Source organism: Clostridium sp. DMHC 10 (genome assembly GCF_001270375.1).
GTDB lineage: Bacteria > Bacillota > Clostridia > Clostridiales > Clostridiaceae > Clostridium_S > Clostridium_S guangxiense.
Genome location: NZ_LGVB01000015.1, coordinates 2,018,503 through 2,133,845 on the forward strand (window position 1 = coordinate 2,018,503; position 115,343 = coordinate 2,133,845).

Below are 115,343 nucleotides of genomic sequence, written 5' to 3' on the forward strand. Positions count from 1 at the left end.
TTGATTTCTAATGATGTTCTAGAAGAATGTTTTATTCCTCATTATGAAAAGAAGATAAAATATATGGGAAAATGGCATATAGCTACTGAAATATTATTCCCCGGATATATCTTTATGGTTAGTGATTGTATAAACGATTTGCTGTTAAGTGTAAAAAAGATTCCTAAATTAATTAAAATTCTTGGGGATGGAAATGAGATAATACCTCTCTATGATAGAGAAGTAGAATTTTTAATGAGGTTTGGGAAAAAAGATCATCTTATTAAAATATCACATGGATATATAGAAAATGACAGAATTATAATAACAGATGGCCCAATGAAGGATTATGAAGGAACTATAAAAAAGGTTGATAGGCATAAAAGAAAAGCAATAATAGAAATAGAGTTTTTTGGAAGAACTATGGAAGTTAGTGTTGGGGTGGAGATTGTAAGGAAAATATAGAAAAACATGAGAAAACATATAAAACTATGAGTTTATCCGATACAATAAAATATTTATAATTTTATTGTATGAACGTAACATAATATGCATGTAACATAATATGTATACGGCATAATAGGAACAAAAGCAGGTAGTCCTAGATGGGAGGTCTGCTGAGTTCATATTTTCTTACCCGAGAAAATGAATAAAACCTTGTAAAACCTAGGAATTTTGACATTGAAGGAGGGGAGAGTCGTATTCAGCAATTGGAAGAAATTCTGATTGCTGATTTTCATGTTTTGAAGACAAAATTAAAAATCGGATTATGAGATATAGACGAGATAGATGAGATAGGATGTCCACATTGACAAAAATAGTTCAGAAGACTGTGGGAGAGATAAGAATGGGGAAATATTTTGGTACTGATAGCTTCCGTGGAGAAGCAAACATGGATTTAGGGTTGCTGCCGAAAAAGAATATAAAGTTTATCTCTTCGGTGCGAAAGAAGAAGTCGTTAATAAGGTAAAAGCAATTTTTTAAGAGCAGTATCCAACTATTAAGATTGTTGGTTATAGAAATGGATATTTTACAGAAGCAGATGGGCCGGAGATTGTAAAGAATATAGCAGAGTCTGGAGCGGATATGATGTTCGTTGCATTCTCATCTCCAAAGAAAGAATATTAGGTAGATAAATACCTTGAACAATTGAACATTCCATTCGTTATGGGAGTTGGAGGCAGCTTTGATGTCCTCCACAGGGGTGCACCGTCTACGGGCCGGTTTTGCAGGAGTGAGAGCTATACAGTGTATATGTGTGAGGACAGCATAGGTGATGAGGTCAGACCCCCTATATGGGGTTATTGGGATCAAAGGATGCTGGGTGGCTGGTTGACTGGGAGTATGGTCATAACAACAAGAGACTGCCAGGAGGCTGCTTGACAAGCCAGTGTGGAAATCAACAAAGAAACATAAAAACGAAAAACAGACCGACATAGGTCGATAGAAATAAATTACGTAATAAGCCGAAAGGGAAGAAATGGAGAAATACAAAATGAAAATTTTAGTAACAGGCGCTAACGGTTATCTTGGTCAGGGAATTGTTAAAGCTATTTTAGATAACGGAAATGAAGTAGTTGCAGCAGATTTTAAGACTGACCGTGTGGATGATCGTGCTGAGAAAAAAGCTTGTAACCTTTTTGAAGTTGAAAATACTTACGAGTATTTTGGCAAGCCAGATGTATTACTCCATTTAGCATGGAGAGATGGATTTGTTCATTATTCAAATGCTCACATTGATGATTTACCTAAGCATTTTGCTTTTATCAAGTCTTTTGCTGAGTCTGGATGCAAGCATATTGCAGCAATGGGAAGTATGCATGAGATTGGATTCTTTGAAGGAAGTATTAATGAGAATACTCCATGCCATCCAACAACTCCTTATGGAATTGGAAAGAATGCTTTAAGAGATTTAACTCAGATGATTTGTAAGCAGAATAGCATCGTATTCCAGTGGTTACGTGGTTATTACATTGTTGGTAATTCTAAATACGGTTCATCTATCTTCTCTAAGATTACAGCTACAGTAGAAGAGGGAAAGAAAGAATTTCCATTTACTTTAGGCCAGAACCAGTACGACTTTATTGACTATCCTGAGTTCTGCGCACAGGTTGCAGCTGCTGTAGGCCAGAACAAAGAACAGGGAATTATTAATATCTGTTCCGGTAGACCTGAAAAATTAGCAGACCGTGTAGAGAGATTTATTAAGGAAAATAATTACGATATTCAGCTTCAGTACGGAATGTTCCTGATAGACCTTACGACTCCAAGGCTATTTGGGGTGATAGCTCTAAGATTGAAAAAATTATGCAGAAATAAGATAGGGGAGAGAGTTAAATGAAGTTACTACTTATAATGCCGAGATTTTTCAACTATCCGGAACTGATAACAGAAGAATTGAACAAAATGGGCTATGAAGTAGACTTCTTTGATGATCGCCCTAGTACTAATGCATGGGTTAAGGCAGCTATTCGTATTAATAAGAACATGATCCAAACCTATATTAAGAAATATTTTAATCAGGTTATGGAGACGATTCGTAGTAAAAAGTACGACGTAGTCTTTTTGATTTCCGGTCAATCACTTTCATTCAGTGAGGACATGATTGATGAAATTAAGAAGTGCCAGCCACAGGCTAAATTTGTTTTATACCAGTGGGATTCACAAACAAACTTCCCATACATTAAGAAAGTTCAGAAATTCTTTGATAAGTGTTATTCGTTTGATCGAAGAGATATTAAGGAAACGCCTTTTCTGAAGTCCTTGCCTTTGTTCTATAGCAGAGCATATGAGGAGATTGGAACTAAGAATAACAAGGACTTTAAGTATGACTTTTGCTTTGTGGGAACAGCTCATCCAAAGAAGTACAAATTTATCAATATGATGAGTGAGCAGCTTAAGTCTGTTTATCCAAATCAGTTTATTTATTTCTTCTTCCCATCACCAATTGTTTTTTCTATAGAAAAGTGATGAACAAAGAACTAAGAGGAGCCAAGTATAATGAGTTTCATTATGTTCCGTTAGAAGGAAAAGAAATGAATGATGTTTACGAATCCTCTAGATGCGTGTTGGATTCGGCGCAGGCTGGACAGTTAGGATTAACGATTAGAGTTCTCGAAGCATTAGGTGCTAAAAAGAAACTGATCACTACTAATGAAGATATAGTTAATTATGATTTTTATCGTCCCGAGAATATTTATTTATATGAAGGTAAGATAGATTTAGATAATGTGTTCTTTAAAGAAGAGTACAAAGAAATAGATAAGGAAGTTTATGAAAAATACTCTTTAAGAAGTTGGCTTAAAGAGATTATGGGATAGACGAGGAGAGTTTATGAAGGTTGTTCAAATAAATACATTCTCATACAAAGCAGCTGGAAATATTATGATTAATCTTCATAAAGCTATGCTGGATGATGGAATTGATTCTTATGTTGCATGGGGACGTGGTCGTAAAGCGGAAAATGATCACGAATACTACACGGATGATGATTTTGGTGTAAAGATGCATGGAGTTTATACCAGAATAACTGATAAGCATGGATTTGCTTCTAGTAATGCAACAAAGAAGCTACTGAGTTGGATCGACAATATACACCCTGATATCATTCATCTCCATTGTATCCATGGATATTATATTAATATTGAATTATTGTTTAATTATATTAGAAAAAACAAAATTAAAGTTATATGGACACAGCATGACTGTTGGGCTTTTACAGGCCATTGCGCTTATTTTGATGCTGCCGGATGTGAAAAGTGGAAAACAGGGTGTTTTAGTTGCGAGCAGCTAAATACTTATCCAGCTTCAAAGATGTTAGATAATTCTAATTGGAACTGGAATAAAAAAAGAAATTTATTTACAGGATTGGATATAACTATCGTTACTCCGTGTAATTGGTTATCCGAAAAAATAAAAGAATCATATTTAGGATCTTATCCTATAAAGGTGATCTATAACGGCATAGATACTTCTGTATTCAAACCTTCTCACTCAAGTTTTAAAAATAAATATCATATAGAAGATAAAAAAATTATACTTGGAGTAGCGGGTGAATGGACAGAAAGAAAAGGGCTAAAAGATTTTGTGAAATTAAATAGACTTATAGATAAGGATGTTTATAAGATTGTGGTTGTAGGCGTAAACGATAAGCAAAAAGGTGAATTATCAAACGATATAATTGCAATTGAAAGAACTGAAAATGTACAAGAATTAGTAGATATATATTCTTCTGCATTTGTTTATTTTAATCCTACATATGAAGACAATTTTCCAACCACAAATCTTGAAGCTTTAGCTTGTGGGACCTGCGTTATTACATATTGTACAGGGGGAAGTCCTGAAGTAATTAGTGAAGAAAATGGATATGTTGTAAATAAAGGTGACATAAAAAAAGCTTTATTTATTATTGAAAATAAAAATCATAATAGTGTGATTTTGAATAAATTATTTTCAAAGAATTCAATGATAAAATCATATCTTAAACTATATTATTATCAGTGTAAATAATGCAATATATAAATATGCTTTAGGCGAGAAAAATATCAATTATAGTCAAATGCTGATTGGTATTAATCATTATCGCTTCCAATGAGTGAATTATACTCTTTCATAAGAAGAATATTATTAATTTCAAATTTTTAGTTAATTGCTGAATATGCAGGAGAATAAAATAATGAATAGAATTTTTAAAGAAATATTTAGAGTACCTATAAATGGAACATTTGGTAAACTTTTTAATAATATAAATTTTGATATGTTTATGAAATACCAAATTTGGTATTATCGAAAATTAGGGGTAAACATTGATAAAAATGTTACTTATATTTGTCCAGACGTCTATATTGATAGTAGTTCTTATTCTGATATTACAATCAGTGGGGGTGTGGTAATAAGTAAACAGGTTATGTTATTGGTTCATGATTATTCAATTCATAATCAATTTGTAAATATTGGAGTTAAATTTAATAGTGGGGAAACTGCACATTATATTAAACCAATATCAATAGGAGAAAATTCATTTATAGGTGCCAGGGCGTTTATTCTTCCTGGAACTATAATAGGAAAAAAATGTTATTGTTGGCGCATGCGCTGTTGTAAAAGGAAATATACCAGACTATAGCATTGTTATCGGCAATCCAGGAAAAGTAGTTGGCGATACTAGGGAATGGGCGAAAAAGAAATATGAACTTAAAGATTGGAGATTGTAATTTATGATTAAACTACTTTTTGCAATGGGAGGACCAATGGTAAGAGCAGGAGCTGAAACCATGGTTATGAGATATATTAGAGAATTAGTGAAATATGGCGATTTTGAGATTTCAATTTTAATTCATGCTGAGGAGACAGAAATTGGTGATTACGACCAAGAAATTGAAAAGCTTGGTGTTGAAATTTATAGAGTCTCCAGAAGAGGAAAAAATCCTTTTGTGTATTCAAGAAATTTAGATTCGTTTTTTGAAAAACATAAATTTGATATTGTTCATTGTAATATGGACGCAGCTTGTGGAGTATTTTTAAGTTCGGCCCAAAAAGCAAAGGTTCCAGTACGAATTGCTCATTCACATCTTACTACATATCAAGCAACAAATCCAATAAAAAGAGTTGCAGGAATGATCTCGAAAAGTAAAATATCTGATGTAGCTACACATAGATTTGCGTGCTCAAAACAAGCGGGTTATTTTCTTTTTGATGGAAAGGATTTTGCTATTATCAACAATGCTTTAGATTTAAATGAATACTTAGAAGATAGTACTGCTGCGGCATTCCTAAGAGATAAATATCAAATTAAAGATGATGAGTTAGTTATAGGACATATTGGGAGATTTTTGTGAACAAAAAAATCATATTTATTTATTAGATATATGCCGTAAGCTTTTGGAAAAAAATTTTGAATTTAAACTGGTCCTAGTGGGAACAGGACCATTGCTTGATGATATCAAAGGCCAAGTTATGAAAATGAGTTTGAATAAAAAAATACTATTTATTGGTGTTTCTAATGAAATACCAAAATTATTACAAGTTTTTGATGTCTTTGTAATGCCATCTTTGTTTGAAGGACTTCCAGTTACAGGAATAGAAGCACAAGCATCAGGGTTACCATGTATATTTTCAGACAGGATAACTCCTGAAGTATGCATGACCGATAATGCAAGGATGCTTTCGTTAGAAAATGTGGATGATTGGGTGAATATGCTTTCAAATGATAAATTTTCTCGAAACACATTGACGGCTAATACAGCGTTAGAAAAACGAGGGTATTCTATTCAAAAAGAAGCTTTAAAACTTGCTGATATATATAGAGAAATGATAGGAGAAAATTAGATGATTGATAATGATAGTATGAAAGTAGGAAAAGGAGAATTTTATATCGTAGTACTTTGCCTTTTTGAGTTCATAGGCATGTATCTAGCGTATTCTTTTTCTCTAGAATTAACATATTTTCAGATGGCAATTAGTTCAATCTTACAAATCATTTTTAATCTGCTTATATTAAAATTTTTTGTAAAATTAAAAATTATATCTATTCCGAACTTATTTGCTTTATTTGCCTTTATATTTCATTGTGGACAGTTTATTAAAATGGGATTTAATATCGAAGGAACTGATTATTTCCCATTGGATTTATATGCTGCTAATTCGACAATTCAACAAGCATTTTATTTCTATATATTTTCACAAATTTTTTATACAATTGGAGTAGGTATATCGAGTAAAAATAAAAGATATAAAAATTTACAGAAATTAAGTAATAAATTGCCAATGAATGCTGGATTTACAGGAAAATTATTAGTAATAATAGGCTTAATACCGAGATTATTTATAGATATCTTTCAATTATATGTCTCATCAAAGTCTGGATATATGGCTTTGTTTACTTCAAAGATTCCACAATTTGTTAATAGTTTGGCATTTTTCTTTGATGCAGGTTTTATATTCCTGCTAATGAATGAAAAAAATAAAAAAAAATCAAATGTAATTTTTGGGTTTATGATTTTTTATAAATCTGTAACAATGTTAAGCGGAAGTAGACAGGATAAAGTGTGTTTCTTATTAATTTGGATATATTTATTCTGCTTTGTAAAAAATAAAATAGATCTGAAGAAAATGATGTTTGTTATGTTTATAGCAATTATTGGTTTTTTCTTTATTACATCTATTGGGGCAGGAAGAGTTTCATCTAACGTTGAATTTGTTGGAATAGGTGAATATTTCAATAATTTTGCTAGTACCTTGGGAAGCTCATTAAGTGAATTTGGATCAGCATTAAATACATTGGTTATTGGCATAAGATATACCCCTTCTGAGATACCGTATGGATATGGCTTGAGTTTTGTTGTTGCAGTTGTATCGTGTATACCTCTTTTAGTGGCTCATATTCCACTATTAGCTGATAAGGCTCTTTTCTTAAATCAGTTACCTGGTTCAGTGTATCATTCTTTGGGTGGATCTTACTTAGGTGAACTGTTTTATAACTTTGGATGGCTAGGCTGTATTGCATGCATGTTCATTGGTATTGTGATGAATAGAGCACATTTAGTTGTGAACAAAAAAGATTCTGATTATATTACTACTAGTTGTTTTTATGCGGTAATATCAACAGCTATGTTTTTATATGTTAGAGGATATATAACTGATATGGGACAAAAGTTAATATGGCTTTATATAGTCCTATATTGTATTAGATGCTATGAAAATAAGAATAGGAATAGTAAAAAATTTAGAATAAGTTGTAGATATGATAGAGGAAATATATGGAAAAAATTAGCGTTATAGTACCAGTTTACAATTCGGAAAAATACTTACGTAGATGTGTTGATAGCATTTTGAGTCAAACTAATCAAAATTTGGAACTAATTCTAGTCGATGATGGTTCAACAGACATGAGTCCTGAGATATGTGATAGTTATTCATCCATAGACAATAGAATTACTGTAAAACACATAAAAAATGCCGGTGTATCAAATGCAAGGAATATTGGAATTGATATTGCAAAATTTGAGTATATCTCATTTGTGGATTCAGATGATTGGATAGAACCGAATTTATTAGAGATATTGCTTAAGTATGCGCAAAAAAGTGATTTAGTTATTGCTGGATTTGAAATTATATATCCGTCTTTTAAAAGAAATTGTATCCCTACAAAAAAAAGTTATATACGAATGGATGACTTTTTACAAGACTTCTCATTCTATTATAAAGGAACAGTTATCAATAGTCCCTGTGCCAAAATTTATAAAAAAAGTATTTTATCCGGATTACATTTTGATAGTACCGTTCGTCTTGGAGAAGATTTTGATTTCAATTTAAAGTATTTTGATAAGTGCAGAGTTGTTAGTCTAACAGATGAAGCTAAGTATATATATGATTGTAATAATGATTCTTCAGCTACAAAAAAATATCATAAAGGTGACTTAGAACAATTATTGCAAGTCAATAAAAAAGGCAATGATTTTTGCATGAAATATAACATAGAAAATCAAGCGAGTTGTTTAGATGAATATTTGTGCTACAACGGGATACATATGCTAGATGTTATTGCAAATTCAGATATGGTGTATGAGGAAAAATTAATTGAGTCAAAAAAATTATTGAATAATCATCAATTTGTAGAGGTGTGTCATTCAGAATATAGTGGATTACCACTGAAAATTATTATTGCTAAAAAATTATGCTTATTAAAAAACTATTTTCCTTTATATGTTTTTTTTACTGTAAAACGATTTGTGAAAAACAATTTTAAAATGAATAGAACGAGGAAAAGTAAGTAAATATATTGATATCGAGAGGATTAAGGAATTAAAAAATTATGAAAAAATATGCGTTTTATTTACCACAATTTCATGAAATACCTGAAAATGATCGTTGGTGGGGTAAAGGCTTTACAGAGTGGACAAATGTTAAAAAGGCATTACCTTTGTATAATGGACATCAACAACCACAATTACCATTAAATGATAATTATTATTCTTTGGATAATGTTGAAACTTTATTTTGGCAGGCTGACTTGGCAAAAAAGTACCAAATAGATGGTATGATTTTTTATCATTACTATTTTTGTGGTAAAAAACTTTTAGAAAAACCCGCAGAAATGTTAATGGGTAATAAAAATATCCCTATGAATTTCTTTTTTTGTTGGGCTAATCATAGTTGGTATCGTTCATGGGAAGGATCTAAAGAATTACTAATAGAGCAAGTTTATGGTACTGAAAAAGATTGGGAAGAGCATTTTCAATATTTACTACCTTTTTTAAAGATGAACGATATATTAAAAGAAATAATAAACCTTTGTTTATAATATTTAAGGCTGATTTTAAAGAAAAAAATGAATATTTTGAATACTTGGAAAAAAGATGCAAAGATGTTGGATTTGCGGGATTGTGTGGAATAGAAATATTGGAAAGTTATGATTCTAATAAAATAGAAAAATTTAAAACCAATGTTTCTAAAACAACTGAATTCATACATCTTCGTGAACCTGCATCAATGCTAAGTAATTATGTGGAAAATAAAAAATATATTTTCAATCGTTTAGTGAACGGTTTGGGAAAAGTTGTAAAGGGTAGAAATCAATATCTTGTAAAATATTCCGGGAAAAATATGTACAATTTGGCTTCAAAAAAGATACTTGATGATAAGTGTATCATTCGTGGGCTCTGCCTAAAGTGGGATAATTCTCCAAGGCACAGTTATAGAGGATATGTTATTACACCTCCTTCAAAAGAAGAATTTATGAAATATATGTCATCCATTAAGGACAATGAGTTTCTATTTATTAATGCCTGGAATGAATGGTGTGAAGGCATGATGTTAGAACCAACTAAAAAAGATAAATATAAATATTTAGAGTGGTTAAAGGAGTGGTCTGATATTTATGAGAATAGGATTGATGGGATTTGAACTAAAATCTGCGAATAAAGGGTGTGAAGCTTTAGTTTATTCATTTTTATCCATAATTAAAGAAGAAATTAATGAAAATACTATCATATATAATTTATCTGGAACAGATTTGGGAAAAGTTCCTGAATATTTTAAGAACGTTCAATTTGTTAACATATTACCAAGATTAAAAGATAAAAAGCTAAAATATATTAGAACTCTTCTTAGGTGTGATGCAATTTTTGACGTTACTATGGGCGATAGTTTTTCTGATATTTATTCAGAAGAATATTATAATTATTTGATTAAGAATAAAATTATTGCTGCATTATTTAATAAAAATTATGTCCTTTTACCCCAAACATATGGGCCGTTTGAACATGAAGATTCAGCAGCAAGAGCCGGAAAGGTATTTAAAAAGGCATATAAGATTTATTGTCGAGATGAAATGTCACAAAAGTTATTAGAGGAAAAGTTTAATATTCATGATTCTATATTAGCTTCTGATATGGCTTTTGTGCTTCCTTATGATAAAGGATTGTATGAGCTTTCTAATAAGGAAAAACTGGGCGTTAATATTTCTGGACTTTTATATAAAGGTGGGTTTCATTCAGAAAATCAGTTCTGTCTGTCTTTAGATTATAGAAAATTAATAGATAATCTTTTAACAACCCTTACAGATAAATATGAGGTTCATCTTATCCCACATGTGGTTGATCTAAAAGAAGATGCATACGATGATGATTATAAAACCTGTAAGATGTTACATGAAAAATATCCGAATACAATTTTAGCTCCGGCTTTTGATACACCTATTCAGGCCAAAAGTTATATAAGTAATATGAATATTTTTATCGGATCGAGAATGCATTCTACAATTGCATCATTTTCCTCTGGAGTTGTTACAATTCCAATTTCTTATAGTAGAAAATTTGAGGGATTATTTGGAAGCTTGAACTATCCGTTTGTTATTAATGCAAAAGAAGAAACAACAGAATCAGCCTATGAGTTGGTTATGAAATATATAGATGATAAAGAGGAACTTGCTCAGACTCAGAAAAAAGTCGTTAAATTTGATTAATGAAAAAAATGCAGCTTTCAAGAAAAGCATTATAGAACTTGTAAAGGGGCTTAATTATATGGAATATTCTAATAATGATAATATTGAAATTGTAGTTAAACTCCTAAAAGAAAATAATATTAGGGACCTTGTAATTAGCCCTGGAGGAACAAATATTCCAGTTATTAAGGCTGTACAAGATGATTCGTTTTTTAGTTGCTATTCCGTAGTAGATGAAAGAAGTGCTGCGTATGTAGCAATAGGTATTTATCTACAAAAGAGGAATCCGGTTGCTTTAATTTGCACAAGTGCTCAAGCAACTAGAAATTATGTGCCAGGGCTAACTGAAGCATTTTATAAAAGAGTGCCAATCCTTGCTATTACGATGGAAAAGCATCCTAGATTTAAATATCAGGAATATATGCAGGCACCTGATCAAACATCACTTCCTCGTGATAGCGTGAAAAAATCTTTTGAGCTACCATTTATTTCAGATATTAATGATTATTATCATAGTGTAAGATTAGCCAATGAGGCATTATTAGAATTATCAAGAAATGGCTTAGGTCCTGTTCAATTATGCATTCCTTGGCTTGACTTTCCATTATCAGACATTAAACCTGCCGTTAAGACTATTAAGAGATTTAATGTAAAAGATATTCAGACGGAAGAATTAACTGATAGGCAAATCTTATTATTAATTGGTGAACATATTCCATTCACTAATGAAGAAAAAGCAGCCATCAACGAATTTTGTGCTAAAACCAATTCCGTTGTATATGTAAATCATCTCTCGAATTTTATAGGCGATTATACTGTGGATGCTAATCTGTTTTTATTAACGGCAAGTTTTGAAGAAATTGATAACATTAAACCAGATATTATTATTTCTATTGGTGGTCAAACTGGAGATTATCCATTCTATTTAGCATTTTCGAAGAACTCTCTAAAAGGAGTCGAACATTGGCGTGTTTGCGAAGATGGGAATATTGTTGATACCTACGATAAACTTACAAGAGTTTATCAAGGTAGTTTAATAGATTTCTTTACTTCGATTAATTCTTCATGTCAGAGCCATAGCTTCATTGATCAGTGGAGAAAAAGCATTAGCAGTAAAAGCAATAATTATGATGTACCATTTTCAAATGTGTCTATAGCACAATTTATGCATGATAAAATGCCTTCAAATTCTATTATTCAGTTCTCAATACTGAATAGCTTAAGAATCTGGAATCTTTTTTATTTGGATCCATCAATTGAATGCTATTCAAATGTAGGAGCATTTGGTATTGATGGGGGCATGTCTACACTTATTGGACAAAGTTTAGCAACAGATAAATTAGCTTTTATGATTATAGGGGATTTGGCTTTTCTCTATGACATGAATTGCCTTAGCATTAGAGAGGTAAAAAACAATGTTCGAATTCTGCTAATTAATAATAATGGCGGTATTGAATTTAAATTGCATGGTGAGAATAAAAAAGATAGGGATAGATTTATTGCGGCAGCAAACTACCATGGTAATGCAAGAGGTTGGGCTGAATCATGTGGTTTTAAGTATTATTCTGCAAAGAATATGGACGAGTTTGCTCAACAGGTAGATGGATTCACCTCAGATTCTGATAGGCCAATTATTCTGGAAGCATTTGTTTCTGATTACGATGAGAGAGATGCATACTTAAAGATTATTGCTGAAAATAGAGATAAGACCACTAAAGAGTATGTTAAAAGTATGGTAAAAGGAATTATAGGCGAAAGTACTTATAATAAACTTAAGCATACGTTAAAAGGGTGAACAATATGGGATTAAAATCATATTTAAAGAAAAAATTAGTAAAAGTAAAGAAAGAAAAAGTAATTATACCATGTTTTCAAGGTGAACTTTTGAATGGAAGGAATGCGTTTATTACTGGCGGTAGTTCAGGAATAGGGTTTGCCATTGCAGAGACTTTTGTAAAGAATGGTGCAAGTGTAACTATTTGCGGCAGAAATAAAGAAAAATTAGAAAACGCTAAATGTAAGTTATTAACCGATTGTGGGTGTCCTGCAGATAAGATATCCACACTAGAATTGGATTTATCGTCTGTGGCACAGATGAAGAATGTTTTATCAGAATTTTTAAGTGATAAAAAAAAATTGATATATTTGTAAATAATGCTGGAACTAATGGTGGTAGACTGTTTCCTGATACCTCAGAAGAAGATTATGACAGAGTATTGGAAACCAATTTAAAAGGGATGTATTTCCTGTCACAAGAGATTGCTAAGTATATGGTTGATAATAAGATTAAAGGAAATATTCTTAATATCACTTCATCTTCTGCATTAAGACCTGGAATCTCACCTTATATTGTATCTAAGTGGGGTGAGAGGAGCTTGACACTGGGTATGGCCAAGAAATATCTTCCGTATGGTATTATTGTCAATGGGCTTGCTCCAGGTTCTACGTTAACTCCTATGCTTAGAAAAGATGAAGAGAATGACTTAAACTTGGATTATTCTCCTTCAAAAAGATATGCTGCCCCTGAGGAAATTGGTAATCTTGCCACTGTTTTGGTTAGTAGCATGGGTAGAATGATTGTTGGAGATACGATATATGCGACAGGTGGAGCAGGGGTAATAACTTATGATGATACAACTTATTAGGGAGATTATACTGTATGCAAAAAAAGAATAAATATCTATTAAAGAATATCGGATTATTTACAATAGGTAGTTTTGGATCAAAAATACTGTCTTTCTTATTGGTACCATTATACACCGCAGTTTTGTCTACTGCTGAATATGGATCAGTTGATTTAATTACTTCAACGGCATCATTATTGACCCCTATTCTGTTATTAAGTATTTTTGATGCAACTCTATGTTTTGGAATGGATCCGGAATACAAGAAGGAAGATGTTCTTTCAACTTCAATAAATATTGCTATAAAGGGTTCATTAATATTAATTGTGGGTGTTGTGGTTGTTTCAATAACTCACTTATTTAACATATCAAGTGTCTATCTAGTCTTCTTATGTATTTATTTCATACTTGGTGCTTTGAGCCAAATTTTAAATCTTTATTTAAGAGCAAAAAATCAAGCTGCAGTTATTGCGGTAAGCGGTATTATTTGTACGTTGATTACATGTGTAAGTAATATTGTTTTATTACTTGTTTTTAAATGGGGAATCGTTGGTTATATGATTAGTAGCACTATTGGTGTTCTAATCCAAAATTTATATCAGTTGTTTATTGGAAAAGTCTATAAAGACATTAGATTTCGAAATTATACTGATTTATCAAAGCCGATGATAAAATACAGCTCACCATTAATAGCAAATTCTATTTCGTGGTGGGTCAATAATGCTAGTGATAGATATATACTAACGTTTTTACGAGGTGTTGCAGAAAACGGAGTATATTCTGTTTCATATAAGATTCCGACAATTCTTTACATGTTTCAGGGAATTTTCTACAATGCTTGGTCAATCTCAGCCATAGCTGAATTCGATGAAGATGATAGTGATGGATTTATCGGAACAAACTACTCCATGTACAGCTTCATATCATTAGCGGTATGCTCTGGATTGTTGATTATAAACATACCGCTTGCCACATTCTTGTATAAAGGAGATTATTTTGTTGCATGGAAATGTGTTCCGTTTTTGTTAATGGGAACGGTATTTAGTGGAATATCTCAGTTTGAGGGGTCATTATTTGCTGCAACAAGAAATACAAAATCAGTAGCGAAGACCACGGTAATTGGTGCTGTTGTTAACACAATTTGTAACTTTATCTTTATATATTTCATAGGTGCTATAGGAGCAGCATTAGCTACCTTATTAGGATATTTAACTACCTGGTGCTTAAGAACAAAGTCTTTACAAGATTTTATTAAAATGAAAGTTAACTGGACAATTCATTTTATTTCTATCATAATAGTAATCGCACAGTCATGCATGGCCACATTGGGAGTTTCACCATTCATTCAGGTGATTCCGTTTGTGGTGCTGGTTGTAATGAATAGAAAATTTATTGTTCCGGTTCTGAATAAGGTGCTAAAGAGGTAATCTACAGCTCCCCACACACCGCTAGTTCCCTAGCCAAAGAAGTCGGCTTCTGCACAACCGGATCTCTACTAGCAGCCAAAACCCTTCACTCTGTTCCAGGTTTTGGTAAGGCCCCCGAGCAAGGACTTAATTGGTAAAAATACAATAAAATACAAAATGAGAGAATGGTTAATGCTATGTTCCATAATTTAGCGTAATACCAAGCGATGAAATGCCGATACAATTTTATACCGGTAAATCTAAATATTTAAGAAAGAAATTATACTTATATTATATACATAAATCAATAATTTTAAACTTTAAATTTTAATAATCCCCGTAACATTCATCTAAAAATGTATAATTGTAATTATTTTTAATATCGCAGTTCCAGTCACTAATAAAACCTTTAGTATAGAAATAAGTAGGTTTTCCACAAAATTCACAGTACCTAAAGTTTCCGGGGTGGACAGCATTACAGCCGGAATCTCCATGGATTAAGTAATCGGAGCAGAAATTAAATATATATGTGCCGCAGGTAGAACATTTATCTCCTGTGGTTATTTTTTGCTTGCATCTTGGGCAGATTAAAACTCTTTTATATTTATCCATTAGAATTTCTTCCGGGTACTTTACTCTAAGCTCTCCATTTAGCCCTCTATTTAAAGGTGTACCACATATACCACAATATTCTTAAATATACTAAAGTTAGTGTTCCCGCAACAGGAGCAGGTCTTAGTTTTTCGTGTAGTTAAAAGATTTAATCTCTTTAAATTGTTAAGTCTTATCCAAAGGGCGGCTTTTGAAACTTTGAAATATTCTGAAACAGCATCTGGTGAATAAAAATTGCAGTCAAAAATAAGCTTCTCTGGCATAAGAAGCTTTCCAGCAAATTCATCTGCTTCAATTTCCTCAAGTTCCTTTTCTTCTTTTGTTTTTAACTGTGGAGCTATTAGCAAATGTTCTAAAACAATATGACCAATTTCATGAGCCAAAGTAAAGTTTAATCTTCGGTCTCTGGAACTTTGAAAGGGGTAATTTACCTTATTTCTGTTTATTAAGGTAATATATAAGTTGTGTTCTGCTTTATATTCTGTAATAGCATCAAATTTATTAGGAGGACCTGCAAACCCATATGTAAAAGGTATTAACTGCAGATCATTCATTATTTAAAAAACGGCGGCACAATCAATGGGCCACTTAGTTATATTAAACAAACTTAGAAAAAGAGTTACTTGCATATCGATAGAGGCTTTTCGGTGCTTAGGTATAATATCTAAGGTGTAATGCTTTATGTTATAGAATTCTCTCATTTAAGTTCTCCTCTTAGAACGCATGTTCGATATGTTCTTAAAAAATTATACAACCTTAAAATATTTATTTCAAGTATTGTATATTAATTTTTAATTACTCTTATTTTTTAAGAATTGGTTAAGTAGAAGTTCAGTTTGAGCTTTTATTATCTGAACTTCTGCTTCAGATAAATCTGAAGCTGTTACTCTGTAAGCCAAGTTAACCCAATCACTATTCTTTTCATACATGTCTTTGGCCCTTCTAACAATGTCTATTAAGTGACCGTTCTCGTCTTTATAAATATTTTCAGTAAATCCTTCATGTTCAACAATTTCTTCGATATAACCGGCCTGCTTAAGAAGTTCTTGATATGAGACTCCAAGATAAGGTGCAAAAGCCTTTAAAGCCATAGGAGATGGCTTCTTTCTTTCTCCTAATTCTATTCTTGAAATTTCAGCGTTACTAATTCCGGATTTTTCTGAAAGTTCCCTTTGAGACATGTTATTTTCATTTCTTAAATTTTTCAAGAAATCACCAAATGACATGACATCACACCCTTTCAAATATATTATACAAAATGTGATACCATATGGCGATACTAAATTTTAAAATATATTGACAAGCAGTAACAGGCTTTGATAGAACAAGAACAGATACCGAACAGTAACAAAGGAATAAGGAGGCGAGGATGATTGATTTTAAATGTGAATTCTGTAAAAGAGCTTACAGATAAAAAAGGATGGTCAGAAAGAGAGCTTGCAAGGCGCTCTGGCTTGTCAAATGCTACTATTTGAAAGGTATTCGCAGGTAAAAGGAGTGCTGGAACACGATCTATAATAGGAATTAGAAAAGCATTCCCTAATGAGCCTATAGAAAAGCTATTTTTTACCATGACCGTTACTAAAAAGTAACAAATAATTTGAAAACATTTCTAAATAATTTTATAAAGGAGAAGAAAATATGGATCTAAATATTAAAGTTAAGATCGATTCACCAGGCATTATGAATGCTCTTCTTGCTATAGCTGAAGCATTGCCACAAAAGAAGCTGGAATCAACAAAAGAAAAGAAATTCAGCAAGAGGAAAAAGAAGTAAAACAAGAAACTAAGGCTGTTATTTTCGAAGAGGTTAGGACTAAGCTTACGAATTTATATCAAAATGGTAAACAATCAGAAGTTAAGGCCTTAATTAAAAAGTATGGTGCCATAAAGTTTACAGATATTTTCCCGGAAAACTACGCTGATCTTCTAAAAGAAGCTGAGATAATTTAATGGAGGAAAAAGCTCATGCACTGCTATCGGCATCAGGTTCCAGCAGATGGATGAATTGCCCGCCATCTGCAAGACTTGAAGAATTAGTTGATGAGGAAGCAAGCGAATATGCTAAAGAAGGTACCTTTGTCCATGCCTTAGCAGAGTTACATATCAGCTCTTACTTAGAAAATATAACTGAAACACAGTTTAACAAAGAATTTAGCAAGTTAAAACAAGACTCATTCTATTCAGAAGAACTTATGGAATATGTACAAATCTATGTGGACTTTGCCATTGAAAAAATTAATGAAGCAAGATGCATTACAAAAGATGCAATAACAATGGTGGATATGAAACTTGACTATAGCCCTTGGGTTCCTGAAGGTTTTGGTACAGGTGATTTAGTTATTATTACCGATGACGTACTTGAAGTTATTGATCTTAAATTTGGACAAGGAGTTTTAGTTTCAGCTATAGAGAACACTCAGATGCGGCTATATGCATTAGGTGCGATTTAGCAGTTTGGATGCCTTTATGATATTAAAGCAATAAGGATGACTATAGTTCAGCTAAGATTTGATAACATCAGCACAGATGAAATACAGATTGTTGAGTTATTGAAATGGGCAGCTGCTGAAGTTGAACCTAAGGCCAGGCTTGCTATAAAAGTTGAAGGTGAGTTTAAAGCAGGATCACACTGCAGATTTTGCAGAATTAAAAGCATCTGCAGAGAACGTTCCAAGGAAAATGTGAAGCTTTGTATACTGGATTTTAAAGGGCCGCCGCTTCTTACAGATGAAGAAATAGTAGAAGTGCTTAACAACATAGATGAACTTCAGAAATATGCATCAGATATTAAAGAATATGCCTTTGAAAAAGCGATGGATGAAGGTAAAAGGTGGACAGGATATAAACTTGTAGAGGGAGGAAGCACAAGAAAATATGTTAATGAAACAGAAGCTGCTAAAACGTTAATTGAAGCAGGGTATGAAGAGAATAAAATCTTTTCTAAATCCATTCTTACAATTACAGCCATGGAAAAGGCTATCGGTAAAAATAAATTCAATGAATTATTAAAAGGTCTCATTGAAAAGCCAAGTGGTAAGCCAACTTTGGTACCTGAGACAGACAAAAGACAGGAATTTAAAAATACTGCAGAAATTGATTTTAAGGAGGAAATATAAATGGAAAACAGAGTGACAAAAGTTATAACATGAAAGATAAGATTTTCTTACGCAAATGTATTTGAACCTAAAAGCATAGGATGAGTGAAGGAAAAGCTTTAATCAGATATTTTTCTATGCCTTGCACTCCTACAAAGGCTAATGGTGGTAGAACACGCAACATGCCAAACCATGATATGGAAAAGAGTTATTTTAGATGTACCCTGCGGTTTTGGTTCTTTAGAAGAAGTAGAAAAGATTATGGGAACACCTATAGATTGGGCTCCAGGGTTGCCTCTTAAGGCTGCGGGCTTCGAAACTTACTACTATAAGAAAGACTAACTTGGGGGTGAAGATGTGAAAAACGATGGAGTTATTATAATAGCTATAGGTAAAAACAGAAAAGAAACGAGATGGAAAAATAAAGAGCTGCTTTGGTCAGATCTAATTGAAAAACTTAAGATTACTACGAGAACTCGTGAAACTTATGAAGAGTATAAAAAACTATCAAAAAGTGAACAGGATAATATTAAAGATGTGGGTGACTTCGTAGGTGGAAATTTAAAGGATGGCAGAAGAAAAGCAGATACTGTTGTAAACCGTTCCACCGCTTACTTATTTTTACGCAGTTTTAAAACGCTTATTGAATAATAATGCAATATATGGTAAATTCATCATAGGTATAAATGTTCAAATAGACGATGTGAATTTAAATGCTTTGTGCTTTAATTATGGCAGGTGGAAAAGGTGAAAGATTTTGGCCATTATCAACAGATGAAAAACCAAAACAGTTTTTAAGACTTCTTGGTGATAAAACTATGATTCGAATGACTGTGGAAAGATTAAAAAAGCGTATACCAATTGAAAGAATTTTTGTAATAACGGGAAGGAAGTATGTTGATATTTTAGAAAGGCAGCTGCCAGAACTTCCAGAAGGTAATGTAATAGTTGAACCTGTTGGAAGAAATACTGCACCATGCATTGGTTTGTCTGCTTTTATTATAAATAAGCGTTATAAGGATGCTTATATGGTGGTTTTACCATCCGATCATCTTGTTGTGAACGAGGATAAATTTCTTGATACTGTTAATGCAGCCTACGAGTTTGCTAAAAGTAAAGACAATGCGGTGGTTACTTTGGGCATGAAACCAAGTAGAGCAGAAACAGATTATGGTTATATAAAATTTGGAGAAGAAGAAATTAAAATAGGTGAGTTTAATATTAAAAAAGTAGAAAAGTTTGTAGAAAAGCCAGATAAAGCTAGAGCAAAAAAGTATTTGAAGGATGGAAGCTTTTTGTGGAACGGTGGTATGTTTATATGGAAATGCTCAACGGTAATTGATCTCATAAAAAGGCATTTATCAAATACATACGATATTTTAAGTGAAATAGCTGTAGCTTCTGCAAATGAATTTGAGGACATGCTTGAAGAAAAGTATTACAAAGTTGATAATATATCCGTTGACTACGGTATAATGGAAAAAGCTGAAAATATATATGTAATACCAAGTGACTTTGGATGGGATGATATAGGAACCTGGTATTCAGTTGAAAGATATAATGCAAAGGATGTAAACAATAATGTATATGTTGGAAAAATAAAAAGCATAGGGAGTAAAAATAATATTGTTGTAGGAAAGGAAAAACCTATTGTTGTTGTAGGCCTTTCAGATGTTCTTGTTGTGGAAAGTGATAATATTATTTTTATTGGTAAAAAAGATGACATAGAGAGAATTAAGAAAATAAAAAATAGAGTTATAGAACAGGGTTAAGGGAAATTTTTATTCCTTAGCTCTATTTTTATACAATTTAAGATTTTCCGAAGTGAAACGAAAGAAAATCATCCATAATTATGAACTGTGAATTGTGCATTGAAGAATGGTTGATAACTATTACCTAAAACGTTATAATTAAAGCATAATAAAACAATGAAACTAAAAGGAGATAATAATGAAAGGAATAGTACTCGCCGGTGGTTCCGGTACAAGACTTTATCCACTTACCAAATCGGTGTCAAAGCAGATACTTCCAATATACGATAAGCCAATGATATATTATCCTATTTCTGTTTTAATGCTTGCAGGAATTAAGGACATACTCATAATTTCAACTCCACGTGATGTTGAGTGTTTTAAAGAGCTTTTGGGAGATGGAAGTCAGCTTGAAATTAATTTTGAGTATGCAGTTCAGGATAAACCAAGAGGACTTGCAGATGCCTTTATAGTTGGAGAAAAGTTCATTGGAAATGACAACGTTGCCCTTGTACTTGGTGATAATATTTTTTATGGCTATGGTTTTACAGAAAGGCTTTTAAATGCAGCAAATAGAAAAGAAGGAGCTACAATTTTTGGCTATCATGTAGCAAATCCCAAAGCCTATGGAGTTGTAGAATTTGATGATGATAATAATGTATTATCCATAGAAGAAAAACCAGAAAAACCAAAGTCAAATTACGCTGTTCCGGGGCTTTATTTTTATGATAATGAAGTTATTAATATTGCAAAAAATGTGAAACCATCCCCAAGAGGAGAGCTTGAAATAACAGATGTAAACAATGAATATTTAAAAAGAGGAAAATTAAAGGTAGAACTTTTTGGAAGAGGAATGGCATGGCTTGATACGGGAACCTGCAGTAATCTTTTAAGCGCCTCAAATTTTGTAGAAACTATTGAAACACGACAAGGACGTTACATAGCTTGCCTTGAGGAAATAGCTTATTTAAAAGGTTATATAAATAAAGACCAGCTTTTAAAATTAGCAGAACCTTTATCTAAAACTGCTTATGGACAGTATCTTATTAGTTTAGTAAGTGAAGATAAGTAAAAGTAACTATAGGGAGTTAACCTGAAAGTCTTAAAATCTAATTGGTGATTTTTACAGGTGATTTATAAAAACTAAAAGTACAAAGGACAGAGTACAAAGTACAATGAAGGATGATTTCTCTTCCTTTTGTCGGAGAAATCTAAAATCATATAAAAGTAGATGACGTTCAGCACGCTGAACGAAGGAATTATGTCTTATATTGAAATGGCGTCAGCAGTAAGTTTTAAAATTTTCTGCAATAGCAGAAATTAACCTTAACTGTACTTTGTCCTTTGTACTCTGTACTTTGCTTTAAAGTTAAATGCTACCAAAAAAATTTTCACTAATTTTAGTATTTCAAGTTGCCTATCTATATATAGGGTTAAGAAAGAATTATATTTCTTAGCTCTATTTTTTTATAATTTAATATTTTCTGAAGTGAAACGAAAGAAAATCAACCATAACTGTGAACTGTGAATTGTGCATTGTGAACTGAAAAAAGGTGAAGTACCAATAAAAATTGGGTATAATAATATTATAAAGATAAAAGTAGGTGATTTAATTGAAAAGAGTACCCTATGGAATTTCCAATTTTCAGGTTTTAAGAAAAAAGAATTATTTATATGTGGATAAAACAGCATATATTGAAATACTAGATAGATATGCGCCATATCAATTTTTATAAGACCAAGAAGATTTGGAAAAAAGTTTGTTTATATCAATGCTGGAAAATTACTACGATATAAATAAAAAAAGATAAATTTGAGGAGCTATTTGGTGATTTATATATAGGCAAAAATCCAACAGAGGATAAGAATAGTTTTCTTGTTTGGAAAATCAGCTTTGCAGGTATAGATGCAGAGCATGGTGAAGATGAATTAAGAAAGAGCTTTAATATAAAAGTTATGTACTCGGTAAAAAAATTTGGCAAATTATTGTAATATTTTTAAAAATGAAGTTATACCTGAAAATATTAATGCTGCAGAAGCTTCGGTAGAATATATAACATATCTTTCTAGGAAAAGTAATATACCTGTTTTCGTTCTTATAGATGAATATGATAATTTTGCCAATGACCTAATTACTGGAGGTAGGCAGAGTACTTATAACAGCATACTTCACGGGGAAGGTTTTGTTAAAGTTTTTTATAAAGCCATAAAGGATGCAACTATGGACAATTTTTCAAGGATATTTATGACAGGGGTAAGTCCTATAATGCTAGATGATTTAACTAGTGGCTTTAATATAACTATGAACTATACTTTAGATAGAAATCTTAATGCTATGCTTGGGTTCACTAGAGATGAACTTTCATGGATTATGGCTGAGATGAGCATACAAGATACAGAAATTAGAAAAAAGATGTGTAAGGATATGACCGAATATTATAATGGCTATAAATTTAGTGCAAATAGCAAATCAGTTTTTAACCCAGACATGACAATGTATTTTCTTAATAAATATTTAGATTATAATGAATATCCAGAAGAAATGATAGATAATAATGTAAAGACAGATTATGGCAAGGTTAATCAATTGGCATATAATTTCAATGATAGAGAGGCTTTAAATGAAATAATGTCCACTGGTGAAACCTCAACCATTCTTGTAGATAGATTTAATATTAACACTATGTACAGTGAAAAAGAAAACTTTAAATCTCTTTTATTTTACCTTGGAATGCTTACTATAAAGGAAAAAGAAAAATATTAAGATGATATTTCTCACTCTTTTAGGTGTTGATGCCACGTATTTTATAAAAAGCGAAGACACACATACAGGAGATTGGGCGTCCAATGTCATCAACTTAAGTAAGCTTCCAATAAATTCAAGTAATATAAAATTTGATTTAAAAAATTATTTTATTAAAAAATAACAACACAAATAATCCATAAAGTTAAAGGTAATTTTTCCTCCTCTTCGCTACGGAAAAAATAAATAAATTAAAAGATTTTCTGTAGTAAAAACGTAAGAAAAAAATCATCATTAACTTTTTACTGAAGGTAAAAAAGTTCACCTTTTAGCGAGCAGAGCAAGTTAAAACCCTTCACCCTTAGCTTTTTCGCCTTTTTTTAGGCGAAAAAAAAAATTAGTTATTACTTCGCAATATTTTTATATTGTGATAACTATATTAAAGTTTATTTGACCGTCAAGTGCGGTTTTATATAAGAAGGTATAGGGCAGATATATTCTTCACCATTTAATCTTTCCTTCAATTCTTCTTTTGCCTTAACTATTATCTCATTATTTTCAAAAAGCTCTAATGCTGAAAGTGCCATAACTTTACCAGCTAAAATCATAGCGTTGTGTAAATAACCGCATTTCCCTTGAGCAACTACCTGCCAAGAATGTCCGGCTGTTCCGAGCACCCAACAAGAGGTATTAATTTGAGCTGTTGGAACAACAAAACTCACATCACCAACATCTGTTGATCCTGGCGCAGCTTTTTCTGTAAACTTGTACTCTTTTATAGAGTCCATCATAACTTTATCAGTTATTTTTTCTTCATCACTTAATGTATTTTTAATCTTTTTAGCAAACTCTTCTTCTTTCTTAGTCAATTTTATTTGTCCTAGTTCTAAAAGTTTTTTCGTACATAACTTTACTCAAGGTATCATTGACAACAACATTTGAAGCCGCTTTATCAAATATTATTTCTACTTTAGTATCTGTCATAAGTGCTGCACCTTTGGCTATATTCTTAACACGTTCATATATCTCTTTAGTTTGTGACATCTTAGGTGCCCTTACCAAAAGAAGTTCTTCTGCAAATGCTTGAACAACATTTGGTGAAAGTCCTCCACCATTGGTAAGCGCATAGTGCATTCTTGCATCCTCTATTACATGTTCTCTTAAATAATTTATTCCAACATTCATAAGTTCTACTGCATCTAAAGCACTTCTTCCTAAATGTGGACAAGCTGCTGCATGAGCACTTTTCCCATAAAATCTAACATATGCTTGTATATTTGCAAGTGAACTGCCCTCAACTACTCCTGTCACATCCGCTGGATGCCATGTGAAAGCAGCATCCACATCATTAAAAACTTTTTCTCTTGCCATATATGCTTTTCCTGAGCCACCTTCTTCTCCTGGGCATCCAAAATAACATATAGTTCCTTTAATATTATTTTTAATCATATAATCTTTTACCGCAACAACTGCAGCAAGTGCACCGGCCCCTAAGGCATTATGTCCGCAGCCATGCCCATTTCCGTTTTGAATAATTGCCTCCTTTACATCCGTATCCGATTTTTGGCTCAGATTATATAAAGCATCAAATTCACCTAAAATACCAATCTTAGGCTTTCCACTTCCGAATGTAGCAACAAAAGCTGTATCAATATTGGCTACAGCTTTTGTAATAGTGAAACCTTCCTTTTGTAATACGTCGCATAAAAGCTCGCTAGATTTATATTCCTGAAATCTTGTCTCTGCAAATTCCCATATCTCATCATTTGCATATATGAATTCACTCTTTTTATCTTCAACTAATTTTGAAACCTCTTCTGAATCTATCGTAAATAGCCCTCCTTATATTCCATACTATGTATAAATAGGCTGAAAGCTTTAAAATATGTTTATCAAAGCTTTACAATTAATACTTTTTCAGTGCACAATGCACAGTTCACAGTTAAGGTTAACTTTCTTCCGCTTCACTACAGAAAGTCTTAAACTTAGTGCTGAATTTTTTTAATTCAGAATTTTGAAAACATTTAGATTTTTTCTCGCCACTACAAAAGATATTTGTTCGCCCCAATTTTTCGTAGTATAACGGAGAAAAATTTTCCTTAATCCCGCTTAGTGTGAAATAATTGTTTTGAATGTACATTTAAATAAAATTATATAAATCTTAGTCCAAATTTTTAAAAAATCTTAGAACTTTAAATCTGTCTGAGCGTCAGCGAGTTATTTAAAGTTTTTAGACTTTTTTAAAATTTGGACTTTAGATTTATGAATTTTATTTAACGTACTGAAAAATAATTATTTCACACTATCTGAATTTCTTAGGATCAAGTGCATCTCTCATACCATCACCAATGAAGTTAACAGCCAAAACACTTATTATTATCATTATACCAGGTGGTATCCAAAGCCAAGGTTGTGATGTTAAAACAGATATAGATTGAGAATCTGTAAGCATATTTCCCCAGCTTGCTGTAGGTGGCTGAACTCCCAATCCTAAGAAACTAAGTGATGCTTCCATTATTATTGCATTTGCTATTCCAAAAGTTATATTTACAAGAACTGGTGCAAATATATTAGGGAGTATATGCATAAATAATATTCTAGGTGTACTAAACCCTAACACCACTGTAGATTTTATGTAGTCAGCTTCTTTTACAGAAAGTGTGCTTCCTCGAACTAAACGGGCTATTGATGGCCAGCCTAAAAATCCAAGTACAATTATAAGGTTTGAAAGCTTTGGTCCAACAATACTTACAATTACCATTATAAGCATCATTTGAGGGAATGACATAAACATATCTGTTATTCTCATTATTACCATATCAAGCCATCCACCAGCATAACCGGACAAAAGACCTAATGTAGTTCCAATTATGGCACTTATTGATACCGCTCCTATACCAACTATCAAAGATACTCTAGCTCCATATATAAGACGGCTCAAAACATCTCTTCCAACCTTATCTGTACCAAGAATATGCTCAGCACTTGGTGCTCCACTAAATATATTAGTAACTTTATATGGATTTTGTGGCGCAATTACAGGTGCTAAAATTGCACATATAGCCAATATGACCATAACCACAACACCCGCAACAGCTAGTTTGTGTTTTAAAAATCTATGAACTACAGCTTTTATATAGCTCTCTTCCTCTTCATTTTGGACCGATTCAAGAATTAAAGAATTAGCATTATTTTCAACTTCAGTTTTTACTTCAGACATTAATATCACCCCTTAGCTATATTTAATTCTCGGATCAACAACAGAATAAACAATATCAGTTAATAGGTTAGCAAGTAAAACCATTACTGCTGCTAAAAGATTTAATCCCATTATTGTTGAATAATCACGACTCATTATAGATTGAATTGTAAGCTGCCCTATTCCTGGCCATGAAAAGATCTGTTCTGTTATACATGCACCACCAAGCAAAGTTGCAATTTGAAGTCCTATAATAGTAACAATAGGAATAAGTGCATTACGAAGAGCATGTTTTACTATTACCAAACGCTCAACTACTCCCTTTGCCCTTGCGGTTCTTAAATAATCCTGCTCCAAAATTTCAAGCATACTCGATCTTACATATCTTACAAACAATCCTGCTGTATTAACTCCAAGAACAATAGCTGGAAGAATAAGATGCTTTAGTCTATCAACAACATCTGCTTCATTTCCAATAGTAACCATCCCACCTGATGGAACAAGATGAAATTTTAATGCAAATATATAAATTAACGCAAGACCTAAGAAAAATGTAGGCATTGATATTCCTAAAAGAGAACCTGATGTACAAATATAATCTAACACTGAGTACTGCTTAGTTGCACTTAAAATTCCAAGTGGAATTGCTATAATAATTCCCAGTATTAACGATGCCCCATGAGTTCTAATGTTGGTAAAATTCTTTCTCCAATAATTTGTGATACAGGTCTAAAGGTTGTTAATGAATACCCCATATTACCATGTAATAAATTTTGAAGCCAACTTATATATTGAACGTATAATGGCTTATTTAAACCAAGAGCTGCCTTTCTAGCTGCAAGGTCTGAAGCTGTCATATGTGGATCTACTATTGAATCAAGTGGACTTCCTGGTGCCATGTTAATTATTGCAAAACTAATTATAGTAACACCAAACAATACCACTAAAGCTATACCTAAACGTCTAATAATGTAATTTAGCACAGAACTAACCTCCTTTTTAAATTAATTACACTAAATGACATGCTACCGCATGATCACCGTTTCTTAATTCTGGCTCTTCTTTACTGCATATATCTTTTGCGTAAGGACAACGTGTATGGAATCTGCATCCACTTGGTGGATTTGCAGGACTTGGCACATCACCTTCCAATATAACTCTCTTTTTTCCCCTTAAATGTGGATTCGGTACTGGATACGCACTTAAAAGCGCTTTTGTATAAGGATGCTGTGGATTGTTAACAATTTCATCTGTTGCCCCAATCTCAACAATTTTTCCTAAATACATTACTGCTATACGATCACTTATATATTTCACAGCTCCAAGTCCATGAGCAATAAATAAAAATGTCAAATTATATTCCTTTTGAAGTCCCTTAAGCAAGTTTAAAACCTGCGCTTGAGTTGAAACGTCAAGTGCTGAAACTGGCTCATCGCAAATGATAAATTTAGGTTTAAGAGCTAATGCTCTTGCAATTCCTATTCTTTGACGCTGCCCTCCTGAAAACTCATTAGGATAACGATTTTTTGCACTTTTTTTGCAAATCAACACTTGCAAGTAACCTATCGACTTCTTTAGAAATTTGATCTGCTGGAACAGTATTATGAACTTTAAGTGGTTCTGATAATATATCACTTACTCTTTTACGTGGATTAAGTGACGAGTATGGGTCTTGAAATATGATTTGAATATCAGAACGCATTTTTAGCATTTCTTTATTTGAATATTTAGCAATATCCTGGCCCTCAAAAATAATTTCTCCTTCATTAGGATGCTCTAGCTTTATAAGAGTTCTTCCCATTGAAGATTTACCACAACCTGACTCTCCAACAAGTCCCAATGTTTCACCAGGATATATTTTAAAGCTAATTCCATCAACCGCTTTTACATATCCTACTGTTCTAGAAATTATTCCTCTTTTTATAGGATAATAAGTCTTTAAATTTTTAACTTCAATTAACGGCTCTACTTTTTTATTAACTTCTGCATTACTCATTCGCTTCACCACTCTTTTTCATCTTATCTTCAACTAAAAAGCATCTTACAAAATGCCCATCCTTTATTTTTTTAAGTTCTGGAACTTCTAATTTGCATCTTTCTGTTGCTTTTGAACATCTTGTATGAAATCTACACCCACTAACCATTTTAGAGAGTGAAGGAACTACTCCAGGAATAGATTGTAATTCTTTATCATCAGTATCATCTATTTGTGGTATAGAATTCATAAGTGCCAATGTATATGGATGTTCTGGATTATCAAACAACGTAAATACATCTGTTTCTTCAACAACTTGTCCAGCATACATTACCATAACTTTATCAGCCATTTCTGATATTACTCCAAGGTCGTGAGTAATTAACATTACAGACATTCCATAATTTTCACGTAATTTTTTAATAAGCTCAAGTATTTGAGCCTGTATTGTAACATCAAGTGCTGTTGTAGGTTCATCTGCAATAAGAAGTTTAGGCTTACATGATAAAGCCATTGCTATCATTACTCTTTGTCTCATTCCTCCAGAAAGAGTATGTGGATAATCATCTATTATCTCTTCTGCTCTTGGTATTCCAACTTCCTTAAGCATCTTTATTGCATATTCTCTTGCATCTTTCTTGTCCATTTTTAAATGAAGCATTATAGCTTCCATCATTTGATTTCCAATTGTAAAAAGAGGATTTAAAGAAGTCATAGGTTCCTGAAAAATCATAGACATTTTATTTCCGCGAAGTTCATGCATTTCTTTTTCACTTTTTTTAGCTATGTCTTCTCCTTCAAATATTACTTCTCCACTTTTTATTTTTCCGTTTTTACCAAGAAGTCTCATGAGAGAGAAAGAGGTTACACTCTTTCCACACCCAGATTCTCCAACTATTCCAATAGTTTCTCCCTTTTTTAGGTCAAAACTAACATCGTCAACTGGAATAACTTCATTTCCCTCTATTGTAAATGCCGTTTTCAAATGATTAACTTTGAGCAAATCATCCATATTATTTCACCACCAATTATAGAATAAGCTACTTTTTATTTTACATCCCATTTTTCAAGTTCTGCATACATTCCAAAAGAACTTGGCTTTCCATAAATTACTCTCTTGTTATAAACTCCCTGATCTATAGGGCAATATACTCCTGGTGCAGGCATGTCATTAGCGTATATTTCTTGAACTTGATTGTAAATCTTAGTACGCTCTGTAGGATCTACAGTAACTTTACCTTTTTCTAATAAATCATCTAATTGTTTGTTGTTATATGCACTTAAGTTTAACAATTGACCACTTGATATATATGAAGAAATATCTGGGTTAACAACGTCAATATTAAGTCCAACTATATATAAATCAAATTGATGTTTTTTACCAAGAGATAAACTTGTAACAAAATCATATTTTTGTATCTGCGCTTTGATTCCTACATCCTGAAGATTTTGTGCTATTATATTTGCTGCCTGTTCACGAACCGTATTTCCTGTAGGTACATTAAACTTGAGCACCTTACTTGAATCCCAATTTGCTTCTTTTAATAATTCTTTTGCTTTTGCTGGATCATATCCGCCAAAGCCAGCACTCTTATCAAAGAACTTACTTGATGGAGTATATGGACCAACAACTGTTTCTCCTGAACCTTTTAGAAGGTTTTTAACTATTTGCTCTCTATTTATAGCATATGAAATAGCTTTTCTAACCTTTGGATCTTTTACAGTGGTAGTATTTATCTCTAATGTTTGAAGTGTATTGGATTGCTTGTCCGGATTAAAAGCTATATTTTTCATTGCCTTTATCTTATCAATGTCATCAATAGGAACAATCCCTATATTAGGTTCATTCATGTCAATTTCTCCACTTTGAAGTTGAACTGTTATTTCAGTACTCTGCATTATCTTGAAATTAAGCTGTGTAAGCTTAGGTGTTCCTCTAAAGTAATCTTTGTTAGCGGCCATTTGTACATACTGGTCTTTTTTATATGTAACTAATTTAAATGGTCCGTCTGTTACAGTAGGATTCTGGAAGAAAGATGCTTTAAACATTTGATCAAGTGGTGTAGACTGAAGCACATGTTTAGGAACAGTTTTTAGATATTGACTAACTAAATCATTGAATACAGTTATATCAACTGGTTGTTTTGTAACAAGATTGATAGTATGATCATCAACTTTTTTAGCTCCATCAAAACTATCACTACCTGAAGTGTTTTTACCACTTGCATCTAATCCAGCTAATATATTGAACTTTGACGCAATTGTTGCTGATACCTTAGGATTTGTTATAAGATTAAGAGTAAACATAACATCATCTGCTGTTACTGCTTTTCCATCTGTCCATTTAGCTTTCTTGTTCAATTTTACAACAAAAGTTTTGTTATCAGTTGTTGTTATAGAATCTGCTAATGATGGTATGAACTTTAAGTCCGAATTAAGTTCAAGTAATGGTCTGAATAGTACTTCTGTCATATAATTTTGAGCTGAATCCGATGAATCAAGTGCGTTAAACCCACTTGGTGCATTCATTATACCGATATTAACAATTTTTTTAGCATTTCCGCTCTTACTTGAACTACTTGATGTCGCCCCTCCACAAGCAGAAAAAGTAACCATGATTGTACATGTCAACGCAGCTATTAACGTCTTAACTACCTTTGATTTCATATTTTTTTGCCCCCTAGTTATTTTTATTTTAGCATATTTATTCACAGTAATAAATATACGCTTTAATCTTATTGATAATATATTAACATATCGATAATTTTTTTCAACATTAATAATAAAATAACCTATATTTTATACATATTTTTATTTTACGAATGTATGCAAATGATTTCACATTGTAAGTTTTATAATTTTTATGTAAAAATATTCATTTTGTTCTTGTATAAGTAAACTACGAACATAAAAATAGAGAGGACTTCTTTAGTCCTCTCCATGCTTAACTAAAAAACTATATATGCACCATAATGCTTAGAAGATGTCGTTTCAGTACAAATAAATTTTAAATTTCAGCTGTTTTATTTTTATTCAAATACTTCTATACTACTGCTAAACTCACTTTCATTTTCTTTAATTTTAGTATCATTTCCAAGCACACAGATATAATTTTTGCCCGTAATATCTTTCAAAAGCTTTGAAAATTTATTTATATCTTCTTTCTTTGTACCTAAAACTTCTTTTCTCCATTTCTGTATCTCATCTTCCGTTATTCCCTTAAAGTAATTTTCATCGGAACGTTCACCTTTTTTCCTCGGAGTGAGTGGTGCATCAAGTCCCGCAAAAGTTCCTATTATATATTTCGTCATTTCATAATCATCTGCCTTAAAGTCTTCTATAAATTTGTATGCATTATTGTATACATCTAAAGTTTCGTTTAAGTTAGGATCCCTATAAGACCAAAATAGGAAATCTCCGCTCTTTGATATTGCCGTACCAACTCCATATGCTCCACCCATAACTCTTACATTATTCCAAAGGTAGTTTAATGATAATATATTTTTAAGAACTTCTAACTTTCCAGAATAATCATATCCAAGTTTTCTAAAATTGAAGCCTTTGCATACATATTGAACTTTACTTGAAGTAATAAGTCCTTCATTGCTTTTAATTTCTTTAAATTTAGGAAATTCATTATTACTCTCGGTTTTTTTATCTGGAATATTTAGATTAGAAAGTTTATTTTCAAATTCTGAAAGAACATCTTTATCTCCCGTCAAGCTTATTATAAGATTATCCTTATTAAATAGCATTTGAGAAACTTCTTTTAAATTTGAACTTATTTCTTCATATTTACCTTCAATATCTTTATCAATATCGCACATAAATTTATAGTACTCTAAACCTTTTAACTCTTCACTATATCTTCCAGACGTTGAAAAGTAGGAAGTAATTCTCTTCGCTGCCACAGACTGACCATTTTCATTTATATACATTTCCATTCTTGATTTTATCTCTTGAATTATATCTTTAAGTCTTTTTTTATTTTCAAATATGCTGTGGAACATTATTTGATCTATGACTTTAAGAGCATCTTCAATTTTATCTTGAAGAACCTTAGACTTTATTGTAAATTTAGGATAATACTTATCTGATGTATTTTTATCTACAAAAATGCTATTTACAAAGCTTATATCTCCGGTTTTTATATTTATTTCATTTGCTAAATCTTCATATTTATATTTTTCAGTATCAATTTTTCCCAATACTTCTTCAAGAAGAGATAAGTACTTAACTTTATCTGCTGGAACATCCAAAGAATCAAAATATAAATTGAAATATGCTATTTTATTAGTAGATATTTCATGATAGAGCATTTTTATTCCATTTGTATTTTTCTCTAAAATAGGAAGTTTCTCTGAGTTTTCATTTATATCTTTTAGAGACAGCATTGGAAGTTTCTTTAAGTCCTCCGGAGAATCCTCACTAGACTGTCTCTTCTTTAAACTTTCCGTTTCCGAAACAAGTTTATTTATTTCATCTTCACTTAAAGACTTTTTAAATTCCTTAAGCTTTTCATTTATGGATCTTGCACTTTGCTCTGCCACCGCTTTTGATGGTTTTATTATTACTAAGCTCTCATGATTGCTATTTAAAATATATTTTTCAATTAACTTTTCAAAATAATTTTCCGTTAGAGCTTTTTTAATTTTTTTCAAAGTATTTTCAAATTTTAAATTTATAAGTGGGCTTTGATCATATAACCAACTGTCCATAGCTTTTACACTGTAACCAAGTCCTCTTGGCATACTTCCGTAATCCGCTTCCCTAAGTTGAAACTCTTTTACATTAATTGCTGCCTCTATAAGTTTTTTATCTATACCTTTACTAATAAGCTTTTTAAGAGTTTCCAAAACAACTTTTTTGAACTCTTCTTTCTTGTCTTCATCTGAATTTTTAATAGTAATTGCAAAAAACGGCTGCAATATACTGTTATCATAAATTCCAAATACGTCCTTGCATATTCCTGATTCTAAAAGTGCTTTTTTAAGCGGAGCAGCAGGACTTTCAAGGAGAAGATATTCAAGTATATCAAATGCAAGGTACGTTTCGGGGCCTGTTGATTCTGATATAGCAAAATTTAGACTCAAATATGTTTTATCCTTCTCGCCTTCATTAGGTAATATAGGATATTCCTCTACCAATTCAACATTATTTCCTATTGGTTTTTGAGGTTTTATTTTTGAATCGACTTCTATTTTCTCGTAATGCTTTAAGTATTCTCTATCAAGATATTCTAATTTTTCTTCTAAATTCATGGCTCCATAAAGGTAAATATAGCTGTTTGCAGGACTGTAATATTTTTTATGAGAAGCAATAAAATTTTCGTATGTTAATTCTGGAATGTCTTTAGGATCTCCTCCAGATTCAAAGCCATATGCATTATCCGGAAAAAGGGAATTTTGTATTTTTCTCATTAAAATTCCTTCTGGTGATGAAAATGCTCCCTTCATTTCATTATAAACAACACCTTTATATGTTATATCATCTTCAGGCTTATTAAGTTCATAATGCCAGCCTTCCTGCTCTAGTATCTGCTTTGTTTTATATATATTAGGATGAAGCACAGCATCCATATATACATCAATTAAATTTAAAAAATCCTTATCATTTTTGCTAGCTACAGGATACATAGTTTTATCGCTAAAAGTAAATGCATTTAAAAATGTGTTTAAAGATCCTTTTAAGAGTTCAACGAAAGGTTCCTTAACTGGATATTTATCTGAACCACATAGTACAGAATGCTCTAAAATATGAAATACGCCTGTGCTATCTTTTGGTGGTGTTCTAAAACTTATTGAAAAAACTTTATTATCATCATCATTTTCTAGATAAAGTAATTTTGCCCCACTTTTAACATGTTCAAACATAAAGGCTTTGGAGCTTATTTCTTTAATTTCTTCTTCATATATAAATTTAAATCCGTGATAAATACCATCCTTATTAAAAGAATTCATTGTTATTCCTCCTTATTCTCTAATCTAATTAAATCTTCTAGCCAATTTAAAACTTAAATATATTTTCTTCTTTCATCACACATTATATACTTTTATATTTCCTTCTTTATGATATAAAAATACATTAAATATAAATATGCTATCATTATAGCAAATATTTATGTTAAATTATACCTTTGGGAATTTATTTTCCATAAAGTTCATAATAATTTCATTTACATATACATTTTATTGATACTTTTTTATTAAAAACATTTACATTTGTAAATCATTTATTAATTTATCAAAAATATTTGTTAATTTTTAATTAATTAGCAAACATAGTATGGACATAGCTTTAATTTTTATATATAATAAACTTGTAAATAATATTATTAATTAAACTTCTTGCTGAACAATATTAATACGAAAAGAGGTTAACAATTATGAATGTAGCGTTTTTTATAACTCCTAAAAAACAAGTAGTTTATGCGAAATTAACTTCTACAATAAGACAAATACTTGAAAGAATGAGATACTATAATTGCATGCAAATTATAGTTTTAGATAACAAAGGTGAATATGCTGGTGTTATTTCAAAGGATGATTTAATTGCTAGAATCAATACTTCACCTAAACTTGAATTTAAGGATTTAAATAAAATTGGAATACTAGATATAGTTAAATATATGATAAATAAGCCTGTTGGAATTGATTGTGAAATACAAGATGTTGAAAACTCCATGAACAATAAAAGCTTTGTTCCTGTAGTTGATGACAACAATGTATTTATAGGCATAATAAAAAAAGAGGACATATTAAATTATAAAAATTCATATGGACAATGTTCTTATTAAATTAATATTAAAATTATATTTATAGCTAATTAGTTTCCTTCAAAAATATAAGAATCAGCAGATTTGCCAAATATGAAATCTGCTGCTTTTTTTATTAAACTATGTTTTAAATAAGTAATCCCTTTTACATTGATTTGCTATTCACATTTTGGATAGTCATCACTCCATTTATGATCTTTCGACAGTTCATCATCACTTATATTAAAATAATTATAGCTGACATACCCAGCTCTATCAGGCACAGAATCATCCCAAGTCGTATCCAATTGATAATACTTACCATCTATTTGTACTATATTCCACGCATGACTTTCCCATGTACCATTATTAGCTTGTCCTGATACTACAATACAATTAATTCCAGCCATGTTAAGCAGTAATTTTGTCGTCTCGGCATAACCTTCACACACTCCTGTAGCATTTATTAGTATTCCATAAGCATTATAATCATCAGGTGGTGCTGCATTTTTTGAATAATTATCATAATCAAATCTAGTATTTAAAATAACATAATCATGAATGGCTTTCTCTTTTTCCAAATCTGACATATTAGGTTTAATGGAAGATTCTATAATTTCTTTAGCCTTATAATAAAGTTTAAAATATTTATCTAAATCACTAATTAAGAATCCATCCACTGCTCTTAAGTTTTTTACGTTTTTTAGGCAGTCTATATTGCCAATAAAAATTTCCGTATAAAGTTAAATATCTCAAATCATTTAATTGTGTCAATACTTCTATATTACTTATACAATTACCCGACAAACTTAAATCCTCCAGATTTTGCAAACCACCTAGAGATTCTATATAATTAATCTTATTTTCATTTACAGACAGAGCAATTAAATTATACAAATTTCTTAATGGATTTATATCATTTATTTCATTATTATCTAAATACAACGTACGTAATTCCGTTAAACGCTTCAACCCACTTATGTCGACCAAGTTATTTTTTTCATCGACAAACCTTTTAAATTAACTAAATCTGCCAAAGGATCTACGCTGTCTATTTTATTTTCATCTAAATAAATCCACTTTAAATTAGTTAATTTTTTTAATGGAGTAATATCTTTTATGTCATTTTTAATTGCAGAAAAGTCCTCTAAATTTATAAAATTTTCTATACCATCCAAATAAGTTATATTTTTTCATCCATTTCCAATGATGTAATTTTCTCTACATCCTTTTTATAAATAGTACCATTAGGTTTATTTAAAGCATCACGAACAACCTTTTCTAAATTAGCATCTTTAAATGTCACAATTTCATCTTCACTATTATTTTCAATACTAAAATTCATTGCAATTTGCTGCTTTATACTTATATTTCTCTTAGAATGAACCGTATTTGCAATAATTAATTTATATGTATTTCCCCCTTTATACCCATCAACTGGCGGATTTACCACTATTGTTTTATTATCATTTCCTAAGCTTAATGTAATATTTACTTTATTTCCACTGCTATCTACTACTATAATTCCTTGCTTGGATAGATCATCAAATGAGACCTCCTGATTAAAATGGATGTTCCAAACTTTAGTAGCTTGCACAACTTGATTATCTTTAAAAGTTGCTGCTTTAACCTTTAAAGTAAATAACATTACTACTGCAATAAAACTAAGAAATACTACTCTCTTCTTCATTTTAATTTCCTCTCCCTTATGCTGACTTATTATTAAACCATAATAATTTAAATTTACCACACAAGGTCAAAAAATTAAATATGAAAATTTATTTTTATGTAATTATTGTAAATATATCTTAAATGGTGTAATATATTTCTTGAAATAAAAACGTTTGCATTTGTTTGTGCAATCGATTGCATTAATTTAGGGGGGAATTTATTAATGAAAAAAAACAAAAAAACAAAACTTTTAAGCTTTGTGACAGTATTTTTCTTTTTATTCAGCTTAATACCTAACTTTGGTATAAATATAAAAGCTGCTGAAAATGAAAGCCTGCCGCCAGCTGACTCTACTGTTACTCTTGTAGGAGATTTCTTAAAAGCACAGGATATGGGAAATGATTGGGACCCTACAAACTCTGCTTCCATTATGAAAGAATTTTCAAATGGATTATATGAGTTAACTATTGATTTTAAGACAACTGGTAACTTCAATTACAAAATTGCTCTAAATAGAAGTTGGGATGAAAGTTATGGCGATAACTTCGAAAAGGGAGGAAAAAACAAAGCATTAAATGTTACAAAAGCTGGTAAAGTTACCTTTAAGGTTGACTTTAAAAATAAAACATTATATGACTCAATAAACAATCCAGATAAATTCAAAAGTACTGCAACTGTAGTTGGAACACTTGCTCAAAGCGGAGGAAAAGATTGGACTCCTGATGATTCCAGCTATGACCTTGATTATATCGGAAATGGATTTTATAAAAAAACTTTTGCTCTAAAAAAAGGAAGCTATGAATACAAAATTGCTTACGATCATAAATGGTCAAATGGAGAAATTAATGACAATATAAAATTTTCTTTGGACAAGGATCAAAATGTAACTTTTGTTTCTAATCCTGATTTAAATATATGCACTAACAGCATTTTATCTCCTGAAGTTTCTATTATAGGTGAAATAAGAAATAAAGGAAATGATAACTGGAATGAAAAACTTCAAGGCTTTGAATTTTATCCACTAGATAGCAACGGACAATATATTTATAGTGCCTTTATTCCTGAAGGTACTTATCAATATAAAGCTTGTCTTAATTACTCTTGGGATAATGCTATACCTGATGGTACTAACAATGCTTCAATAAAAGTACCTTCCGGAGGAAAATTTGTTGTTTTTATTTGTGATATAAAGAATAAATCTTTATATGATTCAATTAATAATAATGATAAAGTTTCTACTGCACTTGGTCTTCAAACTATTCCACAAAAATTAGCAAGTCCCGTTATAAATGATAATGGAACCGTAACTTTTTCATATAAAAATGATAATGCCAAAGAAGTATATATTGCTGGAGATTTCACTGACTGGGGAACTAACAAAAAGGCTATGACAAAAGATGAAAATGGAAATTGGGCTATTACTTTAAGACTTGGTGATGACGCAAAATCCTATGAATACAAATTTGTTGAAGATGGTAACTATGTTATAGATCCAGCAAATTCAAATTTAGCCTCAGATGGAAATTCAACTTTTAGTTTTCCAAAATACTCAGGAAGAAAAATCGTAGTACCAGGAAGTATTCAAGTACCTGTTGATGGTTCAAGTTGGGATGCTGCATCTGAAAAGACTACAATGACTTACCTTGGCAATGGCATTTACACATTAACGCTAAAAAATATACCTGCTGGAAATTATGAATATAAAGTTGCAGCAAACGGTAACTGGACCGAAAACTATGGAGCAAATGCAAGAGCTGGTGGAGATAATATACAAATGACCGTTCCTATAAATGAAGACGTTACCTTCTGGTATAATGATGACTCTCATTTAATAGTTGATTCTACTAGTTATAAAAAAATAGATATAAAGCTGACTGGCACTGGAATACCTGATGGCACTTATTTAAGGGATGACAATCTTACTGGAATTTATTCAGCAAAAATTTCCTTAAAAAAAGGAGATTATAAAGATTTAAAATTAGAAATGGAAAATAAAGAGGTTCAAGTTGGCGAGCTAAATGTCCCTTCGGATAGAGTCGTTACTATAAGCTATGATCCCAATACAGATATAGTTTTCAATGATCTATCTGATAAAAAAATAAATACATCTGCCCTATACTTTAACTCAAAGCTCGATGATTATAAATCTCTTTACGGCGCAATTCCTACAGATTCACCAGTTACTTTTAATTTAAAAGCCGCTAAGAGAGATCTAACTAATGCCTATTTAATATTACAAACTCCAAAGGGAATACAAAAAATCGAGATGAAATTGAATGGCAGTTTTTCAGATGGAAATGATAAGTGGACAGCAACTTATACATCTTCTACTATAGAAATGGACAAATATTATTTTATAGCCACTAATGGTTCCGATGTAAAAGCTTATGGTGATGATGATGGATACTTTGGACCAGGAGCACCTAATGACCTTGGAAAAGTAAAATTATATGACATGAATGTTTATGATAAAAATTACAAAACTCCAGATTGGTTTAAAAATGCAGTAGTTTATCAAATATTTCCGGATAGATTTTTTAACGGAGATACTTCAAATGATACTGCTCAAAAGCTTGCAAGAGGAAACACTAGCTATGAATTTTATAATGATTGGTATTCAATTCCTGAAGATCCTACACTAGAATTTACAGCTGATGGAAAACCTAATCCTGATTATAAAGGTATGAAGGGCGACGGCCAGTGGTCTAATGAAATATATGGTGGCGATTTAATAGGAATACAAAAGAAACTTGACTATCTTCAATCACTAGGAGTAAATGTATTATATCTAAATCCTATAAGTCAATCCATATCAAACCATAGATATGATACAACAGATTATCGTAATGTAGACCCTATATTAGGTTCAATGGATAACTTTGTATCACTTGCAAATGAGGCTCATAAAAGGGGGATGCACGTAATTCTCGATGGTGTATTTAACCATGTATCAGATGACTCTGTTTATTTTGATAGATATGGTAAATATATGGCTAAGGGAAAACCTATAGGTGCATATCAATATTGGTCTAGAGTTTATGATTTAATGAACTTAAACGGATTAAGTCAAAGTGATGCAGAAAAAAAGGTAACTAAAGATCTAACTTCTCAAGGAATAACAGATTTTCACTATAAAGATTGGTTTAAAATAAGTAATAAAAAGTTGCAGCTGCTGCTGGAGACCCTGAACACTATGATTATGAAGGTTGGGACGGTTATGACTCAATGCCTGTAATTCAAGCTTTAAATGGTTCGGAATACAATGTTACCACTTGGGCTAACGAAATTATTGATGGACCTGATGCCAATTCAACCTACTGGTTAAAACAAGGTTCCGATGGTTGGAGACTTGATGTTGCTAATGAAGTTTCTGATGAAACCTGGAGACACTTTAGACAAGCCGTTAAAGGTGAAGGCGACAATGTCATCATAGGTGAAATTTGGACTGACGCATCAAAATACCTACTTGGAGATATGTATGATTCAGTAATGAACTACAGATTTAGAAGTCCTGTAATGAACTTTGTCAAAGGTACTACAGATGATAACACAACCAAATACAGTGCTGTAGAGGCTATGAACGAACTTGAAACTATGAGAGAACAATATCCTAAAGAAGCTTTTGAAGCTATGCTTAATCTTGTAGATTCCCATGATACTCAAAGAATAATATCAGCTTTTGATGGAGCTACAAAGAGCACAAAAGCTATTGCTGATCAGCCTTCAGCAGAAGCTTTTGCAAAGATGAAAATGATACCTCTTATACAAATGACATATCCAGGTACACCATGTATTTACTACGGAGATGAAGCTGGAATTGCTGGTGCAGATGACCCTGACAATCGCCGTGGAATGATATGGGGTAAAGGAAATCAAGATCTAGTTGAGTGGTATTCAACTTTAATTGCTATAAGAAAAAGCAATGCTGTATTAAGAACAGGAGATATAACACCTATAAGCGTTCCTTCAGATTATAAGGATGACGTTTTAGCGTATACTCGTGATGCTCTAAATGATCATGCAGTTATAGCTGTAAACAGACGAACTGACAAAATATCTTCAATTACGCTAGACGTACCTACGCTTCCAGATGGAATAAGACTCATAAATGCCCTTAATCCTGCAGAGCATTATACTGTAGTTAATGGCAAGGTTACTGTAGATATTCCTGCACAATCTGGCATAATTCTTTTATCTAATTACAATTTAACTGGACTTAACTTGTCAAATTTAAAGGATATCTATAATACAAATTACGTTGTTCCTGTTAAGACTACATCACCAAGCAACAATCCTGGCGGAAATACTAAGCCTGGTGGAAATAATTCAAATTCTGGCGGAAATAATGCTACTTCTGGAAATAACTCAAATACTGCAGCACCTGCTTCTACAAATACTTCCAAAAATACATTAGCAGTTCTTCCTCAAACAGGCTCACCCTTAGATACAATACTGCTAATCGAAATTGGACTTATAATTACTCTAAGCGGCACAGTATTCTTGTTTATTTATAAAAGAAAAAGGCACTTAAGATAAAAATTACTAAGTAATTATAATAGTAAAAAGGAGGAAAATACATAAGAAGGATAATTGGCAAAGCCATTATCTTCTTATATTTACATTAATTTTTTACCGGAAGTAGAAAAAGTTCACCTTTTACGTATCAAACATCGTAAAACCCTTCATTTTAATTAGTTCGCAATTTTTTATATTTAGCGCGACAGCCCACAATCATTCATTTTAATTTTCACTCTTTACTCTATTTAAAAATCAATTTACTTATTACTTAACAAATACACTCTAGCTTCATATGGTTTTAAAACAACTTTCTCAATTTCATCATAATCAACATTATAATTAGAAATAATTTTTTCTTTTTTGCCGTACTTTATATCAGCCGGTAGATTAAACTCTGAATTTTTATCACTAAAATTACACATTACAAGCAAGATTTCATTTTTTAACTTTCTTAAGTATGCATATATATTTTCATCATCATCAAGAATAAGCTCGTATTTTCCATTAACTATGATTTCATATTGCTTTCTTAAGCTTATAAGTTTTCTATAATAATTAAACACAGAATTTTCATCGTCTACTTGAGCTTTTGCATTTATATATTTGTAATTTGGATTAACTTTTATCCAAGGTGTTCCACTAGTAAAGCCTGCATTCCCAGAATCATCCCATTGAAATGGCGTTCTAGCATTATCTCTTCCTCTTTTATAAATCGCCTCCATCATCTCTTCTTTTGTTTTTTTACCACTTCCAACATAATCTTTATATGCATTAAAGGTTTCTATATCCCTGTAATCATCCAGCTTTCGAACTTAACATTTGTCATACCAAGCTCTTCCCCTTGATAAACATAAGGTGTTCCCTTCATCATATGAATGCATGTAGCTAACATCTTCGCTGATTCTTCTCTATATTCTGTATCATTACCAAATCTTGAAACGGACCTTGGTTGATCATGATTACTTAGATATAAGCTGTTCCATCCGCCATTTTCAAGCGCATCTTGCCATTTTGACATTATATCTTTAAATTCTTTTAAATTAAATTCACTTTTCCCCCATTTTCCATCTGGTCCATCTCCTACTCCTACATGCTCAAATTGAAATACCATATTGAGTTCATTTCTACTTTCTCCAACAAATTTTAAAGCTTTCTCTGGATCTACTCCTGGTGTTTCCCCAACTGTCATAATGTCATATTTGCTTAAAACTTCACTATTCATTTCCTTTAAATATTCATGGACTCTTTCCTCATTTATTTTAGGTATAATTGACATAGTTACTTTAGAATCTTGCTCTCTAGTGATTTCAATATCCTTTGCTATTAGACTTATAACATCCATTCTAAAGCCATCTATTCCCTTATCAAGCCACCATTTCATCATATCAAAAACTTCTTTTCTAACTTCAGCATTTTCCCAATTTAAATCAGCTTGCTTTTTAGAAAATAAGTGGAGATAATACATTTCTGTTGTCTTGTCATATTCCCAAGCAGATCCGCTAAAAAATGAAATCCAATCATTAGGCGGCTCACCATTTTTGCCACTTCTCCAAATATAATAATCTCTATATTTATTATATTTGGATTTCTTGCTTTCTTTAAACCACTCATGCTCATCGGATGTATGGTTTACAACTAAATCCATTATGATTTTTATTTTTCTTTTATGTGCCTCTTCGAGCAAAGTATCGAAATCTCTCATTGTTCCAAATTCATCCATTACATCCCTATAATCACTTATATCATATCCATTATCATCATTAGGTGATTTGTAAATTGGCGATAACCATAATACGTTAATTCCAAGCTTTTGAAGATAATCTAATCCCTCAATTATACCCTTTATATCTCCAATGCCATCACCATTGCTGTCTTTAAAACTTCTTGGATAAATTTGATAAACCACACTTTTCTTCCACCAATTTTTATCCACAATATCAACTCCTTTTAATATTTTATTAACCCTTTATATAGTCTATCTTTATAAAAAATTTTTTAAATTTGGTTAATCGTTTACGTAATTTGCAAAAAATATCTACTATATGTTTTTTACCGTAGATCTTTCTATAATTTTATACGGCATAATTATGCTCTCAACTTCACTTTTAGTACTTATTTTTTTATTATCATATTAAAAGCCTTTTTTCCCATCTCAGACAATGGCTGTGCTAAAGTCGTTAACGGTGGTATGCACATAGATGCTTCTTTAGTATTATCATATCCAATAACAGATATATCATCTGGAATACTAATTCCATTTTCATAAGCTACAGACAATGCCGCCACAGCTAAGGTATCACAAGCAGCAAATATTGCAGTAAATTTATCGTGTTCCTCTAAAAGTTCTCTCATAGCTAACTTGCCAGCTTCAAAATTAAACTTAGAGTATTTAATAATATTTTCATTTATATCAAGTTGATTATCAATAAGAGCTTGTTTATATCCATTAATTCTTTGAATTCCTGCAATAGGATCACTTAAAGGACCTGACAACATTGCCACTTTTTTATGCCCATTTTTAATTAAGTATGATGCAGCTGCATAAGAAGCTTGATAATCATCAACTCTCACATATGGCAGAGCGCATCTATAAGATAATGTTGAAACAAGAATACTTGGTATGCGTGTTTCTAGAATTTCTTTATCAAAATCTTCTGTTGGTGACATGCTGCATACAATTATTCCATCCACTTGACGTTCACATAAAACATTTAAATACTCCATTGTTCTAATACCAGAATTTCCAGTATTACAAATTATTACACTATAATTATTTTTATGGGCAGCATCCTCTATTCCATTAAGTATTTCCGTATAAAACCCAGTATCGATTCTAGGCATAAGTACACCTATAGCATGGGTTTCTTTTATTTTTAAATGAGCAGCAACAGCATTTCTTCTATACCCTAATTCATTAACAGTCTTCATAACATTTAAACGTGTTTCTTCAGAATAACCATCTAATCCATTAATTATTCTTGAAACTGTAGCTACAGATACACCTGCTATTTTTGCTACATCTTTAATTGTAGGTCTTTTAACATTTTCATTTTCCACAATAATACCTTCTTTTCAGTAAACGTTTAATGTAATTTTATTATATCATATATATTAAATAATATCTATAACCATTATAATTTAAGTAAACAAATATTTGTTTAAACCTTTTATTTATGATATTATTAAATATTATATTACGGATGTAAACATTTAACTTAGGAAGTGATTTAATTTATGAAAAATCCGGAAGTCGCCAAAATAATAAAAAACATGTCTTTTAAAGAAAAAAGATCTTATATCTGGGACTACTATAAATTACATATCCTAGCCTTATTAATATTAATTGCTATAATAGTGTCTCTTATATATTCTATGGCCACAAAGCAAGAAGAATATTATAATATAACTTATGTTGGTGATTACATAGGTCAAGATAATTTAGCCACCGTAAAAAATAACATTAATAAAGTTATATTAAATAATGACAAGAAAAAATCATTACATTAAATTCAGTATTTACTGATAAAGCTTCTCTTGCCTCAAACCCTCAGACGTTTCAAGTATTAGCCACAAAAATCACTGCAAAAGATATAGACATGTCTATTGTAGACCCCAAATTTTTTGAACAAAACTTTTCTTCTGGTATGTTTTTAAACTTAGAAACACTGAAAGGATTTTCTTCCTTAAAAAAATCAAATTATAAATTTTTAACTAAAACCAATTCGTCTGGTCATTTAGGTACTTATGGAATATATACGAAAAGCTCTAAACTTTCAAGTGAACTTGGTTCTAAAAGCAATGATAGCCTTATTGTAGTAATGGCCACATCAGAAAGAAAAAGTAAAGCCCTTAAAATTATGAAAGCACTCTTGAGTAAATAAGCTATTGCATTAATGCAGCTGCTTATTTATTTTAAATAAATACTAAAGTCTCAATTGTTTTATATATCTAAATGTAATATTTTTATTATACTATAAGAGTATTTTTCCATTTTATTTATTAATAGTTCGTCATTCAATAGATATACCGCTTCAACTATTGAAATTTATAAGTTCTAGATTTATCCTGACAAATTAGAATTTAACTTAGTGCACAATGCACAGTTCACAGTGAAAAATGATTTTTCAAGGTAAATCATCCTTCACTGTGAATTGTGAACTGCTTCAAATTTCAATTTAACAGCATTAATTTGGCATTAGTCATTTTAACCTTTCAAGTTGTCTATCTATATTATTCTTCTTTAAAAATAGGAGCTATTTTTAAATTAAATTCAAATTCTTTTTCATCCAAACGGTATTTGTTAAGAAGTTCTGGTCCACAAGAATTTGAACCTACTCCACTCATTTTATAATCAATATTTATCACAGTTTCTTTTCTTTTATTAAGTTCGTATGGGTGACCAGCCTCTGTTAAATCTTCTGGTGTATAGTGTGCTGCATTGAAGGAGAACTCAGAAGCTCCTGTAAACTTAAGTCCCATACCAAATTTATTAGATACAATAGCCCATTCTGTTCCAAATCTTGAACCATTTTCTTGAGGCATAAGATAATTCTCAAACATTTCATCCACAGTTATCAAATACTTTCCTTTTTTTACACTTTGCTTTTTATCTATATAACTTTCGTGAGGTCCGTAGCCAAAATACTCTACTTCCTCAGTACCCTTTGGCATTATAAGCTGTAATCCGAAACGTGGAAGGAACTCAATTCCTTCTCTAACCTTAGCCTTCACCTTAAGTGATATTTCTCCTGTTCCGTCTACAATCCATACAGCTTCTCCGTGAAGAATAGGAAATCTACTATATCCCGCAAGTGAAAAATTCACAGTAATTTCCACAAAAGTATCTGAGCTGTTTGTAATTTTAGCATCATACACATGAGTAACTGCTCTTTCATAGCCTTCGTTTGTCCATTTATCCTTTATATTTCTATCATTATCTGTTGGTGCACGCCATATATTAAATTTCGGCATATCAGTAATCATATCTACATAGTTCTTTGATACTTTTGTAAAAGCTCCACTGTAAAGATCAAATACATGACAGAAGTCAAAACCTTCTATAGTAACCAATGTATCCTTTTGCTCTACTTTAATAAAAGGAATATTTTGTATTGAGAAATGCTCAGCTTTTTCAACTGGTAACTCAAACTGCTCAAAAGTTATCTCATAGCCTCTTTCTGCCCAAAGCGTATCTTTCTTTTGGACACAGCTTATTGTAAGCAAAAATCTATTTTCTGATGATTTAGGAATATTATACCCTAATTCACGTACTTGTGATGTTTGAGGTGCTACATCAAGTTCTTTAATTTCTCCTTGCTGAACAGTTTCTCCATCTTTTTCAACTCTCCAGCACAATTCTATATTTGATAAATTAATAAAATCAAATAAATTAGTAACCTTTATTGTCCCTTTTTTTAAATCTTCTGCTTCTATCCTTATAGGTGCTATAACCTTCTTCAATTCAAGAAGACCTGTATGCACCTTTCTATCAGGATATACAAGACCATCTAAACAGAAATTTCCATCATTAGGCTTATCGCCAAAGTCTCCACCATAAGCGTAGAACTCTTTTCCATTAGGTGTTTCTGTTTTTATTCCATGGTCACACCATTCCCAAACGCAACCCCCCATTAATTTGGGATATTTGAATATCACATCCCAGTAATCCTTTAAATCTCCAGGACCATTTCCCATTGCATGACAATATTCACAAAGAAAAAGAGGTTTCTTGTTATCTTCATTTTGCGCATATTCCTCTATATATTCAGTAGAAGCATACATTCTACTTTCCATATCAAGACATTCTGTATCTGTGCTGCCTTTATAAATCTCTGCCGCTCCTTCATAATGTACTAATCTTGAATTATCTCTAGCCTTAGTCCACTTAGCCATAGCAATATGATTTATATCATAACCTGACTCATTTCCCATTGACCATATTATAACAGAAGGATGATTTTTATCTCTTTCTACTAATCTTTCTGCCTATCCAAAAATGCTTTTTTCCACTGGGGGTTTTTTGCAAGCACATGGAAGGTTCCGTCCTTAAATAGCCCTGCGCTATGCATTCCATGACATTCTAGATCAGCTTCAGCTACCACATAAAAACCATATTCATCACACAAATCGAGAAAACGTGGATCATTTGGATAGTGTGAGGTTCTTATGGTATTAACATTATGACGTTTCATAAGCATGAGATCTTCTTTCATGTGATTTAAAGGAATAGACTGTCCTAGCTCAGGATGAGAATCATGACGATTCACGCCTTTTAACTTTACTGCCTTTCCGTTAACAGTAAATACACCATCTAATACTTCAATCTTTCTAAATCCAATATTAAATAAAAGTACCTCACTGCCGCTGTAAACATATAATTTATATAGGTATGGTGCTTCTGCATTCCACAATGTAGGTTCTTCTACTTCCAGCTGTATATTACCTTTGCCATCTATAGCCTTCTTGCCTTTAGCAGCAACTTGACCTTCAGCATCTGTAAGCTCTACTGTTATATCACAGCTTCCTATAGTTTCTATTTCACAATTCAATGAAGCTTTATCAAAATCCGCTGACAGTTCTTGCCTACTAAATATATCTACAACATGAGTCTCTTCTCTGGCAAGCATATATACATCTCTAAATATTCCTGAAAAGCGCCATAGATCCTGATCTTCTAAATAAGTTCCGTCACACCATTTTAGTACTAATACTGCCATTTTATTTTTTCCGCTTCTCACATAATTTGTGATATCAAACTCAGCAGGCATTCTGCTTCCTTGACTATATCCTACAAACTCCCCATTAATCCAAAGATAAAAGCAGGAGTTTACTCCCTCAAAAACCACATATTTTGATTTACCCTTCCATTTTTCAGATATATTAAATTCTCTGACATAAGTTCAGCTGGATTTTCATTTGGCACATATGGTGGATCACATGGTATTGGATAGTTTGTGTTTGTATAATGACACTGGTCATAGCCGTTTACTTGCCAGCAGGATGGAACTATGAGATTATTCCAATCGTTTACACAAGCGTCTTCATTATAAAATCCATCCTCCACTAATCTTACACTTTGATAATATCTAAATTTCCAGCTTCCATTCAAAGTCTGATAATAAGGAGAACTTCCTCTCTTCTTGTTAATCGCAGTTTCCTGGTCGGCATACGGTATATAATAAGCTCTTGGTTCCAATCTGTTTAAATGCATAACATTTAAATCTTCCCAATATTTTTCGATATTTAACATTTCTATCACCTCTACAAAATTTTTGACACAAGATATCAAATTAAACAGAGTAGAGAGTAAAGAGTAAGGAGTAGAGCGAATGTGGATTTACCTTTCGTTTCTCTCAAGTAAATCTTAAAACTTAATTGGTTCAGCTGCGCTGAACACTATATTTCGCGCCATGCGCGCATTAAGTTTTAGATTTTTCTAAGCATAGCAGAGAAAAATAATCCTTCACTCTACTCCCTACTCTCTACTCTTCTTTAGGTTATCTATATATTTTTTAATTTTTTTATATTTAAACTCACTTACCATCGGCATTTATTAACACCCTGTATCTATCTTCATTATATAGTTTACAACAGTTTATTAACATAAACATTTTAACTCAATACATACACAAAATAACTATTTTTTAAATAGACAATTTAAAATAGCAATGCTATAATGAGCTTAAATATGGATGGATGAATGACTGGAAATGTTAAAACTACCAACATCAAATTTATCCTGACAAACTGGAAGTTGATTCAGAGCACAGAGTACAAAGTACAGAGTACAATGAAGGTGGATTTACCTTTCGTTTCTCTCAGGTAAATCTTAGAACTTAATAGTGTCAGCTACGCTGAGCACTATATTTTAAGCGCTTTGCGTGCATTAATAGGTGAGTTATTGAAAACTCTTAGAATTTTATGATTTTTGAGGTTTAGATTTATAGAATTTTTTTAATGTGACGAAGCATTGTTACTTCGCAATATTTTTATATTAAGACGCCAAACAATTTTTAGTGTCCTTCCAAAGTATCACTTAAATAACTTCCTTAATTACTAAATTCAAGTTTTCCATCAAGTTTACTTCATAAGGTGATATAGGCTGACTCGTTACAGTATCATAGGTAACTCTAATTATGGGCTTATCTGGAAAGCTCTCATTTTGCTTCACAACATAACCCTCTGCACCATTTGAAAGCTTCACACATGAACCAATGGGATATACAAAAAAAAGTCATTCTGAATTTTTGCACAATATCAGGATCAAAAGAACTACCACTTCCCGATAAAATAAGTTCATACGCCTCATTAGGAGTAAACCTTTTTCTATAGGATCTATTTGCACTTACGGCAGTAAATACATCGCATATAGATATTATTCTTGCAAACTCACTTATTTCTTTTCCCTTAAGTCCAAGAGGATATCCTGTGCCATCATATTTTTCATGATGCTCATAAATTCCTTTTAAGACATTATCACTAAAGGTTTTGTATTTTTCTATAATTTCTTTTCCATACTGAGTATGTAATTTTAAAGCATTAAATTCCTCTTCTGTAAGCTTCCCTTTCTTATTAATTATTTCACTTGGGATTTTAATTTTACCTATATCATGCAGAATACCACTAACACTTAACGCTTTAAGTCTTTCACCGCCATACCCTAAGGATTTTCCTAAAAAACAAGCCATTATTCCTGTATCAATACAGTGAATATAAGTATACTCATCATAAGATTTTAATTCATAAAGATTTATATTAGTACTGCCATCAGCAACTATATAATCAACAAGATTATAAATAATATCTATAGACTTTTCTGCACTTTTTTCGTCTCCAGTAAGTAACTCATCAAATACTTCTGGCATTTTATTAAGTGTATTTATTTTTACCTTATCCAGCTCTTCATTAATTTTTATATCGTCTAAGGCATCATCCTCTACATAAACAAAAAATACCATACTCTTTCTGAGGAAGTTTATAACCTCTCTTGTAGTTTTGGTACCCGATTTAATCAAAAGTTTACCATCATTATTGTACACACTTTTTCCAATAATCTGATCTGGTTCAAGCTCTCTAAGAAAAACCATTTTCATAATTCATTCACTACCCTATTATATATTTTCTCATCTTCTCACAAACTTATACTTTTCATATTCTTCACTTGATTCCAAAAAAGGTCTTATAAATATATTTTCATCAACAGAATTTAAATCAACCTTCTCCTCATTCCCCCTGTACACTATATTTCCATCACTGATGGTTAAAGGTTCACCTTTCATATTAGCAACTAAAACATACTTTGGCATATCTTCATTCATAAACTCATGCTTAATTATAAAAGTAATTCCCTTATTGAGTCCAAAAATCCCCTTTGATCTCTTTATCTCATAATAAATTTCCAGAAACCCCGTATTTTTTATTTTGCATTTGTTACCGTAAGAATAACGTCTTATATACTTACTTTCATTAATTGTAAAAACAGTAATAAAATAATTTATTCTATTCAAATTATCGAAAATAAATGCAGCATCTTTACTATATTCTTGAAATGTTACTTCTTTATAGTTTGCTTTAGGATCATTTACTCCATTACAAAAATCTTCAAATTTCCATCCAATAAGAACTTTTTTTGTTTCTTTAGGCCATGTCCATTGCAGATATAACTTTTTATTTAAAATATACCCTGTTAAATTTTCAACATTCTTCAAGAAAGATGCATGTACTTGCTTTCCTACTGATGCAATATTGCCTTCTGCAACTACAGGGAGTATAAATAGAACTCCATCATCAATATTTTTTATATCGCACTCTCCCTCTTTTTTTATCACGGCCTTGCTTGGAATTTTAATTAACTTATCTCTTTTTATAACTTGTCCTTCTTCAAATTCAAAAGGTTCATTTGAGTACAATATGTACACCTTTCCGCTAAAACTATTTCTCTTAAAGTTTACTCTTATTCCTTCAGCTATATTGGTCAGCCTTATTTCGGTAATGACCTCTGGAGGCACAATTGGCTTTCCAAAACAGGTTATTCCTTCCGATGCAACCTCATTGTCTTTTATATCTCTATATAAAGAAATTATACGATATCCATAGTTTTTTCCATTAACAAGTCCTATATCTTCCACTCCAAAAAGAGAGACATCCCTTAGCTTAACGCCATCTCCCCTTTTAGCTGGAACTTCCCCTTCTTTTCTCCAAACTTCAACTTCTCTTGTTTTAATGGAGGATGTCCAAGATAAAATTACTTTACCAGATTCCCTCTCAACTTCGATATCATCTACATCAGCGATTCTCATAACTGGTCCAACAACAGAAAATGTTCTAGCGTATACACTACCTCCCCTTACCGCAAAAACAGCATAATAATAATTTTGTCCTGGTTCTGCTGTATAATCTGTCATTTCATTTTCTTTGGTTTCGTAAAGAACCTTTCCATCATCAATTGAAGAAGGCTCAATTCTCATTTTTCTTATTACCTTGTAAGTTACATTTTTATTTAAGCTGCTTGAATCCCATCTTATGTTTATACCCTCACCAGTTATTTTATATCTTAAAAATCTTGGAGCTTCTGGTGGAAATTTAGCCATCCATTTTAACGCTTCGTCACAATCACTGCATACATTTAAAATAGAACTATATATATCATTTAATGTATCTTTATCTTGAGCTTCATGAGCTTTAGCAAGCTTTTTTTCACTCTCTCCTATTTTGCTTGCTATTAAATTTTCCAGAGATTCTACTAGATTTGAATAGTTTATTTGCTTTAATGCGATAAGTTCTTTCATTGCAGTATAATACTGTTTTTTTTCAATAGATTTCTGTATTTTATCTTCTCTATCAAGAATTATAATTTTTTTATTTTTTATGCTTTTCATAAGCTTTAAAGCTTTTTCGTTTTCTGGGCATAGCGCCACTGCTTCACTTATATAAAAATATGCTTTTTCAATATTTCCTGCCACCTCACATCTTTCACAGTCATTTATTAGCTGTGATGCTTTTATGACATTTTTAACATTAGTACCACAGTTATCACAAAATTCATTTTTAGAACTCACTATTTTATGACACTTGGGGCATGATATTTTTAATGGCGAGCCACAGTTATAGCAGAACTTAGAAGTTCTATAATTTACACTTCCACATACACTGCAGCCTTGCATAAAGTTTATACTTAAGTTTAATGGAACCTGAAGTGAGACTTTCTTGTCTGCACAGATGTTTTTTATATAACTTTTTGCTTCCTCTTTTTCAAAATCTTCTTCTACCATATTAGCCACTAAATTATCAAATTCTTCGCTGGACACATAGCCTTTTGCAGCTGATATTTCTAGTGCCATTTCAATATATTTTATATTTTCGCTTTTAAGTGAAGCATCATATGCTCTCTTACTTTCTTCATCTTTAAAAATATCATCACACAAACCTTGAAGAATAGAACTTGCTGTATTTATGGCATCTTTAGCTGCTATCTTTCTTATGTCATCATATTTATACTTAGAAGCCATTTTCAACACTCCTATTGGTGAATCCTTGGATACCCTTAAAAAATCATAAAGTGATTTTGCTTTTACTATTTCTAAATTTGCTTTTATCTTATTTATTATAGTACTATCTATTTTTTTCTCATTAATTATCTTATTTAAGGAATTCTTTTTATTTAATCGCACTGGAACTTTTATTCTTTTCATCATTTCTTCTTTTGAAAAAAGTTCCAAATTTACTTTGAAGTGCCTTAACCTCTTCCTCAAAAATAGCTCCCTTTGAGCATAGAAGTTGTATGCATTCATCCAATAATTTAAACTTATCTTTTTCTTCCTGCTTTTTTATTCTTAATGCCCTTTTCCATTCTTCTTTTCTCTCATATGGATTTCCAAGCATAACCCTTTTTATTTCTGGTATCAAGCTCAAATAAAATTTTGCCTTTACCGCCTTTGTAGGGTGATTTCTAAGCATTGACCATTGGCTTCTTTTTTTATTTATGACACTCTCTATTTTCTTTTCATCCTGCTCTTGAGGTTCTATGGATAATCCTAAAAGCAAATAAAAATTTTCGCTGCTTTGCAAAGCTATCACCTCACTTTAAAAGATTTAGTGAATTAGATCTTTGTCCATACCCTTGAAACAATTTAAGGTTTCCACTGGTCTTTGAAATTACTCTTGCTATCTTTGAAAAGGATTGTGTAAGCTTTGCTGCTTCTGTGAATATTGAGTTTTCTTCACAAGTAGCTATCTTATCTAAAAATTCCTTTTTAGCACTTCCAAAGCCTATTGCTGCAATTTCTATTCCATCTTCTTTGCACTTATTTGCTATTCCTATTACATCTTTTTTCCCATACCACTGTCCATCCGTAAGTACCACTATATAGGAATCTCCATCTGCACTCTTTAACATGTCATATGCTTTCGAAAATGGTTCTGATGTGGTTGAAGTTCCTACTTTAACAGAATTTAAATTATCTATTGCCTCTATAATTTTATCTTCTTCACTGGTCAAATCTACTACAATTTCATCTTTATTCGCAAAGGCCACAATTCCAACTTCTGAATTATCCATGTCTACTTCAGAAACAAAATTCTTAGCCGCTGAAACTGCATTTTTGAGTGGTTCTCCTCTCATACTTCCTGATAAATCCATAGCTACAACTATACTTTTATGTATTTTTTCTTCTTCTTCCTTTGGCTCACTGTATAGCCATTGCAAATCTTCTTCATATTTTTCAATGCTTAAGCTGAGCCTTTTTCCTGTTTTTCTTTGCACTGCCGAAACTGTAACAACACCGTTTTTATTATAGGCATATTCTATATCTATTACTGCTTGTTTTGAGTTTTCATGTTCAATATTTGAAAAAGTATACTTCCCCAGTATGCTGCAATTTTGTATATCTTCACTTTCTCCCTGCAGCATATAGACATCGAGAACATTGCTTCTGTTTCTTCCTGTTCTTATTACATATGGCCTTGTTTCTTTGCAAGGTATTCTTTTATTTTTCGATATTATAATGCTGTTTATATATCTTGCACCATCTTTGCTTATTGCAGCCATCCCAAGGCTGTGACTCATAACATCTTCAGTTTTTTTATAGCTTCCAAGTGTAAATACATTTTTGCCATCTATTTTTGCCTGTCTTGAAGCTTCTATTGCTGCTCCAATTGATACGGCTTCATCAACATTTATTCCAGAAACCACAGCTTTTCCACTTATTTTCTTTATAAATTCAAGCACCATTGGCATTCTTGTAGAACCTCCAACTGGCAAAACTCCGCTTAGCTGTTTCCAGGAAAGTCCTGCATTTTTTAGTACATCCTCACTTAATCTTTTTGTTCTTTCTAAAAGATCTCCTGTTATACTTTCTAATATTTCTCTTGTGATTTCAAAAGTTTCTTTAAATTCTCCAAAGCATATAGTAGTCTGGCACTTTTCTCTTGTTGAAAGCTGCTTTTTTATATTTTCCGATTTGACGAGTATATCATTATAGGACTCCATATCATCAAGTGGATTTATGCCGGTTTTTTCAAAGAACTTTTGTCCTATATAAACGGCTGCTCTATCATCCCAGTCTTTTCCTCCAAGTTCATGATCTCCATCTGTACCAAGCACTTCTATGCTTGATGCATCAATATGTACAAGCGTAACATCGAAGGTTCCTCCGCCCAAATCGTAAACTAGCAAATTTTTTTCTATATCATCATTTCTCATGCCATAAGCTATGGCCGCTGCTGTTGGTTCATTTATTATACTTAAAACATTGAATCCTGCTGCTTTTCCTGCATTTATTGTTGCTTCTCTTTGTGAATTATTAAAATAAGCTGGCACAGTTATAACTGCATCTTCAACGGAAGTTTTTAAAGCGGCTTCTGCATCCTTTTTTAATTTTTTTAGTAGAATTGTTGAAAGCTTCTCTGAGTTATAGTACTCGTCCCTAAAGTTTAGTCCAAAATACTCATCCCCCATATTTCTTTTAAAAAACGATGCTACATTTTCATCTCCCATTGCCTGCATTTCTTTGGCCTCTTCTCCTACCAAAAATGTTCTCTTCTCCAAAGTAAATTACAGATGGGGTTAGAGTTTTTCCTTCGCTGTTATTTAATACTTTTGGAATTCCTTCTTTATCAATAACTGACACTACAGAAAACGTTGTGCCAAGATCTATTCCTAAACTATATTTCATACTCATTTATACCTCAACTCTTTATGATACTTCTATATTTTTGCTTCTTTCTTTTGCTTCTTCAAGCTCTTTTCCCTTAATTACTGAACTTGTATCTATAGCGGTCTTTACCTCTCTTTTTTCAACTGCTTCTACTCCTGTAATTTCAAGTCTTCCTTCTTCATTTAACTTGAAAGTTATATCAATTGGTGAATTTGCAGGTAAATTTTCTGGAAGCATCAGCTCTACCTGACCTATTTCTTTTCCATAATCTAAATCTATAACTCTGTCATTTAGCTCATCTTCTACTACTCTTATAAGCACATTATCTTGGTTTTCTTCATGTGTTCCAAATCTTTCTGTAAATTCTGCTGGAACTTCTGAATTTTTTAGTATTAAATTGTATATTACTTCTTTTCCTTCATTATTGTAGGTTACAACTCCAAAACTTTTGCTTACAACATTCACTACTCTTACATTTGAAGCTTTAACGGCAGACAAAGTATATCCTGTATCATCTGCAACTTGTTTTGCTGCTTTTTCAACTATATTTTCTTCTATTTTATTTTCATCTATATTTTGTTTTACATTTTCCGGAGTTTGTCCTGTTTCCATTGAAATTCTATTTATAAGCTCATCATTTACAGACAGCTTCCATCCATATAATGCTGCCCCTTTTGAAACTGCTTCATCTGGATCAAAGATTTTAGGTTCAATTCCATACCTATCCTTTATAATTTTTTCTACTTGCGGCATTCTTGAGGAGCCACCAACTAAGAGCATTTCATCAAAGCTGTTATAATTTTTCTTTTTTGCTTCTTCCAGCATTTCATCTGTTAAGTTCACAGTTCTTTGAAGTAAATCATAGGTCAACTCATCAAACTTTTCTCTTGTAATTTCTATTTTTGCTCTTTCGCCTTCATAATTTATTGATATTGGTGCTTTTTCTCTTTGAGACAATGTCTTCTTTACCTTCTCTGCTAAGAGTTGAAGTTCCTGACAGGTTTCTTTATCTTCTAGTATGTCTTCTTCTTTTCCTGTTATTCCCCTATATTGATTTGCCATATACGCAATAAGAGCATCATCCCAGTCTTTTCCTCCTAGATTGTGGTCTCCTCCTGTGCATATTACTTTTATGGAATCCTTATTTATATCTATCATGGTTATATCGAAGGTTCCTCCGCCTAAATCATATACCAAAACAACTTTATTTTCTTCTGAATCCATTCCATAAGAAAGTGCTGCTGCCGTAGGTTCATTTAAGATTCCTTTTACATTTAACCCTGCTATTTCTCCTGAAAGTTTAGTTGCTTCTCTTTCATTTATTCCGAAGTATGCTGGACATGTTATCACTACATCTTCTATCTTTTCTCCTAAAATATTTTCTGCATCCCCTACCAATTTTCTAAGTATAAAGCTTGATATTTCTTCTGGATGATACGCTTTTCCTTCATGCTCAAAATAAAAATTTTCATCTCCCATAGCTCTCTTTACAAATGCAACAACATCTTCAGGATACATCTTTGAATTTTCTTTTGCTACGTCTCCAACTATGACATTATCACCATCAAAAAATACAACTGATGGTGTTATTCTCTCATTCTCAGCATTAGGTACAACTACCGGTCTTCCATACTCATCTATATAAGATATGCAGGAATATGTTGTTCCTAAATCTATTCCAAAAATTTTATTCATTTTGTTTTCCCCTCCTGAAAATACTATTCTTTTTTCTCTTTGTATACATACACTTCCACAAGTTCATGTCTTATAACTCTATTTTCAAACATATATCCTTTTTTCAAGCTTCTTGCTACCGTTCTATCTTTTTCTCTTTCAGCTGTTTCAACCGTTTTTATAATTTTCTGTTTTTTAGGATCAAACTCTGGCATTACATATGTAAATTCTTCTACTCCTTGTCTATACAGTATGTCTTCTAAATCTTCTGATTGCCCTTCAATAATTCCTATTAATTTCTTTGGATCAATTTCAGATACATCCTTCTGCCGTAACGCCTGTACAGTCTTATTGTTATTATCGATGGTATAAATTATATCTGTAATTACAGGCCTTAAGAGCTTATGTATAATGTCGTCTTTATATCCTTGAAGTTCTTCGTGGAGCTCATCTATTATCTTATCTTTATGACCATCATACTTAACTTTACTGACAAACTCTTCTTTTACTTCTTGTATGCTTTGGTTGACTTTCTCTAAAATTTCTTCTATATTAGCTTCTGGTTTTGATGTTTCTTCAATAATTTTTTCCTCGGCATCATTGTTACACATAACTCTCTCTATTCTCCTTTATGTTAAATCTACACATCATATGTTGAAACCACTTCTAAGCTTTAAATTGACTAAAATATTTTTCGTAACATTTAACTTATTTAAAATCAATGCACAATTCACAGTTCACAATGCACAATTAGGATGATTTATCTTCCTCTCGTCAGATAAATCTAAAATTATATAAAAATCCAATGTTCAGCTGGCAAAGCGAGCTGATATGGATTTATCTCAAATTGGCGTCAGCAATAAGTTTTAAATTTTCTGTAGCAAAGCGAAAGAAAATCATCCTTCATTGTGAACTGTGCATTGTGAATTGTGAATTAAAAAAACATTACTTGTAAAACCTACCAAATATATTTTAAAGCTTTCAAGTGGTTTATTCATACGCGCCTCTTCTTGTTTTAATTATATATTTAATTTTATACTTTGTTAAGAGGACTTGCATTAAAAAGAGCCGATTGCTTGAAATTGCAATCGGCTCTTTATGTTTTTTAAAAAATAAAAGGTATTGTATAAATAGCTTTACTCATTGCACCACCGCCTACTGTAGCAATTGAATTTACTAAACTTGCATCAGTAACAGCAACTGCAACTAGTAATACAGCACAAACAGTTATTAGTGCCTTATAAGACTTTTTTAGTTTCATTTTATAATTCCCTCCTCTTTTAAACAAATTGCAAAGCAAACTTATTTATTTCATCTATTTTAAATATATTATTGTTAGCAATATAAAAACTTATAAGTTTATGAATAAGCTTGTAATCTAATTTTCCTTGTTTAGCTGATATCACAAACACTTGATTTTTTATATCATTTACACTTTCAATACTTTCCGCATTATCTATTAATTCATAAAGAATATCACAAGCAAAAACATAATCTTTCTTTTTCCTAGCAGCATCTAATCCTTTATTATAATATTTATTAGCTTCTTCCATATTGCCCAATTCCTTATATATCTTCCCCAGATCAAACAAAATATTAACCTCATAAGAACTATTACTATCAAGAAAAGGTATTTCTTTTTCTATTATAGACAGCGTACTATTAGCTTTATCTCTAACTGCTGTTGCTAAATACAATTCAGTCATATTTACATAAACAGCTAATTTTTTATCTATATGCTCACTGCCTAACACATCCAAAATTTTATTATATAATTTTAAAGCTTCATCATATTTCCTTGATTCATGTAAGCATACTGCTTTAGTATCAAAAACCATAAAGTATTTTTGTAAATCATCTTTACTTACAAGGTTTTCTATTTTGTCAATATCCCTTATTGCCAATTCGTATTTATTAAGCAAAGAATAACTATATGCACGATTGTACATAAATTTAACAATATACTCTGATGACAAATTATCAAAATGTTCTATTACAAAAGTAGAACTCTCTATAGCCTTATCATAATCACCAACAAGAATATAAGCTTTTACTATATTCGAAAAAACTTGTAATAATTGATTAGAAACAACTAACTTTCCAATAGCAGTTACAGCTTTTTCATAATACATTATACTTTCATACATTTCATTATTAATATAATAATAATCTCCTGCTAATTCATAAATAGAAGCCATCTTATCACTAATATCCCAGTCAGCTAAAAAACTTTTTGCTTCTTTAAGAGTTTGAGCAAAACCTTCACCCTTACTTATTAGTAATTCCTTCAACTTTGCTATGTAATCATCAAGTATCTTCGTAGCTTGAACTAATGTATTTTCCATTAAATACTCAATAGTTTCATCAATCTTTAGATTACGTTTTCTTCCAATTTCTTTTAAGTTTTTTATGATTATCTCCGCCGTATTTTTCGTAATGATGGCTTTACCTGTTTCAATTTCACTTAATAAATTTCTAGTAATATCTTTTCCGGCAATATCACTTTGCTTTAATTTGTATTTATCTCTAATTGTCCTTAATTTTTCACCATCAGTCACCACTGTACTCCTCATTATTGTTCAATCACCCCATTTTCCCACCAATTTCTTTAATAATAACATTAAATGAAAAATTTTGTAAATAAAATTTTAAACATTTAAATCTTGTAATGATTTTTCATTAACTGAATGAGAAAGTGAATTATTATTATAAGCTAAATCTCTCTTGGCAGCTTTATCTTATACCTCAAAACTATTTTATTTTCTCCTGTTTCAGAAACCAATTCATCTCCTACTTTTAGATTACTTGCTGTTTCCCACTGTCCATCTGCCTTAAAAAATAAATGTTTTGGAGTTGTTTTTATTTCTTCTCCTCCAACATTTAAATATACAAATTCACAAATATTTCTTCTGTGAACTTGTAGTACTTCTTTGTACCTTCTTCTTTTCCTTCTAAATCTCTGGAATATACATAGTCTCCTACTTTTATTGTATCAACCCTTGCATATCCATTTTTAGTTAATACTAAAGTATCTCCTGTAATGCAGAACTCTAAGGCCGCATCCTTTATTTGTGACGCTTTTAGTACTGCTTTTTCTATAATTTGTTCCGAACCATCTATCATCTTAAATAATATTGATTTTCCTAGGTCAACTGTTTAATAAACTATATCAAATATGGCATTAAAGTTACTTTTTAGTGTTTTTATTATAGCACTCTTTGATAAATCTACATCTTTTACATCAAACTTTTCATCAAGTCCTTTTCCTTCGCCGCTGTATTTTCCTTCAATTCCTGCTGTTTTATCAAAGCTGCCTGCTTCAGTTAAATCTCCTGATTTTTGCATTAAGCCTTCTGCATTTTCTACTGCATTCATTGCTCCTTCTGCCTTTTCAGCAGTGTTTACAGCTTCATCTGCCTTTTCCACATCTGATACTTCTTCTACTACTTTTGAAGCTTCTCCCACTTCTTTCACAGAACTTGTCCCATCTGAAATCATAAAAATAGCTAGATTGCCTGCAACGTTAACTGTAAGCCTTGCTCTACTTTCTGCATCTCCATGAATTACATTTTTATCTATCGTGGTTCGTAGAAAAAGCCGATTGCTTAAATTCGCAATTGACTCTATAGTTTTCAGTTTTGCTGATATATCTTAATGCTCGTTTTACGGTCTTCTAAAGATGCCTGTTCTAGTTATCCAGGAAATCCTTTATCAGATACTTACACTTGAGGAACCGCTGAAAAGATTTTAATCATTTATCAATTTCTATTAAATCAGTAGCTTTAGCCTTTATTCATCACTTTTTAAATTCAATGCAACTCTTATCCACAGTCTTTTAAAACTCTGTTTTCTGATGTATTATCGTTGCTTTTTAATATAGTTCTTTTGAATGATGTATTTATTGAATATGTTAACCGCTAAAAAAATAATGAACCAGTCTACTTAAATTTCAGCTGATTCATTTCATTTTTTCACTGCATTATTAATATTATGCAGTGAAGTATTTTACATCTCTATTGTAAAATGCAACCATTCATTCTTTTGATTTATTATGAATCCAATTATAATATTATTTTGCAGTTACTATTCAATAATCTTTGCAAGATAATCTTTAATATCTTTTTGTTCTATCTTTGTTTTTTCCTCTTTTAAGTAATTAAATTTTAATATAGGTTTTTTGATTTCAATTAAAGCTTCTATATCATCTAATTTTAGTTCCTTTTTAAATACGAATTGCTCTTCTTTAGTAAATCCATGTATGGATGCTAAATCTGAATTACTTGTAAACAATGAAATTTTCTCTTCATTTAGTATATGTTTGCCTATAGACCATGGCTCAAATTCTATATTGTTATACATTACTTTATATTTTAATTCATAAGCAAATTCTAAATCGTCTGCACTTACTTCTTTTACCAATATATCACTATGTCTATTTCCTAACACGTCAACATACTCTTTAAATCCATTATTTACATCCTCCCTTTTATTACTAGTTATTTCTAATTTATTATTATAAATATCAAGTATAAAAGTTTTACCTTTATATATACAATATGCTTTAGACACTTTTCACACCTCACTTTAATTCAAGCCATCCAAGCTTCTCATCATAGATAAATTGCTGTACTATATCTCCGGTTTTACTGTCTAGAATCTTAAGTTTATCTCCATTCATAAATTTCCTAGCTGATTGATAATATTCTGGTAGCACTACATTAGTACTACCTGTAAATGCTTTCCCTGTATAAGGATAATCCTCAGGCTTAGGCTTCCAATCAGGAATGGATATTTCACTAACATCATTTGCTTTATATTCTATTGTTCCATAAACTTTATCTGGTAAGCCTACTGATTGTGAAATACCATCAACTCCATTTGTAGTTTTAAATGCTGTATTATTGTAGTCTAATCTTGCCCCATTATATTTATCAAGTAGTGTTTTTAAATTAGCCCCATGTTCTTCTACAGCTGTAAAACCTCTAACTCCATCATAGTCAGGATTATATAAGTATTTATATATGTCGCTTTGTGGTATTGTTTTACACATTAATGTGTCTGATGATGGTTTGCCTATTTCATTTCTTACAGAATCTACAAGCGACCTTTCCGAATCACTTAATACTCTATCTGGATGCAATAATTTAGCAAATTCATATACTGAATATCCTTTATCATTAATGATTTTTTAATACTATCACACGTATTTAACTCAGCATTACTTACCCCCTCAGTACCTTCTCCCTCTTTCACACTAGAAGGCTGAACATCTTTAGCTTCTTTGCCTGCAACTTCACTATCCCTTTTTCCTTTCCTAATAGTATCCGTTACAGTCTTTACCTCTTCATTACTCACTGAACAATCATTGTGCACGAGTAAACTGCCCTCACCTACAAAATATGTGTGATAATCCTCTACATTTAGATTGTATATTGCTTCTTCTGTGTGTCTTGCAGTTATATCTATTACTTTCTCGTAAGTTCCATTATTATTTTTTATTTTCTCGCCTGCTTTTATCCTCTCAGCTGGCTTAAAGCCTTCTTCTGTATAAAACAAATGGGGTGCTGTTGTTTCTAGTTTTTCTTTTCCTATTGTTATTATTATAATATCTTTTGAATGCTTTTTGTATACGTACAATACTTTTTTTTAGTTCTTTTTCTCCAGTTTTCGCATCTTCTGCATATACTTTTTCTCCATCTTTTATACTGTCTATTCTCCTTAATCCAAGCTCAGTATTTATAAGAGTTTTCCCTGTAAAACATCCTTCTAAAATGATTCTTTCTTGATTTTCCGTAAGTTCCCTTTTAGGTAGTATTATTTCCTTTACTTCATTAACTGGATCTCTCAGCTTGTACAATATTGATTTTCCTAAATCTTTTGTTTCCTTTACTATTGTAAATACTTCTTCTACTTTTGTATTTATGCATGCCTTTAAAGTATTTGCTGCTTTAGAAAATTCTTTATTAAAATTGGAGAAGGTTTTAAGTGGAGCTTCTAATTTTGACCACCAGTTTTCAGCCTTACCTGCTGTGCTCACAGCGTCTTCCACTTTTCCAGCAGTATTCAAAGCATCCTCTGTTTTTCCTATTGTATTTAAAGCTTCTTCTGCCTTTTCTCCGTTTGATACCTCTTCCACTACTTCTCCTGCTTCACCAGCTTTACTTGATGCACCTGCACCATCTGTAAATACAAAAATTGCTATATTTCCTGCAACATTAGTCACAAACCTTGATCTACTTTCTGCATCCCCATGAATTATGTTTTTATCTATTGTAGTTCGTACCATTTGAACTAAACCTGCTCGGAAATTTGCCTGTTCTTGTGTTAACGGTGGCATTCCATTTAAAAGTGTATATATATTTCCTCCAACAGTTAACCACTTTTTTGCAGTACCTAATGGATCTTTTTTAAAATCATAGAACTGCTGCCCTAACAAATGAACCAATTGAAAAGGGGCTTCCACAAGTCCTTTTCCAACATCTATGCCTCCTTCAATTATTCCTTTAACTGTTTTATAACTTACTTTTAATATTTGAGCAAGTATTGGATAATCCTTTTTAAAATTATTCCATGCTGTTTTTAGTTCTACTTCAATTTGATTTTTTATTTCTTCAAGCTTTTTTACTACCTCTGGATGATCCTTCTTAAACTCATTCCAGATATTACTTTTAAAGTTATCCCAATCTTCTTCTAAATTATTTTTATATTTTTCCTCTTCCTTTGAAAGTTCTTTTGATCCGTTTTTATCAAAAGTAAAAATCTCTTCTACTTTTATTTTTACAAGATCTACTCCATTTTCCTTTAGCCCTTCAAGATCTTTATCACTCAACGCTTTATATATTTCACTTTCTACTGCCTTTAAGCTTTTATCAACTGCATTTTCACTCTTTAATTTTAATTCACTGCTTTTACTTTCAAGTCCTGCATCGCCATTTAATGCTAGTGGTATAAAAGCTTCTGCATTTATATTAGCTGCTCTCACTTGTACATTTTCACTTATATTATTTATGTATACTGCACTTAATGCTTTTGAACCTCTAAAGGTAATTGCATTTGCCTTTTCATTTAATTTTCTTTCTACTCTTTGATATCTTGAAATTTCATCATCTAAAAATCGCTTAATTTCATTTAAATGACGAAGAAGCTTGTCCCCATCTGCTCTTATACCAGAGGTTTGTGCTTCTGCCCTGCTTAAATTTTCACTAACACTGCCTTGAAATCTATTTACAATCTCATAAAGTTCTTTTAATTTTTCAAAGTCAACTGAAATCATATTGAATCACCCATTTACTTCTTTCTTATGTCAATATTACCACTATTTGCTACATAACTCAACGTTTTTAAACTTATCTTTAATTTACTTAAAAAGCGAATTAAAAATTTTTATAAATAAAAAAGAGCAGTTCAATTGCACCCACTCTTTTTTGATCTTAAAAACGAAAGACACTACATGTATATTTTCAATAACACCGCCACCTATCCCCGCTAATAGTGAAGGATTTCGCCACTGCAAAATATTAAGAAATATTTTTCTCCGCTTTACTACGAAAAATAGACAATTTAAATAAGTTAAAGATTTTCCGCAGTAAAACGGAGGTAAATCATCCTTAACTTTTTATTGAAGGTAAAAAAGTTCACCTTTTTACGTGCACAGCATCGTAAAACCCTTCACCTTTCGCACAGCGAAAACCTTAGTCTTTTAACGAACGAAGTAAGTTAAAACCCTTCACTGTAGTCCTTCTTATGTCCACCATTTTCTACGCTGTTATCTTCTTTATGCCCAGTTCATTAAGCTTGTTTAATAACCTATTTATAGTTCTATCTTGATTTCTGTAAAATTCACTTCCTCTTATTCTATAAAATACCCAACCAACCCTTTCAAGGGCCATCTGCCTTTCTCTATGCTTTTCCCAATCCTCAATATTACTCCATCTTCCGCCATCACATTCAACTGCAATTCTATTATTTTCATCCTCTATAATAAAATCAACTTTATATTTTCCAAGACCAACAAAAGGTTTAATATCATAGCCCCTTTTTTTAACAGCATTAAACACATCTTTTTCAAATTCGCCAGCTAAAATCATATTATCACTATTGCGCTTACAAGATACTATATTAGGATCAAGACAATACCTGAGAAACTTAGTTCTTATACAGTTGCTGCTTAATTTATCTTCATCAACAGAATAAAAAACCCACATCTGATTTCTAGCACGGCTAGCTGCAACATTGAATCTTCTAACATCTGCCTCACGGGTTAACGCTGTTAACTTGCTGTTATTTGAAACAACCATGGACAAAAACATAACGTCCCTTTCATCCCCTTGAAAAGAATAAGCATCACCGCATAAAAGCTTTCTTCTTAAAAGTTCTCTCTCACCAAGCTGTGTCTTAAAAGATTCTCAATAATTTCAGCCTGCTGATCCCCCAAGAGCGAAATTACTCCCATGGTCATATTATCATACTGAGGATTGTTACAGCACTTTACTATTTGATCAACTATCTCCTTAGCCTCATTCATATTGACCTGGCTCATATTATCCTTAGAACCATTTTTTACTTTTACAGCTTTTATAGGACATATAAATGCCTCCCTACCTCTAGGATACCTCAAAGGAATTATTTCACCGGAGTAACTCAAATTATTGCTAAAGCCTATTATTTCAGGTGCACACCTAAAATGCTCCCTCAAAAGAAGCCTATCTGGAAATACTCTAAGGGCCGTATTGTAAAGGCTCGTCTGCAAATCAAACCATTCTGAATGAGGTATCTCTTTTAAGTGTCTATCTATAAGCTCATCTATATTCTCTTCACCAATTCCAACCGCCTGAGGACTTATCTGTTTGTCATCACCAACTATTACAGCACGCTTACCTCGCATAAGTGCACTCAATCCAAAGATATCACTTTGACTACTTTCATCGAATATAACCACATCAAATAAGTTCTTATTTAATTTTATATTTTCTATAACCTTGTTCAAAGGCATTATCCAAACTGGAATGCAGTCTTTACACTTTTCCATTTCCCTTTGAGCCATATTTCTATATTTAAGTGCAAATTTCCCACGCCCCTTGCCGATTCTTTTTACAGCTTGAAGCCATGCATAAAGACTTCTTTTTTGAATATCCGTTGTGTTCACAATTTGATTGTACCAAGCTTTCTTTGCAACAATTTCCTTAATAAGAACTTTTTTCTTTTATCTTTTCATTTTCTATGTTTTTCTCTAAAATATCTGTCCTCAAATTATGGGCTTTCTTTAAAAATCCGTTCATCTGCTTCCATTTCCAAGCTTGTGATATATTTTTGTAAGCTTCTCTCTTATTGCTCTTTAAAAGTTTGCTTGTAAAAAGAGGTGCAGCTGCTTCAAGTTTATTTTTAAACATATTTATTTCCTTTACAGCAGGAATAAGTTCCTTTAAACGCAGGATTTCGCCATAAGCCTTTTTTATCCTCTGCGTATCTTTCTTATCAATTCCATCCGTTAAACAGTCAATTCCATAAGTGTTTCTGCACATTTTAGTTACTCCACTTATGTAAGTCTTCTCTTTCTCATAATTTTTGATGTTTCTAATGCTCAAGATCCCTCTTTTTAAATAAGAATAAGTATCCTTCTTATACCAATCTATATTACTCAAAAAAGTTATCTCCCCAAGACTATCAACAATTTTGCTTCTATAATTTATGTTCCAATTTACTACTTCACCAAGATTTTTAATCTCCCTTTCAAGTTTTACAAAGGTATCTGCATCAAATTCCTTGATTTCTTCTCCTTTAAACTTTTTAACGTTGCTGTTCCAAAGTTCCATCAATTCTTTTTCAATATCTTTTTTATCCAAATAAAGCTTTACAGTTTCCGCTTGTTCACCATATTCAATAGTATTATTATCTACGAGACATCCCTTAAAGATGTATCTGTACTCCCTGTGAAGTGTTTTATACAGCTTGTTTAGCTTGCCACTTGATTTTATATGGGAATAAATATTTTTAAAATCAGCCTCAAACTTGTCAAAATCCTTGTCCTCACAAATTTTTATTTTATGAGATACTATCCTGCTTTGTATATCTGAAAGACGACGTATGTACTCCGAAGATTTAACATACAAATGCTTTATTGCCGGTCTTTCAACTTCACTAGAATAATAACAAACCATAAGATCTTTAAGCCAACTTTTTTCTATAAATTCCATCCTATCTTCGGCCTTATCAAGCAGATTAATTACTTTATCGTAATCTACCTTTTCATCATATGGAAGAGACCATCCTTTTATATTTTCTTTGTTTTTAAAATACTCCTTTTCAAGTTCAACATAATCTTCAACAGTACTACAAACCTCATCACATTGAGGAAGCTGAGAAAAAACTTTTAGGGCACTATTTACTTTGCCTATATCCTTATTATTAACGCTATTAAGCAGATATATAAAATGAGCAAATTGCTGATCATTGATTGGACAATCTGTATCCATTGAAACTTCATCGTCAATCCAATTGAGCTCATTCTCATTTTTTCTCACCCATTTTGCAATTTCCATAAGTGTATAAATTTGACCTTTAATATTTAGTTTCTTAGTCTCAATACACTCTGCTTCCTTAATTTTTTCGTATAGTACTTTTTGTTTCATTCTGCAATCTGAAAGTTCCTTTTTTAATGGAATTACTTCTTTATTTATATCTTCCGGATTTAATGATAAATTTTCAGTTATTTTTCTAACAGAATCATCTAGCTGTTTTAAAGATTTTGTATCATCTCCAAGAAGGCTCATGCAAAGAGGTCTTATCTCCTCTGGCACTTTATCAGACAAAACTTTAAGAGCTCGTCCAGTTTGGCTTGTTACAAGTACTCTTTTGCCATGAGCAAGTAGATGACATATTAAGTTTACTATAGTATGACTTTTGCCTGTACCCGGAGGACCTTGAACAACAACTCCAAAATTATCACATAACTTTTTTACAACTTCTTTTTGCTCTTCGTTAGCTGGTAATGGGAAAAGTAAATTTTCACCAACGCTTTTCCATTCCTCATTTTCTTCCTCAATTTCCCCCATCTTTTCAGTTTCTACTAATGCTTTTATAGGAAGCGGTATAGGATAACCCAAATCAATAACATCCATTATATTATTTAGTTCTTTATTCCAAAGTCTGCTGTCGGTTTTTCTAACTATAATTAAAGAAGCATCATAAAAAACAGGGTACTCAGTTGCCTTAATTTCATTAAAGGTCTCAATATTTTCCTTAATTTCTCCTTCTGGATTAATTTCAGCACTTAAATAGTGAACTGTCTTATATAAAATTTCTTTTACATTTTTAATATCTCTTACATCAGTAATTCCATTTTCGAATCCGTTTTTAATTTCAATTATCTTGTCCGAGTTAGGTATAATCATTCCACTAAGCATGTCCAATTCCATAATAGTCCTATTATCATATGGCTTTAATAAAAATTTTCCGTTTTCCGCATCAAAGCTCAATTCCATTTTAGTTGTAAATATGGGATGAAGTATTTTCTTATCGCCTTTATTCCATGCCAATATATGATTTCCCCAAACAATTTCCATGTTTTCACTATTCTTTTGTATTAATAAATACAATTGAAAAAAGGAATCATACAGTTTTTTATTTTCTTTTCCAACCGCCAGCCATTCTTCCTCACCATCATTATTTAAAATAACTCCATTTTTGTTTTCAAACTCCTGCTTCCAATACAATTTATCATATTGACTTATATTTCTTATTACCTCTTCATCCATATTTTTAACACTTAAAAGATAAGAAAATAATTCCTTAACCTTAGTTCTAGTATCCATATGCCCATTCCCCCATATATATTAAAATAGCAAACATTTTATTCCTTATTTTACCAATTCTTATAACATTATACCATATATTTTTAGTTATTCAAATACATATTTAAATTGATTTTTAAACATGGTAACTATATAATTTTATATAATGATACAAGTATCAACCACAATTTAAATTCTGGAGGGCTTAATTTATGTTTCTAGAACCTGTTACCTTGCAATTTATAATTCCACTTTTAGCTATAATGTTTGCAATTTATACATATAATAAATCAAAAACAGAACATAACAATATGCTGCATATGGTAAATTGCCTTATCAACACTATTGAAGCAAAGTCTCCTGTAACCTACATGCATACAGAAAGAGTTTGCATTTATGCCCTAAAACTTGGAAAAGCCCTTAATTTATCCAAAAAAGATATGATAATTTTAAAAGAAGCTGCGCTGCTCCATGATATTGGCAAACTTGGAATCCCGGATAATATTTTAGAAAAGCCAGATAAACTCACTGATAGTGAATTTAAAATAATAAAAAGCCATCCTCAAAAAGGATATAATATTTTAAGGTCAATTAAAAATTTAGAACCCGTAGCTAAGTTAGTGCTTTGTCATCATGAAAAATATAATGGAAGTGGATATCCAAGCAAACTTTCTGGTGATCAAATACCTTATCTTGCTAAAATAATAACAATTGCTGACTCCTTTGACGTAATGACTTCAAGACGTCCTTATAAGGACCCTAGTTCTATTGAAATGGCAGCTTCAGAGCTGGAAAAATGTAAGTGGACACAGTTTGATGGAGACATGGTAGACGTTTTTATAAAAATTTTAAAGACAGATAAAGATATAAAGAGTGTTATGGATAGAAGTTTTCCATCCAATATAAACTAAAAAAATAGAGGTTGTCGCATCAAATTTATTTTTAACCGTAATTTACAAATATTATTAAGCAACTATAGTGAAGGGTTTTAACTTGCTCTGCTAGTTAAAACCCTTCACTCAAATTAGTTTGCAATATTTATAAATTATTATTGAATGAACTTTTAGTGCGACAGTCTCTTATTTTTTACATGAATCTCTTTCTATGAGAGTATGCGGTAATATATATTTTTTGTGATCGAGTTCTTTTTTGTTTATTATTTTTATGAGCATTCTCATTCCAACAGAGCCCATATCATAAGTAGGCTGCTCTACTGTTGTAAGCTTTGGGTAGAATATTGAAGAAGTATATATGTTATCAAATCCAACAACATCAACATCATCTGGAACTTTTATGTTATTGTCCCTTAAGGTATTAATGGCTCCCATCGCTATTTCATCTCCAGCACAGAAAACAGCATCAAATTTAGCTTTCTTTAATATCGCTGAAATACCATCGCTTCCATCTATAGCTTTAAGTCCTCCAAATTGAACTAAATCTTCATTGAATTCTATGCCATTTTCCTGAAGTGCTTTTTTGTATCCGTCAAATCTTATAGCACTAGCATTTGCTACTTTAGGACTTACTCCTATAAATGCAATATGCCTATTTCCTTTTTTTATAAGATAGTCAACAGCTTCATATGCAGCCTTTTCATTATCAATAGTTACACTGCAAAACTCTGTTTCTGCCCCTTCTTTTTCACTAGTTTCAACCAAAACTGTAGGTAACTTTAAATTTTCAAGTAAAGTTATTATTTCAGGTGCAAGAGAACTACTCATGTATATAACACCATCTACCATCTTTTCTTTTAGTACTCTTATGTATTCTTTTTCTTTTTCCATATCTAAATCCGTATTACACAATATTACATTATAATTGTATATATTAGATACGTCTTCAGCTCCCCTTACAATTTCAGGATAAAACTGACTTGATATGTCAGGTATTACAATTCCAATTGTCCTTGTCCTTTGAGTTTTTAGACTTCTAGCAACTATATTAGGCCTATAATCTAATTTTTTTATTGCAATCATTACTTTCTTCTTAGTTTCTTCATTTACAACATCTACATCATTCAAAACTCTTGAAACCGTAGCTATTGATACTCCCGCTTCTTTAGCAACATCTTTAATAGAGGCAGCCATTATTAATCAACTCCTATATTTCAATTTTACACAGTTGTAATTACAAATATATCTAATTATAGCTATTATACTATTTTTTATACCATATTTCTTATTAAATTGCAAACCTTTTAGTTATTTGTCTATACATAATAGGAACAATACAAAATATGATTTATACAAAATATTTTAACCACAGTATTGTTTCCCTATTCTAAACTATATGATGTTTTATATCATTTTATTTTCTTTCAACAAAAATATTTAACTTTTCACCATTTATAGAACATTCTGTATATGATTTTTCAGCATCATAAACAACTTCTAATGCTAATGTTTCCTTTTTAATGCTATCTTCAAATTTCTTTATAACACTTTCAAGCATTTCATTGCCTGCTACGTATAAAGTAATTTTATCAGCAACTTCAAAACCACTTTCTTTTCTCATGTTTTGAACTTTGCTTAATATTTCTCTTACAAAACCTTCTTCTCTAAGTTCTGGAGTTATAGTTGTCTCAAGTACTACACCTATTTCTCCTTGACCTGCAAAAGCGAAGCCGGAAAGTCCACTCATGGTAACTAAAAGATTGCTGCTATTGAACTCTATCTCTGTTCCATTTACATCAGTCTTTACAGTTTCTCCAGCGTTTACCTTCTGTGCAAGTTCCATTTGATTCATTGAAGCAAGTGTTTTTCTTATTGCTGGAATTAATTTTCCATATGACTTTCCAAGTACAGGTAAGTTAGGTTTTATTTCAAACTCAACATATTTTGAAAGATCTGCTCCAAATTCGACCTTTTTAACATTAAGTTCATCTTTTATGATATCTCCATAATAGTCTGGAAGTGCTTTAGTGCTTATAAGCATTTCTAATAATGGCTGCCTGTTCTTTATATTAGCTCCATTTCTTGCACTTCTTCCAAGTTTAACAATGTTATAAGCAAGTTCCATGTGCCCTTCTAATTCTTTATCAACAAGCTTTTCATTGTATTCTGGCCATTTGCAAAGATGAATACTTGAAACAGCATCTTTATCAATACTTACCACAAGGCTTTGATAAATTTCTTCAGTTACAAAAGGAGTAAATGGTGCTAAAACTTTTGATAATGTTACAAGAACATTGTATAGTGTTACATATGCTCCTATCTTATCATCTGTAAGTTCAGTAGTCCAATATCTTGCTCTGTTTCTTCTTACATACCAGTTTGAAAGCCTATCTACAAACTCTTCTATTGCAAGAGCAGCTTGAGTTATTCCATAGGTATCTAGATCATGGCTTACTTCTTTTATTAAAGTGTTAAGTTTAGAAATTATCCACTTATCCATTACATTAGCTGAAACAAAATCTTTATACTTTTCAGGGTTAAAATTATCAAGTTCAGCATAAAGTACATAGAAAGAATATACATTCCACAAGGTTCCAATAAACTTTCTTTGTGTTTCAGCTACATCCTCTTCTGAAAATCTTGTTGGAAGCCATGGTGCACTAGCTGTGTAGAAATGCCATCTGCAAGCATCTCCGCCTTCATGCTCAAGTACCTGGAATGGGTCTACAACATTTCCTTTATGCTTTGACATTTTAAGACCATTCTTATCAAGTACGTGACCTAAAACTATACAGTTTTCAAAAGAACTTCTATCAAATATAGCAGTTGATATTGCAAGTAATGTATAGAACCATCCTCTTGTTTGGTCGACAGCTTCTGAAATAAATTGTGCTGGATAAGTTTTTTCAAACACTTCTTTATTTTCAAATGGATAATGATGCTGTGCAAAAGGCATTGATCCTGAATCAAACCAGCAGTCTATAACTTCACGCTGTCTTGTCATAGGTTTTCCGCACTTTGGACATTTTAGCTTAACTTCGTCGATATATGGCTTATGAAGTTCTATATTATCTGGAACGTTAATTCCTTTTTCTTTAAGTTCTGCAATGCTGCCTATACATTCTCTATGACCACATTCACATTCCCATATTGGAAGTGGAGTACCCCAGTACCTGTCTCTGCTTATACCCCAGTCTATTACATTTTCTACAAACTTTCCAAATCTTCCTGTTCTTATGTTGTCTGGATACCAGTGAATTTTGTTGTTGTTCTCAACAAGTTTATCTCTAAGAGATGTCATTTTTACAAACCAGCTGTCCTTTGGATAGTATAAAAGTGGTGTATCACATCTCCAGCAGTGTGGATATGAGTGAGTGAACTTTTCTGATTTATATAAAGTTCCATTTTCTTTCATATACTCAAGAATCTTTGGATCTGCTTTCTTTACAAATAGACCTTTCCAAGGTTCAACAGCATCAACAAATTTACCTTCAGCATCAACCAAGTTCACAAGTGGCAAATCATTTTTCTTTCCAAGAATATTATCGTCTTCACCATAAGCTGGTGCTATATGAACTATTCCAGTACCATCTGTAAGAGTTACAAAGTCTCCATGAACAACATAGAAAGCCTTCTTATCAACCTTTGCATATTTAAATAACTGTTCATATTCAACTCCAAGAAGTTTTTCACCCTTGAATTCATCGACTACTTCGTATTCTCCTTCTAGCACACTTAAAAGCTGCTTTGCAAGTATTAAATGATCTCCATTGTTTACAACTTCAACATAATCATAGCTTTTATTTACTGCAAGTGCCACGTTACTTGGAAGTGTCCATGGAGTAGTTGTCCATGCTAATATATATTTATTTTCTTCACCTTTTACCTTGAATTTAACAAAAGCTGTAGCTTCTCTTACATCCTTATATCCTTGTGCAACTTCGTGTGATGAAAGTGCTGTTCCGCATCTTGGGCAATATGGAACAATTTTATGTCCTTTATATAAAAGTTCTTTATCCCACATTTGTTTAAGTGCCCACCATACTGATTCTATATAATCATTGTGATATGTTACATAAGGATTATCCATGTCAACCCAAAATCCAAGCTTTTCAGACATATCCTTCCACAAGCTTACATAAGAAAATACACTTTCTTTACATTCCTTAACGAATTTTTCAACACCATATTCTTCGATTTGAGGTTTTCCTGAAATTCCAAGTTTCTTTTCTATTTCAAGCTCTACAGGAAGTCCGTGAGTATCCCAGCCTGCTTTTCGTAAAACTTTATAACCTCTCATTACCTTATATCTAGGAATAATATCTTTCATTACTCTAGTTAAAACATGCCCTACATGAGGTCTTCCATTTGCTGTAGGAGGTCCATCATAAAAAGTAAAGTATTCTCCATCTTGATTTAATTCAAAACTTTTTTTAACAATGTCTTTTTCATTCCACATGTTGAGGGTATCTTTTTCCATGTCGACAAACGACTTTTCTGCATCAACTTTTTTATACATCGAAATATCTCCCTTCTTTTTTGTATAAATAAAAAAACTCCGTCCTCAATAGGACGAAGTTAAATTCGCAATACCACCTAAATAGTTTTAAATTTCGAGCACAATAATACTCTATTCTTTAACGCAGAACTACGAGAAAACTTACTGTGATTTCAGTCTCCAGCTCCCGGGGGATTTTTCCTAAATTAATAGTACAGTTTCACACCATACCCTGCTCTCTTTTACTATTTTCCTTTAGTACTTTGCCCGTTCTCAGCAATTAGCAAAATTTTTCTAATTCAACTTGCATTATATTATAGTATTTTGGTTTTGTCAAACATTTTTATAGATAGACAACTTGAAAAGTATGATTGAAAAGTGATAATGTCTTAGTGTACCACATTTGATTATGTCCTCAAAAACAAAATTTATAGTATAATAAACCTCATTGCTAGAAATGAGGTGTTTTACGTGCACAGCACCGTAAAACCCTTCACCTTTCGCATAGCGAAAACCTTAGTCTTTTAACAAACGAAGTGAGTTAAAACCCTTCACTATAGTGCTCGCTAAATTCCAGTTTGCCAATATGAATTAAATATTAGTAATTTTAACATTTCAGCTTCTCCATCTATCCTATTTAATTTTCCTCTACCAAGTAATCTATTGCAACCTGTACATAGCAGGCTGTTCCTATAGGAAGACTATCTTCATCAATTAAGTAATGATTTGAATGCTGTGGAAAAACACAATTTTTTTCTTCATTTCTCGTACCAAGCATCATAATCATTCCTGGAACCAATTTTAAATACTCTGAAAAATCTTCCGAACCCATGCCTTTTTCAGCTCCAAGTATATTATCTTCTCCAACTATTTTTTCACAGAATTTTTTACAAACTCTGTAGCTTTATCATCATTTATAGTTACTTCAAAACCTAATTTATATTCAAATTCATAAGTACAATCATAGGACTCACAAATACTTTTGATTACTTTTTTCATCCACTCTGGCATCATTTTTCTTGAATATTCAGTGAAGGTTCTATTCATTCCCGTAAGTGTCATTTTTCCAGGCACTACATTGAATCTTTCTCCTCCATTAGCTGTTCCTATATTTATTACAATTGGATTTCTAGCATCATTTACTCTACTTACAATTGCTTGAAGTCCATTTATTACAGCTGCAGTGCATACCATTACATCATGACCTTCCCAAGGTGAAGACCCATGACATGATTTCCCACTTATAATCAATTTCCATTCATCACCAGAGGCCATAAACTGCCCTTCTTGAGCAATTACTTTTCCAACTTCAACAGCAGATGCTATATGCATACCATATATCATATCGAGCTTAGGATTTTCAAGGGCTCCTCCAGCAATCATTGCTTTTGCTCCGCCAGCAGCCTCTTCCGCAGGTTGAAAAATAAATTTTACTGTACCACTGATTTTATCTCTCATATTTGATAAAAAATTTTTGCAGCTCCAAGCAACATTGATATATGAGAATCATGACCACAAGCATGCATAAATCCTTCTTTTTTTGATGCAAATGGCAATCCTGTTTCTTCATATACTGAAAGCGCATCCATATCTGCACGAAGTCCTATTACCTTTCCAGGTTTATCTCCTCTAAGTATTCCTACAATTCCTGTTTTACCTATGTGCTTAACCTCAATATCCATTTCTTTAAGCTTTTGTTCAACTATTCCAGAGGTCCTTATTTCCTCAAAGGATGGCTCTGGATACATATGAAAATCTCTTCTTAACTCAACAATCCATTCTTTTATCTCATTTGCTTTATCTAATATTTCCATAATATTTCCACCTCTCTACTTATTAGGTTTCGCATCTTCAGTAACGATCCAGATATATACTTCACCAGTTAGCCTTTTTACGCAGCTAAATAAACTAAAGGAAGCTTTGCTTTAAATAGGTTTAAAGAACAACACTTATTTAAAGCAAAGCTCAATTATTTTAAGAAATCCACTACTACTTGAGCGTAACTTGCAGCACCTATAGGTAAACTTCTTCATCTATCATGAAATGATTTGAATGCTGTGAATAGCAAATTCCTTTTTCTTTATTTCCACCGCCTAATATCATAATCATTCCTGGCACCTTACTTGAGTATTCTCCAAAATCCTCTGAACCCATTATTTTATCAGCGCCAATAACTTTATTTTCGCCAACAATTTTTGAGACAGATTTTTTAACAAATTCAGTAACCTCTTTACTGTTCTCAGTTATATTGCAGCCCCATAAGTATTCAAAATCATAAGCACAATCATATGCTTCGCAAGTACTTTTTATAATTTTTTTCATCCACTTTGGCATCATTTCTCTTGAATACTGAGAAAATGTTCTATTTGCACCTGTAAGTACAGCTTTTCCAGGAACAACATTAAATCTTTCTCCAGCATTCATTGTTCCTATGTTTATAACTATTGGATTTCTTGCATCATTTACTCTACTCACAATAGTTTGAAGTCCATTTATTATAGCAGCCGCACAAACTATAGCATCATGTCCTTCCCAAGGAGAAGATCCATGACAAGATTTACCATTTATATTTAATTTCCACTGATCAACCGAAGCCATAAAACTTCCTTCTTGAGCAACTATGTATCCCTTGTCAAGCATTGAAAATATATGCATACCAACTACCATGTCTACCTTTGGATTTTCTAAAACGCCTCCATCGACCATTGATTTTGCTCCACCACTAGCTTCTTCAGCTGGTTGAAATATAAATTTAACAGTTCCCTTAAGCTCATCCTTCATTGCAGATATAATTTTAGCCGCTCCCAAAAGCATTGCAGCATGCGTGTCATGGCCACAAGCATGCATAAAGCCAGGATTTTGTGAAGAATAAGGAAGCCCTGTTTCTTCTTCTACTGAAAGAGCATCTATATCTGCTCTAAGCGCAATTACCTTTCCAGGTTCTTTTCCAACAATTGTACCTAATAATCCTGTTTTTCCTATACGTTTTACTTCAATACCAAGTTCCTCTAACCTTTTTTCTATAGCATTTGATGTACGATATTCTTCAAAGGATGGTTCCGGATGCATATGAAAATCTCTTCTAATTTCAACTATCCAATCTTTTATCTCTTTTGCCTTTTCTAAAGTACTCATTAATAACAGCCCCCCTAAATTTATTTACACGTATATAATTTTACACTCTAATAATATTGCGAACTAATTCGAGTTAAGGGTTTTAACTTGCCTTGCTCGTTAAAAGACTAACTTTTTCACTTATGTGAAAAAGTGAAGGGTTTGACGATGCTTTGCATGTCAAAGGTGAACTTTTCGTCTAAAGCCAAAAGTTAAGGTGATTTTTCCTTCTCTTCGCTACGGAAAAATAAATAAATTAAAGATTTTCTGTAGTAAAACGGAAGAAAATCATCATTAACTTTTTACTGAAGGTAAAAAAGTTCACCTTTTAGCGAGCAGAGCAAGTTAAAACCCTTCACCCTTAGCTTTTTCGCCTTCTTTTTAGGCGAAAAAAATTAGTTATTACTTCGCAATATTTCTAAACTATGACCGAAAATATATTTAGTGCAACAGCCCCATTTAATATTTTGAGATACTATTCTTTTATATCTTTTCCTTCATTGTAGGTGTAATCAAATTCTGCATTGGAGATATTATTTGATACTATTGGATCCCTAACTGGATCTGGAAGCTTAGTGTAATCATGTTTTGAATATGACTTTATTATTTTTGCATTCTGTTCAAGATAATCTCTTTCATTTGGACCATAGGAAATTTTCGTTTTGCTTGACATCATTATCACTCCTCGTATAATAAGATAAATAATGTTTAAAGTGAATTTTTATGCATATAATAATATCTATTAATCATAGTGTTTGTAGTTTATGTGGATTAATTCAAAATAAAAAGTGAAATTGTACAAAGTTTTGGATTTTAATGAAAAAAGCTTATGGTTTTGGTATAATTTATATAAATAAAATATTTAGGAGGGATACAATGACAGAATTTAAACAAATTTATAAATGCCCTATATGTGGTAATATGATTGAAGTCCTTCATAAAGCTGGAGGAACTCTTGTTTGTTGTGGAAAGCCTATGATGCTTGTTTCTGAAAATACAGTAGATGCTGCTGTTGAAAAACACGTTCCTGTTATTGAAAAAATAGAAGGTGGTGTTTTGGTTAAGGTTGGAGAAGTTGAGCATCCTATGCTTCAAGAACATCATATTGAATGGATAGAAATTCATACTGAAAATAAAGTATATAGAAAATATCTAAAACCTGGTGAAAAACCACAGGCAGAATTTAAAATTGACGAAGAAGTTTTATATGCAAGGGAATATTGCAATGTACATGGTTTGTGGAAAAAATAATGCAAATGCAAAGTAACAATGCTTCGTCACATAAACATACGCGGGGTTTGGGCGTATACGCCACGCGTATGTTTATACTCGCTAGCAATCAAACAGATTGAAATCTCTAAGTATTTTATGATTTTTTCGCCAAGGTTTATTAGAATTTTTTGAAATTGTTCCTTCACTCCCACGGTAGTACAAGGAAAAAAATTCCTCTGTGCCTACAGAATTTTGGGTAAGAATTTATATAGTTTATTAAATTTTTATAGTATATCACCTAAAAATAAATTGGGTTAGGTATTAATCTGTTTAGGTAAAACATTTAGACATGGTTACAGTGATTTTATTATACATATACAAAATATGAAATGGGGAATAAAAATGATGATATTTGATGCACATGCTCATTATAACGATGAAGCATTTGATGGAGATAGAGATGAGGTAATTGATGAATTAAAAAAAGACGGAATTGTTGGAGTTTTGAATTGTGGAGACTCTTTAGAGGGATCGATACAATCTGTTGGGCTTGCAGATAAATATGATTTCTTTTATGCAGCAGTTGGTGTCCATCCAGAATATGCTGATACTGTAAATGAAGAACTTATAAATAAAATAAAAGAACTTGCAAAAAATCCAAAAGTTAAAGCTATTGGTGAAATAGGCTTGGATTATTACTATAAAGAAAATCCACCTAAAGAAATTCAAAAAGAAGCATTTATAAAACAAATGGAACTTGCTAGAGAATTAAAAAAACCAGTTATAATACATGACAGAGAGGCACATGGTGATACTCTTGAAATAATAAAGCAGTTTCCAGATGTAAAAGGAGAAATTCATTGTTTTTCAGGAAGCGTTGAATTTGCAAAAGAGTGTTTAAAACTTGGGTATTATTTAGGATTTACTGGTGTTGTTACCTTTAAGAACGCTAAAAAGGTGGTGGAAGTTGTTAAAGAGGTACCTATGGATAGAATGCTTGTTGAAACTGATTGTCCATATATGGCACCAGAACCTAATAGAGGGAAAAGAAATAGATCTGAATATATAGAAGATATAATAAAGAAAATAGCAGATATAAAGAGTATCTTACCAATAAATGTAAGTGAGAAAACAATACAAAATGTTAAAGACTTGCTAAAGTTATAAAATTGATGTAAAATGAGAACATAATTATTTAAAACAATTTATTCTAAAATTTCATTACAAAGCATATACCTATAAAGGTGACATATAAAATTATATACAGTCCTCTCTATTAAATTGGATACCGGTTAAGTTTTATACGCTATTATACTTTTATTTATTTTATGCATATCATGCATTTTTACCGGGTGTAGAAATTTAATTGTGGCATTAAATTTGACATTTTTCCAATATTGGGGTTATAATGTTAAAGACTTTTGCCTTTGGGGGAGGTATTACTATGTTAGAAAAGATGAAAAGCATTGTTAGAAATAAGCTAGGTTTACGCTTTAATAATAGCTTTTCAAATGCTACTAGGGTACTTTTGTCGTTTATAGGCTTTTTAGTAATAATTTCATTGGCTGTTACAGCAGTTGGCTTTTCAATGCGAAAAACATTAACTGTTAAGATTGATGGTAAAAGCAAGCAAATTGTTACTTATAGAAGCAATGAAAAAGAAGCCTTAGAAAACAATAACATACTAGTAGGGCCAAAAGACAAGGTTCAACCAAGTTTGGACACGAATATAAGAGACGGAGATAAAATAGCCATCAAAAGAGCTGTAAATGTTAATATTGCAGTTGATGGAAAGGTGCTTAAGATTAAATCCGCAGAAAAAAATATACAGGATATGTTAAAGGCGGAACATATTACTTTAAGCAAGATTGATAAAATTAAACCGGCTAAGAATTCGCTGTTGAAAAAAGAAATGAAAATATGCATTATAAGGGTAAATTCTCAAATTGTTAAAAATAATGAAGAAGTCGGTTTTGCAACAGAAGTTATAACTGATAACACTATGGGAAATGATGAAAAGCAAATTATCCAGCAAGGGCAAGCTGGACAAAAAGAAGTTTCAACAAAAATTGTATATGAAGATGGCGTTCAGGTATCTAATAATATTGTAAGTGAAAATTTAATAAAGCAGCCTGTAAAGCAGATTGTAAAAATAGGTACTCTTGGTGTTTTAAAGCCTGATAGAGGTGGAAGAGTATTATACGAAAAAAGTATTGATGTAGTTGCAACTGCTTACACAAATGATTTTGGGTTTGGTATAACAGCCTCTGGTTCAAGAGTAAGGAGAGATACAAACGGTTACAGCTCGATAGCTGTTGATCCGCGAGTGATTCCTTTGGGTTCAAAACTTTATATTCCAGGTTATGGTTATGGGGTTGCAGAGGATACAGGCGGTGCCATTAAAGGCAATAGGTTGGACTTATTCTTCTCAAGTGAAAAAGATTGTTATAACTGGGGTGTACGAAACATTAAAGTGTATATACTTAAAAACTAGGAGCTTTTAACGCTCCTAATTTTTTTACTTATACTTGGGTATATTAAAGAAAATGCTCATAAAAGTTTATGTCATTAATGGATTATAACGTAAAATATCAATATTTTCTTAAATATAGCTAAACGTACTAAATAAATCCTTATATTTGAAGGTAAAGGAGTATTAATTTTTATGATAAAAGAAGTAATTGTTGTTGAAGGAAGAGATGATATATCTGCAGTAAAAAAAGCAGTTGATGCTGAAATTATCTCAGTAGGTGGTTTTGGTATAAATTCTAAAGTAATAGATAAAATAAGAGAAGCGCAAAAGAGAAAGGGTGTAATTGTATTTACAGACCCAGATTTTGCCGGTGAAAAAATAAGAAAGATAATAACTAAAAGAGTTAAAGGAGTAAAACATGCGCGTATATCTCAAAAAGATGGAATTAAAGATGGTGACATAGGTGTGGAAAATGCTTCTCCAGAGGCAATAATGAATGCTCTTTTAAATGCTAAATGTGAAGTTGAAGAAAAAAATGAAATTTTTAATATAGAAGATATGATGTTTTTTAAGCTTGTTGCCGATAAAAATGCTAAGGAAAGAAGAGATTTAGTTGGAAGAGAACTTGGTATAGGATATGCTAATGGAGCACAGTTCTTATCAAGATTAAATAACTTTGGAGTCTCAAAGAAAGAACTTTCAAAGGCGGTAGAAAAAGCTGATAAGGAGATTAAGAATGGATAGATTAGACACTAAAGAGATTGTAAAAAAGTATGGTTTTAAGTTTTCTAAAAGTTTAGGACAAAACTTTTTAATAGATGTAAGTGTACTCGAAGATATAATTCAAAGCTCAGATATAAATAAAGAAGACCTAGTTATAGAAATAGGACCAGGTGTTGGAACACTTACAAAAGAGCTTCTAAAAAAAGCCAAAAAGGTATGTGCTATTGAATTAGATTCGGATTTGATACCAATTATAAAAAAGGAAATCGGAGAAGAAGAAAATTTTCAACTTATAAATAAAGATGCACTAAAAGTTGATTTTAACGAAATAATAGGAGAAGAAAAATCAGTTAAACTTGTAGCAAATTTGCCATATTATGTGACTACGCCTATAATTTCAAGAATTTTAAATGAAAAATATAATTTTAAATCACTTATAATAATGATTCAAAAAGAAGTTGCAGAAAGAATTAATTCAAAGCCAAATTGTAAGGAATATGGTGCATTAACTATACTAGTCCAATATTATTGTAATACTAGTATTGTAAGAAATGTTAAGCCATCATCATTTGTTCCTGAGCCTAAAATTGATTCAACTGTAATAAAATTAGAAAAACTTTCTGAGCCTAGAGTAAAAGTAAGGGATGAAAAAATATTTTTTAGAGTTGTTAGGGATTCATTTAATATGAGGAGAAAAACTCTTTGGAATGCGCTTAAAACCTTTAAGATATCAAGTGATGATATGAAAACTATATTTGAACTTGCCGGAATAGATCCCAAAAGAAGGGGAGAGACGCTTTCAATAGAAGAGTTTGGACACTTGGCAGATGAAATATATAAGCTCAATAACAGTGCTTCGTAACATTAAAAAAACTCTATAAATCTAAGGTGGAAAAATCACAAAATCCTAAGATGTTTCAATAACTCGCGTTGCTCAAGCAGATTGAAACATCTAAGTATTTTGTGATTTTTCTACCAAGATTTATTAGAGTTTTTTTAAATCGTTCCTTCAACACTATTATTTCGCCTCCACGGTAGTACAAGGAAAAAATTCCTCCGTACCTACGGAATTTTAGATGTTAACTTGTGTATCCAATTATATATAAATTATTGTACTGTACTATGTAAAAATGTAAAAACGTTATCAATTAAGTTTTAAAATTTTCTGTGTCAGCAGAAAATTAACCTTCACTCTACTCTCTACTCTTTACTCTCTACTCTTATTTAAATATTCGTACATTTTTACGATAAGTACCTCATATATTAGTAATGTATAAATTTAATGGAGGTACAAGTAATTTGAGCCAGAAAAGAAATTATAGTAGAAGTTTTATAATTCTTCAGGAAAATGAAAAAGGGCACGGAATATCTTCAGATAAACTTCCAACAGGCTATACTAAAATAGAAACTAGAAATGGAAAATGTAAAGTGTTTTTTTTTATGTTCAAAACTTGAAGAGCACATCAAAGCCTTATCATATGATACTTGTGTGCAATAAAAAAGACACAAAAAAACTTATAAAATTAGGAGAACTTAATCTTGATGAGTATGGAAAGTCAGAAATATCCAGAGAATATGATGAAAATGATGTTGCAAAAGTGGAATATCTATAGATAAAGTTATTGGTGCTGCAATATCACAGTTTAATGGCAGCGATATGGTTGTGCTAATGAGCGGCTTTAATGCTACAGATATTCCAGATTCTTGGAAAACCTATCCTTTAATTGATGAAAAAAATAAAGAAACTAATAATAGTTTTGCAAAAACATTAGATTCCAAAATAATGGAAGTTAAAAAACCAGAGGTTAAGGTAGAAGAAGTAAAAAAGCAGGAGGTTAAAGAGGTTAAAATACCAGAGGTTAAAGTAGAAGAAGTAAAAAAAGAAGAAATTAAAGTACAGGAAGTTAAAACTAATAAGGTTAACCCTAAAATAGCGGTTGAGAGAAAAATAGAAAAAGATCCAGACAGTGTGGAGAAGCAGTCTGATAAAAAAGAAAGTGATAACATATTTGATAAGTATGAAGAGATCATAGAGAATACCAAGAAAGATATTTGTGAAGAAAATAAAAACATAAACTCTAATGAAGTAAAAGATGAAAATAGAGAAAATAATAATGAAGTAAAAGATGAAAATAGAGAAAATAATAATGAGGTAAAAGATGAAAATAGAGAAAATAATAATGAGGTAAAAGATGAAAATAGAGAAAATAATAATGAGGTAAAAATTGAAAAAAGTGAAATAAAGGTTCAAAAAGAGGAAAATAAGTGTCCGTGCTATTCTCATGATGAACCACAAGAAGAAAATACTGTTCAGGATGAAATTCCTATAGCAAATAGAAGTGAAGACTATCCGATTGGTAAAACGGGAGAATTCTTTAAAAAGTTAGCAGATGAATTTGAAGATTTGGGAAAAATCTTTGAAGATGTAAGATGTTGTAGATGGTATAGGATTCCAATGGATTACAGAAAACATAAACACCATAAGGAGGATTATAACAAATATGCACTTTTGTATTATCCTATGATGGCATATTATCCATATATTCAGAAAAGCGGATATTATTTTGTGGGATATAAATATGATAATAAAGGAAAGATGAAATACATTGTGTATGGAATATTAGGAACTAAAAATAAGTTTGATCAACCTTTTGGTGGTAGAACAGGCTTTGTATCATGGGTTCCAATTGAAAAAGGTAAAGAAGATTACGACGATACTGGATGCTGGCTTATGTTCTATGATTTTAAAAATGCTGCGATACTGGTACCTCAAAGATAAAATACTGAGGTGAATTAGATTATGAAGTTTGTAATTATAAACGGGAGAAAACTAGGTGGAATCGTAATTGTAGTAGGACTTATGCTTGTTTTGTTTGGGGTTGGAAGTAATCTTAGCAGTAGAATTAGATCTACAGCGTATATTCAAAGCAATATGGGACAATTAAAGAAATACAGTGTTAATAGTTTAAACATAAATTATATGCTCCCAGCTAAATGGAAGACAAACATTGAAAAGTTTGGAGGAAATGAAATACTTTATCACAATGATTTTAGAGCTTCGGATAACTCTGTATGGGGATTTGTAGAGGTATGGAATAAAAGCCAGGATTTAAAAACTTTTCTTAATACAAGCAAAGAAGTATCTGAAAAACAAAATAACATTGAGCAGTATACAATAAATGAAATATCAGTAAAAAATGAAAAAGGTTATATAATTGAATATACGCTTATAAATAAAGAAAATAAAAGGTTTAAAGCAATTGAGTACTTTATAGAACACGATAATAAATTTATAAGATTTTCATTTTATACGAATAGTAAAGGCTATACCACTAATATGAAATCTGTGTTTAAGGCTATAGTGGAAACCTTAAATTATTAACATTAATTTTATTGATAAAAAAAACTTTAAGTATTATAATCATAGGAGAAGTTAAGGCTTCTTCTATTTTGTTTTAGGAGGAATTTATTTGAGGTTAAAAAGGCTTGTATCTTTTTTCATACTTATATTGCTTATTTTCTCTACTTCGGCATGTGAGAAGGTAGATAAAATTCAAGTTAAAATGGGGTTGAAAAATGAAGATTTTAATTATATGAAGCAAGGAAAGATAAGAAAAATAATAATACAAAGTACAAGGGATAGGGGTTTTAGATTTGTAGTTACAAGTCCAGAAACGATAAATGAAATATACGATATATTGTCAAGTGCTAAAATTGCTTCCCAAAAGTCAACATTAGATCCAGATTACATATTCGATTTATATAAAAGCGATAAAGTTAAATACGATAGCTTTTATTATATAGCAGGCATTGATAAAAAGGATGGTGGAAACTTATATAATAACAAGAAAAAATATATAGTTTCTGGAAGAATAGATAATGATATAATAAAAGACTTTCTAGATATAGATGCTAAAAGGCTTCCAAATAATTTTAATAAAGTATATTATCCTATGATTTTGCAAGCACTTAATCAATATGAGAGTTCTGGAGTGGACAAAAATAAAACTATAGGCATTAACTTTAAAGATGATGTAAATGCATTAAAGTATATATTGTCAACAGACATTGAAGATTTTAAAAAGAAGCTTCCAAGTAATGCTAGCATAATAAAGGATGATAAAGTATCTACAGATATTGTTGAAAAAGTTGAAACACGAGGATATAAAACTGATGCATACAAATGTAAAATAACTTTTTATGACAATAAGACTATGATTCAAAAGGTGTATTATGCTGTATGCTCGTATGATAAAGGCAAATATTCCTGGACTATTTCTATATCAGATAGTCAGCCAGCAAATTTTTAAATATAATCAGGAGGAAAACTTATGAGTAATTGTGATAATTGTGCAAGTAGTAAGAATTGCAATAAAAAGGATAAAGGCTGTAACAAGATTGAATGTAAATACGGTAAACTTAAAAAAATAATAGGAGTAATAAGCGGTAAAGGCGGCGTTGGAAAATCTACGATTACGGGTATAATCGCTGTAAAACTTGCCAAAGCCGGATATAAAGTTGGAGTACTTGATGGAGATATAACAGGACCATCAATGCCAAGAATACTGGGAATAAACAATAAAAGAAATCTTATAGTGCAAAAAGAGGGAAGCGAAGAGGTAAAATTCATACCTGCTGAAACAGAACTTGGAATAAAGGTAATGTCTTTAAATTTAATGATTGAAAGTGAAGATCAGCCGGTTATATGGAGAGGACCTGTAATAAACAATGTATTAAATCAAATGTACGTTGATGCTGAGTGGGGAGATCTCGATTATTTACTTATTGATATGCCACCTGGAACTGGAGATGTTGCACTTACTGTTATGCAGGGAATTCCTTTGGATGGTATGGTTATAGTTTCAACACCTCAGGATATGGTTTCTATGATTGTTAAAAAGGTAGTTGTAATGGCTCAAAAACTAAATGTCAATATATTGGGTGTTGTTGAAAATATGTCATATATTAAATGTGAAAAATGTGGTGAAAAAATGAAGGTTTTCAGTAAAAAATCAGCTGAGGAACAAGCTAGATATTTAGATTTACCACTTTTATCTGAAATGCCTATAGATCTTGATCTTGTAGAGAATCTTGAAAATGGCACTGCAGAAAAATATATATGTGATAATAAAGATTATGATGAACTTATAAGTAAAATATGTAAATAGCTTTATGGAAAAGAACAGTAGATGATTTTGTTTTTTGTGCAAAATTATCTGCTGTTTTTATTTTTATAGACTTTGAATATAAATTTTGATCAACATTTTTTTTAAACATAAGTTTTTTATAAATAAATATATGTTTAAATTCACATAATAAGATATAAATATATATTTTATATCAAAGGGACAAAATTTATATGGAAAATTTTTAAGCTTATTTTGATAATATGTGTTTACTTTAGATGAGGATTTTATAAGTTTAAAAATGAGGAAGTGATAAAATGCTTAATATACCTTCTCATGTTGGTATTGTTATAGATAATTGTTTGGAGGAAATAAATTTAAAGGAAAAATTATTGAGGAATATATTTAAAGTATATGATATATGTTCTAATATAGGCATAAATGAAGTTACTTTTTATGGTATTAATAATTTTTATGATGAAATTGCATATGGACTTATACTAAAGGGAGCTAAGCTACTTGTAGTAGGGAATACGGAATCTGCATATTTTCCAAATGAACTTCTTCAATTTGCTCAAGGTAGAACTAAGGGGGATGGAGTAAAAGTAAATGTTTTAGTAAACTATAGTATAATATGGGATATAGATAATAAAATTTCAAGTTATAACTATAAAAATAATTACAATGATGAAAGGTTTGAATTTGTAAGCAGCTTAGATTTAATAGTAGTATGGAATGGAAAAAAAGAGCTTAAAAGGTTTTTACCACTGCAGACGATTAAATCAAACTATTATATTGAAAAACAATCCTTTATGAATTTTGAACCATTACACATTTATAATGCAATAAGATATAAATGTTGTAAAAATATAAAATATGAAGCAAATAAAGCTTAAAATATGCAAAAATTATTAAACTTTATATTGATTATAATTTTAATAAAGTGTATAATAATTTTATATTATTGAATATGAGCGCATATGTATGCAAAAATGATGATGAAGGGAAGAGTACATTTAACGAAACTTTCAGAGAGTCGGGGGGCTGAGAAACCGGCAGTATAGTTATTTGGAAGAACATCCTGGAGTAGTTAACCCAAATCTAATTTTGAAATTTGGAAAGTAGGCTTAAACGGCTGTCCACCGTTAAAAGGAATAAGTATCGGTAAGTTTTAAAGTTATTAAAAGCAACTTTTATTTATAGAATTTACCCGTACCGAGTTTGAGATGGCTTCGGCTAATTAGGGTGGCACCGCGAATATATCCGCCCCTATACTTTTTAGTATAGGGGCGGATTTTTATTTTTCATAAAAATGGAGGTTTTATAACATGAAAAAATTGTACGTTAAAGATGCACTTGATATGAAAGAAGGAGAAGAAGTAGTTTTAAAAGGATGGATTCATAAAATATATGATCTTGGTCATGTAAACTTTATTAAGCTAAGAGATAAAACTGGAATTATGCAGCTTGTTGCTACTAAAGAACAATTAGAAGGACTAAGAAACGAAATGTCAGTTGAAACCTCTGGTGTACTTAGCAAAAATGAGAAGGCACCTGGCGGAATAGAAGTTCAACTAAAGGAAATTAAGATTTTAGGAAAGGCTTATTATGATAAGTTACCTTTTGATATAAATGGAAGAAAAATAAATGCAGCTCTTGAAGTTCAACTTGATCATAGAAATATGAGCTTAAGAGCACCTAGAATAATGGCAGTTTTTAAAATTCAAGAAGAAATATGTGAATGTTTTAGAGCATATTTAAGAGAAAACAAGTTCACAGAAATTCATACACCTAAGATATTAGCTTCTGGTACTGAAGGGGGAAGTGAACTATTCACTGTTAATTATTTTGATCACAGAGCTTTTTTAGCACAGAGTCCTCAGTTTTATAAACAAATGATGGTTGGGGTTGGCTTTGAAAAAGTATTTGAGGTTGGTCATGCATATAGAGCTGAACTTCACAATACTTATAGACATTTAAATGAATATGTAAGTTTGGATGCTGAAATGGGTTTTATAGAAGATGAAACTGAAATAATGGATCTTGAAGAAGGATTTATGAATTATTTATTTAAGCATTTAAAAGAAAACTGCAAGAGGGAACTTGAAATGTATGGTATAGAGCTTCCAGATGAAGTTAAAATACCTAGAATACCTCTTTCTGAAGCACAAGAAATAGTGTATAAAGAATATGGAAAGAGATCTCCAAAAGGTGATTTGAATGCTGAAGGTGAAAGATTATTTTCAGAATATGTTAAAAAGACATATGGCAGCGACTTTGTATACTTAACAAAATATCCAGCTTCAAAGAGACCTATGTACACAATGCCTGACCCTGAAATAGAGGGGGCAACAAAGAGTTTTGACCTTATATATAAAGGACTTGAAATAACAACTGGTGGTCAGAGAATACATGATTATGAAATGTTGGTTGAAAATATAAAGAAAAAAGGTTTTAAAGCTGAAGAATTTGAGTTTTACACTGAAAACTTTAAGTTTGGTATGCCTCCTCATGGTGGATTTGCTATAGGACTTGAAAGAATGACAATGCAGATATTAGGTCTTGAAAATATAAGAGAAGCTTCACTTCTTCCAAGAGATATGAAGAGAATAACACCATAAAGGTAAAATAATATTATTTTAAAACATTAAATGAAAAGTATAAAACTAAATATCAAAATTATTAAAACTCTAAGAATTTCAATAACTCGCTAAGCTCAGACAAATTGAAACTTCTAAGATTTTTAACAATTTTCATATAAGTTTTAAAAGCTAATAGTCGTTTGAAAAATAAATGACTATACCAAAAAACGAGGAGTGATTATTTTGAGTGATAAGCATGTAGATTTAGATACAGTTAAGTATATTGCTAAACTTGCAAAGCTCAAGTTTACAGAGGAAGAGGCAGAGAAGCTTGCAAAGGAATTTGAGGCTATACTTGGACATTTTGAAACTATAGATAAAGTTGATTTATCTGATATAGATGTTAATGAATTTGATGAAGTTAATACTGAGTTTAGAAAAGATGTTCCTACGGTTTTTGAGGATAAAAAGAAACTTATGCAAAATGTAAAATCCTTAAGAGATGGTGCTATTGAAGTGCCAAAGATAATAGAATAAGGAGGCTTTTTAAATGGATATATTGGATATGACTGTAGAAGAATTAAAAGCTTCTATATTAAATAAAGAATTAAAGTCACAGGATATAGTTAAAGCTTATTTTGATAATATAGAAAAAACTGAACCTGAAATAGAAGCATATATAACCTTGTGTAAAGACTATGCAGTGAAGCAGGCGAAAATAGTAGATGAAAAAATAGCAAAGGGAGAAAAAGTAGGAAAGCTTGCTGGTATTCCTATTGCTATAAAAGATAATATATGTACAGATGGAATAAAAACTACCTGCGCATCAAAAATGCTTTATGATTTTGTTCCACCATACGATGCTACAGTAATAAAGAAATTAAAGGAAGAGGATGCAGTAATAATAGGAAAAGCAAATATGGACGAATTTGCAATGGGTTCCTCTACTGAAAACTCAGCTTTCAAAGTTACTAAAAATCCAAGAGATATAACAAGAGTACCTGGTGGATCATCTGGTGGTTCTGCTGCTGTAGTTGCTGCTAAAATGGCTCCAATATCTTTGGGATCAGATACAGGTGGTTCAATAAGACAGCCAGCAGCTTTTTGCGGAGTTGTAGGCCTTAAGCCAACTTACGGGCTTGTCTCAAGATTTGGACTTATAGCATTTGGTTCTTCCCTTGATCAAATAGGACCATTTGGAAAGACAGTAAAGGACTGCGCAGAGCTTTTAGATGTTATTGCAGGAGAAGATCAGCTTGACAATACAAGTGTAAAAGGTCTTGCTAAAGTTGATTACCTAGATGGAATTGATGATGGAATAAAAGGTATGAAGATAGGAATGCCAAAAGAATTTTTTGGAGAGGGCCTTGATCCAGAAATAAAGGCAGCAGTTGAAAGCACTATAGAAAAATTAAAGAGTTTAGGTGCAGAAGTTACAGAAATGAGTCTTCCAATAACTGAAGAAGGGCTTTCTGCATATTATATAATTTCATCAGCAGAGGCAAGTTCAAATCTTGCAAGATTTGATGGAATAAGATATGGATACAGACCAAAGGATTTTGAGGATGTATATGATTTGATGGAAAGCAGTAGAACAGAGGCTTTTGGAGATGAAGTTAAAAGAAGAATAATGCTTGGTACCTATGCTCTTTCCTCAGGTTACTATGATGCATATTATAAAAGAGCATTAAAACTTAAAAAGAAAATAAAACTTCAATTTAAAGAGGCTTTTGAAAAGTTTGATCTTATACTTAGCCCTGTATCGCCTGTACTTCCTTTTAAAATAGGAGAGAAAAAAGCAGATCCTCTTGAGATGTATCTTGCAGATATATACACAGTAAATATAAACCTTGCTGGAATTCCTGCGATATCAATGCCTTGTGCCGTAAGCAAAGAAGGGCTTCCAATAGGTTTGCAGCTTTTAGGACCTCATTTTGGAGAAAAGAAAATATTTAGAGCAGCAAGAGCACTTGAAAAGGAGGAAAGATAGGTATGAGTTACGAAACCGTCATAGGTCTTGAAATACATGCTGAATTAAGCACAAAAACAAAAATATTTTGTAATTGCTCAACAGAATTTGGTGCTAAACCTAATGAGCATACTTGCCCAATATGCATGGGACTTCCAGGAACACTTCCTGTTTTAAATGAAGAAGTTGTTCACCTTGCAGTAAAAGCAGGAGAGGCACTTAATTGTAAAATAAATAAGTTAAATAAGATGGATAGAAAAAATTACTTTTATCCAGATCTTCCAAAGGCATATCAAATATCTCAATTTGATTTACCTATATGCGGCAGCGGATATGTAGAAATACATACAAAGGATGGAATGAGAAAAGTAAGACTTAATAGAATTCACATAGAAGAGGATGCTGGCAAACTTGTTCACATGGAATATGAACCTTATTCACTTATAGACTATAACCGTGTTGGAGTTCCTCTTATAGAAATAGTTTCTGAACCAGATATGCGTTCACCAGAAGAAGCAGTTGAGTTTATGAAGACATTAAGAGCAATACTTCAGTATGCAAATATATCGGATTGTCGTATGGATCAAGGTTCAATGAGATGTGATGCGAACATATCCTTAAGAGAATTTGGAAAAGAAGAATACAACACTAAGGTTGAAATAAAAAACATAAACTCTTTTAAAGAACTTCAAAAAGCCCTTGAAAAGGAGGAAAAACGTCAGAAGGAACTTTATGATTTTGGAGAAGGCTTCAGAATAAAACAAGAAACAAGAAGATGGGATGCAGGAAAAGGAAAAACTGTAACCATGAGAACTAAGGAAGATGCTAACGATTATAGATATTTCCCTGAACCAGATATAATTCCTATAGTTATAAAGGATGAATTAATTAAAAATGTAAATGAAGAAATGCCAGAGCTTCCAGTTGATAGAACAAAAAGATTTAAAGATCAGTACAATCTTACAGATAAAGAAGTGGAAATACTTGTAGAAGATAAGGCATTATCCGATTATTTTGAAAAAGTTGTATCCTTGGGAGCAGACAGTAAAACAACTTCAAACTGGATGCTTGGAGATATGCTTAGATTAATGAGAGAAACAGAAACAGATTCCAAGAACATACCTGTATCTCCTGAAAGTATGAAGGAGCTTTTTGATATGATTAAGGGCAAGGCAGTAAGTAATACTGCTGCAAAAGAGGTATTTGAAGAAATGTTTAAGACTTCTAAAGAGCCTAAAGTTATAGTTGAAGAAAAAGGATTATCACAAATAAGTGACAGTAGTGCCCTCGAAAACTTAGTAGATGAGGTACTTAAAAATAATGAAAAATCTGTTGTGGATTATAAGGCAGGTAAGGTTCAAGCTATAGGCTATCTTGTAGGTCAGGTTATGAAGGCAAGTAAAGGAAAAGCAAATCCGCCTATGGTTAAAGAAATATTAGAAAAAAAACTTAGCAATTTATAAAATGTAAAGGAAATACCCTCATATTCATAAAAATACGAGGGTGTTTCTTTTTAGCTTCTTGGATCACTATTAGTATTAGAGTTTTTGTTCCTTTTTCGTTTTGATTTATCGTATGTTAGCCCAATTTCATCTGACAATTCCTGAGTCATTTTTTCTAGTGCACTTTTTGTTTTTTGACCAGCTTTTTTATTATCTTTACTATTCTTATTACCTTTGTGAGCCATATAAAAGAACCTCCATGATATTCTTATTTTAAATTAAAGTATTTTAAGGATTTGTACAAAATATATTATAACCAAAAGCAATAATTTTATTAGTGTTTATATTTTAACCTTTTAGGTCTTTATCTCTAGTATTAACAGATTATTAATACTTTTTTAAAGGTTATATTATACCATTTACAAGAATGTTGTGGTATAAATGTTTTTAATGTTAATAAAGAAGGCTAAATTTACATTTATGATAAGGAGTGGATTGTAATGAGTTTTTCAAATAAAACAGTATTAGGTACTATAGGAGGTTTAATTATTGCTTTTTTAGCAATAACATTGTTTATTAAAATTCTTCCTGTCATTTTAGTGGTGGGCTTAACTATTTGGGGAGTATTTAAAATAACTAAATGGTTTGAAAGTAAAAGCAATAAGAAAATGGAATTTAGTAAAAAAGATGAGGTAACATCGGAATTCTCAAGTGAAGATAAAGGCTTTGGATATGATAAAGACAATGTAGTAGATGTTGATTATACTGAAGTTAAAAAATAATATTTTAATAAAAAAGTATAATTTAAACTGGTGCATATATAAAAAGGATGATATAATTTAATAAAAGAATTAACGTGTCAAAAAACTTAATATTGTTTCTTATCAAGAGTGGTGGAGGGACTGGCCCTGTGAAACCCAACAACCAGCATTTTTCATTTGAATGTATGGTGTTAATTCCTGCAAATTTATTTGAGAGATAAGAGAGAAGTACATTTTAGAAATTAAAAAACTGTTTTTCTTATTGAAAAGCGGTTTTATTTTTTTATAGGAGATGATAAAATGCCTAATTTAAGCAATAAACTTGATTGGTTTACAGAATCAGTAATAAGAAAAATGACAAGAATATCTAATGATTATGGTGCTATTAATTTATCTCAAGGTTTTCCAGATTGGGAGCCTCCAAAAGCTATAACTGAAGCGCTTAAAGAAGCAGCAAGTCATGGACCTCATCAATATGAAATTACCTGGGGGTCAAATGAATTTAGAGAAAAGCTGGCAAAAAAGCAGGAAAAATATATGGGCATTGAAATAAACCCCAATGAAAATATAGTAGTTACCTGCGGAAGTACCGAAGCCATGATGGTAGCTATGATGTCTGTTTGCGATAGAGGCGATAAGGTTATTGTATTCTCACCATTTTATGAAAACTATGGAGCAGATGCAATACTTTGTGGAGCAGAACCTATATATATTCCACTCATTCCACCAAAATTTAATTTTGATAAAGAAGTTTTAAAAAAAGCATTTGAGGAGAAACCTAAAGCTTTAATACTATGTAATCCATCTAACCCTGTTGGAAAAGTATTTACAAGAGATGAGCTTTTATATATAAGTGATCTGGCTAAAAAATATGATACTTTTGTAATAACAGATGAGGTTTATGAACATATTGTATATAAGCCTTATAAACATACCTATATAGCGTCGCTTCCAGGAATGAAGGAAAGAACTATATCCTGTAGTTCACTTTCTAAAACTTATTCTATAACTGGGTGGAGACTTGGATATATTATAGCCGATAAGAAAATAGTCGATAACTGCAAAAAAAGTTCATGATTTCTTGACGGTAGGGGCAGCAGCACCGCTTCAAAAAGCTGCCTGTGCTGGTCTTAGTCTTGGAGAGGATTACTATGAAGAATTGATTGAAATTTATGGTAGAAAAAAACAGCTTTTTTTAAATGGCTTAGAGGAAGCAAAACTCAAATATTTTGAACCTCAAGGTGCGTATTATGTTTTAGTCGATATATCAGAGTTTGGTGAAAAAAGTGATTATAAATTCTGTCAGTGGCTTGCAAAGGAAGTAGGGGTAGCAGCAGTACCGGGGTCAAGTTTCTTTAAGGAGGATGTGAACAATTACATTAGATTTCACTTTGCTAAAAAAGATGAAACTTTAATAGAAGCAATAAAAAGATTAAAAAAAATTAAGGCGCTATAAAGAAGTTGACATTTGATTTTTATTGATTTATATTTATTGTGGTAATTATATAATTTTTATTAGTAAATTGTCATTTGTTCTCATAAAATCTCGATGCTTCTATGAATTTTATGAAAACAAATAACTGATTTACTTAAAAATTTACATAATATGAATTATAAGAAAGAAGGGACTCGCACTTGGTATATTTTGATAATAGTGCAACTACTGAGCCTCTTAAAGAAGTTTCAGAAATAATGAAGGATGTTTTTTATAATTATTATGGAAATCCGTCATCACTTCACTCTTTAGGTAAAAAGGCAGAGGATAAGTTAATAGAATCAAGAAAAATTTTGGCAGATACGATAGGGGCAGAAGAAAGTGAAATTATATTTACTTCTGGTGGAAGTGAATGCAATAATTTTTTAATAAAAGGTTTTGTAAAACCAGGATTACATATTATAACTTCTAAAATAGAGCACCCTAGTGTTTTAAACACTTTTGCTCAGCTTGAAAGATGGGGAGTAAAGGTTACATATATAGATGTGGATGATAAAGGAAAAATAAAACTTCAAGATCTTGAAAATAGCATAACAAAGGATACTGTTCTTGTAAGCATTATGCATGTTAACAATGAAACGGGTACTATTCAGGATATTAAAGCTATAAGTAAGACTATAAAAGCAAAAAGTTCAAGAGTAAAGTTTCATGTAGATGCAGTACAAAGCTATGGAAAGCTAAAGATAAATCCTAAAAAGATGGGGATAGATTTGCTTTCAACGAGTTCACATAAGATATATGGACCAAGAGGAATAGGTTTTGCCTATGTAAGAAAGGGACTTGTACCAGAGCCTTTAATAGCGGGCGGGGGGCAGGAATTTGGTTTAAGAGCAGGAACAGAGAATCTTCCGGCTATTGCAGCTTTTTGCTTATGCAGCAAAAAATATACATCAAAATATGGAAGAAAATTATGTTAAGGTAAAGAAATTAAAAGAATATTTTATAGACAAAATTTTTAAAATTGATGATATTAGAATTAACTGCGGATTGGGTGATGATTTTCTCCCACATGTAGTTAATGTTTCCTTCAATGGAGTAAGAGGAGAAGTACTTGTTCATGCACTTGAAGAAAAAGACATATATGTATCTACTGGCTCAGCATGTTCATCAAAGAAAAAACATATAAGTCATGTTTTAGCGGCAATGGGAATAGAAAACTGCTACATGGATGGTGCTTTAAGATTTAGTTTTTCTCCCAGAAATACAATTGAAGAAATAGATTATGCAGTAGAAAATTTAGAAAAAATACTTAAGTTTTTGAGGAGAATAAAAAAATGAAAAAGCTAATAATGGTTAAATATGCCTCCGAAATTTTTCTAAAAGGTTTAAATAAGGGGAAATTTGAAAAAAAGTTAAGAGACAATATGAAAAGATCATTAAAGGGTTTGGAATATACTTTTGTTCATGATTCCGGAAGATGGTTTTTAGAAGGCAGCAATGTTGATGAAATTATAGAAAGATTAATGAAGGTATTTGGAATCGCTGAAATTTGTGTGGTATCACAGATAGAAACAGATTATGATGCTATAAAAGCACAGGCACTTGAAGAAGTAAAGGAAAGCGGAGCTAAAACTTTCAAAATAGAGACTAACAGAGCAAACAAAACATTCGCATATAATTCAATGGAGATAAATAGAGAGGTTGGAGCTTATGTTCTAGATAACCTTCAGGATATAACTGTAGATATACATAATCCAGAATGTATGGTTCACATAGATGTTAGGGATAATACCTATATTTATTCAAAACCTATAAAAGGTCTTAACGGAATGCCATATGGTACTAATGGGAAAACACTTCTTATGCTTTCCGGTGGAATAGATTCTCCAGTAGCAGGTTATATGATGGCAAGACGTGGAGTAGAGGTTGATTGTGTTTACTTCCATAGTCCTCCATATACAAGTGAAAGAGCTAAAGATAAGGTTAAAAAGTTAGCAGAAATATTAACTGGATATATTGGAAGAACTAATTTATATGTAGTTAATTTTACAGATATTCAGATGCAGATAATAGAAAAGTGCAGAGAAGACGAACTCACTATAATCATGAGAAGATTTATGATGAGTATTGCTTGCAGAATAGCCAAAGACAATGAAATTCATTCTGTAGCTACAGGAGAAAGTATAGGTCAGGTTGCAAGTCAAACAATGCAGGGGCTCGTAGTGAGCAATGATTGTGCTGATAGACCTGTATTTAGACCACTTATAGCACTTGATAAAATAGATATTATGGAGATTTCAAGAAGGATCGGAACTTATGAAACATCTATACTTCCATATGAGGATTGCTGTACTATATTTGTACCAAAGCATCCTAAGACAAAACCAATTTTAGAGCAGATAAAAAAATCTGAAAGTGCTCTTGATAAAGAAAAGTTAATTGAAGAAGCTATTGAAAAAACAGAAATAATTAGGTTGTAAAATTTGAAATATAGTTGTATAATGTTCATAAAGATGAACGTAAGTTTTATTTTTGCATAAAATGTTATTAAAGACGAATCGATGATAGGGAATAGTAAATTAGGTTTATAACATCAGAGATAAATCCACATTGGCTGAAATGGATTTTTGGGAGAATTTAATTGAATGCACCTTGAGTACCGGGTTGAAGTGTATTTTATACATGGTGAACTACGGCGTGTACGCACGATAAAGCGTTAGGGTATTATGATGTACTCGATTATGAGTGTTGTAAAAGGAAATTTTATTTAATTTCTTTATTTGCAGCAAGTAGAGTGGAACCGCAGATAACTTCTGCCTCTATAATATTTATTATAGAGGTGGGAGTTTTTATTTTGGAATTTATTTATAAGGAGTGTTTAATTATGAATTCAGCAGCTTATTTTAATGGGATTGCAGAAGATTGGAACAAAATAAGGAAAGAATATTTTAAAGATGAACTAAGAAACAAGGTGATTTCTAAAATTAATATAGATGGTAAAGTTTGTGCAGATTTAGGTTGTGGTACTGGTTTTATATCGATTGGTCTTTCAGAAAAAGCAAACATAGTTTTTTCAATGGATAATTCGACAAATATGCTTCATGAATTAAAGAAAACTACTTTCAATAAAGGCATAAAAAATATATATCCAATGAAAGGTGATATGTATGATTTACCACTATATGATGAGAGTGTGGATGCAGTTTTTATTAATATGGCACTTCATCATATAGAAGATATACAAAGAGCAGTTAAAGAAATGCACAGAATATTAAAAAAGAAGGGAACGCTAATAATATCTGACGTAGAACAGCATAATGGCACTTGGGCTAGAGAAGAAATGCATGATGTTTGGCTTGGTTTTTCTCATGAACAAATAAAAAATGTTATGAAAAAAGCAAGTTTAAAAGAAATAAAAGTTGAAAGTAGTGGACTTAAATGTACAGGTTACTCAAGCAAAGGTGAGTTTACCGAAACAGGAATATTTATAGCACAGGGTAAAAAATATTAAATTATAAATAAAAACCTAGTAAAACAATATGAAAAATATAAAATGGAGGAGATATTATGAAATTTGAATCACTAGTAATACATGGAGGAATTGACGGAGATAAGGAGACAGGAGCAGTTAATGTGCCTATATACCAAACATCAACTTATAAGCAGGAAGAAATAGGTGTAAACAAAGGTTATGAATATTCGAGAACTGGAAATCCTACAAGAGCTGCACTTGAAAAACTTATTTCAGATCTTGAGGAGGGAAAGAAAGGCTTTGCATTTGCTTCTGGAATGGCTGCTATCACAGCAGTTATAATGCTCTTTAAAAGTGGAGATAAGATTTTGATATCAAACAATGTTTATGGGGGTACTTTTAGAGTACTAGATAAAATTTTTAATAACTTCAATATAAAATATAAAATGGTAGATATGACTGATATAAAAAATGTTGAAGGAAGCATAGATAAAGAAGTAAAAGCAATTTTTATAGAATCTCCAACCAATCCACTTATGGATATAACAGATATAAAAGCTGTTTCAGATATTGCAAAGAAAAATGGATTGTTAACAGTGGTTGACAACACCTTTATGACTCCATATCTTCAAAAGCCATTAAACCTTGGTGCAGATATTGTTCTTCACAGTGCAACAAAATATTTAGGAGGTCACAGCGATTTAATAGCTGGACTTGTGGTAGTTAACAGTGAAGAACTAGCAGAGAAAATGCATTTTATACAGAATTCAACTGGTGGTATACTTCAACCCTTTGACAGTTTCCTTTTAATTAGAGGAATAAAGACTCTACCTGTTAGAATGGACAGACACATTCAAAATGCAACAGTAGTTGCAGAATTTTTAGAAAACAGAGAAGAAGTAGACAAAGTATATTACCCAGGATTGAAAAGTCACCCTGGATATGAACTTCAAAATAAGCAGGCAAAGGGAGCAGGAGCAGTTTTTATCTTTTGTAATAGATAAAAAATATGATTATAAAAAGTTTATGAAGAGTATAGAACTTATAACACTAGGTGAAAGCCTTGGAGGAGTTGAATCCCTAGCATGCCATCCAGCTACAATGACACATGCAGCACTTCCATATGATTTAAGACAGGAGCTTGGAATAGTTGATAATCTTATAAGATTGTCTATAGGAATAGAAAATGTTAATGATTTAATAGACGATTTAAAAAAGGCCTTTGAACTTATTAGATAAACAAGCTTAAAGGATGAAATTGATAATATCAAGTTTATACTGATAAACTGGAAGCTGATTCAGAGCACAGAGTACAAAGTACAGAGTACAGTGAAGGTGGATTTACCTTTCGTTTCTCTCAGGTAAATCTTAGAACTTAATAGTGTCAGCTACGGAAGAAATAATTAATCCTAGTAGGTTTTAAATTGCCTACTAGGATATTTTAATACTGTTTTGCAACATATTAAAGGTACTAAAATTTTGACGCTTACATCTATAATTTATTAAACTGCTTTAGAAATAAAGTTTCAAAAGTACCTTCATCAACAGGCTTTCCAAAATAATATCCTTGAAATATATCACACTTCATATTTTTCAATATTTCATACTGTTGTGCATTTTCCACACCTTCAGCCACTACATCATAATTAAAGCTGTGTGATATATTAATAATATTTTCCAGTATTATTCTGTCTTTTTCTTCTTCATTAATCGTATCTATAAAGGATTTATCTATCTTAATAATATCTATAGGTAATTTCTTAAGATAATTTAATGAAGAATATCCTGTTCCAAAATCATCCATACTTACTTTAATGCCGAAATCTTTTATCATTTTAATATTGTTTGCTGCTACATCAAAGTCTTTTATAATCATTGACTCTGTAATTTCAAATTCTATATATTCTGTAGGTATATCATATGACTTTATTCTTTCAATAATACCTTTACAAAGTTTTTCATTAATCAGGTGTTCTGCTGTAATATTTATAGAAATAGTAAAATTCCCATAACCTTTTTCTATCCAAAAATTAACTTTACTGCAAACTTCATCAATTACAATTTCACTTATAGAAATAATCAAACCATTTCTCTCTGCCAAATTAATAAATTCAGAAGGTGGCAGCATCTTACCATCACTTTTAAACCATCTAACCAATGCCTCTGCACCAATTAAAACTCCATCTTTGGAAACTTTGGGTTGATAAAACACTTTAAATTCCTTGTTTTTTATTCCATCTTCTATTTCTTTCTTTTTAACAGCATTCTCATATATGTGAAAGCTCATACTTTTATCGTAAAATTTATAACTATTTTTACCTAGTCCTTTAGCACTATACATAGCATCATCTGCGCAATTATAGATAGTCTGAAAATCATTTCCATCCTGTGGTATCAATGCTATACCAATACTTGCAGTTACATAATCTACATTTTTCCCATTAATAATAAATGGTTTTGTAAATGTAAGTATAATTTCTTTTGCAATTTTTTCAACTTCACTTTTATTATTAGCAGACTTTATAAAAAATAAAAATTCATCTCCTCCAATATGACATACACAATCTTGGATTTTAATAATTTTTTTGAATCTTCTACCTGCCTGTCTTAACAGTTCATCTCCAGATAAATGTCCAAGATTATCATTAACACCTTTAAAATTATCCATATCTAAGCTAATTAGTGCTGAAAACTCTTTAATTCTAGAAATTTCACTGGTTAAATTATTTAATACATAATTCTTATTCGGTAGTCCAGTTGTACAGCTATAAAATGCATAATTATTTATCCTTCTAAATATCCTAGTGATTATAAGCACAATAATAATAAAGAGTATAAGCATACTTATATTAATAATAATTAATTTAGTTAAAAACAGCTTTATAATATTTTTATCAACACCAATTTTTCTCAAAACGTTATAATTTATAAATGACACTGAAACAAACTGTATCATTGCAAAAGTTATTAAAATTAGTAGTACTAATTTTAACGGAAGCATTCTGACCCCATAATAGACTTCGACAGTTTCTAACGAGCATGATAATATAAGATTATATGATGGAGGTTAGAAATATGGCTAGAAGAAAGTTTACCATAGAAGATAAAATTAAGATTGTTGATGAACTAAATAATGGATTAACACACGCTCAGGTTTGCAAGAAATATGAATTAACATCATCCACTTTATGTACATTTAAAAAACAACTTGGTGTAATTAATGCTACTCAATCTAAAGATTATGAGCCAAGTATAAAAGAAAGAGCATTAGAAGATGAAAACCGTAAACTTAAAGAGCTAATCGGTAAAAAGGAGTTAGAACTTGATATGCTTCAAGACTTATTAAAAAAAAAGAATTACCTAAAGTAGCCGAAAAAGTAGCGTTAGCTAAAGAATATACAGATAAAGGTATTAATATATCTAGAGCTTGTAGGCTACTTCAAATATCAAGATCAGCTTTCTATCCCAAGAAAAAGTTAACTAAAATTGAAAATGAATTTGGGTCAAAATGTAAGGTCGGAAGACCCATTCCAGGATTTTCATATGGAATAAATAACTGTGTAGTTGATGATTCAGTTATCGAAACTCTCTTGCACGAAGCCTGTGAAAAAACTCCATTCTATGGTTATAAAAAGATTACTAAAATCCTTCGTAAAAATCATGGGGTAATGGTAAATGCTAAGAAAGTATACAGGTTAGCAAAGAAATTAGGTCTACTTCTTCCATATATAAAGCATACAAAGCAAGGCCATCTTGCTATCGCAAGGGAGATAAGTGATATAAATCAATTATGGCAAATAGATATAAAGTATGTTAAAGCCTTAAACGGCCAATTTATAATGCTTACAGATATCATAGATGTTTGTTCAAGGAAACTTGTTGGTAGGGAGATAACTAAAACCGCAACAACTAATGATGCTCTGAAAGCTATAAAAAGAGCTCTTATAGAAAATGACATCACTTCCAACATAGTTTTAAGAAGTGATAATGGACCACAATTCACTTCTGTAAAATTTGAACATTTTTGTATGGCAAATAATATATACCATGAACTTATTCCGACAAATTCACCAAACTACAATGCGCATATTGAATCTTTTCACTCGCTGCTTTCCAAGGAATGTTTAGCTTGGAATGAAATTGAGAATTTTACCCATGGGTACATGCTTATTGATGAATATATAAAGTTTTATAATGAAGAAAGAATACATGGGAGCTTAAACTATATGAGCCCAAATGAGTTTATAAGAAAATCTATGAATTAACTAGCATTCGTAAGAAATTGTTGATAATACGGGGAGCAATCCGGAAGCTTCTTAAAATTTTCTTTAGCATACCTACTTAATCTCATATATTTTATCACTTATTTCATTAGATTTCGTTCATAAATATCTTCTTTAATTATATTAGATATATTTATTTACTATCTGCTCGAAATCTGATTTAGGTCTAAAACCAATTATATTTTCTACAGCTTTACCACTGTTAAAAACCATTATTGTTGGTATACTTGCTATTCTGAATTTATTTGATATTATAGGATTTTCATCAACATTTACTTTAACAAATTTTACTTTTCCAGAATATTGTTTATCTAATTCCTCCATAACAGGCGCAACCATCCTACAAGGACCACACCATGGCGCCCAAAAATCTACAACTACTGGTATATCACTTTCAATAACTTCCTCATTAAACATGCTCTCATTTATTTCTTTCATCTGTAATTACCTCCTCTTTTTAAATATAAATTTATTTTTATAGAAATTTTATTTTTATTCTTCTACAAATTGTATTGCCCCCATAGGACAATATCTTACACATTTTCCACACTTAATGCATTCATCCTCTGAAACTGTTGGTGCCTTATATGCTACCTGCTTAAGAGCATTTACTGGACATACCCTTACTGATGGACATGAATGATTTTGTGGGCATCTACTCTTAATTACTTTAATTTTCATAAGATTCACCTCTTTTCTTAACATACCCCTCACAGGTATTATTATAGCATATGCCAGTTTAATTTCAATAGGAACCTAACAACATTTTTGATTCAGTTTTAAAAAATTTTATGATAACATCTTAATTTACTTCAAATAAGAACTTTAATTTAAACTTCTATTCAATTTTTCTAACATTTCATTAGAATTAAGTTTATACTCTTTTACTATATTTTCTATTGAATCAAACAGATTATTACATAATAAGCATTTTCCTAAAATATAATCATATTCATGAAAAATTTTTTCTGTCTCGGGATATTTTTCAACTATGTCTAGTAATATCATTTTTTCTGTAATCATATTTTACCTCCAAATTGTTTTATATTTTGAAATTTAAAATCGCTTGCTTAAGTTTATTATAGACGCTATAATAACTTAAGCAAGCCATACAATGAAAGTACTGCTTGGTTTGAGAAATATTTTATCACTATTAATATATTTTACATATACTTTGTGAATATAGACTTTTCAATATCTTCTGTTATTATCTATAACATTTATTTAGTTTCTTATATTAGGTAAAACTCTATAAATCTCTAATAAAATAATACTTAAACTAAGCCATACAGCCCCAAATTCATAACCAGCTATAATGTCACTTGGATATTGCAAATTTAAATAAATCATACTTAATCCAATAAGAAAATTAATACATAAACATATGCTTAATACTAAATAATTAATACAAGTTTGTTTACTATACTTTAATATCATATAAGCTAAAAAGCCATATGTTACGACTGTCATAAAACCTTCTCCACTTGGAAACGTGTATAATGTACCTGATGGTCCCAATCTATGAAAAACAATTTTTAATATATTACTAATCGCTTCTGCACCCAAAAAGGAAATAATCAAAAACTCAATTTCCTTTAATTTATTAATACCCTTTATAAAAATCCAAATAACAATAATAATTACGGTTATCAAAAGTACATATATATTTGATGCACCTCTGAATACCTTCATAATATTAGTCCAGTTTTCATCAAAAATATTCATTATTACATATTTTGATATTTCATCAAACTCACTAAATTCATGTGACAAATAATCTTGAATAACACCAATCACAAGAACTAAAAATATTAAAAATGAAACTGCTATTCCTGCTATAGCAACTTTTATTTTCCCCAGAGAATGAAATATCTTTAAACTACTATTAAGCAATTTTATAACAGAATCATATATTTGTTGTTTATAAGTCTTATAAAGGTATATAATTACTATAATCACAGCTATAACTAAGCTACCTATTAGTAAATACTTCTTTAATAAATTATGATATCTCTCCCAATTAGCTCCAAGAACTTTTCCTAATGAAATAAATGTTGCAGTCCATATAAAAGCTCCTAAATAAGCATTAATTGCAAATTTTCTATAGGATACTTTTGTGATACCAGAAAAATATCCTGTAACATGCCTAACTCCTGGGATAAAATATGCTATAATCAGCAGTTTATTACCATACTTCTCAAACCATCTTGATATATTATCTAATCTTTTTTATCCATATGGATATAATGACCATGCTTTTCAAAAAAAGTTTATTCCCAATACTTTCCCTATAAAATAAGATAGAGTAATACCTATACCTACCCCCAGTGTAGATATTAAGATACTAATACTCCAGCTCATTTTTTGCTGGTAAATAATATATCCACAATAGGTCATGAGAGCTTCTCCTGGTAATGGAAATGCTATCAATTCTAACATTAAAGCTATTAATAATACTGTATATCCATAATGATTAAAGAGTTCGATTACATACTGCAACTAATTCATCTCCATTTCAAATAAAATAAAAAATCCTCATTTCATAGTTTTGTACTATTCCATTAACCCATCTTGTTCTATGTTATTCATATTTTCTACATAAAAGATTAAAGTCAGATTAGAAAATACTTAGGTTCATATTAAAAAATAAAATTATGTTATTTTACCTTTTAATTAATAGGATTTTAATATTATTTTAATCTTCTCAGTTTACTATAGAATAACAAAATAAAAGGAGGTGCTATTTATGATTAATTCCATAAATAACGGAAATTTTTCTCAAGGGATATATTTTAAATATCAGAATACTAAAACGAATAGTAAAGCAACTGAAGAAGCCAATGAAAGTACCAGTGAAAAATTGGCAGAAACACTTAAGCAGAATCACCCCACTGTAAGCATTGATTCAAAAGACAATAATTCATCAGCTTTAAGTTCCAAAACTGGCAATATTATTGATTTTCATGCTTAACCATTAAATTTAAACTCCACTCTACAAATATCGGTGGAGTTTTTCATTTAACATCTGACTTTCAATGAACTTAAATCTTGAAGCTAATTTTATTTTTTTATAATTTTATCCCTTAATTATTCATCACTATTGAAGTGTACTTTTGGTAATTTCATTATTCTTTTCACTTATAATTCCATTGTCATACATATCAATGATTTTTCCACTGTAGTATGTTTCTTTTCCTGTTAAAATCTCTATAATTATTGATTTAGAACTGTCCTTAATAAAAATTTGTCCCTTAAAATTTATATATATATTGCTAATATCTACCACTGTTTTTATATCAATCTTTTTCCAATCCTTATTGGTTATGTTCCCATAATATATTGTTTGGGTTTTATCCTTGTTTGTTAGTGCCAGGTATATATTATCCTTATTATCTATTCCTAATAAACTCAAATTACTATTTCCGTCAATTTCTAAAGGTAAACTATCGCCATGCTTAAAAACTTTCCTATCATTTAAGTTTTCATACAATAAAACATCGTCTCTCTTTGTAGAGATAATTTTTCCAATATTATGAGTTACAGTATTAATACTTTTTTCTTGAGCCATTATATTTATGCTGTATACTCTGATATAGTTATTTGAACTTGATAGTTTAACATATATAATATTGGTAAGAGTAGACATATCAATTGCATCTATCTTTTCATTACTGTTATATATAGGTATTTTTATACTTCTATTATTTACTTCATTAAATATTTCAACCTTACTTTTACTGTCTACATCATAATAATATAATTTAAAAAACGTGCCATTTTTTGTATCAGTTGGTCTTTCAGCTAATATTAATCTGTTTCTGTCATATATCCATTTATAATATATTATTTCCATGCCATCATTTGCAGACACTTTAGTTTTATTAGTATCATCTAAATTTAAAACAAATAAATCTTTATTCTTTAAATAAGCAAGATATTTTCCATCGTATGATGCTGATGTATTTGTACCTCCTCCTTCTAAAATTAATTTTGGTTTTGATATCTCTTGAGTAGCATTGTTTTCTACTTTTGTTGACGAATATGAAGAGTTATCAGCAAAATATACAGTTTCCAAAAATACTAATCCTCCAAATTGAATAATTATTATAGCCAAAAATCCGATTATAAAAATCTTAAGATACCTCAATTTAACCTCTCCTAACTATGGTTCAACATATAAAGCTGTTGCTACTGTTCTTTCTCCAAGTGGATTACAAGGACTATTTATAATATTGCCTTTATAATACATTGTACTTGATGAACCACCATCTAAATTTGTAGCATTATAAGCATTATAATCTAACATAATTTTTTGTATATCATGTAGTGTTGCTCCTGGCATATTTATTCTTCTACCATCAACCACTAATAATAGTATAGCTCCGTCTTTTCTTTGTCCTATTGCAGTTCTCGCAGTAATTCCTTGACCCCCATCACCATTAAAGGTTGCTTTTCCATTTATTATTAAAGGTGGTCCAAAGGCTATTGCTTCAGATACTTGAAGCTTTTTTAAATCACTAATACTATGGCTTCCAATTATCATTTTTCCTTGAGAATCTAATGCCATAACATCTAATGGTTCTTTATCAGATACGTCTTGATAAACAATTTTCCCATGAGAAAAAACAAAACCTGTAGGGTATGCTCCTGTTCCAGCCCATAGACTCCCACTATTTGATTTATCCATGAATCCTCCTCCATTAATGGCCGCAATAGCATTATGATCTTTTGCAATATCGCTGGTTCGTTCTCCTTGCTTTGTCAATTTATTTGTATAACCTACCCTCACCCTAAGAGGGTTTTTAATAACAAGTATATATCCTTTAAATTTTGAGCCATTTATATCATATCTTTCTATATTGTTGTCTTGATAGTTATTAATTTTAATATTTGAAATTTTTTGTTCTCCACTACCTGTACTCTCTATACCACTGTTTAATATTTTAGAAATCTCAGAATCACTCAAAAATAACTTCGCAATATATTGATGCTTATAACTGGACATTGAAGTGCCAACAATCATCTTTCTAACCACTGGAAATGGTCCATAAAATACTACTAAGCAACTTATGAAAGATGCTGTAAATACTTGAAGAATAACTATTAGTATAATAAACACTACTGATATCTTCCTTTGTTTTAGTTTATATCCTTTGTTTTTCATTTCTAAACCTCTTAGTTTATTAATAATCTTTTTCACAACTTGATAAAATACTCAGACATATAGCAATCATAAAAAGTAGTCTCAAGTAAAGAGACTACTTAAATTTATAAACCTTATTATTCACCTATCTGGTCAATTAGAATGTTTCCATTTCCAGCATCTACTTTTATATCATGCACACCGTCTTTAGCATTGACCTTTACCCCGTATACAACATTTCCATTCTCATTTTCTAAAGCTACTTTGGTTACAATCCCTTCTTTATACTTATTGCTTATTATTGTTTTAACCTGGTCAGCAGTTATTTTCGCAAGTCCTTTCAAACTGGCTTCTTCCTTATTTTCTAAGTCCTTAGTTTTATTTTCTGCTATATCTTTGTTATCAGTTATTTGAACTGATGATTTATAACTTAAATCATTTTCTTCTTTATTTTTATCAGTTTCCTCACTTGATTTTTCTGAATTTTGATTATCGACTTCATCCTTTAAAATATTACCACTATTTGCATCTATCTTTATATCATGCTCACTTCCAGTTATGATTAAATTAACCCCATACACTACATTGCCATCTTCATCCTCTAAATGAATATTAGAAATTTTACTATCTTTATATTTATTCAAAATTAATTTACTGACATCATCCTTAGTAAGTTTAACTTTTACATTTGTTAAATTTGAATCATCACTTTTTTCTTTCGAGACCTCTGTCTCTGTTTTATTACCAATCGTGGATGCAAATACATTATTTTTTACTAACCCTGTAGATAATAAGGTAACTCCTAACAATCCAGTAAGTGCTATTGATACTATTTTCTTGTTCATTAAAAAACCTCCTAAATTTTATCACTAATTAATTTGCTATAATTTTCTTATATGCTTAACTCTTTGTACCTCCCTCTATTTTCTATTTTCATCTTGTTAGATTAAAATTACATTAAAGTCAAATTAAGAAGGCCTTAGATTTTTTATTAATATAATACTAAAACAAAAAACAGCAAGAAATATTGCTGTTTTCTATTTAAATCTTAAATTTACTTACTTTTTCTAACATTTCCTTTGATGACAAATCAAGTGTTTCTGACGATTGTGCTATTTTATCTGTAAAATCACTTATTTCTTGAGATGTAGCTGATATTTCTTCTGTTGAAGCTGAGATTTCCTCTGCAACTGAGGAAAACTTCATCAATTCGTTCTATAATTAAATCCTTATCATTATTTATCTCAATAGACATATCATTTATCTTCTTAACTTTTGGAGTAACCTCCCCTATAGATGTTATTATATCGTCAAATGAAGTTATTGAATTATCAATTACATTACCTTGCTTATTTAATTCATTGTCCATTGATTCTGTTGTGTTTATTACTATATCAGATTCTTTAGTAATGCTTTGAATTAATTGTCCTATCCTATCAGAAGACACCTTAGACTGCTCGGCTAATTTTCTTATTTCATCTGCAACAACTGCAAACCCCTTCCCTGACTCTCCTGCCCTGGCCGCCTCAATGGCCGCATTTAACGCCAATAAATTCGTCTGTCCAGCTATGTTGTTAATAAGATTTGTAATCTCATTTATTTCATTGATATTCTTTCCAAGCTCCAATATTCGTTTTTTTACATCCATAAAAGATTGTTTCACTTCGTCAACAGAGTTTATTAGCATTTTAAAGTTACTATTTCCACTTACAGCTTTTTCATTTACAAGTTCTGTATTCTTGTTAACATCCTCTATTAAAGCTACAATTTCTGATACCTTAACTCCAAAGTCACCTACATAGTTGTTTATATTAGTTAAGTTATCAGCTTGTGTTTCAACTCCACTTGAAACCTCTTGTATTACATTTGCAACATCTTTAGAAGAACTTGCAATTTCATTTGATAGCTCTAAAAGTAAATTTGATTGAGTATCAACTGTATTTGATGTAGAGCTTATTGATTGAATCATATATTTTATTTTTTCGAGAGACATACCTAATTGTTTCTTCATTAATCCAAACTCATTTGTACCACTTGTATCTATATTTATTGAAAAATCACCTTCTGATATAGTATCTAAGGTTTCGGTAAATCCTTTTATAGAATGCTTAATAACATTGATAACCATAATTGTTATAACACCCATTAAAATAATTGCTAATATAAATAAGTATACAAATATCTTAGAGCTATTCATTGCTTTCATATTTGTATCTGAACGTAATGTATCAGCATCCTTTTTACCATAGGTTATCATATCATCTACAGCACTATCCACATTATTACAAGTGGCATCAAAAGCTTTAAAATCTTCTGCACTCAGCTTTTCACCTGATGATAATTTTGATTTTATCGACTTCCAATTATTGTTATATGATTCATAAGTAGATTTTACCTTTTGTATATATTCATTTTCCTTAGTATCCAAACTTCTATTTTCATAATTCTTGAGCAAATCTCTAATTTCGGTATCTATCTTATCAATTTTTTTTACATAATCTTGGCTGTATTCTACTGAAGTAACATTTGTTATGTAAAATTTTGATTCCATTAAATTAGCTTTTACCTCTGAAGCTTGTGATATTGGTATTAAAGCATTTGTATACATATCATCCTGCATAGATTTTATATGATTAATTGTATAATAGGCAACTCCACCTAAAAGTAAAAAGGAGCATATAGATATTATTAATATGCTATACAATCCATTTTTGATTTTTAAATTACTAATTAAATACTTATTCTTATTTTTCAATATAACATCCCTCCTCGTTTTAATATAACTAATTTTATATCTTTTTCATTAAATAGTGAATATCTTTTTGGTCTAATACTGTATTATAAACTTCCAAGATTCTTTCACCAAATCGTTCTACAGAGTAACTCCTCACTTTACTTTGTATATTAGTTCCCATATGCCTTTTTAATTCTTCATTTAGAACTATATTAATTAAAGCATTTTTAAATTCTTCTTCATTTTTATAAGTAAATCCAGTCTGTCTATCTATAATTAAGTCTTTTATACACATGTCCCATCTACATATTACAGGTAGTCCACTGGCAAGAGCCTCAATATATGTTATTCCTTGAGTTTCACTTATTGAAGCTGTTATGAAAATATCCCCAAGATTATAATATTTATAAATTTCATCAGTATTAATCATATCCGTAAACTTTACATATTCTTCAATACCATACTTTTTCACTATATCTTTTAGCTTAGGTAAATCTGGACCTCCACCGACTATAAGTAACTTAGTATTTTTTACATACCTTAAAGCATTATTATATAGACTCAATACTTCTTCAATATTTTTCTCTTCAGCAATCCTACCTACATAAAGTAAAATAGTATCTTTACTACTTAATCCATATCTTGATAAAAGTTTTTCTTTTTCAACTTGCGATAAACCTTTTTGAAATTTTTCTATATTGATTCCAGTTGGTGCTACTTCAATATTTGTAGACACATTACAACTTTCTAACTTCTCCTTAATCTTCTCTGTTGGAGCTATGACCGTCTCAAAAGTATTTAATAATATTCCAGTTAACTTAGAAACTACAGTTTTTCTTAATACTTTTCCTCCAAGAAAATAATGCAAATAATCTTCATACATCGTATGATAAGTATGAACTTGAGGAATATTCAATTTTCTTTTTAAATATTTAGCCACAATCATTGTTGAAAATTCACTTTGGGAATGTATAATATCTGGATTCCACTTTATTAATTCTTTTATTATTTTATTTTGACCAAGTTTTATAACTCTTGTATTAGGATAAATATTTGAATTATAAGAGCTAAAGTAATAAATGTCTCCCGATATATGCTCATTTCCATCTGACGATAAGGTTAATATTTTCACGTCATGTCCTAAAAGCTTTAACTGCTTGTACAAATTATCCATAGAAATTACAACTCCATTTGTCATAGGAAAATAGGTATCTGTAGTAATCAATATCTTCATTTTAGTCTTAACCTCCTTTCATTGTATCTTTATCCATATATTTAAATAACATGAGCTTAAATCTCAACTCATGTTATTTAAATAAAATTAAATTTCGCTATATAATGATTTAAGCCCTAATCTTGTTGCTATCTTCTTTTCAACTACTTCATATAAATTTTCTACTTTATTTCTTAATTTCAAGTTGTATAAGTAACTTGTTCCAAAAACAATAATATAAGCTCCTATAACATCCATAGGATAGTGATGTCCAACATATACTCTTGAAAGCCCTACAATTATTGATATTACAGTTAACATTCTACCAAGTAATTTGTTGTATTTTGTAATACCTAATGCTATACTCATTGTCCCTGTAGCATGGTCACTTGGGAAGGATGCATCCGTTGCATGAGGTAATAGTAAATTCACTTTATTATGCACAAAAGGTCTGTCTACATAATATATACCTCCAATGATAAAACTTAGAATTAAATTAATTACTGTAATAACAAAAGTATTAAAAGCAACTTTTCTATAATCACAATTCTTTTTTGTAACTCTGACCCTACTCCAGTTTGATGGACACTAAGAATCCCTATATAATAAAAATAAGAAGTTGGAGGGATTCAAAATGGGACAGAGAAAAAAGTTTGATAAAGCATTCAAAGAGCAAACAGTTGCAAAGATATTAGCTGGAGAAACAACAACAAGCTTAATGGCAAAGGAATTAGGAGTACACTATTCAACCGTAAGAGATTGGGTTAAACAGTATGAACAAGATAGTTCAAATGCCTTTCCTGGTAGTGGTAACCTTAAACCTGAGGATGATGAAATAAGAAGGTTGCATAGAGAAATAGCCAATCTCAAAGAGGAGAATGAAATACTAAAAAAAGCCGCGGCCTACTTTGCGAAAAATCTGAAATAAATAAGTTTAAATTTATTCATCAATACCGTTTCGTATTTCAGATTGCAAGGATGTGCAAGGCCCTGCAGGTGTCAAGAAGCGGTTACTATGCATACATTTCACGTAGTGAAAGCAATAGGAGTAGAGAAAATAAAAAGCTTCTAGAAACTATAAAATCAATTTATAAAAAGAGTCATAGAATCTATGGTGCACCCCAAATAACTAAAAATCTGCCTGACGACCAGAAAGCAAGTAAAGGGCGCATAGCGAGATTAATGAAAGCAAATGGAATACGTTCTAAGGTGGCAAAGAAATATAAAGCTACCACATACTCAAATCATAATCTTCCTGTTGCAGACAACATTCTCAATAGAAATTTTACAGCTGAAAAACCTAACCAAAAGTGGGTATCAGATATAACCTATATTCACACAAAGGAAGGTTGGCTCTATCTCGCTGGTGTAATGGATCTATATGGTCGCAGAATTATAGGTTGGGCTATGGATAGCAATATGAAAACTGAACTTGTCTCAGCAGCTCTAAATCAAGCAGTTGGAAGAACAGGGGCTAAACAAGGTTTAATTATTCATTCTGACCGAGGAATACAGTATGCTAGTAATGACTATCAAAAACTACTTAAAAAGTATGGTTTTGTATGCAGCATGAGCAGAAAAGGCAATTGTTATGATAACGCACCCATGGAATCCTTCTGGGGTAAACTCAAAATGGAATGGTTAAATGATTATAATTTTAAAACCAGAGAAGAGGCCAAAAGAGCTGTTTTTGAATACATAGAGTTATTCTATAACCGTCATAGGACTCATTCAACAAATGGATACATTCCTCCATTTATGGTGGGAGAAGCTTCATAGCAATATTAAGAATAAATAAGATATTTACGGATTCTTGCTGTCTATTTTATTGAAGCAAGGTCACTCCTAATATAAATACTATTGCAATAACAGCCATAAATATATATGGTACATCCTTAGAAAAGAAAATCATTATCTTATCTAAAACAATATTTTTATTTGCTAAATTATTTATTAGTCTAAAAAGCTCCATATTCATTTTTAATACCTCTTCTATAATATATTTTGATAAAGGATAGCTACCTTTGCTATATATCCTTCTTGTAAAATTATAAAGATTAACTTAGAACAGAATATTCCAATTATGATTCCTGCTATAACATCTGTTGGATAATGAACATATAAATATAATCTCGATAAAGCTATTAGAAATGCTATACCTATAAATATCAGCTTATATTGACTAAAATACATGGATAGCACTTCAGCAACAGCAAAAGATGATAGAGTATGTCCAGAAGGAAAAGAATAGGATATTGGCTTTGAAATCAAGAGACTAACATTATTTTCATGATTGCATGGTCTAACTCGCCTCACTATATGTTTTACTACTCCTTCTCCAACAATGGTGCTTATTATTAGTGTCAGTATTACTATATTACCAATTAATCTATATGGTTTGTCTAATATTAAAGCTACAGCCATCATAATCCAAATGACTCCTAAATTCCCCATACCTGTTACTATAGGCATTAGTCTATCTAAATATTTATTTTGCATATATTTTTTAATAGCAAATAAAACATAGTTATCAAATATATTTATTCTTCTCAAAATATTTAAATACATCTAATCACCTCTTTTACATAGTAGCTGTTGTATCTTGACTTACTCTATTGAAAAAATAAATAGTTATCTTACTGCAAATTAACCCTAAAATCATACCAGCTAAAACATCTGTAGGATAATGAACATATAAATACAATCTTGAAAAGGCTATCAAAGTTGCCAAACCGAAAAACTCAAGTGCATAGTCTTTAAAATATCTTGCTAATACTCCTGCAACTGCAAATGAAGAAGTAGTATGTCCCGATGGAAAAGAATATGATAAAGGTTTTGAAATCAGAAGATTAACTGCTGGTATATCTGCTGATGGTCTTATACGTTGAACTACATGTTTTAATATACCTTCTCCTAAAATTGTACTTAATATCAAAGCTCCTAAAGCCATAAACCCTATATTTCTGTATTTTTTATTACCCATTAGTAAAACAGCAGTTACAATCCATATGATTCCTCCATTGCCTAAAGAGGTTATAATAACCATAGCTCTATCCATCATATGTCCATGCATATTATTCTTTATATATAAGAGAATAGAATTATCAAGATTCTGTATTAACGACATCATCCTCATTATTCCCTCCATTTCCCTTTTCTTTAATAAATGCAACTATTCCTGGAATAATAGATATTATTATAATAGCAATTAAAACATAAGCAAAATGTTGTTTTATAAAAGGTAGGTCTCCAAAGAAGTACCCTCCCCCTAAAAATAATACTACCCATAGAAATCCACCTAACATGTTATAGGTAATGAATTTTGAATAACTCATTTCTCCTATACCAGCTACAAATGGTACAAAGGTTCTAATTATGGGTATAAA

108 protein-coding genes, 13 pseudogenes, 1 riboswitch and 2 other annotated features (2 of these 124 only partly in view) are annotated in these 115,343 nt (G+C 31.1%); of the genes and pseudogenes, 56 read left to right on the plus strand and 65 right to left on the minus strand.

Annotated elements, in window-relative coordinates; genetic code table 11:
* The 17 genes and pseudogenes from loaP to AGR56_RS11905 form a co-directional block, all read left to right on the plus strand.
* Nucleotides 1-444: the 3' portion of an antiterminator LoaP gene (gene loaP, locus AGR56_RS11835; RefSeq protein WP_053242408.1), read on the plus strand. 63 nt of this gene lie to the left of the window's left edge; only the last 444 of its 507 coding nucleotides appear in the window; its start codon lies off the left edge, out of view; it ends in the stop codon at nucleotides 442-444.
* Nucleotides 445-1,274: 830 nt separating this feature from the next.
* Nucleotides 1,275-1,418, plus strand: coding sequence for a hypothetical protein (locus AGR56_RS21880; RefSeq protein WP_242851422.1), 144 nt, complete (start codon nucleotides 1,275-1,277; stop codon nucleotides 1,416-1,418).
* A 56-nt stretch (nucleotides 1,419-1,474) separates the two neighbouring features.
* Nucleotides 1,475-2,320, plus strand: coding sequence for an NAD(P)-dependent oxidoreductase (locus tag AGR56_RS11840; protein ID WP_347460473.1), 846 nt, complete (start codon nucleotides 1,475-1,477; stop codon nucleotides 2,318-2,320).
* A complete protein-coding gene (locus tag AGR56_RS11845) occupies nucleotides 2,317-2,949 on the plus strand; it encodes a hypothetical protein (RefSeq protein ID WP_053242409.1) in 633 nt (210 codons plus the stop codon). Before AGR56_RS11840 ends, AGR56_RS11845 begins: the two co-directional genes overlap by 4 nt.
* Nucleotides 2,950-3,014: 65 nt before the next feature.
* Nucleotides 3,015-3,299 carry a hypothetical protein gene (locus AGR56_RS11850; RefSeq protein WP_198150051.1) on the plus strand — a complete coding sequence of 95 codons (285 nt, stop codon included), beginning with the start codon at nucleotides 3,015-3,017 and terminating at the stop codon, nucleotides 3,297-3,299.
* Nucleotides 3,300-3,312: 13 nt separating this feature from the next.
* A complete protein-coding gene (locus AGR56_RS11855; RefSeq protein ID WP_053242411.1) occupies nucleotides 3,313-4,488 on the plus strand; it encodes a glycosyltransferase in 1,176 nt (391 codons plus the stop codon).
* A 166-nt stretch (nucleotides 4,489-4,654) separates the two neighbouring features.
* Nucleotides 4,655-5,101, plus strand: coding sequence for a DapH/DapD/GlmU-related protein (locus AGR56_RS11860; RefSeq protein ID WP_053242412.1), 447 nt, complete (start codon nucleotides 4,655-4,657; stop codon nucleotides 5,099-5,101).
* 91 nt (nucleotides 5,102-5,192) lie between these two features.
* Nucleotides 5,193-5,813 (plus strand): glycosyltransferase, encoded by a 621-nt coding sequence (locus AGR56_RS11865; protein ID WP_053242413.1) that lies wholly within the window; start codon nucleotides 5,193-5,195, stop codon nucleotides 5,811-5,813.
* Nucleotides 5,814-5,856: 43 nt separating this feature from the next.
* The gene (locus tag AGR56_RS11870) at nucleotides 5,857-6,303 is read left to right on the plus strand and encodes a glycosyltransferase (protein WP_242851423.1); all 447 of its coding nucleotides are present in this window, start codon (nucleotides 5,857-5,859) and stop codon (nucleotides 6,301-6,303) included.
* On the plus strand, nucleotides 6,304-7,755 hold the full coding sequence (gene wzy, locus AGR56_RS11875) for an O-antigen polysaccharide polymerase Wzy (protein WP_053242415.1): 1,452 nt from the start codon (nucleotides 6,304-6,306) through the stop codon (nucleotides 7,753-7,755). It begins immediately after the preceding gene.
* Nucleotides 7,734-8,750 carry a glycosyltransferase family 2 protein gene (locus AGR56_RS11880; protein ID WP_053242416.1) on the plus strand — a complete coding sequence of 339 codons (1,017 nt, stop codon included), beginning with the start codon at nucleotides 7,734-7,736 and terminating at the stop codon, nucleotides 8,748-8,750. The genes wzy and AGR56_RS11880 overlap by 22 nt, the downstream gene beginning before the upstream one ends.
* A 38-nt stretch (nucleotides 8,751-8,788) precedes the next feature.
* Nucleotides 8,789-9,879 (plus strand): annotated as a pseudogene (locus AGR56_RS11885) (glycoside hydrolase family 99-like domain-containing protein).
* Complete coding sequence (locus AGR56_RS11890; RefSeq protein ID WP_198150052.1) at nucleotides 9,854-10,939, plus strand: polysaccharide pyruvyl transferase family protein; 1,086 nt, start codon at nucleotides 9,854-9,856, stop codon at nucleotides 10,937-10,939. The pseudogene AGR56_RS11885 and the gene AGR56_RS11890 overlap by 26 nt, the downstream one beginning before the upstream one ends.
* On the plus strand, nucleotides 10,887-12,713 hold the full coding sequence (locus tag AGR56_RS11895; protein WP_198150053.1) for a thiamine pyrophosphate-binding protein: 1,827 nt from the start codon (nucleotides 10,887-10,889) through the stop codon (nucleotides 12,711-12,713). Before AGR56_RS11890 ends, AGR56_RS11895 begins: the two co-directional genes overlap by 53 nt.
* Before the next feature lie 5 nt (nucleotides 12,714-12,718).
* A complete protein-coding gene (locus tag AGR56_RS23455) occupies nucleotides 12,719-13,069 on the plus strand; it encodes an SDR family NAD(P)-dependent oxidoreductase (RefSeq protein WP_198150054.1) in 351 nt (116 codons plus the stop codon).
* A gap of 26 nt (nucleotides 13,070-13,095) precedes the next feature.
* The gene (locus tag AGR56_RS23460) at nucleotides 13,096-13,563 is read left to right on the plus strand and encodes an SDR family oxidoreductase (RefSeq protein ID WP_347460534.1); all 468 of its coding nucleotides are present in this window, start codon (nucleotides 13,096-13,098) and stop codon (nucleotides 13,561-13,563) included.
* Nucleotides 13,564-13,577: 14 nt separating this feature from the next.
* Nucleotides 13,578-14,969 (plus strand): polysaccharide biosynthesis C-terminal domain-containing protein, encoded by a 1,392-nt coding sequence (locus AGR56_RS11905; protein WP_053242417.1) that lies wholly within the window; start codon nucleotides 13,578-13,580, stop codon nucleotides 14,967-14,969.
* A 306-nt stretch (nucleotides 14,970-15,275) separates the two neighbouring features.
* Here the strand turns inward: AGR56_RS11905 and AGR56_RS20325 are convergent, their stop codons facing one another.
* The 3 genes from AGR56_RS20325 to AGR56_RS11915 all read right to left on the minus strand — a co-directional run bounded on the left by AGR56_RS20325 (nucleotide 15,276) and on the right by AGR56_RS11915 (nucleotide 16,786).
* Nucleotides 15,276-15,560: a hypothetical protein gene (locus tag AGR56_RS20325; RefSeq protein WP_157055757.1), complete on the minus strand. Its 285-nt coding sequence runs from the start codon at nucleotides 15,558-15,560 to the stop codon at nucleotides 15,276-15,278.
* A gap of 50 nt (nucleotides 15,561-15,610) precedes the next feature.
* Nucleotides 15,611-16,114: an ImmA/IrrE family metallo-endopeptidase gene (locus AGR56_RS11910; protein ID WP_053242418.1), complete on the minus strand. Its 504-nt coding sequence runs from the start codon at nucleotides 16,112-16,114 to the stop codon at nucleotides 15,611-15,613.
* A 237-nt stretch (nucleotides 16,115-16,351) separates the two neighbouring features.
* On the minus strand, nucleotides 16,352-16,786 hold the full coding sequence (locus AGR56_RS11915; RefSeq protein ID WP_053242419.1) for a helix-turn-helix transcriptional regulator: 435 nt from the start codon (nucleotides 16,784-16,786) through the stop codon (nucleotides 16,352-16,354).
* Nucleotides 16,787-17,201: 415 nt separating this feature from the next.
* On the opposite strand from AGR56_RS11915, the gene AGR56_RS22845 reads away from it, so the two are divergent.
* The 7 genes and pseudogenes from AGR56_RS22845 to AGR56_RS19590 form a co-directional block, all read left to right on the plus strand.
* Nucleotides 17,202-17,336, plus strand: a complete 135-nt coding sequence (locus AGR56_RS22845; protein WP_278279622.1) for a hypothetical protein — start codon at nucleotides 17,202-17,204, stop codon at nucleotides 17,334-17,336.
* A 175-nt stretch (nucleotides 17,337-17,511) separates the two neighbouring features.
* Nucleotides 17,512-18,678 (plus strand): annotated as a pseudogene (locus tag AGR56_RS11925) (DUF2800 domain-containing protein).
* Nucleotides 18,679-18,849: 171 nt separating this feature from the next.
* A complete protein-coding gene (locus AGR56_RS19585; RefSeq protein WP_198150101.1) occupies nucleotides 18,850-18,999 on the plus strand; it encodes a hypothetical protein in 150 nt (49 codons plus the stop codon).
* A gap of 15 nt (nucleotides 19,000-19,014) precedes the next feature.
* A complete protein-coding gene (locus tag AGR56_RS11930; protein WP_053242420.1) occupies nucleotides 19,015-19,308 on the plus strand; it encodes a hypothetical protein in 294 nt (97 codons plus the stop codon).
* A gap of 62 nt (nucleotides 19,309-19,370) precedes the next feature.
* Nucleotides 19,371-20,429, plus strand: a complete 1,059-nt coding sequence (locus AGR56_RS11935) for a mannose-1-phosphate guanylyltransferase (RefSeq protein WP_053242421.1) — start codon at nucleotides 19,371-19,373, stop codon at nucleotides 20,427-20,429.
* A gap of 178 nt (nucleotides 20,430-20,607) precedes the next feature.
* Complete coding sequence (rfbA, locus tag AGR56_RS11940; protein ID WP_053242422.1) at nucleotides 20,608-21,480, plus strand: glucose-1-phosphate thymidylyltransferase RfbA; 873 nt, start codon at nucleotides 20,608-20,610, stop codon at nucleotides 21,478-21,480.
* A gap of 541 nt (nucleotides 21,481-22,021) precedes the next feature.
* Nucleotides 22,022-23,236, plus strand: a pseudogene (locus AGR56_RS19590) (AAA family ATPase); the annotation flags it as partial.
* Between the two features lie 361 nt (nucleotides 23,237-23,597).
* Here the strand turns inward: AGR56_RS19590 and AGR56_RS20805 are convergent.
* The 9 genes and pseudogenes from AGR56_RS20805 to AGR56_RS11980 form a co-directional block, all read right to left on the minus strand.
* On the minus strand, nucleotides 23,598-24,020 hold the full coding sequence (locus AGR56_RS20805) for a hypothetical protein (protein ID WP_198150055.1): 423 nt from the start codon (nucleotides 24,018-24,020) through the stop codon (nucleotides 23,598-23,600).
* Nucleotides 24,013-24,978, minus strand: coding sequence for an amidohydrolase (locus AGR56_RS11950; protein ID WP_198150091.1), 966 nt, complete (start codon nucleotides 24,976-24,978; stop codon nucleotides 24,013-24,015). Before AGR56_RS11950 ends, AGR56_RS20805 begins: the two co-directional genes overlap by 8 nt.
* 475 nt (nucleotides 24,979-25,453) lie before the next feature.
* Complete coding sequence (gene opp4C, locus AGR56_RS11955) at nucleotides 25,454-26,371, minus strand: oligopeptide ABC transporter permease (protein WP_053242424.1); 918 nt, start codon at nucleotides 26,369-26,371, stop codon at nucleotides 25,454-25,456.
* Nucleotides 26,372-26,383: 12 nt separating this feature from the next.
* The gene (locus AGR56_RS23465; RefSeq protein WP_347460474.1) at nucleotides 26,384-26,956 is read right to left on the minus strand and encodes an ABC transporter permease; all 573 of its coding nucleotides are present in this window, start codon (nucleotides 26,954-26,956) and stop codon (nucleotides 26,384-26,386) included.
* A 59-nt stretch (nucleotides 26,957-27,015) separates the two neighbouring features.
* Nucleotides 27,016-27,333 carry an ABC transporter permease gene (locus AGR56_RS23470; protein WP_347460475.1) on the minus strand — a complete coding sequence of 106 codons (318 nt, stop codon included), beginning with the start codon at nucleotides 27,331-27,333 and terminating at the stop codon, nucleotides 27,016-27,018.
* Between the two features lie 25 nt (nucleotides 27,334-27,358).
* Nucleotides 27,359-28,346: pseudogene (locus AGR56_RS11965) on the minus strand (dipeptide ABC transporter ATP-binding protein).
* Nucleotides 28,339-29,337 carry an ABC transporter ATP-binding protein gene (locus tag AGR56_RS11970; protein WP_053242425.1) on the minus strand — a complete coding sequence of 333 codons (999 nt, stop codon included), beginning with the start codon at nucleotides 29,335-29,337 and terminating at the stop codon, nucleotides 28,339-28,341. Before AGR56_RS11970 ends, AGR56_RS11965 begins: the two are co-directional and overlap by 8 nt.
* Nucleotides 29,338-29,372: 35 nt before the next feature.
* Complete coding sequence (locus AGR56_RS11975; RefSeq protein ID WP_053242426.1) at nucleotides 29,373-30,992, minus strand: ABC transporter substrate-binding protein; 1,620 nt, start codon at nucleotides 30,990-30,992, stop codon at nucleotides 29,373-29,375.
* Between the two features lie 362 nt (nucleotides 30,993-31,354).
* Nucleotides 31,355-34,285, minus strand: a complete 2,931-nt coding sequence (locus tag AGR56_RS11980; protein ID WP_053242427.1) for an insulinase family protein — start codon at nucleotides 34,283-34,285, stop codon at nucleotides 31,355-31,357.
* Nucleotides 34,286-34,710: 425 nt separating this feature from the next.
* Here AGR56_RS11980 and AGR56_RS11985 point away from each other — a divergent pair, with 425 nt between their 5' ends.
* Entirely contained in the window at nucleotides 34,711-35,121 is a 411-nt protein-coding gene (locus tag AGR56_RS11985) for a CBS domain-containing protein (protein ID WP_053242428.1), read from the plus strand.
* Between the two features lie 137 nt (nucleotides 35,122-35,258).
* Here AGR56_RS11985 and AGR56_RS11990 read toward each other — a convergent pair whose 3' ends face one another.
* Genes AGR56_RS11990 through AGR56_RS12005 form a run of 4 tightly spaced genes read right to left on the minus strand, consistent with a single transcriptional unit; the run spans nucleotide 35,259 to nucleotide 36,769 of the window.
* Nucleotides 35,259-35,759, minus strand: coding sequence for a transglutaminase domain-containing protein (locus tag AGR56_RS11990; RefSeq protein WP_053242429.1), 501 nt, complete (start codon nucleotides 35,757-35,759; stop codon nucleotides 35,259-35,261).
* Nucleotides 35,740-36,051, minus strand: a complete 312-nt coding sequence (locus tag AGR56_RS11995) for a leucine-rich repeat domain-containing protein (RefSeq protein WP_198150056.1) — start codon at nucleotides 36,049-36,051, stop codon at nucleotides 35,740-35,742. Before AGR56_RS11995 ends, AGR56_RS11990 begins: the two co-directional genes overlap by 20 nt.
* A 5-nt stretch (nucleotides 36,052-36,056) precedes the next feature.
* Nucleotides 36,057-36,257, minus strand: a complete 201-nt coding sequence (locus AGR56_RS12000; protein WP_053242431.1) for a leucine-rich repeat domain-containing protein — start codon at nucleotides 36,255-36,257, stop codon at nucleotides 36,057-36,059.
* 5 nt (nucleotides 36,258-36,262) lie between these two features.
* The gene (locus AGR56_RS12005) at nucleotides 36,263-36,769 is read right to left on the minus strand and encodes a hypothetical protein (RefSeq protein ID WP_053242432.1); all 507 of its coding nucleotides are present in this window, start codon (nucleotides 36,767-36,769) and stop codon (nucleotides 36,263-36,265) included.
* A gap of 204 nt (nucleotides 36,770-36,973) precedes the next feature.
* Here AGR56_RS12005 and AGR56_RS12010 point away from each other — a divergent pair, with 204 nt between their 5' ends.
* Nucleotides 36,974-39,985 carry an alpha-amylase family glycosyl hydrolase gene (locus AGR56_RS12010; RefSeq protein ID WP_053242433.1) on the plus strand — a complete coding sequence of 1,004 codons (3,012 nt, stop codon included), beginning with the start codon at nucleotides 36,974-36,976 and terminating at the stop codon, nucleotides 39,983-39,985.
* Nucleotides 39,976-41,286: an alpha-amylase family glycosyl hydrolase gene (locus tag AGR56_RS12015; RefSeq protein ID WP_053242434.1), complete on the plus strand. Its 1,311-nt coding sequence runs from the start codon at nucleotides 39,976-39,978 to the stop codon at nucleotides 41,284-41,286. The genes AGR56_RS12010 and AGR56_RS12015 overlap by 10 nt, the downstream gene beginning before the upstream one ends.
* 239 nt (nucleotides 41,287-41,525) lie before the next feature.
* Here the strand turns inward: AGR56_RS12015 and AGR56_RS12020 are convergent.
* Together AGR56_RS12020 and AGR56_RS12025 are read right to left on the minus strand one after the other, a co-directional pair.
* Nucleotides 41,526-43,201, minus strand: a pseudogene (locus tag AGR56_RS12020) (alpha-glucosidase).
* Nucleotides 43,202-43,380: 179 nt separating this feature from the next.
* Nucleotides 43,381-44,325, minus strand: a complete 945-nt coding sequence (locus AGR56_RS12025; RefSeq protein ID WP_347460476.1) for a LacI family DNA-binding transcriptional regulator — start codon at nucleotides 44,323-44,325, stop codon at nucleotides 43,381-43,383.
* A 177-nt stretch (nucleotides 44,326-44,502) separates the two neighbouring features.
* On the opposite strand from AGR56_RS12025, the gene AGR56_RS12030 reads away from it, so the two are divergent.
* Together AGR56_RS12030 and AGR56_RS12035 are read left to right on the plus strand one after the other, a co-directional pair.
* Complete coding sequence (locus AGR56_RS12030; protein WP_053242435.1) at nucleotides 44,503-44,775, plus strand: hypothetical protein; 273 nt, start codon at nucleotides 44,503-44,505, stop codon at nucleotides 44,773-44,775.
* Nucleotides 44,776-44,864: 89 nt separating this feature from the next.
* Entirely contained in the window at nucleotides 44,865-45,149 is a 285-nt protein-coding gene (locus tag AGR56_RS12035; protein ID WP_053242436.1) for a hypothetical protein, read from the plus strand.
* 349 nt (nucleotides 45,150-45,498) lie between these two features.
* Here the strand turns inward: AGR56_RS12035 and AGR56_RS21890 are convergent, their stop codons facing one another.
* From AGR56_RS21890 to AGR56_RS21925, 23 genes and pseudogenes are all read right to left on the minus strand, one after another.
* Nucleotides 45,499-46,338 carry a beta-galactosidase small subunit gene (locus AGR56_RS21890; RefSeq protein ID WP_242851567.1) on the minus strand — a complete coding sequence of 280 codons (840 nt, stop codon included), beginning with the start codon at nucleotides 46,336-46,338 and terminating at the stop codon, nucleotides 45,499-45,501.
* 92 nt (nucleotides 46,339-46,430) lie between these two features.
* Nucleotides 46,431-48,113, minus strand: a pseudogene (locus AGR56_RS21895) (glycoside hydrolase family 2 TIM barrel-domain containing protein); the annotation flags it as partial.
* Nucleotides 48,095-48,517: a sugar-binding domain-containing protein gene (locus AGR56_RS21900; protein ID WP_242851568.1), complete on the minus strand. Its 423-nt coding sequence runs from the start codon at nucleotides 48,515-48,517 to the stop codon at nucleotides 48,095-48,097. The pseudogene AGR56_RS21895 and the gene AGR56_RS21900, both read right to left, overlap by 19 nt.
* Before the next feature lie 786 nt (nucleotides 48,518-49,303).
* On the minus strand, nucleotides 49,304-49,438 hold the full coding sequence (locus tag AGR56_RS22850) for a hypothetical protein (RefSeq protein WP_278279623.1): 135 nt from the start codon (nucleotides 49,436-49,438) through the stop codon (nucleotides 49,304-49,306).
* A complete protein-coding gene (locus AGR56_RS12045) occupies nucleotides 49,425-50,360 on the minus strand; it encodes an HD-GYP domain-containing protein (RefSeq protein ID WP_242851424.1) in 936 nt (311 codons plus the stop codon). The genes AGR56_RS22850 and AGR56_RS12045 overlap by 14 nt, the downstream gene beginning before the upstream one ends.
* Nucleotides 50,361-50,390: 30 nt before the next feature.
* Entirely contained in the window at nucleotides 50,391-52,958 is a 2,568-nt protein-coding gene (locus tag AGR56_RS12050; protein WP_242851425.1) for a zinc ribbon domain-containing protein, read from the minus strand.
* Complete coding sequence (locus tag AGR56_RS21905; protein ID WP_242851426.1) at nucleotides 52,924-53,334, minus strand: hypothetical protein; 411 nt, start codon at nucleotides 53,332-53,334, stop codon at nucleotides 52,924-52,926. Before AGR56_RS21905 ends, AGR56_RS12050 begins: the two co-directional genes overlap by 35 nt.
* A gap of 10 nt (nucleotides 53,335-53,344) precedes the next feature.
* Nucleotides 53,345-55,294, minus strand: a complete 1,950-nt coding sequence (locus AGR56_RS22855) for an Hsp70 family protein (protein WP_278279624.1) — start codon at nucleotides 55,292-55,294, stop codon at nucleotides 53,345-53,347.
* Nucleotides 55,251-55,439 carry an Hsp70 family protein gene (locus AGR56_RS22860; RefSeq protein ID WP_278279625.1) on the minus strand — a complete coding sequence of 63 codons (189 nt, stop codon included), beginning with the start codon at nucleotides 55,437-55,439 and terminating at the stop codon, nucleotides 55,251-55,253. Before AGR56_RS22860 ends, AGR56_RS22855 begins: the two co-directional genes overlap by 44 nt.
* A 21-nt stretch (nucleotides 55,440-55,460) precedes the next feature.
* Nucleotides 55,461-57,116, minus strand: coding sequence for an Hsp70 family protein (locus AGR56_RS12060; protein WP_053242437.1), 1,656 nt, complete (start codon nucleotides 57,114-57,116; stop codon nucleotides 55,461-55,463).
* Nucleotides 57,117-57,139: 23 nt separating this feature from the next.
* Nucleotides 57,140-57,706 carry a nucleotide exchange factor GrpE gene (grpE, locus tag AGR56_RS12065; RefSeq protein ID WP_053242438.1) on the minus strand — a complete coding sequence of 189 codons (567 nt, stop codon included), beginning with the start codon at nucleotides 57,704-57,706 and terminating at the stop codon, nucleotides 57,140-57,142.
* Nucleotides 57,707-58,200: 494 nt separating this feature from the next.
* Nucleotides 58,201-58,356 (minus strand): hypothetical protein, encoded by a 156-nt coding sequence (locus tag AGR56_RS20330; protein ID WP_157055760.1) that lies wholly within the window; start codon nucleotides 58,354-58,356, stop codon nucleotides 58,201-58,203.
* Nucleotides 58,357-58,375: 19 nt separating this feature from the next.
* Nucleotides 58,376-59,653, minus strand: a complete 1,278-nt coding sequence (locus AGR56_RS12070) for a helix-turn-helix transcriptional regulator (protein WP_053242439.1) — start codon at nucleotides 59,651-59,653, stop codon at nucleotides 58,376-58,378.
* Between the two features lie 322 nt (nucleotides 59,654-59,975).
* Nucleotides 59,976-60,218 carry a hypothetical protein gene (locus AGR56_RS12075; RefSeq protein WP_053242440.1) on the minus strand — a complete coding sequence of 81 codons (243 nt, stop codon included), beginning with the start codon at nucleotides 60,216-60,218 and terminating at the stop codon, nucleotides 59,976-59,978.
* Between the two features lie 33 nt (nucleotides 60,219-60,251).
* Complete coding sequence (locus AGR56_RS12080) at nucleotides 60,252-60,593, minus strand: hypothetical protein (protein WP_053242441.1); 342 nt, start codon at nucleotides 60,591-60,593, stop codon at nucleotides 60,252-60,254.
* Between the two features lie 585 nt (nucleotides 60,594-61,178).
* Complete coding sequence (locus tag AGR56_RS12085; RefSeq protein ID WP_053242442.1) at nucleotides 61,179-61,664, minus strand: hypothetical protein; 486 nt, start codon at nucleotides 61,662-61,664, stop codon at nucleotides 61,179-61,181.
* 10 nt (nucleotides 61,665-61,674) lie between these two features.
* A complete protein-coding gene (locus AGR56_RS12090) occupies nucleotides 61,675-62,235 on the minus strand; it encodes a hypothetical protein (RefSeq protein WP_242851427.1) in 561 nt (186 codons plus the stop codon).
* On the minus strand, nucleotides 62,214-62,732 hold the full coding sequence (locus AGR56_RS12095) for a polymorphic toxin-type HINT domain-containing protein (protein WP_084757007.1): 519 nt from the start codon (nucleotides 62,730-62,732) through the stop codon (nucleotides 62,214-62,216). The genes AGR56_RS12090 and AGR56_RS12095 overlap by 22 nt, the downstream gene beginning before the upstream one ends.
* Entirely contained in the window at nucleotides 62,626-64,368 is a 1,743-nt protein-coding gene (locus tag AGR56_RS12100) for a hypothetical protein (protein WP_053242444.1), read from the minus strand. Before AGR56_RS12100 ends, AGR56_RS12095 begins: the two co-directional genes overlap by 107 nt.
* A 484-nt stretch (nucleotides 64,369-64,852) precedes the next feature.
* Complete coding sequence (locus AGR56_RS22865) at nucleotides 64,853-65,299, minus strand: DUF559 domain-containing protein (RefSeq protein WP_347460535.1); 447 nt, start codon at nucleotides 65,297-65,299, stop codon at nucleotides 64,853-64,855.
* Nucleotides 65,300-65,425 (minus strand): annotated as a pseudogene (locus AGR56_RS22870) (AAA domain-containing protein); the annotation flags it as partial.
* Nucleotides 65,426-65,460: 35 nt separating this feature from the next.
* Nucleotides 65,461-66,240 (minus strand): hypothetical protein, encoded by a 780-nt coding sequence (locus tag AGR56_RS21920; protein WP_242851429.1) that lies wholly within the window; start codon nucleotides 66,238-66,240, stop codon nucleotides 65,461-65,463.
* Between the two features lie 37 nt (nucleotides 66,241-66,277).
* Entirely contained in the window at nucleotides 66,278-68,905 is a 2,628-nt protein-coding gene (locus tag AGR56_RS21925) for an AAA domain-containing protein (RefSeq protein WP_242851430.1), read from the minus strand.
* Nucleotides 68,906-69,096: 191 nt separating this feature from the next.
* On the opposite strand from AGR56_RS21925, the gene AGR56_RS12110 reads away from it, so the two are divergent.
* Nucleotides 69,097-69,795, plus strand: a complete 699-nt coding sequence (locus tag AGR56_RS12110; RefSeq protein WP_053242445.1) for an HD-GYP domain-containing protein — start codon at nucleotides 69,097-69,099, stop codon at nucleotides 69,793-69,795.
* Nucleotides 69,796-69,963: 168 nt separating this feature from the next.
* Here AGR56_RS12110 and AGR56_RS12115 read toward each other — a convergent pair whose 3' ends face one another.
* From AGR56_RS12115 to AGR56_RS12135, 7 genes are all read right to left on the minus strand, one after another.
* Entirely contained in the window at nucleotides 69,964-70,971 is a 1,008-nt protein-coding gene (locus AGR56_RS12115; protein ID WP_053242446.1) for a LacI family DNA-binding transcriptional regulator, read from the minus strand.
* A 220-nt stretch (nucleotides 70,972-71,191) separates the two neighbouring features.
* On the minus strand, nucleotides 71,192-74,296 hold the full coding sequence (ileS, locus tag AGR56_RS12120; RefSeq protein ID WP_053242447.1) for an isoleucine--tRNA ligase: 3,105 nt from the start codon (nucleotides 74,294-74,296) through the stop codon (nucleotides 71,192-71,194).
* A 46-nt stretch (nucleotides 74,297-74,342) separates the two neighbouring features.
* Nucleotides 74,343-74,559 (minus strand) — a binding site (T-box leader).
* A gap of 353 nt (nucleotides 74,560-74,912) precedes the next feature.
* Entirely contained in the window at nucleotides 74,913-75,107 is a 195-nt protein-coding gene (locus AGR56_RS21930) for a hypothetical protein (RefSeq protein WP_242851431.1), read from the minus strand.
* 35 nt (nucleotides 75,108-75,142) lie between these two features.
* On the minus strand, nucleotides 75,143-75,733 hold the full coding sequence (locus AGR56_RS12125; RefSeq protein ID WP_278279627.1) for an amidohydrolase: 591 nt from the start codon (nucleotides 75,731-75,733) through the stop codon (nucleotides 75,143-75,145).
* Nucleotides 75,730-76,089: a M20/M25/M40 family metallo-hydrolase gene (locus tag AGR56_RS22875; protein ID WP_278279628.1), complete on the minus strand. Its 360-nt coding sequence runs from the start codon at nucleotides 76,087-76,089 to the stop codon at nucleotides 75,730-75,732. Before AGR56_RS22875 ends, AGR56_RS12125 begins: the two co-directional genes overlap by 4 nt.
* Before the next feature lie 199 nt (nucleotides 76,090-76,288).
* Nucleotides 76,289-77,410, minus strand: coding sequence for a M20 family metallopeptidase (locus AGR56_RS12130; protein WP_242851432.1), 1,122 nt, complete (start codon nucleotides 77,408-77,410; stop codon nucleotides 76,289-76,291).
* A gap of 454 nt (nucleotides 77,411-77,864) precedes the next feature.
* Entirely contained in the window at nucleotides 77,865-78,062 is a 198-nt protein-coding gene (locus tag AGR56_RS12135; RefSeq protein ID WP_053242448.1) for a hypothetical protein, read from the minus strand.
* 203 nt (nucleotides 78,063-78,265) lie between these two features.
* On the opposite strand from AGR56_RS12135, the gene AGR56_RS12140 reads away from it, so the two are divergent.
* The 16 genes from AGR56_RS12140 to gatB all read left to right on the plus strand — a co-directional run bounded on the left by AGR56_RS12140 (nucleotide 78,266) and on the right by gatB (nucleotide 92,937).
* Entirely contained in the window at nucleotides 78,266-78,640 is a 375-nt protein-coding gene (locus AGR56_RS12140; RefSeq protein ID WP_053242449.1) for a desulfoferrodoxin, read from the plus strand.
* 366 nt (nucleotides 78,641-79,006) lie between these two features.
* Nucleotides 79,007-79,768, plus strand: coding sequence for a TatD family hydrolase (locus AGR56_RS12145; protein WP_053243329.1), 762 nt, complete (start codon nucleotides 79,007-79,009; stop codon nucleotides 79,766-79,768).
* 277 nt (nucleotides 79,769-80,045) lie between these two features.
* Nucleotides 80,046-81,095 (plus strand): G5 and 3D domain-containing protein, encoded by a 1,050-nt coding sequence (locus AGR56_RS12150; RefSeq protein ID WP_053242450.1) that lies wholly within the window; start codon nucleotides 80,046-80,048, stop codon nucleotides 81,093-81,095.
* Between the two features lie 171 nt (nucleotides 81,096-81,266).
* Nucleotides 81,267-81,818 (plus strand): ribonuclease M5, encoded by a 552-nt coding sequence (rnmV, locus tag AGR56_RS12155; protein WP_053242451.1) that lies wholly within the window; start codon nucleotides 81,267-81,269, stop codon nucleotides 81,816-81,818.
* Entirely contained in the window at nucleotides 81,811-82,659 is an 849-nt protein-coding gene (rsmA, locus tag AGR56_RS12160) for a 16S rRNA (adenine(1518)-N(6)/adenine(1519)-N(6))-dimethyltransferase RsmA (RefSeq protein ID WP_053242452.1), read from the plus strand. The genes rnmV and rsmA overlap by 8 nt, the downstream gene beginning before the upstream one ends.
* A gap of 437 nt (nucleotides 82,660-83,096) precedes the next feature.
* A complete protein-coding gene (locus tag AGR56_RS21935; protein WP_242851433.1) occupies nucleotides 83,097-83,252 on the plus strand; it encodes a hypothetical protein in 156 nt (51 codons plus the stop codon).
* A 32-nt stretch (nucleotides 83,253-83,284) separates the two neighbouring features.
* On the plus strand, nucleotides 83,285-83,410 hold the full coding sequence (locus AGR56_RS22880; RefSeq protein WP_278279629.1) for a hypothetical protein: 126 nt from the start codon (nucleotides 83,285-83,287) through the stop codon (nucleotides 83,408-83,410).
* Nucleotides 83,411-83,454: 44 nt separating this feature from the next.
* Nucleotides 83,455-84,576, plus strand: coding sequence for a hypothetical protein (locus AGR56_RS12165; RefSeq protein ID WP_053242453.1), 1,122 nt, complete (start codon nucleotides 83,455-83,457; stop codon nucleotides 84,574-84,576).
* A 21-nt stretch (nucleotides 84,577-84,597) separates the two neighbouring features.
* Complete coding sequence (locus AGR56_RS12170; RefSeq protein ID WP_053242454.1) at nucleotides 84,598-85,179, plus strand: hypothetical protein; 582 nt, start codon at nucleotides 84,598-84,600, stop codon at nucleotides 85,177-85,179.
* 88 nt (nucleotides 85,180-85,267) lie between these two features.
* On the plus strand, nucleotides 85,268-86,107 hold the full coding sequence (locus AGR56_RS12175; protein ID WP_053242455.1) for a hypothetical protein: 840 nt from the start codon (nucleotides 85,268-85,270) through the stop codon (nucleotides 86,105-86,107).
* A gap of 21 nt (nucleotides 86,108-86,128) precedes the next feature.
* Nucleotides 86,129-86,965 carry an Mrp/NBP35 family ATP-binding protein gene (locus AGR56_RS12180; protein ID WP_053242456.1) on the plus strand — a complete coding sequence of 279 codons (837 nt, stop codon included), beginning with the start codon at nucleotides 86,129-86,131 and terminating at the stop codon, nucleotides 86,963-86,965.
* A gap of 275 nt (nucleotides 86,966-87,240) precedes the next feature.
* Entirely contained in the window at nucleotides 87,241-87,819 is a 579-nt protein-coding gene (locus tag AGR56_RS12185) for an undecaprenyl diphosphate synthase family protein (protein WP_053242457.1), read from the plus strand.
* A gap of 93 nt (nucleotides 87,820-87,912) precedes the next feature.
* Nucleotides 87,913-88,197, plus strand: a binding site (T-box leader).
* A 54-nt stretch (nucleotides 88,198-88,251) separates the two neighbouring features.
* The gene (gene aspS / locus AGR56_RS12190) at nucleotides 88,252-89,544 is read left to right on the plus strand and encodes an aspartate--tRNA(Asn) ligase (RefSeq protein WP_053242458.1); all 1,293 of its coding nucleotides are present in this window, start codon (nucleotides 88,252-88,254) and stop codon (nucleotides 89,542-89,544) included.
* Between the two features lie 204 nt (nucleotides 89,545-89,748).
* Complete coding sequence (gene gatC / locus AGR56_RS12195; protein ID WP_053242459.1) at nucleotides 89,749-90,042, plus strand: Asp-tRNA(Asn)/Glu-tRNA(Gln) amidotransferase subunit GatC; 294 nt, start codon at nucleotides 89,749-89,751, stop codon at nucleotides 90,040-90,042.
* A 13-nt stretch (nucleotides 90,043-90,055) separates the two neighbouring features.
* A complete protein-coding gene (gene gatA, locus AGR56_RS12200) occupies nucleotides 90,056-91,495 on the plus strand; it encodes an Asp-tRNA(Asn)/Glu-tRNA(Gln) amidotransferase subunit GatA (protein WP_053242460.1) in 1,440 nt (479 codons plus the stop codon).
* Between the two features lie 2 nt (nucleotides 91,496-91,497).
* The gene (gene gatB / locus AGR56_RS12205; RefSeq protein WP_053242461.1) at nucleotides 91,498-92,937 is read left to right on the plus strand and encodes an Asp-tRNA(Asn)/Glu-tRNA(Gln) amidotransferase subunit GatB; all 1,440 of its coding nucleotides are present in this window, start codon (nucleotides 91,498-91,500) and stop codon (nucleotides 92,935-92,937) included.
* Nucleotides 92,938-92,987: 50 nt separating this feature from the next.
* On the opposite strand, the gene AGR56_RS19600 is transcribed toward gatB, so the two are convergent.
* Entirely contained in the window at nucleotides 92,988-93,161 is a 174-nt protein-coding gene (locus AGR56_RS19600) for a small, acid-soluble spore protein, alpha/beta type (RefSeq protein ID WP_084757010.1), read from the minus strand.
* A 255-nt stretch (nucleotides 93,162-93,416) separates the two neighbouring features.
* Between AGR56_RS19600 and AGR56_RS12210 the strand changes: the two genes are divergently transcribed.
* The 6 genes and pseudogenes from AGR56_RS12210 (at nucleotide 93,417) to AGR56_RS12235 (ending at nucleotide 99,823) form a co-directional block, all read left to right on the plus strand.
* Nucleotides 93,417-93,698 carry a hypothetical protein gene (locus AGR56_RS12210; RefSeq protein WP_053242462.1) on the plus strand — a complete coding sequence of 94 codons (282 nt, stop codon included), beginning with the start codon at nucleotides 93,417-93,419 and terminating at the stop codon, nucleotides 93,696-93,698.
* Between the two features lie 96 nt (nucleotides 93,699-93,794).
* Nucleotides 93,795-93,901, plus strand: a riboswitch (SAM riboswitch).
* Nucleotides 93,902-93,977: 76 nt separating this feature from the next.
* Nucleotides 93,978-95,133, plus strand: a pseudogene (locus tag AGR56_RS12215) (pyridoxal phosphate-dependent aminotransferase).
* A gap of 236 nt (nucleotides 95,134-95,369) precedes the next feature.
* Nucleotides 95,370-96,450: pseudogene (locus AGR56_RS12220) on the plus strand (cysteine desulfurase family protein).
* The gene (gene thiI / locus AGR56_RS12225) at nucleotides 96,447-97,592 is read left to right on the plus strand and encodes a tRNA uracil 4-sulfurtransferase ThiI (protein WP_053242463.1); all 1,146 of its coding nucleotides are present in this window, start codon (nucleotides 96,447-96,449) and stop codon (nucleotides 97,590-97,592) included. The pseudogene AGR56_RS12220 and the gene thiI overlap by 4 nt, the downstream one beginning before the upstream one ends.
* A gap of 404 nt (nucleotides 97,593-97,996) precedes the next feature.
* On the plus strand, nucleotides 97,997-98,623 hold the full coding sequence (locus AGR56_RS12230; RefSeq protein ID WP_053242464.1) for a class I SAM-dependent methyltransferase: 627 nt from the start codon (nucleotides 97,997-97,999) through the stop codon (nucleotides 98,621-98,623).
* Between the two features lie 56 nt (nucleotides 98,624-98,679).
* A pseudogene (locus AGR56_RS12235) lies at nucleotides 98,680-99,823 on the plus strand (aminotransferase class I/II-fold pyridoxal phosphate-dependent enzyme).
* Nucleotides 99,824-100,076: 253 nt separating this feature from the next.
* Here AGR56_RS12235 and AGR56_RS12240 read toward each other — a convergent pair.
* Nucleotides 100,077-101,585 carry a bifunctional diguanylate cyclase/phosphodiesterase gene (locus AGR56_RS12240; protein ID WP_053242465.1) on the minus strand — a complete coding sequence of 503 codons (1,509 nt, stop codon included), beginning with the start codon at nucleotides 101,583-101,585 and terminating at the stop codon, nucleotides 100,077-100,079.
* A 74-nt stretch (nucleotides 101,586-101,659) separates the two neighbouring features.
* Between AGR56_RS12240 and AGR56_RS12245 the strand changes: the two genes are divergently transcribed.
* Nucleotides 101,660-101,953, plus strand: coding sequence for a transposase (locus AGR56_RS12245; RefSeq protein WP_053242466.1), 294 nt, complete (start codon nucleotides 101,660-101,662; stop codon nucleotides 101,951-101,953).
* Nucleotides 101,926-102,849 (plus strand): IS3 family transposase, encoded by a 924-nt coding sequence (locus AGR56_RS19605; RefSeq protein ID WP_157055762.1) that lies wholly within the window; start codon nucleotides 101,926-101,928, stop codon nucleotides 102,847-102,849. Before AGR56_RS12245 ends, AGR56_RS19605 begins: the two co-directional genes overlap by 28 nt.
* A gap of 141 nt (nucleotides 102,850-102,990) precedes the next feature.
* Here AGR56_RS19605 and trxA read toward each other — a convergent pair whose 3' ends face one another.
* The 5 genes and pseudogenes from trxA to AGR56_RS22885 form a co-directional block, all read right to left on the minus strand.
* Complete coding sequence (trxA, locus tag AGR56_RS12255) at nucleotides 102,991-103,305, minus strand: thioredoxin (protein WP_053242467.1); 315 nt, start codon at nucleotides 103,303-103,305, stop codon at nucleotides 102,991-102,993.
* Between the two features lie 54 nt (nucleotides 103,306-103,359).
* Nucleotides 103,360-103,548, minus strand: a complete 189-nt coding sequence (locus tag AGR56_RS12260; RefSeq protein ID WP_053242468.1) for a 4Fe-4S binding protein — start codon at nucleotides 103,546-103,548, stop codon at nucleotides 103,360-103,362.
* Between the two features lie 144 nt (nucleotides 103,549-103,692).
* Nucleotides 103,693-103,890 carry a hypothetical protein gene (locus AGR56_RS12265; protein WP_053242469.1) on the minus strand — a complete coding sequence of 66 codons (198 nt, stop codon included), beginning with the start codon at nucleotides 103,888-103,890 and terminating at the stop codon, nucleotides 103,693-103,695.
* Between the two features lie 201 nt (nucleotides 103,891-104,091).
* Nucleotides 104,092-104,760 (minus strand): phosphatase PAP2 family protein, encoded by a 669-nt coding sequence (locus tag AGR56_RS21940; RefSeq protein WP_242851434.1) that lies wholly within the window; start codon nucleotides 104,758-104,760, stop codon nucleotides 104,092-104,094.
* Between the two features lie 153 nt (nucleotides 104,761-104,913).
* Nucleotides 104,914-105,081, minus strand: a pseudogene (locus AGR56_RS22885) (VTT domain-containing protein); the annotation flags it as partial.
* Nucleotides 105,082-105,613: 532 nt separating this feature from the next.
* Between AGR56_RS22885 and AGR56_RS12275 the strand changes: the two are divergent.
* Nucleotides 105,614-105,838, plus strand: a complete 225-nt coding sequence (locus AGR56_RS12275; protein ID WP_053242470.1) for a hypothetical protein — start codon at nucleotides 105,614-105,616, stop codon at nucleotides 105,836-105,838.
* 126 nt (nucleotides 105,839-105,964) lie between these two features.
* On the opposite strand, the gene AGR56_RS12280 is transcribed toward AGR56_RS12275, so the two are convergent.
* From AGR56_RS12280 to AGR56_RS12305, 6 genes and pseudogenes are all read right to left on the minus strand, one after another.
* Nucleotides 105,965-107,014 carry a hypothetical protein gene (locus AGR56_RS12280; protein WP_053242471.1) on the minus strand — a complete coding sequence of 350 codons (1,050 nt, stop codon included), beginning with the start codon at nucleotides 107,012-107,014 and terminating at the stop codon, nucleotides 105,965-105,967.
* 15 nt (nucleotides 107,015-107,029) lie between these two features.
* On the minus strand, nucleotides 107,030-108,031 hold the full coding sequence (locus tag AGR56_RS12285; RefSeq protein ID WP_053242472.1) for a phosphodiester glycosidase family protein: 1,002 nt from the start codon (nucleotides 108,029-108,031) through the stop codon (nucleotides 107,030-107,032).
* A gap of 116 nt (nucleotides 108,032-108,147) precedes the next feature.
* Nucleotides 108,148-108,855 (minus strand): PepSY domain-containing protein, encoded by a 708-nt coding sequence (locus AGR56_RS20810; protein ID WP_053242473.1) that lies wholly within the window; start codon nucleotides 108,853-108,855, stop codon nucleotides 108,148-108,150.
* Between the two features lie 284 nt (nucleotides 108,856-109,139).
* Nucleotides 109,140-110,765, minus strand: a complete 1,626-nt coding sequence (locus tag AGR56_RS12295) for a methyl-accepting chemotaxis protein (RefSeq protein WP_053242474.1) — start codon at nucleotides 110,763-110,765, stop codon at nucleotides 109,140-109,142.
* Between the two features lie 34 nt (nucleotides 110,766-110,799).
* On the minus strand, nucleotides 110,800-111,978 hold the full coding sequence (locus AGR56_RS12300; protein ID WP_053242475.1) for a glycosyltransferase family 4 protein: 1,179 nt from the start codon (nucleotides 111,976-111,978) through the stop codon (nucleotides 110,800-110,802).
* A gap of 87 nt (nucleotides 111,979-112,065) precedes the next feature.
* A pseudogene (locus tag AGR56_RS12305) lies at nucleotides 112,066-112,518 on the minus strand (phosphatase PAP2 family protein); the annotation flags it as partial.
* Nucleotides 112,519-112,591: 73 nt separating this feature from the next.
* Here AGR56_RS12305 and AGR56_RS12315 point away from each other — a divergent pair.
* Nucleotides 112,592-113,736, plus strand: a protein-coding gene (locus AGR56_RS12315; protein ID WP_278279630.1) for an IS3 family transposase whose coding sequence is annotated in 2 segments (ribosomal slippage) — nucleotides 112,592-112,856 and nucleotides 112,856-113,736 — 1,146 coding nt in all. Because the reading frame shifts where the segments join, the coding sequence is not laid out codon by codon here.
* A gap of 49 nt (nucleotides 113,737-113,785) precedes the next feature.
* Here AGR56_RS12315 and AGR56_RS20350 read toward each other — a convergent pair.
* From AGR56_RS20350 to AGR56_RS12330, 4 genes and pseudogenes are all read right to left on the minus strand, one after another.
* A pseudogene (locus AGR56_RS20350) lies at nucleotides 113,786-113,935 on the minus strand (phosphatase PAP2 family protein); the annotation flags it as partial.
* A 14-nt stretch (nucleotides 113,936-113,949) separates the two neighbouring features.
* The gene (locus tag AGR56_RS12320; RefSeq protein ID WP_053242478.1) at nucleotides 113,950-114,525 is read right to left on the minus strand and encodes a phosphatase PAP2 family protein; all 576 of its coding nucleotides are present in this window, start codon (nucleotides 114,523-114,525) and stop codon (nucleotides 113,950-113,952) included.
* Nucleotides 114,526-114,538: 13 nt separating this feature from the next.
* Nucleotides 114,539-115,087, minus strand: a complete 549-nt coding sequence (locus tag AGR56_RS12325; protein ID WP_198150057.1) for a phosphatase PAP2 family protein — start codon at nucleotides 115,085-115,087, stop codon at nucleotides 114,539-114,541.
* Nucleotides 115,062-115,343, minus strand: partial view of a DedA family protein gene (locus tag AGR56_RS12330; protein ID WP_053242479.1) — the end only. It continues 393 nt past the right edge of the window; only the last 282 of its 675 coding nucleotides appear in the window; its start codon lies beyond the right edge, outside the window; it ends in the stop codon at nucleotides 115,062-115,064. The genes AGR56_RS12325 and AGR56_RS12330 overlap by 26 nt, the downstream gene beginning before the upstream one ends.

Bases quoted from the DNA above. Each gene is read 5' to 3' on its own strand.
- gatA (WP_053242460.1), top strand. From the start codon at position 90,056: ATGGATATATTGGATATGACTGTAGAAGAATTAAAAGCTTCTATATTA.
- AGR56_RS11895 (WP_198150053.1), top strand. From the start codon at position 10,887: ATGATAAAGAGGAACTTGCTCAGACTCAGAAAAAAGTCGTTAAATTTG.
- AGR56_RS11915 (WP_053242419.1), bottom strand. From the start codon at position 16,786: ATGTCATTTGGTGATTTCTTGAAAAATTTAAGAAATGAAAATAACATG.
- AGR56_RS11855 (WP_053242411.1), top strand. From the start codon at position 3,313: ATGAAGGTTGTTCAAATAAATACATTCTCATACAAAGCAGCTGGAAAT.
- AGR56_RS21900 (WP_242851568.1), bottom strand. From the start codon at position 48,517: ATGTTAAATATCGAAAAATATTGGGAAGATTTAAATGTTATGCATTTA.
- AGR56_RS22845 (WP_278279622.1), top strand. From the start codon at position 17,202: ATGGATCTAAATATTAAAGTTAAGATCGATTCACCAGGCATTATGAAT.
- AGR56_RS12060 (WP_053242437.1), bottom strand. From the start codon at position 57,116: ATGAATAAAATTTTTGGAATAGATTTAGGAACAACATATTCCTGCATA.
- AGR56_RS20325 (WP_157055757.1), bottom strand. From the start codon at position 15,560: ATGGATAAATATAAAAGAGTTTTAATCTGCCCAAGATGCAAGCAAAAA.
- aspS (WP_053242458.1), top strand. From the start codon at position 88,252: ATGAAAAAATTGTACGTTAAAGATGCACTTGATATGAAAGAAGGAGAA.
- AGR56_RS11865 (WP_053242413.1), top strand. From the start codon at position 5,193: ATGATTAAACTACTTTTTGCAATGGGAGGACCAATGGTAAGAGCAGGA.
- AGR56_RS11905 (WP_053242417.1), top strand. From the start codon at position 13,578: ATGCAAAAAAAGAATAAATATCTATTAAAGAATATCGGATTATTTACA.
- AGR56_RS12230 (WP_053242464.1), top strand. From the start codon at position 97,997: ATGAATTCAGCAGCTTATTTTAATGGGATTGCAGAAGATTGGAACAAA.
- AGR56_RS12320 (WP_053242478.1), bottom strand. From the start codon at position 114,525: ATGTATTTAAATATTTTGAGAAGAATAAATATATTTGATAACTATGTT.
- AGR56_RS22865 (WP_347460535.1), bottom strand. From the start codon at position 65,299: ATGTGGGTTTTTTATTCTGTTGATGAAGATAAATTAAGCAGCAACTGT.
- AGR56_RS11890 (WP_198150052.1), top strand. From the start codon at position 9,854: ATGAGAATAGGATTGATGGGATTTGAACTAAAATCTGCGAATAAAGGG.
- AGR56_RS12135 (WP_053242448.1), bottom strand. From the start codon at position 78,062: ATGTCAAGCAAAACGAAAATTTCCTATGGTCCAAATGAAAGAGATTAT.
- rnmV (WP_053242451.1), top strand. From the start codon at position 81,267: ATGATAAAAGAAGTAATTGTTGTTGAAGGAAGAGATGATATATCTGCA.
- AGR56_RS12110 (WP_053242445.1), top strand. From the start codon at position 69,097: ATGTTTCTAGAACCTGTTACCTTGCAATTTATAATTCCACTTTTAGCT.
- AGR56_RS12275 (WP_053242470.1), top strand. From the start codon at position 105,614: ATGATTAATTCCATAAATAACGGAAATTTTTCTCAAGGGATATATTTT.
- AGR56_RS12030 (WP_053242435.1), top strand. From the start codon at position 44,503: ATGAAAAATCCGGAAGTCGCCAAAATAATAAAAAACATGTCTTTTAAA.
- AGR56_RS23455 (WP_198150054.1), top strand. From the start codon at position 12,719: ATGGGATTAAAATCATATTTAAAGAAAAAATTAGTAAAAGTAAAGAAA.
- AGR56_RS11935 (WP_053242421.1), top strand. From the start codon at position 19,371: ATGCTTTGTGCTTTAATTATGGCAGGTGGAAAAGGTGAAAGATTTTGG.
- AGR56_RS12075 (WP_053242440.1), bottom strand. From the start codon at position 60,218: ATGATAGATGGTTCGGAACAAATTATAGAAAAAGCAGTACTAAAAGCG.
- AGR56_RS12010 (WP_053242433.1), top strand. From the start codon at position 36,974: ATGAAAAAAAACAAAAAAACAAAACTTTTAAGCTTTGTGACAGTATTT.
- gatB (WP_053242461.1), top strand. From the start codon at position 91,498: ATGAGTTACGAAACCGTCATAGGTCTTGAAATACATGCTGAATTAAGC.
- AGR56_RS12260 (WP_053242468.1), bottom strand. From the start codon at position 103,548: ATGAAAATTAAAGTAATTAAGAGTAGATGCCCACAAAATCATTCATGT.
- grpE (WP_053242438.1), bottom strand. From the start codon at position 57,706: ATGTGTAACAATGATGCCGAGGAAAAAATTATTGAAGAAACATCAAAA.
- AGR56_RS20810 (WP_053242473.1), bottom strand. From the start codon at position 108,855: ATGAACAAGAAAATAGTATCAATAGCACTTACTGGATTGTTAGGAGTT.
- AGR56_RS19585 (WP_198150101.1), top strand. From the start codon at position 18,850: ATGATATGGAAAAGAGTTATTTTAGATGTACCCTGCGGTTTTGGTTCT.
- AGR56_RS12080 (WP_053242441.1), bottom strand. From the start codon at position 60,593: ATGATTTCAGATGGGACAAGTTCTGTGAAAGAAGTGGGAGAAGCTTCA.
- AGR56_RS12150 (WP_053242450.1), top strand. From the start codon at position 80,046: ATGTTAGAAAAGATGAAAAGCATTGTTAGAAATAAGCTAGGTTTACGC.
- AGR56_RS11860 (WP_053242412.1), top strand. From the start codon at position 4,655: ATGAATAGAATTTTTAAAGAAATATTTAGAGTACCTATAAATGGAACA.
- AGR56_RS12245 (WP_053242466.1), top strand. From the start codon at position 101,660: ATGGCTAGAAGAAAGTTTACCATAGAAGATAAAATTAAGATTGTTGAT.
- AGR56_RS12045 (WP_242851424.1), bottom strand. From the start codon at position 50,360: ATGAAAATGGTTTTTCTTAGAGAGCTTGAACCAGATCAGATTATTGGA.
- wzy (WP_053242415.1), top strand. From the start codon at position 6,304: ATGATTGATAATGATAGTATGAAAGTAGGAAAAGGAGAATTTTATATC.
- AGR56_RS12100 (WP_053242444.1), bottom strand. From the start codon at position 64,368: ATGATTTCAGTTGACTTTGAAAAATTAAAAGAACTTTATGAGATTGTA.
- AGR56_RS22875 (WP_278279628.1), bottom strand. From the start codon at position 76,089: ATGGAAATATTAGATAAAGCAAATGAGATAAAAGAATGGATTGTTGAG.
- AGR56_RS12265 (WP_053242469.1), bottom strand. From the start codon at position 103,890: ATGATTACAGAAAAAATGATATTACTAGACATAGTTGAAAAATATCCC.
- AGR56_RS12115 (WP_053242446.1), bottom strand. From the start codon at position 70,971: ATGGCTGCCTCTATTAAAGATGTTGCTAAAGAAGCGGGAGTATCAATA.
- AGR56_RS11980 (WP_053242427.1), bottom strand. From the start codon at position 34,285: ATGAATTCTTTTAATAAGGATGGTATTTATCACGGATTTAAATTTATA.
- AGR56_RS12210 (WP_053242462.1), top strand. From the start codon at position 93,417: ATGAGTTTTTCAAATAAAACAGTATTAGGTACTATAGGAGGTTTAATT.
- rsmA (WP_053242452.1), top strand. From the start codon at position 81,811: ATGGATAGATTAGACACTAAAGAGATTGTAAAAAAGTATGGTTTTAAG.
- AGR56_RS21930 (WP_242851431.1), bottom strand. From the start codon at position 75,107: ATGGGTTCGGAAGATTTTTCAGAGTATTTAAAATTGGTTCCAGGAATG.
- rfbA (WP_053242422.1), top strand. From the start codon at position 20,608: ATGAAAGGAATAGTACTCGCCGGTGGTTCCGGTACAAGACTTTATCCA.
- AGR56_RS22860 (WP_278279625.1), bottom strand. From the start codon at position 55,439: ATGAAATATAGTTTAGGAATAGATCTTGGCACAACGTTTTCTGTAGTG.
- AGR56_RS12240 (WP_053242465.1), bottom strand. From the start codon at position 101,585: ATGCTTCCGTTAAAATTAGTACTACTAATTTTAATAACTTTTGCAATG.
- AGR56_RS11845 (WP_053242409.1), top strand. From the start codon at position 2,317: ATGAAGTTACTACTTATAATGCCGAGATTTTTCAACTATCCGGAACTG.
- AGR56_RS12180 (WP_053242456.1), top strand. From the start codon at position 86,129: ATGAGTAATTGTGATAATTGTGCAAGTAGTAAGAATTGCAATAAAAAG.
- AGR56_RS21880 (WP_242851422.1), top strand. From the start codon at position 1,275: ATGGGGTTATTGGGATCAAAGGATGCTGGGTGGCTGGTTGACTGGGAG.
- AGR56_RS12050 (WP_242851425.1), bottom strand. From the start codon at position 52,958: ATGAAAAGAATAAAAGTTCCAGTGCGATTAAATAAAAAGAATTCCTTA.
- AGR56_RS19600 (WP_084757010.1), bottom strand. From the start codon at position 93,161: ATGGCTCACAAAGGTAATAAGAATAGTAAAGATAATAAAAAAGCTGGT.
- AGR56_RS21925 (WP_242851430.1), bottom strand. From the start codon at position 68,905: ATGGATACTAGAACTAAGGTTAAGGAATTATTTTCTTATCTTTTAAGT.
- AGR56_RS12005 (WP_053242432.1), bottom strand. From the start codon at position 36,769: ATGAAGAAGAGAGTAGTATTTCTTAGTTTTATTGCAGTAGTAATGTTA.
- thiI (WP_053242463.1), top strand. From the start codon at position 96,447: ATGAAAAAGCTAATAATGGTTAAATATGCCTCCGAAATTTTTCTAAAA.
- AGR56_RS11985 (WP_053242428.1), top strand. From the start codon at position 34,711: ATGAATGTAGCGTTTTTTATAACTCCTAAAAAACAAGTAGTTTATGCG.
- AGR56_RS12325 (WP_198150057.1), bottom strand. From the start codon at position 115,087: ATGATGTCGTTAATACAGAATCTTGATAATTCTATTCTCTTATATATA.
- AGR56_RS11880 (WP_053242416.1), top strand. From the start codon at position 7,734: ATGGAAAAAATTAGCGTTATAGTACCAGTTTACAATTCGGAAAAATAC.
- AGR56_RS11910 (WP_053242418.1), bottom strand. From the start codon at position 16,114: ATGAATGATCTGCAGTTAATACCTTTTACATATGGGTTTGCAGGTCCT.
- AGR56_RS12035 (WP_053242436.1), top strand. From the start codon at position 44,865: ATGTCTATTGTAGACCCCAAATTTTTTGAACAAAACTTTTCTTCTGGT.
- AGR56_RS12145 (WP_053243329.1), top strand. From the start codon at position 79,007: ATGATATTTGATGCACATGCTCATTATAACGATGAAGCATTTGATGGA.
- AGR56_RS12170 (WP_053242454.1), top strand. From the start codon at position 84,598: ATGAAGTTTGTAATTATAAACGGGAGAAAACTAGGTGGAATCGTAATT.
- AGR56_RS12165 (WP_053242453.1), top strand. From the start codon at position 83,455: ATGGTTGTGCTAATGAGCGGCTTTAATGCTACAGATATTCCAGATTCT.
- AGR56_RS12300 (WP_053242475.1), bottom strand. From the start codon at position 111,978: ATGAAGATATTGATTACTACAGATACCTATTTTCCTATGACAAATGGA.
- AGR56_RS12125 (WP_278279627.1), bottom strand. From the start codon at position 75,733: ATGAGAGATAAAATCAGTGGTACAGTAAAATTTATTTTTCAACCTGCG.
- ileS (WP_053242447.1), bottom strand. From the start codon at position 74,296: ATGTATAAAAAAGTTGATGCAGAAAAGTCGTTTGTCGACATGGAAAAA.
- AGR56_RS20330 (WP_157055760.1), bottom strand. From the start codon at position 58,356: ATGAAACTAAAAAAGTCTTATAAGGCACTAATAACTGTTTGTGCTGTA.
- AGR56_RS11970 (WP_053242425.1), bottom strand. From the start codon at position 29,337: ATGGATGATTTGCTCAAAGTTAATCATTTGAAAACGGCATTTACAATA.
- AGR56_RS11975 (WP_053242426.1), bottom strand. From the start codon at position 30,992: ATGAAATCAAAGGTAGTTAAGACGTTAATAGCTGCGTTGACATGTACA.
- AGR56_RS12130 (WP_242851432.1), bottom strand. From the start codon at position 77,410: ATGAGTACTTTAGAAAAGGCAAAAGAGATAAAAGATTGGATAGTTGAA.
- trxA (WP_053242467.1), bottom strand. From the start codon at position 103,305: ATGAAAGAAATAAATGAGAGCATGTTTAATGAGGAAGTTATTGAAAGT.
- AGR56_RS12185 (WP_053242457.1), top strand. From the start codon at position 87,241: ATGCTTAATATACCTTCTCATGTTGGTATTGTTATAGATAATTGTTTG.
- AGR56_RS12285 (WP_053242472.1), bottom strand. From the start codon at position 108,031: ATGAAAAACAAAGGATATAAACTAAAACAAAGGAAGATATCAGTAGTG.
- AGR56_RS12015 (WP_053242434.1), top strand. From the start codon at position 39,976: ATGCCTGTAATTCAAGCTTTAAATGGTTCGGAATACAATGTTACCACT.
- opp4C (WP_053242424.1), bottom strand. From the start codon at position 26,371: ATGTCTGAAGTAAAAACTGAAGTTGAAAATAATGCTAATTCTTTAATT.
- AGR56_RS12140 (WP_053242449.1), top strand. From the start codon at position 78,266: ATGACAGAATTTAAACAAATTTATAAATGCCCTATATGTGGTAATATG.
- AGR56_RS11840 (WP_347460473.1), top strand. From the start codon at position 1,475: ATGAAAATTTTAGTAACAGGCGCTAACGGTTATCTTGGTCAGGGAATT.
- AGR56_RS11850 (WP_198150051.1), top strand. From the start codon at position 3,015: ATGAATGATGTTTACGAATCCTCTAGATGCGTGTTGGATTCGGCGCAG.